Here is a 115,030-nt window from a genome sequence, read left to right on the forward strand (position 1 = left end):
GCAGGGCTTCTGCTTTAAACTCTTCGCCGTGGCGTTTACGGGATCTGGATTCTTTTGTCATGCTTCACCTCGATTGCGATTCTATCGCTTAACGAGGTGTCCAGTCTTGTTGGTATGGATCACACCATAAAGAAGAGTTCTTTAAAAAATATAACAATATATTCATGCATGTAGACGGTGACGATCTGGTAAAAACGTTGAGTCATGTACCTATCTTAAAAAATAATGATGGACTATTGTCGTTCTCATATCCATACATTTACTACTTCTTTGCGGCCAAAAAAATCGCTGAGGGTTATCAAACCAAGGTCGAAGTAAAGCAAGCCTTCAACAAGTTACTTGCTGGATTCCATCGTGAAGATTACTCGAATATTTTGGTCTTCATTACGCACCATTCAAAAGAGAAGTGGGTAACAGATGAGATAAATTCTGTTCTGAGTAAACTGTTTGAAAACCACAAAGAGTCCAGACTGACCAATGAACAATTGTCGTTTATGGATGATTTTCTAAGTCAAATTCCACAGTTGATCTTGGAAACGAAAGGAATTCAAGAAGCAAGAGATGAGAGAAATAAACAATTAGATAAAAATGATAGGGTAAAGAAAGATGATAGTATAGATAGTGATGAAGTTCCGTCCGATATTTTGGTAAGTATTAACAAAACGTTTAAAGGAATGGAAATATCTGGGCAAATTTTGAAAAATCGTCATGCAACACTAGAAAAATCAATTTTATTGTCGCTTGCTGAACATGGTACATCTACAGGCTTGAGGTTTTTGGACTACTTTATTTCAATTTCTGATAGCACTAAAGGCGAAATTATTAATGTAGTTTTGTCTCTTTTGAAGGAATCTAACGATATTTCAAATTCTGAACTTGAAGACCATGCTAAAAAAGCCTATTACCACTTGGTATACAGTGTCATAAATGCGGTTGTCAGAAAAATTTCTTCATCAGTAGGATCTCGCGAGGCTTATGAAATATATGTCGAGCTTGAAAAGAAATCAGACTCCCCAGCAATTACACTAATAAAACAAGCGATAGATTTGCAATTTAATAGAAACGTCGATTTCATAGAGCTAGAACGTACTAATTATAAGTTGAGAAATAATCCAATTTGTCAACATATCTTAAAAGAAATTATAGTTCAACATGTCTACATGTTCCCGACTGACTACAAAGAAAAGCAAAAGCTCGAGAATCTTTTCGGTATACCTGTCAAGCGCCAAAGGCAATTCGATAGCAATAAGAAAGGTAAAGGTTGAATAAGCAATAAACTTCGTTAGCTCTGCCATTAGCACTCAACGGTCCGAGGCGGAGCTTCGGAAGGCAGCACCGAGCGATTTAGAGTCGTTGGCATTCGTAACTGTGTCGGACTGCATTAGAAAAGGACCAGGTCTAAGGAATCTATATACTTGTATCATGTGCCTGCCAATACCAGATGTTGGTATTAAGGACTCAATCGTAATTTTTTATTAACGCAATTCAAAATCACATATTTTAATTACATGCAACGTCGACCAATATATTTAACATTTATACTCCCATTTTTTTCTGTTCTAACAAGTCAGCTCGAAATGGCTCGTTATAAAAGTAACGAATAACCCAAATATATTTCGTCATGTTTTGATCAACGTAGGCTGCGTTTATTAATGAATTTTTTTCACTGTCGTACAGTTCAATGTGAGTTATTTTAAATTTGGAGACACCTTCTGGTTGCGATACATTTGCGAGTTCAGGGCTGAGGATTACTGTTTTTTATCAAGTTCAATGTATAGCTTCCTGCCAACTTCGTTGTCGCCTTCTGACACAAACACGCAGGTGTTTTTATTAAGTGAAGATTTTGCAGATGCTGGAGCCATGATTATGGTGGCGACAATTATGGCTAACGTGAGAATTGGTCTTGCCATTTAGTATTCCTAAAAGTTGCTTAAATCAAGGTTTATCTAACGATACTGAGTATTAGAGCTAGGGGCAATCATATAGATTCGGCTCTTTTATGTGCACACTGAAAACTATTTTATGAATGCCTGCAATCGTAAAAGCTGACATAGGGTCCAAGATTTTTTAAGGTCCGCAATTGGCACCAAAACGGCCCTTACTGTTCACAGGCAAACAGCTTTGCCAGTTTGTCCCTGTGGAACGTTATTTATACCTCTATAAAAGCACTGCGATGTCGGCGGTGACATAAGCCGGTGTTCACTAAGCAGACCTTTCGCAACATGGATGTTGCGGCAGAGCCCCCATGGAAGGGTTCACGGCGTGTCTGTGTGGGAATACCGGCTTGTGGCACAGTGCTGACCTTCAGATTTACTCAACCTCTGTGATATGAAGTGTCAGATGGCGTTACGCCTAATCCCATTAATCAATAAAAAAGCCGCTGGTTAGCGGCTTTTCAATAAGAAATGGTCTTTCTTACTCTTCAATCTCGGCGTTGTGGTAGATGTCCTGCACATCGTCGCAATCGTTGAGCATATTCATAAACTTCTCAAACACCGCCACATCTTCACCGGTGATCTTGGCCGTGGTTTGCGGCACAAAGGTGATTTCTTCGGTTTCAAATTCGATACCGTCGAAAGCTTCGGTTAGCGCCGTTTTTATTTTGTAGAACTCGGTATGAGGGGCAAACACCGTGACCATGCCGTCTTCTACTTCAACGTCGGTTACATCGGCGTCGGCCATCATCAGCGCTTCCAGTACCGGTTCGTCATCCTCACCCTTAAAGGAGAAAATCGCCTGATGATCAAACATGTGCATGACCGCGCCAGGAGCACCAATCTTGGAGTTGGTCTTGGTGAAGCAGTTACGTACATCGGTGATAGTACGATTGTTGTTGTCGGTCAGACAGTCAACAATCACCATGCAGCCGCCGGGACCATAGCCCTCATAGCGGGCTGGGGTATAGTCTTCGCCACCGGCGCCTTTGGCTTTTTCAATGGCTTTTTCGACCACATGGGCCGGTACCTGGTCTTTTTTGGATTTTTCAATCAGGCGGCGCAGTGCCAGGTTAGTATCGGGATCCGGTCCACCGCTTTTAGCGGCCACATAGATCTCTTTACCGTATTTTGAAAACACCTTGCTCTTGGCGGCCTGGGTTTTTGCCATCGCGACCTTGCGAACTTCAAAAGCTCTGCCCATGGGAAATTCTCTCAGTTCTGGTTGAAAGGGGGTTGTCTACACAACAAAGCCGCAGATTCTAACGCCTTTGGCCCCGTTTTGACCAGTCAATCCCTCGAAGTTTCCGGCTTATACCACAACCGCGCCGCCAACAACCCGGAAAGAAAACCAAACAAGTGGGATTCCCATGAGATAAATGGCTGGCTGGGGAAGATCCCAAATAGCAAACCGCCATACAGCGCCAGTACTAGCATGGCGATAACAATTTTGATGAATTCACGGCTGAGAAAGCCGGCCAACAGTAAGAAAGCAAACAGGCCATAGACCAATCCACTGGCGCCTACATGCAGTGCGTTGCGGCCGAATAACCAGACACACAGGCCGCCAACTATGATGATGGTCCCGCACACCAGTAAATAGCGTTTTATGCCATAGTCCAAGACCAAAAAGCTAAACAATGCCAAGGCTAAAATGTTGGAAAAGAAATGACTTAAATTGGCATGCAGCCACGGGGCAAATAGCACGCCCCATAAGGCTTCGCCCTGCCGGGGAACGATGCCCAGTTGATTAAGGGAGCGGCCAGTCAATACATTGAGGAGTTCGATAAGGGCAAAGCTGGCCAGGATCCACAGTAGCACCTTGATATTTTGCTTATCGGTCATGTTTTTTCCTTAATAATGAGGGCGTTATAAGCCGCAGTTGCCTGACTCACAGGATAGCGTTGCAGATGCCATCCATCCAGTGAATACCCGCTACCTGTCCTCAGAGAGCATTTTTTGCCTGGTTTTCTCATCGATCACTAAATAGGTTTGAGGCTGGCCACTGAATTCCACCAGTAACTCGGTGACATACAGATCTTTCACCTTATTTTTCTGACCTAATCCGCGCAATTGTTGTAGCAATGCGGCTTTGACCTGATCGACGGCATTGTCCTTAATCAGATCCTTTACCCGAAAGGTTTTCAGGGTGGCCACCACCCGCTCCTGCGCTTCCAGGCCGTCCTGTAAATCCAGGTATTCCTGTTGCCATACCAGGCTTACGGAGGCAGTCAGACGGTGTTGGGCATCATTGGCCGGATTTACCGAGATACTGGGCAACTGTTGTACTTGTGCCGCCCAACCAGAGTAGCTGAATATTAGCAGTGTAAGGCCTAACACCTGTGATTGTAGTTGCATAGGAGTCCTTGTTTGTGTTTGGCTGTTTCTTGAGTTTCAGGGTCCATCAACTACCTTAAAGCAAAATTCCCGCACTGCAATTTCTGCAAAGAATTAAAGGCTAGGAGGGATCCATGGATCGTTTAAGAATGTTAAGCTGGGGCGCTTTTATGATTTTTCTGGGGGCGCTGTTCTATGGCGTTCGCGATCTTGGCACCCCCATTTTGGCTTTGGGCGCCAAACTCTACCTGTATCTGGCCTTTATCTTCTTTCTGCGTTTTAAAATGGCCCTGGACGATCACTTCTATTTTGGGGTGACCGCCATGAAACGGTGGCAATCGGTCAGCGGCTTCTTCGTCGGCGTGCTGTCTTGGTTCTTTTATATTTTTGCCGGCTATTCACTTTCGAGTATTGCAGATTCCTACTTGCTGTTGTTGCTGGCGATGGCGGTTTCAACCTTGTGGATAGTGGTTACGGCCATTAAAGACGGCTTTTACCGTGAGCAGAAAATTTGGCTGGCGACCAATGCTATCTATATGGGGGGATTGGGCTTTTTGCTCTGGTCTGAGAGTGCTGCCGAGGACACCACAGGTGAGTGGCTTGAGAGCCTGCTGCGCAGTGACGTGATTGCGGTTGGCGTGCTGATTTTACTGCTGGGCACGGCTATTATCGACTTTCGCTTGAGCAAGTCCATGGAGCATGCCGGGCATTGAAAGCCCTGCTGATATCAGGTTGTTAGATTGGAACGGACCATTGCGATCCGTTCCTTTCTCAATCCTTCAAGCGCCGCTCATGCGCAGTTTGGCAATCACACCGGCCATACGATCTTTGACTTCCAACAGTGTTTGGTTGTCATCGCTACAAGAGGCCGCATGCACACCATTGAGGGTGGCAATCTCGCCAAGTTCAACCAGGTTATCTTTGATGTCATGGGTGACACCGGATTGCTGTTGAATGGCGGAGGCGATATGCCCATTTAAGCGCACAATCTGCTCGATGGCAGCGGTGATGGTGCGCAAATGGCTGTCGGCCGCATGCACTTTTTCGACGCTCAGCTCGGTTTTTTGGCGACCTTGTTCGATGGCGTTAACCGCATTGTTGGTGCCGTTTTGCACGTTCTGGATCATCTTTTGGATCTCTTCGGTGCTTTGCTGTGTGCGGGCAGCTAAGGTACGCACTTCATCGGCAACCACGGCAAACCCGCGTCCTTGCTCACCGGCACGGGCCGCTTCGATGGCGGCGTTAAGCGCGAGCAGGTTAGTCTGTTCGGCCACGCTCTTGATTACGTCCAATACCGAACCGATTTTCTTGGCATCCTCGTTGAGGGTTTGGATCACCGCCGCGGTGTCTTGTATTTGCTCCGAGGAGCTGGCGATGGTGGCGATAGTATCCTGCATGGCATGGATGCTGATATCAGCTGCGTTATCGGCTTCTCTGGCCGCTTGAACGGCTTCTTGCGCATTGGCTGAAATTTCCTTGGCCATGACAGCCAATTGCTCAACTGAGCCTTGTACCGAGTCGGTGCCCTGGTTTTGTTCTTCCACCCCTTTGCTGATAGCGCCGGCACTGTCGACCAGGCTGTGGCACACTTTATCCAGGTCGGACTGGGTATGACCCATCTCGCCACAAATGTTCAGCAAATTTTGACGCAATGACTCGATAGCCCTGGACATACGGCCAATTTCATCTCTGCTGTCGATCAACACTTGTTTTTCGAACTCCCCTTTGCTCACGTTTCGCAAGTGGTCAATTAACGTTGTCATCGGTATGACAACTTGGCGGTTCATAAATAATGTCGTGATAAGTGCCGATAGCCCGATGGCGGCTAAAATAGCGATCAGGCTAAAGGTAATGGCTCGCTTGGAACCCTCTGCGCTCTGTGTACTCTTCTGAAGAATGATGTCATGCAGACTCTCACCCAAGGACTCCAGTAATTTGGTGGGACCCCGGTCGATACCGGCGACGGCGCTGTCACCGACTTTGTGGTCATAGCCTGAATCGACAAAGGCCTGATAGCCTTGCTTGTATTGCGCCAGTAGTGCTTGGTGCTGGCGTTTGAAGTCCTGCATCTGTGCGCGAATGGTATCTGGCACATCCATGCTTAAGAATTCATCACTGGCCTTTTGGATTTGGTCTTGCTGGCTCAGAAAGCTGTTCCAGTACTTGTCCCGCTGCGCTGCATCCCCCCCCCGAAGTAATACATTTTTCCACTCTTGCACCTGGCGCTTGAAATTCAGGTTGATGTTGTCAGACAGGGTCGTCGCGCTCACTTCAACTTTCATCAACTTGTCGTAGTCGCTTACTTCATCTGCCAGCAACCAGATGCTGACCATGGCGATAAGGCCCACAGAGAAAAAACCAAGACTAAGCAAGCCCAGTATTTTGGGGCGTAAACGTTGAAATTTGGCGGGGAGCATAGATACCTCTTGTCACTGCCTGTGCCGGGTTGGCGCGAGGCGCGCGTATTTTATCCTCAAAAGTAGTGACGCAATATGACAGAACTGTGACAGCAAGATCCAGAAAATCATGGAAAATTGCAGTCATCGCAGGCTGTCTTTAAAATGGCGCCTCCTAAAGCTAGGTACAAGCCATGAAAGTATCTGATTTTCGTTTTGAACTGCCCGATGAATTGATTGCCCGCTACCCTCAGGCCAAGCGCTCTGCTAGTCGTTTATTGCATCTAAATGGTAAGAGTGGCGCGTTGGATCACCGCCAGTTTCCGGATATTGTGGATTTGCTCAATCCAGGTGACTTGCTGGTGTTCAATAATACCCGGGTGATCCCTGCCCGATTGCTGGGACAAAAAGAAAGCGGCGGCAAAGTGGAAGTGCTGGTGGAGCGTATTCTCGATGAGCATCGGGTGTTGGCCCATGTGCGTGCCAGCAAAGCCCCAAAACCCGGCACCGTGCTGGTACTGGAACAAGAAGTCAGAGCCGAGATGATTGGCCGCAAAGATGCCTTGTTCGAGCTGAAGTTCCTCAATGCGGAGCCGGTACTGGCCTTGCTTGAACAATATGGCCATATGCCGCTACCGCCTTATATCGATCGTCCCGATGAAGCCAGCGATCGCGAGCGTTACCAAACGGTCTATAACGAAAAGCCAGGGGCCGTGGCGGCTCCTACCGCAGGTTTGCATTTTGATGATGACATCCTCGAGCGCTTAGCCAGAAAAGGGGTACACACTGCGTTTGTGACCTTGCATGTGGGCGCGGGTACTTTCCAGCCGGTGCGGGTGGATAATGTTCTTGAGCATCAGATGCATTCGGAATATGCCGAAGTGCCGCAGGAAGTGGTTGATGCGGTTGTGGCGACCAAGCAGGCCGGCAAGCGCGTTGTGGCGGTGGGCACCACTTCTGTGCGCTCCCTGGAATCTGCCGCTAAGGCCGCGGGCGATAAGCTTATCGACACCTTCTTCGATGATACCGACATCTTTATCTATCCCGGTTTTCACTTCAAAGTGGTGGATGCCATGATCACCAACTTCCATTTGCCGGAGTCGACCCTGATCATGCTGGTCAGTGCTTTTGCCGGTAAAGATAACATCATGAAGGCTTACCAACAGGCGATTGATACCCGCTACCGCTTTTTCAGCTATGGCGATGCCATGTTTATTGAGAAGCAATAGCAACACAAACGCTGCTTTCAGGGCAAAAAGGGTACAACACCGCGCAGGCTATCCGGTATAATCTGCGCTCATTTTGTACCAAGCCCACAAAATAAGTGGCACTTATATGCTGGACTTGGTATTTCAGCCTCGGACTGTTTTCCGACTAGCTGCGAAGGATTTTTATGAAGTTTGAATTGCTTAACACCCAGGGCAAGGCCCGTCGTGGGCGTCTGATCTTTGACCGTGGTGTAGTCGAGACCCCTGCCTTTATGCCAGTGGGTACCTATGGCACCGTGAAAGGCATGACCCCAGAAGAGCTGGCCGATACGGGTGCCCATATTTGCTTGGGCAACACCTTTCACCTGATGCTGCGTCCCGGCACCGAAATTATGAAGATGCACGGTGACCTGCACGACTTTATGCATTGGGACAAGCCTATCCTCACCGACTCTGGTGGTTTCCAGGTATTCAGTCTGGGTGACCTGCGTAAGATCAGCGAAGAAGGCGTGACCTTCCGCTCACCCATTAACGGCGAAAAAATTCTGCTGACCCCCGAGCGCTCCATGGAAGTACAGCGCGATTTGGGCTCAGACATTGTGATGATCTTCGACGAATGCACGCCTTACCCTGCCACCCATGAGCAAGCTGAAAAGTCCATGCAGCTGTCTTTACGCTGGGCCAAGCGCAGCAAAGAGGCGCATGCAGACAATCCATCGGCGCTGTTTGGCATCGTACAGGGCGGCATGTATGAAGATTTGCGTGAGGTGTCACTCAAGGGTCTGACCGACATTGGTTTCGATGGCTATGCCATCGGTGGTTTGTCGGTAGGGGAGCCCAAAGAAGATATGATCCGCATCCTCGATCATACCGCCCATCAAATTCCAGAAGACAAGCCCCGTTACCTGATGGGCGTCGGCAAGCCGGAAGACATCGTCGAAGCGGTGCGCCGCGGTATCGATATGTTCGATTGTGTGATGCCAACCCGCAACGCTCGTAACGGCCATTTGTTTGTGACGGAAGGCGTGATCAAGATCCGTAATGCCAAATATAAGACCGATACCGGTCCTTTGGATGAAAAGTGTGATTGTTACACTTGTAAAAATTATTCCCGGTCATATCTACACCATCTGGACAAATGCAATGAGATCCTCGGCGCTCGCTTAAATACCATCCATAACCTGCGCTACTATCAGCGCGTTATGCAAGGCTTGCGGGATGCCATTGAGAAAGGCGACTTGGATGGATTCGTCAACGAGTTCTACGCCCAGAAAAATATGCCGGTACCGGAATTAGAACAAACCGAAACGGCACAAAATTAATAATTACTAATAAGGGGAAACTATGAGCTTATTTATTTCCAACGCCTATGCGCAGGCGGCACCGGCAGGTCAGCAAAGCGGTGGTTTTGAAATGTTGATCATGCTGGGTATCTTCGGCTTGATTTTCTACTTCATGCTGTATCGCCCACAGGCCAAGCGCGTCAAAGAGCATAAAAACCTGATCTCTTCTTTGAGCAAAGGTGATGAAGTCCTGACCCAAGGTGGCTTGGTAGGTCGCATCACCAAGGTCAGCGATGACAAGGACTTTATGGAAATCGCCCTGAACGACAGCACCAACATCGTAGTGCAGAAGTCAGCGGTATCGGCTGTGTTGCCAAAAGGCACCATGAAAAACATCTAAGCCCTGACGGAAGAGGTGAGGCGAGTATTTCGCCTTACTTTCCCGTCTATGGACAAAGGATAAGGCAGTGTTAAACAAATACCCTTTGTGGAAGACGTTGATGGTGGCCCTGGTGATCGCCGTCTGCGCCCTCTACGCCTCACCCAACCTGTATGGTGAAGATCATGCCGTACAGATCTCTGCAGGGCGAAATGCCCAGATTGACGAACCGCTGTTAAACCAAGTCAAAGCGGAGCTGGAGCAATCCGGCATCACCTTCAAGAGCATCGCCCTGGAAGGAGAGCAAATTCTGGTGCGTCTGAATGACGGCGAAACCCAGCTTAAAATCAAAGAACAACTAGAGAAAAGTCTGGGCAAGGACTACGTAGTTGCCCTGAACCTGGCCTCGGCCACCCCGGATTGGCTGGAAAGCCTCGGCGCCAGCCCGATGAAGCTGGGTCTGGACCTTCGTGGCGGTGTGCACTTCCTGATGGAAGTGGATATGAATGCCGCCATTACCCGTGCCAAAGAGCAAATGGTGGATGATTTCCGCACCAGCCTGCGTGAAGAAAAGCTGCGTTATCGTCGCGTAGATGAAGCGGCTAATGGCGTGGACATCCAATTCCGCGACCAGGAGACCCTGGATAAAGCACAGACTTTCTTATCTACCAACAACCGCGACCTGCTGTTTTCCGACAAAGGTGACATGGTGTTGTCTGCGACCTTGTCTGAGCAGCGTCTGAAAGACATCCGCGAATACGCTCTTAAGCAAAACATCACCATTATGCGCAACCGGGTTAACCAGTTGGGTGTTGCCGAGCCGGTCATTCAACGCCAGGGCGCCGATCGTATCGTGGTGCAGTTGCCTGGTATTCAGGATACGGCCCGTGCCAAAGAAATCCTCAACGCTACCGCGACCCTGCAGTTCCGTATGGTGGACCTGGACCACGACGTGCGTGATGCCGTGGATGGCCGTGTGCCGCCGGGCTCACAGCTTCTGATGGATCGCCGTGGTCAGCCGCAGTTGCTGGAAAATCGCATTATGCTGACCGGTGATCACATTGTTGATGCCAGCAGCAGCTTTGACGAATATGGCCGTCCACAGGTTAATATCAAGCTGGATTCCGAAGGCGGCAACAAGATGTCGCAAGGGACCAAAGATAATATCGGTAAGCCCATGGCTACCGTATTTATCGAGTACAAGCCCAGCGCCGAAAAGGACAAAGACGGTAAGACTGTCTTTGAGAAGCACGAAGAAGTGATTAACGTGGCGACCATCCAGGCGCGGTTGGGGCGTGACTTCCGTATTACCGGTATCGACTCGCCTTCAGAGGCACAAAACCTGTCACTGTTGCTGCGTGCCGGTGCTTTGGTAGCGCCTATTCAAATCGTTGAAGAACGAACTGTCGGTCCAAGCCTGGGTCAGGAAAATATCGACTTGGGTATGCAGGCTATTTTCTGGGGCCTGGCGGTGGTGCTGATTTTTATGGTCATTTACTACCAAAAGTTTGGCATGGTGGCCAACCTGGCCCTGTTAGCGAACCTGGTGATGATCGTGGGTGTGATGTCGATGATCCCGGGCGCCACGCTCACGCTGCCGGGTATGGCCGGTATCGTATTAACTGTGGGTATGGCGGTAGATGCTAACGTGTTGATTTTCGAGCGTATTCGAGAAGAGATTCGCGATGGTCGCAGCCCGCAGCAGGCGATTCACCATGGTTATGACAGTGCCTTGTCAACCATTGCCGATGCCAACATCACCACTTTGATTGCGGCGCTTATCCTGTTCGCAGTAGGTACCGGACCAGTGAAAGGTTTCTCCATCACCCTGGCCATCGGTATCATCACTTCCATGTTTACCGCCATCATCGGTACCCGTGCCGTTGTTAACGCAGTATGGGGCGGTAAGCGCCTCGAAAAACTGTCTATCTAGGGGAAATGAAGATGAGAATTTTCGATTTCGAAAAAGAAATACCTTTCATGTCCCTGCGCTGGCCGGCGATGATCTTTTCGACATTGCTGGTCATTGGCTCCATCGTGTCGCTGGCAGTCAATCAGCTGAACTGGGGACTGGATTTTACCGGCGGTACCGTTATTGAAGTGGGTTATGAACAGCCTGCTGAGCTGAGTAAAGTGCGTGCACAGCTAAGTGAAGTCGGCTTTGCCGATGCGGTGGTACAGCATTTTGGTAGCAGCGAAGATGTGCTGATTCGTCTGGCTCCTCGTGAGGGAGTCAATGCCAACACCATGGGCGATCAGGTGTTGGCAGCACTGCGAGCCGACAATGCCAAGGTGGATATGCGCCGTATCGAGTTTGTCGGCCCACAAGTGGGTGAGGAACTGACTGAGCAGGGCGGTTTGGCCATGCTGGTTGCTCTTATCTGTATCCTTTTGTATGTGGCCATGCGCTTTGAATGGCGCTTCGGGTTGGGCTCGGTGGCCGCTTTGGCCCACGATGTGATCATCACTTTGGGCTTGTTCTCTGTGTTGCAGTTGGAGTTTGATCTGACGGTGCTGGCTGCGGTCCTGGCGGTAATAGGTTATTCACTAAACGATACTATCGTGGTGATGGACCGTATCCGTGAAAACTTCCGTAAACTGCGCAAGGGCGAGCCAGCAGATATTATCAATATCTCGCTGACCCAAACCATGAGCAGAACCATTATTACCTCCGGTACCACCCTGTTGGTATTGCTGGCGCTGTTTTTCAAAGGCGGTGCCTTGATCCATGGTTTTGCCACGGCATTGCTGTTCGGTATTTTCGTAGGTACTTACTCTTCTATCTACATCGCCAGTGCGGTTGCACTGATGCTGGGTATCAGTAAGGAAGATTTGATGCCACCAGAGGTAGAAAAGGAAGGCGCAGATCTGGATCCCCTGCCTTAAAAATCAAAGCAAAAAACGCCGGGTTTTCCCCGGCGTTTTTTTTGCGTCGATATTGTGACTTCAGCCAGGTTGAACTAGCTTAAAAGGACTCCAAAGAGTCACTAACATTATGAAAAAAAAGCTGTTTAGCCTCTCTTTAATGTTCTCCTGTGGGCTTGGTGCACAGCAGGCCTCGCAGCTATTCGAGATGTCATTGGATGAGCTTCTGAATGTGTCGGTAACCACGCCGGGAAAATTTGCTCAATCGTTGGATGCTGCCCCTGGGGTGACCACCGTGATCACCCGTGAAGAGATTCAATCTCTGGGAGCCGGCAGCCTTTACGAAGTGTTGGAGCGGGCGCCGGCGGTGCAGATGATGGGGTCCTTTTTCTATCCGCAGAACCTGGCTGTTATTCGTGGCATGCAGCTCACCCATGCCAGCAATGAAGTGCTGATTTTGCTCAATGGTCGTCCCATGCGCGACAGTTTTACTGGCGGCGAGAACTTTGCGTTTTTCACCGCCTTTCCCATCGACAGTCTCAAGCATATCGAGATTATCCGCGGACCCGGCTCAGTGTTATATGGCAGCAATGCCTTTGCCGGCGTGATTAACCTGGTCACTTTGGAGAAGCAAGCCGAACCCAAAGTAACCCTTGCTGCCGGATCCGAAGGCAGACAAGCACTGGAACTACAAAGTGGCTGGCAAGGCGAGGAGGGCAACCTCAACCTGTTTTTCAGAGGGTTTAAAGAGGACGGTTGGCAATTTTCTGCGTTGGACAATGGTGCGCAGCCAGGGCAGTTTGATGCCGGCGAGAAAAATCATAGCCTGTTAGTGACAGCCAATATTGGTGGCTTGGAGATTAATGCGTTACATGCATACAGCGAACAGGATTTTTGGGGTAGCGTGTCCAGCTGGACTTCAGGGCCCGCGCAGGACGAGCGTCAGGCCAGCTCACGCAGAGCGCTGCTGGATGTAGGATACAGCCTGGAAATCAGCGAGCCATTGACGCTGGATCTTAATGCCGGATACGCCTCCTCGGATTTCAGCCACTATAACTACGATGCCAGCAGTGACAACTATTTGCTGGAAGCCATGCTCGATTACCAGATGGCCGATGCCGGACGCTGGCTGATGGGGGGAACCCTCTGGCATCAGAGCATCGACACCACCCCAGGCCTGTCAGTGGCGCCGATCCCTGCCTTCTCGCAGAACTGGTACAGCTTCTATGCGCAGTATCAAAGTCGCAACCAGACGCCGCTGAACTGGTATTTGGGCACCCAAATCAACAAAGTGGAAAATGTGGATGCCAATACCGAGTTTCGCGCCGGTATTGTCTACCAGTTAGATGCTAAACAGGGCCTGAAGCTGGACTATGGTGGTGCATTCCGGGCCGCTTATGCTGTCGAGACCCAGTTTGACCTGATTATCTGCTGCGACGACCAAGGCAATAATCGTGGCGGGCTGCGCGGCAATCCGGCCCTTGAGCCTGAGCAGGTCGATACGCTGCAGGCGCAGTATTTTCGTACCGAAGGCGGGCACCGTTATGCCCTATCCGTCTTTTACAGCGAGCTGAGTGAGTTGGTGGAAAGGCAAAGGGCCGCCGACCGCGTATTGGACTTTGTTAACCGCGGTAGTCTCGATGTGTATGGCTTGGAACTGGAGGGCCGTTATATTCTGGATGCCAGTCAATTCAACTATTCCTATAGTTATCAGAAGAATAAAAACCACGGTGTCGATGACTTCAGTCTGATGCCAAACCACTTGGTAAAATGGAGCTATTTGTGGCACGGCTCACAAGATTGGTCGGCGGCCATTCATCATACCTGGAGCAGTGGCTTTCATAGCAATAGCATCCGAAACCCCAATACCTTTGTGGTTAACCCCGAGCCGGGTGCGTATCATCTGCTTGGCTTGACGGTGACCCGGCATTTTCAAATCGGGACCAAACAGGCCGAACTCAGTTTAACTGCCGACAATGTGCTGGATGAAGACATCTATCAGCCGGAGATTGCCGGTCGTACTATTAACAGTCATCCCGCCAGGGCAGGTGCCAACGCCATGCTGTGGCTCTCTATCGTGTTGTAGGAGGAAGGGTGGAACATAGCCCGGGTTTCTTAAAGCTGACTAACGCGGCCAAAACGCAAGTTAAAGAATGCCAGATTACCGACGTAAAGGAATGGCAAGGGCAAGGCAGAGCCTTTGTACTGCTGGATGTAAGGGAAGATTTGGAATGGCAGGCCGGGCATCTGCCTGGGGCTGTACATATTGGGCGGGGGGTACTGGAGCGGGACATTGAACGTCTTTACCCCAATCCCGACACGCCCTTGGTGCTTTATTGCGGTGGCGGCTATCGTTCTGCCCTGGCAGCGTTGTCGCTTAAAGAGATGGGCTATCGCAATGTGCAATCCATGGACGGTGGTTATCGTGGTTGGACCGAACAGGGCTTGCCTGTTGAGCAAGATTAAACACTCTAACCCCCGTCATTCCCTTATGTAGTTAAGGGGAACATTCCCGCTGCTCCTGATTCCGTCATTCCCGCATGTAGTAAGCGGGAATCTATGCGAAGTCATACCCTCCTAAGTCTGTTATTGGATGCCCGATTAAGACATTCGGGCATGACAACATCCGGCCAATTCCGTGAGCTTCCACCCAGTCATTCCCTTATGTCGTTAAAGGGAACATTCCCGCTGCTCCTGATTCCGTCATTCCCGCATGTAGTAAGCGGGAATCTATGCGAAGTCATGCCCTCCTAAGTCTGTTATTGGATGCCCGATTAAGACATTCGGGCATGACAACATCCGGCCATTTCCGTGAGCTTCCACCCAGTCATTCCCGTATGTTTCAAACGGGAACATTCCCGCTGCTCCTGATTCCGTTATTCCCGTATGCAGTAAGCGGGAATCTCTCCCGGATTCACTCCAACCCCGGACTTGCCTGGATGCCCGATAACAGCATTCGGGCATGACAACAGTCTGCCATTTTCCCAACCCTAACCCTGTCATTCCCTTATGTAGCTAAAGGGAACATTCCCGTATGTTTTAAACGGGAACATTCCCGCATTCGCCTCTGTCATTCCCGCAATTAGTAAGCGGGAATCTCTGTGGGCTTAACTCCGTACCCCGGTCTTTAATGGATGCCCGATAACAGCATTCGGGCATGACAGACCACAGGCTTTGGCGGGCTTAATAAAAAAAGCACCGCCTGCGGGAGCGCCAGCAGGCGGGCCTTGAATGTTGCTGCTGAAGACGTGCTATCCGCACTTCTTACCGCGGCAGGAGGAGCTGCCACCGGTGACCGTCACTTCCGCCCAGGCTGTCCACTCTGAGCTGCCGGCGGCGTTGCTGGCGCGCACCCGATAGTGGAAGGTGTCGGCACCACTGCTGTCGGTAAAGGACTGCTGGTCGGCGCCGGTTGTCAGGGTTTGCAGATCCTGCCAGCGACCGCTTTTATGCAGGCGTTCGCGCTGGATTTCAAACGCCGTTTCGTCTGCGCTGTTGTCAGTCCAGCTGATAATGGCGGTGCCGTTTTGTCCGTTTTGCACCGCCAGCCCAGATGGGGCAACCGGTGGGTTCACCTGCGGTGGCTCAGCAGCGGTACTCGCGCAGGCAACTGCCGATGATGTGCTCTGGTTTCCACTGAGATCTCTGGCTTTCACGCTAAAGCAATATTCGGTCTCTGCTAAGAGATTGGTGGCAGTATATTGGGTGCTGGTTTGCCAGGCACTGTCGGCACAGCCTTGCCCACCGCTGGTGCAGCTGAATTGATAACTCACTACGCCACCACGATCATCCGTGGCCACCTCTGCTTGCATCACAATCTCACTGGCACTGTGCGCCAGGGGCAATTGCGCAAAGCGCATGGGGTTTGGATCCGGTGGGGTGACATCCGGCGTGGAAACGGTAACCTGACCAGAGAGATAGTAATGGCCCTGACTGGCGTAATCGCTGGCATAGGTGCCGGCAGTGCCGTAAACCTCAAGCACATAGATGCCTTCTGCTAAGGTTGTGCTGATACTGGCTTTGGTATCCTCAGCATTGGCACTGTCTGCCACCAGTTGACCGTACTGGTCATACAAACGCAGACCGATATCCAGGTTGGCGCCACGGCGCGAGGTACGGGTAAATGCCGCCCAGGCGGGCACAGCTTCAATCTGCACATTTCCGGTACCGGCCATAAATTGGAACCAGTCGCTGTCGCCTACTTGCACGGTGCCTTTATTATCGGCAACAACGTTGCCCGGATCGGTTTGTCGGTTGGTTGCTACAAACTGACCGTTGCTGTCTATCACCAGCATCTGCGGCGAACTGGCATTGCCCTCTTGGTCATAGGCATAGCCTAACTTATTACCGATAATGGCAATATCGTCCTGGGTTTGGTTAGCATCCGGGTATTCACCGCGGCTCCATTGGGTGACGTTCTTGTCGTAGCCCACACCCATAATGGGGGCCCAGCTTTGCAAATCCGCGTTGGCGCCAAGACCACGGTAATAGCTCTCAGTTGACGTACCATCATGGCTTAGCCCTAAGTTATGACCCATTTCGTGGGAGCCGGCTTCAGCCATATAGTTGGCGGCACTGGCCAGGCGGTTGTAGTACACCAATGCCGGTTGGTAATAGGTAAAGTTACTACGGCCCCAAACATTCACATAGGCCACGCCGCCGGCGCCCTGACTGGGCATGGCGGTGCCATTGGCATCGGTATCTTTGGTAAACAGCAGCCAGCCGACATTGGGGCCAAACTGGTTGGGAGCTTCGGTGGTCACATCCACATCGAAGGCCGCATAGTCGTCGGCGATGCGGGTCCAGATTTCATGGATACGGCTAAGTTCGGTGGCGTTGAAGCTGGAAGGATCACCATCCAGATCGTAGGGCAGGGTGTCATAGCTGGCGCCACTGCCCCAGGCGCGCCCACTAAAGGCGCCGCCGTCGAAATCCAGGTAAATCTGTTTAGCTGCGCCGGGTTTACTGTGCAATCGAAAAACATCTACCGGTGGTAAGGCCGTTGCGCTTGCGCCGCTCTCTGCGGCTGGCTCGGTCAGCTCAACTAAACCTTCTTCCACATAGAACAGTTCACCATTGGCATCCGCTTCCATTAGCAGCGTATCGATGGCAGGAATGCCCAATGCCGCTAACTTATCCAACACCTGCTGCTGAATATGCGCCGGTAATTTCGACAGGCTCTGCTTCAGTCGGCCATCAGGAATATGCGCCAAGGCTTGTGGCGGCAGGGCTTGGGAAAAAGAAGATGGGGCGACCAATAAAGTGGAAAGCGCCAACCCCACACCGGCAACAATCTTGTTCAATCGAATGTTTTTCAACAACATCATTCGTTACTCCGAAGGCGTTTCTTAAGTTCATTTTGAGCTAAGACGCACAAGGCCTGTTTATTGAGCGTTTTCACTCGATAAGTGCCTGGGAAACAATCTCCAAGCACTAAAAATGCGTTTCAGGAGTTTTAGTCCTGACCCGGTTAGCCTATCAAAGAAAAATTTTTGAAACGTATGACGAAAATATAAGCGGTGCTTCTGTTTATACTTTTGAATGGGATTCTTTTTAGGGGGTTGTATGGATCTGTATTTAAAACCGCGGGTTGTGATTTTTATATGAGAATGCTGAAAGTTTTCGGGTATGGGTGAAAATGCCTAATGGCAGGGGATTTACAGAATACGAGTCTCCCAAAGGTAGCGTTTTCATGCTGCAGCATGGTTACTCAACAAGCTTTGGACAATCAATCCACTATCGGAGTAATCGTAAAATCTCATTTCCCTGGTCTGAAACAAGCAGCGTTTTACAGTCCTTGCTAGTCAGTCCAACGACAATGTAGTCCTCCTTGGCAGCGTCGTACATTCTTCCTGACCAAAGATTGTGCCCGGTTGAATCTTCGGCCAAGTCCTTAATGACCGTTAAACCGGCTGCTTGTGGTGCTACCTCATGTTTTTCAACGGTGATAATGCTATTGAGGGTATCGATATTGAGCCAGGCTGCTTTGTCTGCATGCTTCCAGGTACCGGCAATATCACAGCCTGCAGCGGCATAAGATGTAAAAGCAAGAAGCATCAGGGCGGTTGTTGTTCTTAAAAACATCTGGGTATTTTCCTAAGCACTATGGAGCCTTTTCAGGCGATAAATAGTAAAGCAGATTATGCCATATCAATTCCGAATATCTGCCTCAATGAATAGGCAACAAAAAAGGCGGTAAACACCGCCTTTATGTAATTGATTTGGGTTGGTCTGATTAGACCTTCAGTGCACGTACCAGACCCTGCACTACTTTGGCGCCACCGCAAACTACCGCGCCAGTGCGCATAGGCTCATGACCACCGTCAAAATCGGTAACCAGGCCACCGGCTTCCTGCACCAGCAAGCTGCCTGCGGCGATATCCCATGGCTTGATGCCTTTTTCCCAGTAGCCGTCAAAGCGACCGGCAGCCACGTAGGCCATATCCAGGGCCGCAGAGCCGCTGCGGCGAACGTCGCCACACTGGCTGAAAATGGTGCTGAAACTGCTCATATAGCCGTTCAGGGCTTCTTTCTTTTTGAACGGGAAAGCGGTGGCCAATACGGTGCCACTTAAGTCACGGCTTTTGGTGCAACGGATACGGTAGCCGTTCAGCTGGGCGCCTGAGCCTTTGCTGGCGGTAAAGAGTTCGCCACGCATAGGATCGAAGACCACGGCCTGATCCAGCTTGCCTTTATAAAGAAGGGCAATAGACACGGCAAAATGGGGAATGCCTTTGATGAAATTGGTGGTGCCGTCCAAGGGGTCGATAACCCATTTAAAGGTCTCATCGCCTTCAACAATGCCGCCTTCTTCGCCGACGAAACTGTGATCGGGAAAAGACTGTCTGATCTTGTCGATAATGGCTTGCTCTGCTTCTTTATCGATTTGCGTTACGTAATCGTTCTCGCCTTTAAGTTCTGTTGCCAGATCGGCACGACTTTCATAACCACGGGAAATGATATTTCCGGCCACGCGCGCGGCGCGCACTGCGATATTCAGCATTGCATGCATAGACTCACCACCAATTTTAAAAGAACGAAGATGTGGATCTGAGAACTGGTTAAAAAGTAGACCAACCTCAAAGCGGCGCGCAGTCTATCAGACCCGACCGTCCTTGCCAAGTCGCTTTAAATGAACCAGATGGCTTTATGCCTGTGTTATTATGCCGGGCTATCGAAAAAGGCAGTACATCTAGCAACATGCAGAATATTCGAATCGTTCTGGTTAATACCTCACATACCGGCAATATTGGCTCCGCCGCCCGCGCCATGAAAACAATGGGGCTGGAGCACCTGTATTTGGTGGACCCGGTCACTGAACCGGACGGTCAGGCCAGTGCCCTGGCAGCAGGTGCCACCGATATCCTGGCCAAGTGTAAAATTGTCGGCTCGTTGGCAGAGGCCGTTGCCGACTGTGGCTTGGTGGTGGGCACCAGTGCCCGTTCACGTACGTTACCCTGGCCGATGCTGGGGCCCAGGGAATGTGGACAGAAGTTGGTGCAGGAAGCGGCCAGTTATCCCGTGGCCCTAGTCTTTGGTCGTGAGAGCAGTGGGCTTAGTAACGAAGAGCTGCAACAATGCCATTTCCATGTGTGTATTCCGGCTAATCCTGAGTACAGCTCACTGAATCTGGCGGCAGCGGTACAAACTCTGTGCTATGAAATTCGTATGGCCCATTTGGATGCTACCGAGGTCCCGGCACCAGAAAGTCCCTATCCCCTTTCTGAGGATCTCGAGCGTTTTTATGCGCATTTGGAACAAACCCTAAGTAAAACGAATTTTATTGTGGCCAATCATCCGGGTATGGTGATGACTAAGTTGCGCAGGTTATTTAATCGTGCACGCCCTGAGTCCCAGGAGCTCAATATTTTACGTGGCATACTCGCGTCCATCGACAAGCTCGCGAACAAGCAATAAGGAACGCCCCAAGGCATCATGTTCGAACGCATTAAAGAAGATATTCAAAGCGTCTTTCATCGCGACCCTGCAGCCCGCACTACCTTTGAGGTGCTGACCAACTATCCCGGCTTGCACGCGATTTGGGTCCATCGGCTCACGCATAAACTATGGCGGGCAAACTGGAAATGGCTGGCACGCACGCTGTCTACTCTGGCGCGCTGGCTGACCGGCGTAGAAATTCATCCCGGCGCCAAGCTGGGGCGGCGCTTTTTTATCGATCATGGCATGGGTGTGGTGATCGGTGAAACCGCTGAAATTGGCGACGATGTTACCCTTTATCATGGGGTGACCCTCGGCGGCACCAGTTGGAGCGCCGGAAAGCGCCATCCAACGCTTTTGGACAATGTGGTCATCGGCGCCGGCGCCAAAGTTCTGGGGCCTATTACCATCGGTAAAGGGGCCAAAGTGGGCTCCAATTCGGTGGTGGTCAAAGACGTGCCAGAAGAGGCCACTGTGGTGGGCATTCCCGGACGTATTGTCGCGCATAAGGCAGAGAAAGCCGAAGGCAATAATCACCGCGATAAAATTGCCAAGAAATATGGTTTCGATGCCTATGCCGTATCACCTGACAATCCCGACCCGGTCGCCAATGCTATTGGTCAACTGTTGGATCATCTGCATATGCTGGACACTAAAGTGGAAGACATGTGCAAGGCCATTAATCAGATAGGTGGTAATGTCTGCGACAAGGCACTGCCTGCCATTGAACTGGAAGAGTTTGAGAAGCCTGAAGTCGCTAAGAGCGAGGCGCAGACACAAAAGGACCTGGACTGATTCAACATAAGTGCTAATGCCCTTGCTATGCATTACTCTTCATTCTGTTAAGTTGGGTAATTAAGGGTGACGACCACAATAGGCTGGCTCACCTGGTGAGGGCAGAACGTGCTTCGAATCGTTATTTTTGTCACATTCTATTCAGTGCACTTAATCGCTGTGGCAACGCCATGGGTTGCAGTGACCGAGGATGCGCCGCCGCTGCAATATATTGTCGATGGTCAGGTACGCGGCGTGACCACCAAGCTGGTGCGCGACGTGCTGGCACAAGCCAAGATCCCTGCTCGATTTGAAGTCTACCCCTGGGCAAGGGCCTTCGATAAGGCGCTAAAGCGACAAAACACCCTGCTGTACTCCACCATCCGCACTCCTGAAAGAGAGTCGCAACTGCAATGGATCGGTAAATTGGGGCGCTTTCATTTAAGTTTTATGGCCCTTGAGCAAAATACCGAATTTCAAATCAACTCCACTGCCGATGCTAAAAGTTATGTGATCGGGGCCATGCGCGATGATTACACCCACGATTATTTACTTGCCCATGGTTTATCGGATAAGAATTTGGTGGTCAGGAGTTCTCTGCAGGAATTGTTGGACCTACTGTATAAAGGCTTAATAGACTCGTTCGTGGTAGATCGCTACCTGGTGTGTGATTTGGCTGCACAGTATGATTATGATTGCAGTCTGATGAGGGTGGTTTATGAGGTGCCGGAACTCTCCGTGGATGTCTATCTCGCTGCCAACAAAGATTCCGAACCCTCAGATCTTGCGCGTCTAGTTGAGGCCTTTAAAACCGTAAAAGCCCGGCCGGAATATCAGAAAGGCTTTGCCGGCTATTAACTTATTGGCTATCGGTAGTCAGCTCCCGATCAAGCTCTTCGATAAGGCCGTCAATGCCCTTCACGGCCGAGTTGTAGACATCATTCTTTTCAACAATCAGCCCGGCCACCAAATAAAAGATATTATTGAACTGGTAGCTGTATAGGGCCTCAGGCTGTTCCACTGACAGCGGGTTGAATTGAATGATTTCCACAACCCGTATAATGATGTCGTCCATCACCGCTTGTTTATGAATATCTTCCAGTCTTTCGATATAGGAATAAAGCCGCTCAAGGTTTTGAAAGCCGGCGATAATGGTTTTGTTTCTAATGTGTTTAATTTCGCCGCTGTTAATCAGCGTCTGATAGGCGCTACTGCTTTGTCTGAAATCAGAAAAGCTCTTTAGATCAGAGGCATAAGCCGCCAACTCGGCGGCTTTTTGGCGGTCATTGGCAATGATAATTGCCCTGGCTTCTTCGTATCTTTGCAAGAATTCACTGCCATCCTGGATTTCAGCGAGCAATAAATTCCTGTCTTGCAGCAACTCGGACTTCATACTCTGGTAATACTGAAATTCCAGCTTTCTGTTTTGTTTGTCTTTGTCCCAATTGTCCAATTCCAACGCAATCAGGATACCCACGACTACCAGTGCGATTTCGCCCAAGGCATACAAGAAATATCTCAACGATTGGGATTCTTTGAGCATGAAGAGCTTCTTTAATTTGAGATGGATAAGCACAGTCGGGTCTGATTATCTTTTTGGTTAATAGTTGGATTAGTTGCCGAATACGAAGGTACCCTCGAGATTCAATGTAGATTAAGGGCCGAAGGCGGGCAATAGATCCCAAGCCCAACGTCCCCGGAAAAAAGCAATTGAGGAAGCCAATACCCTACTAAAGAGTAGGGCTAAATACTTTACTAAAATAGTCGGGTATGGCATGCTCTGGCCCCTGATCTAGAGGGTTTTCGCCATGAAATTGACATCCAAAGGCCGCTATGCCGTCACTGCTATGCTGGACGTGGCGTTGCACTCACAGCGCGGGCCTGTATCCCTGGCCGATATCTCCAAGCGCCAGGAAATCTCCCTGTCTTATCTTGAACAATTGTTTGCCCGTTTACGCCGTCATAAGCTGGTGGAAAGTGTGCGCGGTCCCGGTGGTGGCTACAAATTGGGTTTGCCGGCCGAGCGTATCTCTGTGGGCCAGGTGATCCACGCCGTGGATGAATCCGTGGATGCCACCCGCTGCAGTGGCAAGTCCGATTGTCAGGGCGGTGAGCGCTGTCTGACCCATAGCCTGTGGAGTGATCTCAGTAATCGTATAGCCTTATTTCTGGACAGTATCACGCTGGGCGAGTTAATGGCGCAGCACGATGTGCAACAAGTGGCCATGCGCCAGGATAAGCAAAAGCGCTATGATGATCAGGACATGAAAATCTCCTTAAGAATGTAATCGCCAGTCATGAAAAAGCCCGTTTATCTGGATTATGCCGCTACCACCCCCGTGGATCCCCGTGTGGCCGAAAAAATGTGTCAATGCCTGACCCTGGATGGCATCTTTGGCAACCCCGCGTCGCGCTCCCATCGCTATGGTTGGCAGGCAGAAGAGGCGGTAGATGTGGCCCGTAATCACATTGCCGAACTGGTGAATGCCGATCCCCGTGAGATCGTCTTTACCTCTGGCGCCACCGAATCGGATAACCTGGCCATTAAAGGTGTGGCTTATCAGCATCGCAATAAAGCCTGCCCTGAACAGGGACAACATATCGTCACTGTTGCCACCGAACATAAAGCGGTGCTGGATGCCTGTGCTCAGCTTGAGCAGGAAGGCTTTGAGATTACTTATTTGAAACCCAAAGCCGACGGTTTACTGGATCTTGAAACCTTTAAAGCGGCGTTGCGTCCCGATACCCTGCTAGCCTCGGTGATGCATGTGAATAATGAAACCGGGGTGATCCAGGATATTGCCGCCTTGGGACAAATTTGCCGCGAGCACAATGTGTTGTTTCATGTAGATGCAGCGCAAAGCACCGGCAAGGTGGCTATCGACCTGCAAAGCTTGCCGGTGGATTTGATGTCTTTCTCTGCCCATAAAAGTTACGGGCCTAAAGGCATTGGTGCGTTATATGTCAGGCGTAAACCCAAAATTCAGATTCAGGCCCTTATCCACGGCGGTGGACATGAACGGGGGATGCGCTCCGGCACCCTGGCTACCCATCAGATTGTCGGCATGGGAGAGGCTTTTGCCATCGCCAAAGAAGAGATGGATGGCGAGAACGCTCGCATTCTGGCCTTGCGTGAGCGGCTGTGGCAGGGCATTAAAGATATTAAAGGCATTCAGCTAAACGGTAGCGCCAGTGCGCGTATTGCCGGCAATCTGAATGTCAGTTTCGACGGTGTGGAAGGGGAGAGCCTGTTAATGGCACTGACCGATATCGCGGTCTCCAGCGGCAGCGCCTGCAATTCTGCCAGTGTGGCGCCTTCCTATGTACTGACTGCCATGGGCATACCTGACCAACTTGCCCACAGCGCTATTCGCTTATCTATCGGGCGCTTTACCACTGAGGAAGAAGTGGATTTTGCCATCGCTCATATCAGGGAGACCCTGGATAAGTTGCAGGCAATGGCCATCAACTGGTGATCTCGTCACTCAACGGGTCCTAAGTGTGTCACCTTTCTTTCTCACTGACTCCTGGCAAAAGCGATAGCGCATTTGCCTTTCCCGGCTGTTTGCTGGTGGGATTGTTTGTTATGAAAATTGCGATTTAATAGACATTTACCGATCTTTACGCTTTTTTCAATGTAGTGAAACGATGGAATGACCGCTGCAATGAACTTCACCTTTGATCATTTTGAAGTCGATACCGCCAATTACCAATTGCGCTGCAAGGGCGAACCTTTGGCTATTGAACCTCAGGTGTTTAACCTGCTTGCCTACCTGTTGCGCCATCGGGACCGGATTGTCAGCAAGTCGGAGTTAATGGATAACCTGTGGGCCGGTAAGGTGATCAGTGATTCCACCCTCAGCAGCTGTGTTAAGGCAGCGCGCAAAGCTATTGGTGATGGTGGTAAAGCGCAAAAATACATTGCGACCATAAACCGAAGAGGCTTTCGTTTCATCTTTGATGTTAATGAGTCCGGCGCCGCTGAGATTGATCCCCAGACAGGCAGCGCCGGTATCGATGAGCAGTTGCGGCAAAGCGCCATAGCCGGAAGTCAGGAGGGGGGCAGTGTTTGCCTGTTTCCCATTCGCGACATGACGCCAGACAAACGTATTGTGGTTGCCGTTTTACCGTTCCAATGCACAGGCTCTGATCTGATAGCCTTCTTCGCAGAGACACTTTACGAAGACATTAATATTCATCTGGCCAGAACCCCGGGGTTTCTGGTGACCTCCCGCAATACTGGGGCCTATTATCGGGCCAATCCTTCCAGCCACAGCAGCATTGCACAAGAGTTAGGTGCCCAATATGTGGTGGATGGCACGGTTCGTTGTCTTGGTGAGCAGGTGAATTTATCCATCAAATTGGTGGAAGCCACCAATGAGCGAGTGCTGTGGGGTGTGAGAAAGAATGTGCCGATTGGTAACCTGACCGAGCAGCTTGAAGATATCACCCTGAATATTACCAGTGCCATTGAACCGGAAATCAACAGGGTGGAATTTGCCACGTTGCGAAAACGCCGCCAGGTTGATCTTGGTGCCTGGGAATTGTACCGCCAGGGACACGCAGTATTGGGATTAAAAGGCTGGAGTGAAGAGAGCTTTCAGGAGTGTGCTGATTTACTGCGCCAGGCCATCAGCAAAGATCCTGAATTGGCCTTCGCCCATGCCTATTTGGCGTTGACACTGGCCATCGGCCATTTGGTCGGTTTGGTCAATCATGACGGTTGGCACGAGGAAGCAATGGCTGCTGCCGAGACAGCTATCGCGTTGGATAGCCAGGATCCGGATGTGCTGGGTTACGTAGGTTGTGCCTTTGCCGACATGGGGGATTTTTTTCGCGGTATCAAGTTGCTGGAACGTTGTGTGGAACTCGATCCCAGTAATGCTCAAGGGTGGGCGGCATTGGGGGCGGCGCAGCTGCAGATTGGCCAGGAACAGGGCTTTGCCAACATGTACCACGGCATTCGCATCAGTCCCAGGGATAATCGTATCGGTGCTTGGGGGGCTTTGCTTGCCAGGGCATTACTCAGTTATGGGCGCTTAGATGAAGCCATTGAGGTGGCCCAAAATGCCTGTGCTTTTGATGATAAAATCTTTTTACCCCGTATCGTATTGGGCATTGCTTTGGCGCTGGCTGACCAACCCGAAGCCGCTGCCACCGCCATTGAAGATGCGCGTCGTATTCGCCCCAAGCTGACCCTGGATGATATTAAACGCTTCGTGCGACCCGAAGAAGTGCAGAAAATGCAGCAATATGCCTTGTTTGGCTGAGGGTTTATTGCTGAAAACTACTGCATTTATAAAGACATAGATATCCCCACCTAATCTCCACAAAACCTGCAGGTTTTCTTCAAGCCGCCTTAGTGATGTCTCCCTATCATTGCTCCTGTCGAGACAATCATGTCTCACTAACCATCAGGAGATGAACTCATGTTAACCATCACAAAACAGCAACCAACACTGGATATCAATTACGCCGCCGTTAAGGAGAAGCAACGTTTAACCTGGGGCTCAGGGGATTATGGTCGTATTGGAGTGACCCTGCAGATCACCGGCGAGCAGTTGTGTGAATCCATGGATTTAAAATCCGGCGAGTCTGTATTGGATATCGCCAGTGGCAATGGCAATGTGACGTTGGCTGCGGCACGCCGCTTCTGCCATGTTACCTCTACTGACTATGTCGAGTCTTTGCTGGACCAATCCAAAAAGCGTGCACAAGCCGAAGGACTGGACATTGAATACCAGTTTGCCGACGCCGAAGCCTTGCCATTTGGCGATAGCGCTTTTGACAACGTCGTTTCCACCTTTGGCGTCATGTTTACGCCCAATCAGGCTCAGAGTGCCAAGGAATTGCTTCGGGTTTGTAAATCCGGCGGCAAGATTGGCTTGGTGAATTGGACACCTGAGGGTTTTGTCGGCCAATTGTTTAAGCTTATTGGTAAGTACGTAGCCCCGCCTGCGGGGTTGAAATCTCCTGCACTATGGGGCACCAGGCCCTTTATTGAGGAGCACTTTGCCGGCCTGGCAAGCGATATTACCTTTCGCAGCAGAGAGTTCGTTTTCCGCTACTGTTCGGCGCAGCACTGGATTGATTTGTTCCGCGCTTACTACGGACCTGTGCACAAGGCTTTTTCCGTCCTGGATGAGAAGCAGGCAGCCTGTCTGGAGCAAGACATTCATCAACTGATTGCCCGTTTCAACCGAGACCAGGATAACACCATGGTGGTGCCTTCTGAGTATTTGGAAATCGTCGTACAGAAGCGTTAAGTCGGCACAAGTATGAGGGTAAGATCATGAAAAGTACCAATCAATACACAAGCAATGTTTTGGCATTTGATGTTGTGGATGTTAGCAAACGCCTTGTTGTGCTGGTTTATGGCTTATTGGCTTATGCCATAGGTTGTTTTGGACTCTTCTGGCTGATCCTTGGGGCAGGCGCATTTGCGCCTGTTGGCCTCAGTGATTGGCAAGCGGAATCGGTTTGGACAGGACTATTGGCAAATACAGGCCTAATTTCCTTATTTGCCGTGCAACATACGGTAATGGCCAGAGAGAAATTTAAAAAGTGGCTGAGCCAATTCCTGCCTGAGGCAGCCGAGCGCTCCACCTTTATGCTGATGTCGGGGGTGGTGACCTGTATCATCATGTACTTCTGGCAGTCTTTGCCCGGGGTGGTTTGGCAGGTACAGAATCAGATTGGGATGTGCGCCATTTACACAGCCTATGTCGCCGGGATCTTGTATCTGTTATTGGCGACTTTTGTCACTAATCACTTCGAACTCATGGGATTGCGCCAGGTGTATCTGTACTTCAGAAACATCCCCTACACGCCGTTGGCCTTTACTAACAAGTATATGTATCGCTATAGCCGCCATCCGATGATGCTTGGTATGCTGATATTACTCTGGTCAGTGCCCACCATGACAGTCACGCGATTGGTGCTATCGGTGCTATTCACCTTGTATACAATGGTGGGGATCTACTTTGAAGAGCGGGACCTCATCAAAAACTTCGGCGCCACCTATCAGAAATACAAGCAGCAGATTGCTACTTTTATTCCTGGCATTTACTAGGTGGTGGTAGGTTTTAACCCAGCTTCTGCGCGTCAAGTTTGTCAAACAGGAGGCTAGTGATGCTTTGCCAATCCCTGAATTTTGCCGACAATGGCGCGCAGGCCGTTACCGCGGGTGGGGCTGATATGACGCTCCAGATCCAGTGCCTGAAAATAGCCGTCGATATCAAAGGCCAGAATGTCCTGTGGGCTTTTATCGTTATAGGCAGCCATTACCAGGGCCAGTAAACCGTTAACGATAATGGCGTCGCTGGCCACTTCAAAGTGCAGTTTGCCGTCTTTTTCCTGCGTTTCCAGCCATACATTGCTCTGACAACCGCGCACCAGCCGATCTTCGGTTTTCAGGTTGTCATCCATGGCGGGCAGGTGTTTGCCAAGATCGATAATATATTGGTAGCGCTGCTCCCAATCATCGAAAAATTCCAGATCCTCAATGATCTCCTGGCTGCTGGGTATTGCCATAGGGGTAGTTGTCCTGCGTTGTTCTTTGCTTCTAGCTTAAAAAAACAGCCCGGCTTCAAGCTGTGCTTCTTCGCTCATCATCTCACGGGACCAAGGTGGATCGAAGACCAGATTGACCTTAACGCTCTTTACATTGGGTACCATGGACACGCGGTATTCTACATCACCCACCAACACCGGTCCCATGCCACAACCCGGGGCGGTCAGGGTCATATCAATCAATACCGCTTTTTGCTGCTGGTCGATGCAGACCTTATAAATCAGGCCAAGAGAAACCAGATTAATTGGTATTTCAGGGTCGTAGATAGTCTCCAGCGCCTGCCACACCTGGGCTTCGACAATATTGTCATCGGCTGGTGGCTCGAAATACAGCTCTTGTGGCTTGCGTCCCAGGGCGTCGGCATCGGTGCCATCAATCCGCAGCATATTGCCATGCCAGGTAACGGTGTAATTACCGCCTAAGTCCTGGGTCAAGGTCACAAATTCCCCTTCAGGGATCACCTGAATTTGCCCGGAAGGCACGCGCCTGGCTTTACAGTCACGTTGGGTGACCACCATTCTTTGCTGCATGAATGGTTAGCTCACGTTAAAGCTTTCGCCGCAGCCGCATTCATCGACCACATTAGGGTTATTGAATTTAACCAGGCCATTGATACCTTCTTTGACATAATCAATCTCGGTGTCACGCACCAGATTCAGGGCATCGAAGGCGACCGCCACTTTCAGCTTGTCGCTGGCCTCTACAATAATATCGGTGGGCTTGGCTTCGTCGGCGAGATCCAACACATAGGCATAGCCGGTGCAGCCGCTGACCTTGGTGGAAAGCCGCAGCACTTTGCCAGGCGCCTTGGCGACTTTGCTCTCAAAATGACGGATGGCAGCATCTGTCAGAGAAATCACGGTTTGTTCGGGAACGAAGGTTTCAACACTCATTTTTTACCTCCTAAGCCAACATCATCTGGGCTTTTTTCAAAGCCTTAAACAGCATGTCCACTTCCTCCAGGGTGTTATAGATGGAGAGAGAGGCGCGGGCGGTGCCGGGCACACCCAGGCGGCGCATCAAAGGCTGCGCACAATGATCGCCGGTGCGTATGGCCACACCCTGCTTATCCAGAATAAAGCCCACATCAGCAGGGTGACTGCCTTCGAGGATAAAACTCATGACCCCGATTTTATCCGGCGCTGTGCCTACTAATCTTAGACCTTCAAAAGCCATGGCTTGCTCGGTGGCATGGGCCAGCAATTGCTTTTCATGAGATTGTACGGCGGCTAAATCCAGACTCTGGAACCAGGCGATGGCCGCGGCCATACCGATGGCGCCGGCAATATTGGGCGTACCGGCTTCAAGACGATTAGGCAACGCACCCCAGGTGGAGCATTCGTAGGTAACCTTGGAAATCATTTCGCCGCCGGTCTGCCATACCGGCCAGTCTTCCAATACGGCTTTGCGTCCCCACAGCACACCGATGCCGGTGGGACCAAAGAGTTTGTGCCCGGAGAAGGCGTAAAAGTCACAGCCGATATCCTGCACATTTACCTGACCATGGGCGACACCTTGGGCACCGTCAATGAGCACCAGGGCGCCTTTGGCTTTGGCCATGGCGGCAATCTCTTTGATCGGATTAAGCGTCCCCAGTGCATTGGACACATGAGGCAGAGCTACCATCTTGGTGCGCTCGTTTAGTAGTGTTTCAAAGGCGGCTATATCCAGCGCGCCGTTATCCAGAATGGGTGCCACTTTCAGAGTGGCGCCAGATTGTAAACAAGCCTGCTGCCAGGTAACCAGATCCGCATGGTGCTCCATCTCGGTGACCAGCACTTCTTCACCGGTTTTCAGGCGTTTGCTCATGCCATGGGCGACGATATTGATGCCTTCGGTGGTGCCACTGGTCCAAATCACCTCTTCCCGTGCACTGGCATGGATAAAGCCGGCGACTGTGTCGCGGGCGCGCTCATAACGGCGCGTGGCTTCATCGGACAGATAATGTGCACCACGATGCACGTTGGCATTGCACTGGGTATAAAAGTTAACCAGGGCGTCAATCATGGCCTGCGGCTTTTGTGTGGTGGCCGCATTGTCCAGATAGACTAAGGGCTTACCGTCAACCTGCTGGGCAAGAATGGGAAACTGCTGACGCAGGGCCAACACATCCAGGCTCATTTGACCTCCATCTGTTCAAAACGGCTACGCAGCATGGGCGCTAACCAATCGGCCAGAGCCTGGTTGGGCAACTCATCGATCAACTCCTGGATAAAACCATAGTTGAGCATTACCAAGGCCTGGCTGCGGGAAATACCGCGGGAGCGAAGATAATACAGGGCCTTTTCTTCAATTTCGGCAACGGTGGCGCCGTGTGCGCACTTAACGTCATCGGCGTAGATTTCCAGCTCCGGCTTGGTGTTAACCTGGCCGCGACGGGATAACAGGAGATTGCGGTTATTCAGCTCCGCCAGGGTTTTCTGGGCATGACGATGAATATGAATACGGCCGTTAAATACCGCTTTGGCGCGATCACCAATAATGCCTCTGGCATTTTCTTCGGTGGTGCCGTGGGCGACCGCATGTTCCACACAGCTATGCAGATCGAAGGTCTCACCAGTACCTAGCAGGTAGATGGCGTTAAATTTGGCATTGGCATGTTCGCCGCCATGGACAATATCCACATCCAGACGTGACAGGTCGCTACCAAAGGCCACCAGGGAACTATTCAGCTGTGCCTTCTCATCGAGGAAAAAGTGATTGCCGCCCACATCCAGGGCTTTGCCGCTACGCAGGTTAAGGCGGTAATGTTCAAGCTGTGCGTTTTTCTCAATTTTGTATTCGGCAAACTCGGTGGCCAGGCTGCTTTGTGCGCCCAACGCATGCTCGATAACACAGACTTTTGCGCCTTCACCCACACGCACCAACAAGCGATTGTGGGATTCACTGTCTTTTTGCGACAAATAGACAATGCGTATTGGCTGAGTGATGTCAGCGCCGGCTTCGATATCCAGCAGCAGGCCATCAATGGCAAGTACATCATTGACCAGGCCAAACAAATGCTGCTTGGGCTTGATACTGGCAAACAGGGACAGGGTCTGCTGCTGTGCCTGGCTTAAGGGCAGAATGTTAAGCCCCTTGGGCAGGCTTAAGCCGCTAAGATCAGTGACCAGACGGCCGCCACAGAACACCAGGTCCAGGCTGTTTACACCGGGAATGGCGGGTATATCGGCAATCTTCTGATTGGTAGCACCCTCGACCAGAGTCAGCTGTTCGATTGGCGTTAAAGAGGTATATTTCCAGGCCTCAACACGGCGATTGGGCCAGCGCTGCTGACGAAGCAATGAGAGAGCTTCGCCACGCTTGGCACTGAGATGATCACTGACCTTTTCGGCGCGTTCGATTACCTGCTCAAGCCATTGGCTCATGCCTCTTTCTCCTCGCCTTTTGCACCGAGCCAGGCATAACCGGTTTTTTCCACTTCCTTGGCCAGTGAAGCATCGCCGCTTTTGACAATCTTGCCATCGGCCAGAATATGCACAAAGTCCGGCTCAATGAAATCCAGCAACCGCTGATAGTGAGTGACCACTATAAAGCTGCGATCTGGGCTGCGCTGGCTGTTGACGCCCTTGGCCACTACCTGCAGGGCATCGATGTCCAATCCGGAGTCTGACTCATCAAGGATGCAAAGCTTCGGCTCGAGTAGTATCATCTGCATGATTTCGTTACGTTTTTTCTCACCGCCGGAAAAGCCTTCGTTAACGCCACGCTTAAGGAAATCCAGTGGCAGGTTGACTTGCTTACAGGCTTCTTTGGCTTTTTTCAGAAAGTCGGCAGCGCTCAGGGCTTCTTCGCCGCGGGCTTCGCGAATGGCGTTCACCGATTCCTTCATAAATTCCATATTGCTGACGCCGGGGATTTCCACCGGATACTGGAAAGCCAGAAACAGACCGGCGCGGGCGCGCTCTTCGGTTTCAAGGTCAAGCAAATTCTGGCCCTGCATTTCCACGCTCCCTTCGGTTACTTCGTAACCTTCGCGGCCTGACAACACATAGCCTAGTGTGCTTTTGCCGGCGCCGTTAGGGCCCATAATGGCGTGCACCTCGCCTGGACGAATCTCCAGATCCAGACCTTTCAGGATGTTTTTTTCTTCTACACTGGCGTGCAAGTTGCTGATTTTTAGCATGTGATACCCCAAATACGAAAACTGACGATGACAGGTGGTGGCCAGCCTGCGAGGCTTAACCTACAGGGCTTCGCCGAGTTGGCTTAGCCCACCGAACCTTCCAGGCTGATTTCCAGCAATTTGCCGGCTTCTACGGCAAATTCCATCGGCAGCTCTTTAAACACTTCTTTACAGAACCCGTTAACGATCATGGACACGGCCTTTTCGGCATCCAGACCGCGCTGCTGACATAAGAACAGCTGCTCATCGCTGACCTTGGAGGTGGTAGCCTCATGCTCGACGATGGCAGACGGGTTACGACTTTCAATATACGGAAAGGTATGGGCACCGCACTGATCGCCAATCAACAGCGAGTCGCACTGAGTAAAATTACGTGCGCCGTCTGAATTGGGGCCCATCTGTACCAGGCCGCGATAGGCGTTGTTGGCATGCCCGGCGCTTATCCCTTTGGAAATAATGGTGGACTTGGTGTTCTTGCCCAGATGGATCATTTTGGTACCGGTATCGGCCTGCTGACGACCACGGGCCAGGGCCACCGAGTAAAATTCACCAACGCTGTTGTCGCCTTTCAGGATACAGCTTGGGTATTTCCAGGTAATGGCCGAGCCGGTTTCCACCTGCGTCCAGGAGATATGGGCCTTGGTATGGCAAATACCGCGTTTGGTAACGAAGTTGTAGATACCGCCCTTGCCATTTTCATCACCGGGATACCAGTTTTGTACAGTGGAATACTTGATCTTGGCGTTATCCAGCGCGACCAATTCTACGACCGCGGCATGCAGCTGGTTTTCATCACGCTGTGGCGCGGTACAACCCTCGAGGTAGCTGACATGGCTGCCCTCATCGGCAATGATCAGGGTGCGCTCAAACTGCCCTGTGTTTTGTTCATTAATTCGGAAATAGGTGGACAGCTCCATAGGGCAGCGCACGCCCTTGGGAATATAAACAAAAGAGCCATCGGTAAACACCGCGCTGTTCAACGCAGCAAAGTAGTTGTCCGAACGTGGTACTACTGTGCCCAGGTATTTTTTTACCAGATCAGGGTATTTGTGTACCGCCTCGGAGATAGGGCAGAAAATGACCCCGGCTTCTTCCAGCTTTTCCCTGAAGGTAGTGACCACGGATACGGAATCGAATACCGCATCCACGGCAATACCGGCCAGCATCTGCTGTTCATACAGCGGAATGCCCAGCTTTTCATAGGTGCGCAGCAGCTCAGGATCGACTTCATCCAGCGACTTGGGCTTGTCTTTCATACTCTTGGGCGCTGAGTAGTAGGAGATGGCCTGATAGTCGATCTTGGGGTAATGCAGATGAGCCCACTCAGGCTCTTCCATCTTCAGCCAGGACTCATAGGCTTTGAGTCGCCATTCAAGCATCCATTGTGGCTCTTGTTTCATGGCGGAAATGCGGCGGATCACGTCTTCGTCGAGGCCGGCGGCAAAGGTTTCTGATTCAATCTCAGAAACGAAACCGGCCTCGTACTTGCGAGATAGCGCCTTTTCGATTTGTTCACTCATAGTCTGGTCTCAATCACTGTCTGATCGTTTGGCCGCATGCGGCTCTGACGAAAACGCCACCCATTGGTGGGCAGCCTGCACTGCTTAGTCATCTTTTGCGCTGATGATTCGATTTATTGACCTTCACAGGAATGAACCCGGCCCGGTCTTATTATTGTGAGAGGAATCCGCTTGTGTCGCAAAAATTAAACGCCTGATTCTGGTCGGGGATTTTATATTACTTGAGCATTTTACTCAAGTATTAACCCGGTCGTCAGGGCGGCGCGGACTATATCATCAGGGGCATCGTGGGCAAAGCTTCGCGGCTGGATTTTCACGCTATTACTGGCGTTCTTGAGGCTTTGTCAGAAGGGGCGTCTTAAAGGCGTCTGGTTTAATTCGTAAACAGGTTATCGCCGTTTTCTCGCCTTTTGCGTCCTCAGAAAGACAGGATGTCAGGCGATACTCGACATCCATTTGCTGATACAACTGTTGCAGCCAACCACTTTCAAATAGCAGTCGCATGCGCTGATCCCATAATTCTCGCAAAGACTCCCCGGAAGCATTTTTTTGAAAGGCCGGGTATACCGGCAATATCGCTAATTCCCAAATGCGCAGGCGCTTTTGCAAAGACGGATCCTCTGCGAGCTGATGCTCCAGATTCCAACTTTCGTCGATGACATAGTCGATACGTTTAGCCAACAACATACGCAGGGCTGCGTCGGTGCTCTCTACTTCGTAGTAGTGGCGCGGTGGTGGATCAAAATATCGTTGCAGTTGGTAACCTGTTACCCAGGCCACAGACAGCGTGCCGAGATCTTCAGGCACACTGGTTTGTGAAGGCAAACCAACCAGTGAGATCATATCGCCGTCAAAGGGTAATGTCGGATAGAGAGCGTAGTCTTCTTCCTCTGCGTAGGCGGCTAACCATAAATCCGCTTTTCCCTCTTTTACCAGCGCTTTGCTGCGAGTGTAGCTGGCATACTCATAGTGGATCGCAAAATCTTCATAGACTTTGTTGACGATCTGTTGGTAGATGCCATTGCCCTCTTCAGTAGTGTAGTTGGGCTCCCATAAGGCAGTGGCTACCACCAACCGATCTTTTGCTACGGCTAAAACACTGTTGGTATAAACCACCAGGATCAGGAGTAGAGACCGCTTCAAATACATCTTCAACTCTTGGGCATCAGGTTTAGTAAGCGTAGCCCGAACAACGATTTGCACCCAATAAAATCAGGATAATTGCGCACTTGCGTTTTTTAGTGTCGATCACATGGTCAAGCCTGGGATTATTGCATATAATCCGCGCTCAAATTTTTCACCTTATCTTTTTTGGAGAATAAACATGGCTCTGGAACGCACGTTTTCCATCATCAAGCCTGACGCAGTAGCCAAGAACGTCATCGGCGCTATCTACAACCGTTTCGAGTCTGCTGGTCTGCGCATCGTTGCAGCCAAGATGCTGCACCTGAGCAAAGAGCAGGCCGAAGGTTTCTACGCCGAGCACAAAGAGCGTCCTTTCTTTGGCGCATTGGTTTCTTTCATGACCTCTGGTCCGGTGATGATCCAGGTACTTGAAGGTGAAGACGCTGTGCGTAAGAACCGTGAAATCATGGGCGCTACCAATCCTAAGGATGCGCTGGCCGGTACTCTGCGTGCCGACTACGCCGCTTCTATCGATGAGAACGCGGTTCACGGCTCTGATGCTGCTGCCTCTGCTGCTCGTGAAATTGCTTACTTCTTCTCTGACGAAGAGCTTTGCCCACGCACTCGTTAATTGCGAAGGCAACTGAAAGAAGGGAGCCAGGCTCCCTTTTTTAATGAGACAAAAAAGTATGCCGGTAACCCGCGAATGGCTTTTGCTGGTTAAAATCTGTACAATGCGCGCACTTTTGTATGAGGGTTGTTTGAATGGTCGCAGTGAAAACCAATTTGTTGGATTTGAATCGTCAGGGTTTGCGGGATTTCTTCGCCAGTATCGGTGAAAAGCCCTTTCGTGCCGATCAGCTGATGAAATGGATTTATCAGGCAGGCTGTGACGATTTTGAACAGATGACCAACCTCAACAAAGCTCTGCGTGCCAAGCTGACGGAACACTGTGTCATTGAAGCACCAGAGATTTCCCGTCAGCAAAATGCCAGCGACGGCACCATCAAGTTTGCCCTTATGCTGAAAGGCGGACAGGAAGTGGAAGCGGTGTGGATCCCCGAGACCGATCGTGCCACCTTGTGTGTGTCCTCTCAGGTGGGCTGTGCCCTGGAATGTACCTTCTGCTCTACTGCCCAGCAGGGATTTAACCGTAATCTGTCGGTTTCTGAAATCATTGGTCAGGTGTGGCGTGTGGCCAAAACCATTGGTTTGTCTAAAGACACCGCCAAGCGACCGATCACCAATGTGGTGATGATGGGCATGGGCGAACCGCTGCTGAATTTGAAAAACGTGGTGCCGGCCATGGACATTATGTTGGATGACTTCGGCTTCGGCTTATCCAAGCGCCGGGTGACATTAAGCACCTCTGGCGTGGTGCCTGCTCTGGATCTGCTGGCTGACCAAATTGATGTAGCCCTGGCCGTTTCACTGCATGCACCTAATGATGAATTGCGCGATGAAATCGTGCCCATTAATAAAAAGTATCCCATTGCTGAGCTTCTGGCTGGTGTGCGTCGTTATTTGGCCAAGTCCAATGCCAACCAGGGACGGGTAACCATCGAATATGTCATGCTCAATGGCATTAATGACAGTATGGACCAGGCTCATGAGCTTGCGCGCGCGCTGAAAGACACGCCCAGCAAGATCAACTTGATCCCCTTCAATCCTTATCCAGGTTCCCCCTACACCTGCTCCAGCAATTCGCGCATTGACCGCTTCTCCAAAGTGTTAATGGAATACGGTTTTACCGTGGTCGTGCGCAAGACTCGTGGTGACGATATCGATGCCGCATGTGGTCAATTGGTCGGCGATGTGGTGGACCGAACCAAGCGAATGATGAAAAAACAGATGAAGGGCGAGCAGATTTCGGTAAAAATGGCTTAATGTGACTCAGGCAAATGCGTGGCCATTGATGCGTAAGTACTTTTTTTTCTTAGTAATCTTGTTGGCCGGTTGTGCCGGTCAACCCTCAGTGGAAGAGGGGAGTCAATCTGCCAATTTTAACCAGGTGGATGCGGCTAAGACCCGTATATCGCTGGGACTGACCTACCTTAAAAACGGCAATTATTCTCAAGCGAAATTTAACCTGGATAAAGCGCTGCAGTATGCGCCCCGTCTGGCCGATGCCCACTACGGCATGGCGTACTACTACCAGTTGGTGGGCGAAACAGAGTTAGCCAACAAATCCTACAGTGACGCTATGGCGCTGGCGCCGAAAAATCCCGACATTCTCAACAGTTATGGCGCTTTTTTGTGCCAGCAAGGACAGTATGAAAAGGCCAAAGGCTACTTTTTAGACGCCATCGCCACGCAAAATTATATTCGTACCGCCGAATCCTATGAAAACCTGGCGCTGTGTAGCCAGAGCCAGGGGCAACTCGCTGATGCCATTAATTATCTGCGTCTGGCCCTTAACCATCAGCCCGGACGCGGAAAGAGCCTGATGTTGTTGGCTGAACTGCAAGCCAATCAGCAGGATTGGTATGCTGCAAAGGCAACGCTGGTCAAATATGAAAAAATGGCGCGTGTTACCCCTGAATCGCTGTTGTTGGCCGCCAAAATAGAAAAAGGCCTGGGTAATATTAAGGCTATGGAAGATTATGGTCGTATGCTCCTGCAGTTATATCCTGAACACCAGGCCAATAAAGCGTTTCGTCTGTTACAATATGATGCCGAGCACATATCCGCGCCGGTGACGCCTGCAGTTCCTAAAGTGATTGCTAAACCCCAGCCTGAGGTGACTCAGGAAATCCCAAGTCCCAAGCCTGAGCCTGTGGACACGACCAAACCTCAGAGCCCAGAGCCACAACTGACTGAGAAAACCACGCCCCCAGAGCCGGAGCCTGTGGACTTGGCAGAAGAAGCATCCGGCACCCAAGCTTCAGATGAAATATCGGCGCCTTCGGTTGAAGAGACATCCATCACAGGGGAAGAGTCAGACCGGAACAGCGAGCAGGTGAACGATGAGATAGAACTGCATACCGTAGCAAAGGATGAAAATCTGTATCGTATATCCTTGAAATACAATGTAAGAATGGAGAAGCTGATAGAGTGGAATAATCTTAAAGATGCTTCCTCCATTTATGTAGGTCAAAAGTTGCGGGTAAGGGCGCCTGAGTAGCAAATGAAATCAGAAAACCAACAGCAAGATGCGGATTCTGTAGAAGTCGAGAATCACGCAGACAATGTGGAAACCTTAAATAGAGCTGATGAGGTCAAGGCTGGCCCTGGTTATATGCTCAAATCGGCACGTATCGCCCTGGGCTTGTCGGTAGAAGAGGTTGCCACCAAGCTCAACTTGCGTCCGGGCAATGTAGTAAATCTTGAAGCCGAGCATTTTGACGAGCGCATCTCGGTGACCTTCACGCGCGGTTATTTGAAGCTCTATGCCAAATTGGTTGGCTTGGATTCGGACAAGGTGTTGGAAGCCTTCGAGGAAATGAACGCCTCAAGGCAGGAGCCGGCCAAACTACAGAGCTTTTCCCGCCGTGTGGAGAGAGAAACCAGCGACGATCGTTTAATGCTGGTGTCCTATCTGATCCTGACCATTATTCTGGCGCTGGTTGTCCTGTGGTGGTGGCAGCAAAGTGACAGCAGTATGCCGGAATCAGGGATGGTCCCTTTGCCTGTTCAGCAGTCGGTGCAGATCGGGACGTCTGAGCCGGAAACCGACCAATCTGCTGCGCCCACAGAAGACCTTGCGCCCTATGAAGAAGTCGTTGACCCCCAGGTTTCTGAGGATGAGCAGCTTCGTGATGAGGCGGCTTTGATGCAACAGGCGGATTCGTCTGTGCCGTCAGCGGATAACCCCAATCAGCCTGCTTTACCGCTTTCTGAGTCGCAAAATACCCAAACTGAGACGCGCCAGCCTGAAATGCAGACACAATCTGCGACTTTGCCGACTGCCACTCAACCTGAGCAAAGCGCGCCGACGCAAGCCTCGCCTGTGGTGAGAAACCAGGAAACACAACCTGCCAGTAACACAGCCAGAGAGATTGAGCTGATTTTTGAATTTGCCGGTGATTGTTGGATCAATATTACCGATGCAACCGGTGAAGCCATTGCCTATGGTGTAAAAGCCTCAGGGCGTATTATGCCGGTTACTGGCCTACCACCTTTTGAAGTGGTTCTTGGTGCGCCAGAGTCGGTGCAAATAAGTTATAATGGCCGTCCTGTAGATATGTCTGTATTTAAACCGGGGCAGACCGCGCGCTTTACCTTGCCCATGACGCAGTAGGCTGCCTCGTCCAATCACTGGAATTGTTATCATGTTTGCCGAATCTCCCATCAAGCGCCGCAAGTCGACCCGTATCTATGTGGGCAATGTGCCTATTGGCAACGGCGCACCTATTGCCGTGCAATCCATGACCAATACGCCGACCACCGACGTGGCGGCAACGGTAGCGCAAATCAAACGTATTCAGGGCGTGGGCGGTGAAATCGTGCGGGTATCCGTACCCACTATGGATGCCGCCGAAGCCTTCAAGCAAATCAAGGCCCAGGTGGATATTCCGGTGATTGCCGATATTCACTTTGACTATCGTATTGCCCTCAAAGTGGCCGAGTACGGTGCAGATTGCCTGCGTATCAACCCTGGCAATATCGGCAATGAAGAGCGTATTCGTGCGGTGGTGGATTGTGCCCGCGACAAGGGGATCCCGATTCGCATCGGCGTAAACGGTGGCTCTTTAGAGAAGGATTTGCAGGAAAAGTATGGCGAGCCCACCCCTGAGGCCTTGGTGGAGTCCGCCATGCGCCATGTGGACATTCTCGATCGCCTGAATTTCCACAGTTTCAAAGTCAGTGTGAAAGCCTCTGATGTGTTTTTGGCGGTGGGCGCGTATCGTTTATTGGCAAGCAAAATCGATCAGCCGTTGCATTTGGGGATTACCGAAGCCGGTGGTTTTCGTGCCGGTGCGGTAAAAAGTGCGGTTGGCTTGGGTATGCTGCTGGCAGAAGGTATCGGCGATACCATCCGCATTTCGCTGGCAGCCGATCCGGTGGAAGAAATCAAAGTCGGTTTCGATATTCTCAAATCGCTGCGTATCCGTTCCCGTGGCATTAACTTCATTGCCTGCCCAAGCTGCTCTCGTCAGGAGTTTGACGTGATAGGCACTGTAAATGCACTGGAGCAACGCCTGGAAGACATACTTACGCCCATGGATGTCTCCATTATCGGCTGCGTGGTGAATGGCCCGGGCGAAGCTGAGGTATCAGATTTGGGATTGACCGGTGCTCGCAATATGAGTGGTTTCTATTTGGATGGCCAGCGTCAGAAAGAGCGTTTGGACAACAACGATCTGGTGGCCCAACTTGAAAAGCGCATCCGTGCAAAAGCGGCACAAATAGAAGAGAAAAACCGTATTCCGGTGAAGGTTGAGCAGGCCTGATTAGCAGTTGGCTTTTTCGTCGATTTACCTTTGCCTCCTGAGTCCCTATAATCGCCGGTTTAATTATGGCCACGCGCTAGTGGCACATCCCTATTTTTCAGTTTGAGATAGCAGATCAGTGACCAAACAAATACAGGCCATTCGCGGAATGAATGACTGCCTGCCACAGCAGTCTGGCTTGTGGCAGTGGGCAGAACAAGTCATTCGTGAGGTGGTAGCCGGGTACGGTTATCAGGAAATCCGCACACCGGTGTTGGAAAGTACAGAGTTATTCAAGCGCTCTATCGGTGAAGTAACGGATATCGTCGAAAAGGAAATGTACACCTTCGAAGATCGCAACGGTGACAGCCTTACCTTGCGTCCAGAGGGCACCGCCAGTTGCGTACGCGCCGGAAACGAACATGGTCTATTGTACAATCAACAGCAGCGCCTGTGGTACATGGGACCCATGTTCCGTCATGAGCGTCCGCAAAAGGGCCGCTATCGTCAATTCCACCAGTTTGGGGTGGAAGTGTTTGGTTTGGACGGTCCGGATATCGATGCCGAAGTGATCCTGATGTCCGCCCGTCTGTGGCAGCGCTTCGGTATGGCCGACAAAGTCACGTTGGAAATCAACTCACTGGGTTCCAGTGAGGCTCGTGCTCGTTATCGTGATGCCCTTATTGAGTTTCTGACTGCTCATCAGGACAAGCTTGATGAAGACAGCAAACGTCGCATGACCAGCAATCCTTTGCGTGTGTTGGATAGTAAGGACAGCAACGTGCAGGCTCTGTTGGCTGATGCACCGGATCTGCTGGACTACCTAGATGCAGAATCCAAACAACATTTTGACACCTTGTGTGAACGATTAGCCCAACTGGGCATCCAATACCGGGTTAACTCGCGCCTGGTGCGGGGGTTGGATTATTACAACCGCACCGTGTTTGAATGGGTCACTGACGCTCTTGGTGCTCAGGGTACCGTTTGTGCCGGTGGTCGTTATGATGGTTTGGTTGAGCAGTTAGGTGGCAAAGCGACACCAGCAGTGGGTTTCGCCATGGGCATGGAACGTCTGGTGTTGTTACTGGAAACCATGGGCCAGGCTGAAAAAGTCCCATCTGCCGTACAGGTATACCTGTGCCTGATGAGCGACGACGTTACCGCTTATGGCTTTAAGTTAGCGGAAAGCTTACGTGACCAAATGCCCGGCTTGCGATTGCAGAGTCACTGTGGTGGCGGCAATCTGAAGAAACAGATGAAGCGCGCAGATAAAAGTGGTGCCTCCGTTGCCCTGATTATTGGCGATGAAGAAGCAGCGCAAAATAAGATCACCTTGAAATTCCTACGCCAGGAACAAGAGCAGCGTTCAGTGCCTGTGGCTGAACTGGTTGCCACCTTGCGTCAGGTTCTGGAAGATTAGAAGTATTAGGGGAAGTAGATGGAAATTTATAACACTGAAGAACAACAAGTCGAAGCCATCAAAAAGTTTTGGAAAGACAATGGCATGGCCATCGTGGTCGGCGCAGTATTGGGCCTGGGTGGTCTGTGGGGCTGGCGCTATTACAATGAAACAAAATTTGCTGGTCAGGAACAAGCTTCCGCACAATACGAGCAGGCTATCAGCAGCCTGGAAGCGGGCAATGACTTGAGCAAAGTCAGCGAGTTTATCCAAACCCACTCTGACAACAGTTATGCCGTACTCGCTGCCTTGCAAGCAGCACAAAAAGCGGTGGATGCAGACAATCTCACAGAGGCTGCTGACAAGCTGCGCTGGGCAGCTGAACATGCTGAAGTAGATGCAGTCGCCGCGGTAGCGAATTTACGTTTGGCCCGCATTCAAATTCAACAAGCCGAATACGACAATGCTTTGTCTACTCTGGATAAAGTGTCTGGTGACGCTTTCGTTGCCCAGGTGCAAGAGTTCAAAGGGGATGTCTATCGTCTTCAGGGCCATGTGGATAAGGCCCGGGCTGCTTACAGCGCGGCTCTTGAGAAAAACAGCGGCAACAACCTGCTGAAAATGAAGTTGGATAATCTGTCGGCTGCGGCCACAGCCGGAGCATAAGGGGCTGCTTGTGAAAAATTGCATCAAGGCCCTGTGTCTGTTGTCGGTGCTGGGCATGTCCGGCTGTTCTGTATTGCCTGATTGGATGGATGCCAGAACCTGGTTTATGGACGATGAAGAGATTGAGATTAAAAAGCTTAAGCCCATCGAATCACAGTTTATGGCCCAAGCGAAATGGGAGCGTAGTGTAGGCGATGGCGTTGGCGAGCATTTCTCCCGTTTAAAGCCCGCGGTGGCCTACGAGAAGGTTTTTGCGGCAAGCCGTCATGGCATGGTCAAAGCATTTGAACGTGACAGTGGCAAGCTGGTCTGGGAACAAAACCTGGCCATATTCAAAGACGATAGCTGGTATGACGGTGTCGCCAAACTTTGGCGCTCTGGTGCGCCAGCACGTATTGCCGGTGGATTGAGCGTAAGTTACGAAAAAGTCTTTTTAGGCACTGAAAACGGTGATGTCTTTGCATTGGACGTCAACACGGGTGAAGTGAAGTGGCGCGCCAAGGTCAAAGGTGAAGTGTTAGCCCGTCCTGCGGTGGATGAAGGCACTGTGGTGGTGAATACCGGTGCAGGCGTGATGTTTGCCCTGGATGCTGAAACCGGTGAACAACGCTGGCGCTATGAGTCTGAAGTACCGCCGCTTTCGCTGCGTGGTGTATCAGCTGCCAGCATCAGCAGTGGTGGTGCCATTGTGGGAACGGCCTCCGGTAAACTGGCTGCAGTGATCCTGAACAATGGTCAGATCGCCTGGGAACAAGCCGTTGCCGCCCCAACCGGTGCCACCGAGTTGGAGCGCATTGTTGATATTGATGTCGAGCCTCTGGTGCTTGGCGGCATGATCTACGTGGTGTCCTTTGACGGTACCCTGGCTGCGGTGGATATCCGCAGTGGTCGCGTAGTGTGGAAGCGTGAATACAAGTCCTATCGTCGTATCAGCCTGGATGCCAACAATCTGTTTGTGGTCGATAACAACAGTGTTGTTTATGCACTGGACAGACGCAGCGGCGTGGAGCTTTGGAGTCACAACAGCTTGCGTGGTCGTCAGCTGACGGCAGCAGAGCCGGTAGCCAGCTATGTAGTAGTGGGCGACAAGTTCGGTTTCCTGCACTGGCTGAATCAGAGTGACGGCAAGATAGTCTCCCGGTTGCAAGTGGGTGGCGATGATGTCGATGAGGGCATTTACACCGACCCTGTGGTGGAAGGCCGCGTGGTCTATACCCAGACCCGCGATGGCGAATTGTGGGCCATCGAGACGCCTTAGCATATAATGGCAATAGTCTTAAAAAGACAAAGCCAAATTGATCAAGGCGGCCCAATAATGGGCCGCTTCTGTTAGGAAAGAACCTTTATGTTACCTGTAGTCGCCCTGGTGGGGCGCCCCAATGTGGGCAAATCCACTCTGTTTAACCGCCTGACCCGCAGCCGTGATGCGCTGGTGGCAGATTTTCCCGGCCTTACCCGGGATCGCAAGTATGGCCAGGCCAAGTACGAAGGGCTGCAGTTTATCGTAGTGGATACCGGTGGTATCAGTGGCGACGAGCAGGGCATCGATGCGGCCATGGCAGGACAGTCTTTGCTGGCTATCGATGAAGCCGATGTGGTGCTGTTCCTGGTGGATGCCCGCGCCGGTCTGACTGTCGCCGATCAGGCCATTGCCGATCATTTGCGCAAGCAAAGCAAGCAGGTGCACCTGGTGGCCAACAAGGTCGATGGTATCGACGGTGACAGCGAAACCGCCGATTTTTACCGATTGGCCTTGGGAGACATTCACCAGATCGCTGCTGCCCATGGTCGTGGTATCAGCCAATTGTTGGACGATTTGCTGTTACCTCTGCAAGATAAATTTCCCGATATGCAGGTGCAGGAAAAAAGCCTTGAGGAAGAAGAGCTGGATGCCGAGGCCCAGCTTGAACGCCTGCAGAGCCAACCCATTAAGCTGGCTATCGTCGGTAAGCCCAATGTGGGTAAATCCACCCTGACTAACCGTATTCTGGGGGAAGAGCGTGTGGTGGTGTTCGATCAACCCGGCACCACCCGAGACAGCATTTTTATTCCCATGCAGCGCGACGGGCGTGAATATATTCTGATCGATACCGCCGGAGTGCGTAAACGCAAGAAGGTCAGCGATATGGTGGAGAAGTTCTCCATCGTTAAGACCCTGCAAGCCATTGAAGAAGCCAACGTGGTGTTGGTAGTGGTGGATGCCCGAGAGGGGATCACCGATCAAGACCTAAGCCTGCTTGGCTTTGTGCTTAATTCCGGGCGCTCATTGGTGTTGGCGGTCAATAAATGGGACGGCCTCAAGACCGATGTAAAAGATGAAGTGAAACGTGAATTGGACAGACGTTTGGGCTTTATCGACTTTGCCCGATTGCACTTTATCTCGGCCATGCACGGCACCGGCGTTGGCAATTTGTTTGAATCCGTTATCGAAGCCTATGAATCGGCGACCAAGCGCATCAACACCTCGATGCTGACCCGCATCATGGAAATGGCTCAGGACGATCACCAGCCGCCTTTGGTGCGTGGACGCCGGGTGAAAATGAAATACGCCCATGCCGGGGGCTATAATCCGCCGGTAATAGTGATCCACGGTAACCAGGTGCAGGATCTGCCGGACTCCTATAAGCGTTTCTTGATGAATTACTTCAGAAAGACGCTTAATGTGATGGGTACGCCCATTCGCATCGAATTCCGCGAAGGCGCCAATCCCTTTGAAGGCAAGAAAAACCAGCTGACCCTGGCCCAGGAGCGCAAGCGTAAGCGCTTAATGTCTTTCCATAAGAAGAAGTAATCACGGGGGCCGAACGGCCCTCAATTATTTAAAGAATAAGGACATCCATATGAAAACCTGGCTACTTTGCTTGTTTCTGTTTCTCTCTGCCAGTGGTTCGGCTTTGGCGGCTGATGTATCCCTCTACTTTCTTCGCCATGCGCAAAAAGAAAGTCAGGGAAGCGATCCGGCACTGACTGAGGCAGGTAAGCACCAGGCCCAGAACCTGGCAACCATGCTAAAACATGTGCCCCTTGAGCGTATTTACAGCACCGATTACCAACGCACCCGGCAAACGGTAACGCCTCTGGCCGAGTCTAAGGAAATGGAAGTTTTGCTCTATGATCCGCGCGATTTAGAGGGCTTTGCTGCATCCTTGCTGGCTAACGGGCAGGATGCAGTGATTGTGGGTCATAGCAATACCACGCCTGAGCTGATTCGCTTGTTAGGTGGTGAAGCGGCGGATATACAGGAAAGCGAATATGGCGATCTGTACAGACTTCATCTTGATGACAAGAAGGTCGAAACCCTGAGATTGGTGATCCCTCACTGATTGAAGAGCGCGGAATGGATTTCGAAGTAACTTATGGATAAGCAGAAACATTTGGCGCCAAGCCCTTACTACCGCATTTTCTTTACGGCGCTTTGCCTGATTTGCCTGGCCTGTGTTTGGCTGACACCCTATAAACTGCTCTTTTCTGTGTTGTCGGCGCTCTCTTTCGTGCCGCTGTTCTGGTTTCCTATCCGCTATAACAGCAGGGAAAAGGTAAAAGAGCTGGCCGCGAAACCACTCTCATGGTGGACGTCGCCCTTTCCTTATCTGGCACTTCTAGCAGTTGGTTTATTGGCCTTGGCTTATCTTTACTAAGTAATCCGGGCGGTCGCTGATAATGCCATCAACGCCCAGGCGGATAAGGTCTTGCATATCCCAGGGATCGTTAATGGTCCATACATGCACCTTCATGCCTTTGGCATGTGCATCGGCCAATAGCTTCTCGCTCACCACTTTGATACCGCCACTATGCATGGGTACTTGCAGGGCTGCCCCTTTAGGCGAGTACAGGCTGCTTAGGCCCAGTTTACTCAAGATCACAAACCGGGAGGTCTCGCTTGAGGCCATAGAGGTGGCGACCGCCGGGCAGTGCTGACGAAATTCATCCAACGCTTCCTGATGGAAGGAGCCAATAATTAACTTATCCTGCATCTGGTGTTTTCTAACAAGCTGGCAAAGTGGCTGGGCAATGGAAGGCTGGCGCTGCTTGATCTCAATGGTCATTGGCATATGGGGAAATGCGTTAAAGATTTCTTCCAGGGTGGGGACTTGAATACCTTTCCCCCTGAAGGCTTTATCTGCCCCAGGCAGGGCTTCCAGATGGTTAAAGCCCGCATCCAGTGCTTTGATTTGCAACAGCGTCATTTCTTTTAGCAGACCTTTGCCGTTGGTGGTGCGCGACACATCGGCATCATGCATCAGTACCAAGTGACCGTCCTTGCTTTGATGTACGTCCATTTCCAGCATATCCACGCCCAAATCCACGGCATTACGAAAGGCGTACAGGGTGTTGCTGGGCCACAGTAAATAGCCACCCTGGTGAGCAATGTTTAAAAAACCTGGGTAATTTTCAAAAAGGGGCGCTTGGGGCGCGTTGGACGCGGTCAGGCGAAAATAGCCCAATAGCAATGCAAACAGCAGGATAAGGGCGAAGCAAAGTTTCTTAATCACGGTTGGTTATTACCAAGCTATTTTTCAACCAGGCTAACGACTTCACCATCGACAAATTTGGTGGTGAGGCGATCGCCGCTCTTGAGTTCGGCCGCCTTTTTCACCGCTTTGCCGTCTTTTAGGCTGATACTGTAGCCGCGAGACAAGGTCGCCAGGGGGCTGACGCTATTGAGTAAATGGCTGTTTTCGGCGAGAGCCTGACCTTTGCCCTGCAGCAGGTCCTTTACGCTCTTTTGCAAAGATTGCTCCAGGAAACCTAAGCGTTGTGTCAGGTTATCCAGTCGCCGTTCGGGCGATAATCTGCCTAATCGCTCCTGTAGCTTGTTACTTCGTTTCTCGGCATCGCTGAGACGTTTAGCAAAATGCTGTGAAAGCTCTGCACTAAGCCTGTCCAGTTGCTGTGCCTGTTGCAGTAAACGCGCTTCGGGGTGATAGCGCTGCAATCGATGGGCGGCCACTTCATGACGATGGCCCAAGGCTGACAGGCGATGTTGGGTCAGGCTGACTAACCTTGCACCGAGCTGCTGTATGCTTTTCTCAAGCTCGGCTTTATCACGGCTGACCAACTCGGCCGCAGCCGATGGGGTAGGGGCACGCAAATCTGCCACAAAATCGGCAATACTGACATCTACCTCATGGCCAACGGCGCTGATAATGGGCAAATTGGAGGCGTAAATGGCATAGGCCAGGGCTTCATCGTTAAAGCACCAAAGATCTTCCAGCGAGCCGCCGCCACGTCCCACAATCAGTAAATCTACTTCGTTGCGCTGATTGGCAGTTTGAATGGCGCGAATCAGCTGCGCCGGCGCGGTTTCTCCCTGTACCTGGCTGGGGTACAGAATCACTTCGATGGCCGGATTACGGCGTTTGAGCACGGTCAGAATATCGTGAATTGCAGCACCGGTCGGGGAGGTCACTACGCCCACCTTAAGAATAGGGGAAGGCAATGGGCGTTTGCGGGCCGAATCAAATAAGCCTTGTGCCAAAAGCTTTTGTTTAAGCTGTTCAAACTGTTGCTTTAACAGCCCCTCGCCTTCGGGCTCAAGGTGTTCCACAATCAGTTGATAATCCCCTCGCGGCTCATACAGGCCCAGGCTACCCCTTACCAGCACCCTGTCACCCTCTTGGGGACGCATGGTTACCCTGCGGTTGGCCATCTTAAACATGGCGGCGCGCACCTGTGCACGATCATCTTTTAAGGTGAAGTACCAATGGCCGGAACTTGCCGCGACAAAATTGGAGATTTCGGCGCGCACCCAGACCTGGCCGATTTCCATTTCCAGTACCTGGCGGGCAAGGCGATTAAGGTGGCTGACGGTAAGAATATTGTGGTTATTTTGCTGCATGGAAATTAACTGGAAACGGCAGGATAAATTCAGTTTACCCCAATGGGCAAAAGGGCTACAATTGCGCCGCAACTAATTCCTCATTCTAAAGGTGATGTTGCGATGCTCAGAATCGATAAAGAAGCCCTGACGTTCGATGATGTATTGTTGGTTCCGGGCCACTCTACTGTCCTCCCCCATACCGCCAGTCTCAAGACAAAATTAACCCGCGGTGTAGAGCTCAATATCCCTATGGTATCTGCCGCCATGGACACAGTGTCCGAGGCGCGCCTGGCTATTGCATTGGCTCAGGAAGGTGGCATGGGCTTTATTCACAAGAACATGACGGCTGAAGAACAGGCTGCCCATGTTCGCCAGGTAAAGAAATACGAAAGCGGCGTGGTTTCCGATCCTATTACCGTGACTCCTGATGCCACTGTTGGCGAAATCAATGCCCTGTCCAAGCAACATGGCTATTCCGGTTTCCCTGTAGTGGATAAGGACAATAACCTGGTTGGTATTGTCACCGGCCGTGATCTGCGTTTTGAAAACAATCTCGGCCAGGCCATCAGCAATGTGATGACGCCAAAAGCCCGGTTAGTCACTGTGCGTGAAGGTGCCAGCTCCGAAGAAGTACTGGGGCTGATGCATGAACACCGTATCGAAAAGATCCTGGTGGTGGATGACAACTTTAAGCTCAAGGGCTTGATTACCGTTAAGGATTTCCAGAAAGCCGAAAGCAAACCCAATGCCGCCAAGGATGAATTGGGTCGCTTGCGTGTTGGCGCCGCCGTAGGCGTTGGCGCCGGTACTGACGAGCGTATTGCCTTGTTGGTGGAAGCCGGTGTGGATGTGTTGTTGATTGATACCTCCCATGGTCATTCCCAAGGTGTTATCGATCGCGTCAAGAAAGTGCGTGCCCAGTATCCTAATCTGCAGCTGATTGCCGGTAACGTGGCCACTGGCACTGGTGCTAAAGCGTTGGCAGATGCCGGCGTAGATGCAGTGAAAGTAGGTATTGGCCCAGGTTCAATCTGTACTACCCGTATCGTCACCGGTTGCGGCGTACCGCAAATCACCGCCGTGGCCGATGCGGTGGAGGCCCTGGAAGGCACGGGTATTCCAGTGATTGCCGATGGCGGTATCCGTTTCTCCGGCGACATCGCCAAGGCCCTGGTGGCCGGTGCCAGCTGCGTAATGGTCGGCAGTATGCTGGCCGGTACCGAAGAAGCACCGGGCGAAGTGGAGCTTTACCAAGGTCGTTACTACAAATCCTACCGTGGTATGGGCTCGCTGGGCGCTATGAACCAGGCCCAGGGCTCTTCGGATCGCTATTTCCAGGATGATAAGAGCGCAGAGAAACTGGTACCTGAGGGTATCGAAGGCCGCGTGGCATACAAAGGCCCGATTTCCAATATCGTGCATCAACAAATGGGCGGCCTGCGCAGCGCCATGGGTCTGACCGGTTGCGCCACCATTGATGAAATGCGCACCAAGCCGAAGTTTGTACGGGTCACTGCGGCCGGTATGGGCGAGTCCCATGTGCATGATGTGACCATCACCAAAGAAGCACCAAACTACAGAATGGGCTAAGGCCAATCTGGACTGAAAATTCGAAGCGGCACCTGCCGCTTCGCCGTTTTATTACAAGCTGGAACTTCCATGACTGCAAATATTCATGACCATCGTATTCTCATTCTGGACTTTGGCTCTCAGTACACCCAGTTGATTGCCCGTCGTATTCGTGAAATCGGCGTTTATTGTGAGCTTTGGGCCTGGGATGTAAGCGAAGAGCAAATTCGTGAATTTAATCCCCGCGGTATTATCCTTTCCGGTGGCCCCGAGTCGGTGACTGAGGCCGGCTCTCCCCGCGCCCCTGAATATGTGTTTAAGGCTGGTGTACCGGTATTTGGTGTGTGCTATGGCATGCAGACCATGGCTGCACAGCTTGGTGGAGCGGTGCTCGGCAGCGATATTCGTGAATTTGGCTATGCCGAAGTGGAGATTATCGACCCTACCGCGCTGTTTGCCAGCATAGAAGATAAAGTCGGCGCCAACGGCAACGCTCTGCTGGATGTGTGGATGAGTCACGGCGACAAAGTCAGCGCCATTCCTTCTGGCTTTAAGACGTTGGCGCAAACTGCAAGTTGCCCTCATGCGGCCATGGCTGACGAATCCCGACATTTTTATGGTGTGCAGTTCCATCCGGAAGTGACTCACACCCGTCAGGGAATGCGTATGCTGGAGCATTTCGTGGTGGATATCTGCCGCTGCGAAAAGCTGTGGACTCCGGCCTCCATTATTGAAGATGCCGTCGCGCGCCTGCGTGAGCAGGTGGGTGACGATGAGGTTATTCTGGGCCTTTCCGGCGGTGTGGATAGTTCAGTAACGGCCATGCTGCTGCACCGCGCCATCGGCAAGAACCTGACCTGCGTATTCGTGGACAATGGACTGCTGCGCCTTAATGAAGGCAAGCAGGTAATGGATATGTTCGGTGATCACTTTGGCTTAAACATCGTTAAAGTGGATGCCGAAGACAGATTCCTAGGCGAGCTGGCCGGCGTGGACGATCCCGAAGCCAAGCGCAAGGTTATCGGTAAGGTCTTCGTAAACGTGTTTGACGAAGAAGCCGGTAAGCGCGCTAATGCCAAATGGCTGGCCCAGGGGACTATCTACCCCGATGTGATTGAATCGGCAGGTTCCGCCACCGGCAAGGCCCATGTGATCAAATCTCACCATAACGTCGGTGGTCTGCCCAAGGATATGAAGTTGGGCTTGGTGGAGCCGCTGCGTGAGCTGTTTAAAGATGAAGTACGTAAAGTGGGCCTGGAGCTTGGCCTGCCTTATGACATGCTTTATCGCCATCCTTTCCCTGGACCGGGTTTGGGTGTTCGCGTATTGGGTGAAGTGAAAAAGGAATACTGTGACCTATTGCGCCGTGCCGACGCCATCTTTATTGAAGAGTTGCATCGGGCAGATCTTTACAACAAGGTGAGCCAGGCCTTTACCGTGTTCCTGCCAGTGCGCTCCGTGGGCGTGATGGGCGATGCTCGTAAATATGATTGGGTAGTATCATTGCGTGCGGTGGAAACCATCGACTTTATGACCGCCCACTGGGCCCATCTGCCCTATGATTTCCTGGGTAAGGTATCCAACCGCATTATCAATGAGATAAACGGGATTTCCCGGGTAGTCTATGACATTTCCGGCAAACCCCCAGCTACCATCGAGTGGGAATAAAAACACAAAAACAGCCTGTATAAAAACAGGCTGTTTCTGAGAACGCAATGCCGCTGATCTGTTGACGTGATCGCTTGCATTAAGGTCTTGCATCCCGGCTGCTCAGCGTGTGTTTCAGGCTGACCTTTATTTCGCTCCAGATGGCAACGAAAAATGCCGTCAGAGGCACCGCCAGCACCATCCCGATTATGCCATTTAAAGCCGTACCCCAGAAGAACAGGGAAATAACCACGAGTGCGGGATGAAGGCCAGAGCGGTTGGCCATAATCTTGGGGGTCAGTAGCCAGCTTTCAATCAGTTGCACTGCAGAGAACACCAGTGTGGCCAGGAGCAGCAATTCGACGCCCTGCAGATAGGCCATGGGTAAGATCACCAGTAAACCAATCAGGGTGCCCAGGAAGGGAACGATATTCAGTAGGCCCAGTATCAGCCCAATCAGCATGCCAAATTCAAGACCTATCAGGGTAAAGCTCAGGGCATAAAGAATACCCATGCACAAGGCAATGATGAGTTGGCCCTGAAAAAAGGTGGTGACGTATTCCACGAATACCTCCATAAAATACAGAGTTTTCTGCTGGGTAGGGCGGTGGAAGACAGAGAGCAGTTCGGATGCCTGTCCCCTGAGTGAATTGCCTGAGCGCAGGGCGAAGAACAGAAACAGGGGCACGAAGCTGATACCCACCAACAGCTCCAGATAGGACATGAGTGTGCCTCCTGACTCCTCCAGCCCTGGCAGAACAGGCTTTGACTCCTGTCCACCGCTATTCTCTATGCTGCTGGAAATGATCTCGCTGAGTCTTGGAAAGTGAGCAGAGAAATATTCCTGCCAGTTTGCCAGCGCTTCGGGCAAAACAGTCATCATCTGTACGATTTGGCTGATCAGAATGGGAACCAGTAGGAAAATCAGCCCGCCGATCCCTATAAAGAAGGCCGCCAGCAGAATAATGATGGCCAACAAGCGGGGCAAGTGAATTCGTCTTTCAAAGAACTCTACCACCGGATAAAGCACCAATGCCAGAATACCGGCCAGGGACAGCGACAGGATAAGGCTGTAGAACATCTCCAGTATCCATCCGAATGCCCACAGGATGGTGCCAACCAGCATGGTTAGTACCACCAGGGAAAACAGTACCGCCGTGTAACGAAACAAACGAAGTTCAACAACGCTAAACAGATTTCTGATTGGTAGGTACTGGCTGGCTATCCTTACCCGGTCAATCTCGGATTCCTGTCTGTTGGGGGGCATTGCCAATTCCTGCGTTAGCTGCGGGTGGTTCTGCCGAGCAACAACATTGCCCCTCCTGCCACAGCAGAAGCTGCGCCAAGGATCAGATACCAGATTGTGTGATCAGTAAAACGGCCGGTAACGGCCTCTGCTACCTGATCACCCACGCTCTGGGATGACTGATACGCTAAGAAAAGCAGGATTAAACCTACTGCAAGTAACACAAGAGCCAGAATTCTGTTGTTCGCCATTGCAATCTCCTTATGGAATATGTGGGTGGCATTGCTCATTTGTTCACGGTGGACGTTCAGATGTATAGTGGGGATTGGTTACCCCGACTTTTGTTGTCCATGATGCGTCGCCCCGTGGCGGCGCATTTGATCCATACGGCGGGTTCCGTCCTAATCCTCTTCGCTCAGACTCCAGAGCATGCAGGTCACCGTTGATAGTACGACTCGACGGTCGAGGTCCAACTGGCATCAGCCATGTCAGGCCAGTCATCTTTATCGAAGCCGGGGGCGTTCTGTATGCGTTTGGCTTCTACGTCGAACATAAAACGCTTGTTTTCCTTATCCAGCATCAGGGCCTTCCTGGGCACTGCAAACAGGTGATCGCCCATACCCAGGAAACCGCCAGTCGATAAAACTGCATAACGAATCTTGCTTTCAGCCAGATCGAGCATAATGTCGTGGATCTTGCCAAGCTTTTCATCCTGCATGTTACATACTTCGTCGCCAGTAATCGTGGCGGCGCTCAGCAACGTTACCGAGCCCTACATGGTATCCCTGGAGTCGTATCTGCTATTAGGTGTTGTAGTTGGAACATTCATTTGCTTGCCTTCTTGATGTCGTTCTTGAGATCGCCGTATTTGGTTTTCACCTTGCCAATAAGCTTCTCGGCTTTACCCTCATATTCCGTACTTTTGTCGCCTGTTATCTGGCCGGCAACTTCCTTGGCCTTCCCTTTCGCTTCGTCTGCTTTACCTTGGACCTGATTCTTGTTCATGAGTTAATCTCCATATGATTGATAGGTTTGGTTTCTGCTTCTTACCATAAGCTCAAGTAGATGCAGGAGTAGAGCGTAATTGAAGTCCGAGGGCTGGTCTGTGCGTTAAGACTCAGAGTGTTCGCAATCACCTATGACTGATTGGTTTTATCGGTCCGGAGCTTTTATTCAGCGTATGAGGTTCAGCGAACTGAGATCGCTGCCGTTACCCGCTATCGTAAGGTTTGTGTGACATTTTCCGTGGGGCAGTGACTAATATGTTTTGCTGCAACAGGAAATCAGCATGTTCAAGCAATACAAACAATGTCTACAGATATCAGTGGGGGCTTACGGGATATAATATTCAATGCAGCGAATAAGGTATGTCTGACTCGCTTTGGTTCCTGCTTGTAGGCGGATTGATGCTTGCGCGTGGGTTGACGGTAACCCTGTTGCAGCGCTCTCCTATTACTCCGGCGATGTTCTATCTTGCCTTGGGACTGCTGCTCGGCCCCACAATCCTCAACCTGTTCCATTTCAACCCACTCCAAGAATCTGCATTGCTTGAGGTTCTGACCGAAGTGGTGGTGCTGATCTCGTTATTCTCGGCAGGTGTCAAGATGCCAGCGCCGATAGATGTCCGCCGTTGGCGGGCGCCTGTCATGCTGGCGTCAGTATCCATGGCCATCAGTGTGGGGATGGTCGCAGCTTTCGCTTACTATGTACTTGAACTGCCGCTGGGAGTGGGGGTGCTGCTGGGTGCGATACTCGCCCCCACCGATCCCGTGCTGGCCACGGATGTGCAAACCCGCCATCCCGGCGATAAGGACCCTCTACGCTTTACCCTGACCTGCGAAGCGGGCATGAATGACGGCAGTGCATTTCCTTTTGTAATGCTGGGCCTGGGCTTGCTGGGTTTACAGGATCTTGGCGAATTCAATCTGCACTGGGTGTTGATTGATGTCTTATGGTCCACGGTGGCCGGCGTCGTCATCGGACTGGTGTCAGGGTATGCGCTGGCTCATATGGCGCGAAGTCTGCGTGGCGCCTTGCCCGACCAGAATCTAATGGACAACTTTCTTGGCCTTGGCCTGATCGGGGTGGTCTACGGCCTGAGCTTGCTCATAGATGCCTGGGGCTTTCTGGCGGTGTTTTTTGCTGCAGTCAGTTTGCGCCAGACCGAATTCAAACTGGCTTTATCCCGACAAGAGCCGGAGCGCGCATATGTGGATTCGATTCCAATGCAAAGTCAATCTGCCCGCCCAGGAGGGTGACCCGCCAGCGTCGATCAGCGGCGGCTCACTGATCTTCAAGGAACAACTGGAGCGTCTCTCTGAAATGATGCTTGTGTTGCTTATCGGCGGGACATTGTTTCTCGATTCCTGGAGCTTGCGAGCGGTGTGGCTGGCACTGTTCCTTTTCCTGGTTGTCCGTCCTGTCAGTGTCTTTATTGGTTTGCTGGGCACACCGACATCATGGCCGTTACGCTGGATGGTGGGATGGTTCGGCGTTCGCGGCATAGGCTCTCTGTACTATCTGATGTATGCCATCCAGCATGGCTTGTCAGAAGAAATTGCTCTGGAACTGGTCAGCCTGACGCTGATCGCGGTGACCCTTTCCATTATTCTCCACGGTATCAGTGTGAAGCCATTGATGAGCCGCTTTGGGTTGCGCAAAAAATACTCGGTCATAAGAGCAGAATAAATGTTCAGGTCTCAGAGTGTGAGAAAAAACTGACCTGCCGGCTTTAGCCGGTGTTTGCTAATGCCTCTCCAGGCAGAGCTGGTCTTTGGGCACTCTCCATGGCCCGATCGGTTTTCAGCAAAGCGACCGGTGAGGATGCGTCCCGCGCGAGCCCGAGATGCCGATGCTGGCTGAATCCGGAAAGGCATTTTTAAAGATTTGCACCATCATCTTTCGTTGTTCTGCCTGAGTCGCTTCATCATCTGCAATCAGCCTGCTGAGCAATACGCCGATATCATTGATATAAAAGCGAATGGAAGGGCCTTCGCCGCTGCTTTCATAACGTCCGCTTTGCGCATCACGCACTGTTTGTGGGTTTTCAGGTCAATAGGCAATACCCGCTTCCAGGCGTTACCTATTGCCGGGTTGCCTGTCGAGACGCCGTATCGGTCGCCAGAGCTGACGGCGGCTAAGTGGCAAGTACACAGATGCACATAATAAGACAGGAGTGATTTGACAGCATGTTAGTAGTCTGGAAAAGAAAGGGCGGCAGATTTTATCGTCGTCCTTTATTGTCCGAAAGATTGCGGTGGGAAAATCAGTATAGTGGGTCATTAGACCCGCGCTTGAATCAGATCCCGCGGCCACGAATCAGACGTACAGCTACAACTACCAAGGCCAGCACCAGCAAAATATGGATAAAACCCCCCATGGTATAGGATGACACCAAGCCCAGTGCCCACAGAATAATCAGTACGACAATGATTGTTTCCAACATAGATTTCTACCTGTCACTTAAAAGTAAGGTAACTATGTGGGATTGTCGTCGGCTTGTATGTACGCTGCCACACCATAAAAAACATACAGCGCAGTGACGGTGCGCTGGCGCACAGAACAACAGTTTTGACAGGTTTAAGCTGACAATCCGATTAATGCAGCAGATGAGACTAATCATGCAGCCTTGCCACAAACTCTACGCCTTGTTGCTCAGCTCGTTTCTGAAGTCTTTGATAAAAATCAGGGGGCTAAAGGGCGTAAACAATGGGCTGGAGATAACCACTCCGGCAGACTTCAATTAAGCATTACAAACAGGACATTTTCATCATGAGAACACGTAATATCTTTGCAGTGTTTTTTCTTAGTCTCTTCAGTCTGACACTACTTGGCTGCGGCGCAACCAACACTCGGGAAAGTACCGGCGAATATGTGGACGACACTGTGATTACCACCAAGGTAAAAGCGGCTATTTTCAATAATGCCTCGCTTAAAGTCAGCGAAATTAATGTTGAAACCTTCAAAGGGGTGGTGCAGTTGAGCGGTTTTGTAAATTCAGCAGAAGATATCAATACTGCCATGCGGGTGGCACGTGATGTAACAGGTGTGACGTCGGTAAAAAACGCGATGCAGGTCAAATAGATTCCTGGCAAGTAATGTTGCATGTTCTGCAACTACGCTCTATATGTGCGGCATCGTAAATAGCTTATTTTCTGTTCAGCTATGCCGGAAATCCCTCCCCACAAACAGCACCGTCTCATCGCTGGCTGTCACTGGACCGGCTCAAAGTCAACCACCTAGTGATGACCCAGGAGCTGATTGCCAATATGCTTGTGGTATTGCCGGTAGATGTGGTTGAGTCGTGGCGATACAACCCCCAGCCGATCAACGCACCGCTAACTGTTGCCACCGCCAGCGCCGCCGGAGAACTGAGCTTGCCGTGCACCGCCTTTAGAACGGCGCGTGTTTGTACAGTCAACTGCTGGCGTTGTTGTGGTAAATGTTGCACCAACATGGCGATTTGGTGATCAAGTTGTTGTACTTGTTGCATATCAACTGGCCTCTTTGCTGTTAGTTGCGCCAGCCAAGCGCAGACTCTGCATGGTCGCCGGAAAACCCAGCAAGCTGCTGTAATGCCTCAAGCGTCGCAGTACAAACCACAGACCAGCGAGATTGACCACCATCGCCAGCCCCAACGCCTGTGCTACCGACAACAGGCTGTGCTGTGCCAGTATGATGATTTGGGTCAGCGCGGCAAACCAAAAGGTCAGGGCAAGCAAGCCCGCTATCAGAGCAAACACTAACAACGCAACCATACTGTTTGCCACCCGCTGCCCTTCGAGCGTCAGCAACTGTAACTGATCATAAGCCAGGTTTCTGGCCTGCTGCCACCACATAGCAATCTCAGCAGTAGCCTGTGGGGGGGGAGGAAGAACACCCGCAGCAGCGGGGCTTCCAGCCTGTTCATGCGCCATTTTGCGAACCGGTGCGACGGCTTAACCACCAACTGAACAACATGCCTCCTGCCAGGGCAACGCCAAGTGACACCAGCGGATGGTTGCGTACTTGGTTTCGGGTGCCCTCAGTCATTTGCTGCTGCAGATGTTGCAACTGTACACCTTTTTTTGAAACGGCCTCGGCAGCATGATTCATACCATTGGCCATTTTATCCACCGTCTCATGGGCGCTGTCAGTTATGTGCTTAATTGCCGGAGAACTGGCCTGTGCAGCACTGTCTATAACACGATGTATGCTGCCCGAAGCGGAATCCACTCCGCTGCTGAAACCCTTTTTGTCGGTGTTTGTTTCTGTTGGCTTTTCCATAAATACTCCGTATGTGTAAGACAAGGACAAGATTATCCTTATCTTATTGTCAGTATCCCTGACTCTGTCAGTCTGGTCGGTGCGCCAGCACGCTTAACGCTTTTGTGCGAACTTAATCGCGTTGGCAAGAATGACTTCTCTTTGTCTGTTTTGCTGCCGCCCATCCGCGATGGTGTTTGTGGACAACGGCCTGCTGCGCCTTAACGAAGGCAAGCAGGTGATGGATATGTTTGGTGATCACTTTGGTCTGAATATCGTCAAGATAGACGCCGAAGACAGATTCTTAGGCGAGCTGGCCGGCGTGGCCGATCCTGAAGCCAAGCGCAAGGTCATCGGCAAGGTCTTTGTTAACGTGTTTGACGAAGAAGCCGGTAAGCGCGCCAATGCCAAATGGCTGGCCCAAGGTACTATTTATCCCGATGTGATTGAGTCTGCCGGCTCGGCCACCGGCAAGGCCCATGTGATCAAATCACACCATAACGTGGGTGGCCTGCCCAAGGATATGAAGTTGGGCTTGGTTGAGCCGCTGCGTGAGCTGTTTAAAGATGAGGTGCGCAAAGTCGGCCTGGAGCTTGGCCTGCCTTATGACATGCTCTATCGTCACCCCTTCCCTGGACCGGGTTTGGGCGTTCGCGTATTGGGTGAAGTGAAAAAGGAATACTGCGACTTGCTGCGCCGTGCCGACGCCATCTTCATTGAAGAGCTGCATCGGGCAGATCTTTACAACAAGGTGAGCCAGGCCTTTACCGTGTTCCTGCCGGTACGCTCTGTGGGCGTGATGGGCGATGCCCGTAAATATGATTGGGTAGTATCATTGCGAGCGGTGGAAACCATCGACTTTATGACCGCCCACTGGGCGCATCTGCCCTATGATTTCCTGGGTAAGGTGTCCAACCGCATTATCAATGAAATCAACGGCATCAGCCGCGTGGTTTATGATATTTCCGGTAAGCCACCGGCCACTATTGAGTGGGAATAACCCAAAAGGCGCCCGAACAGGCGCCTTTGTTTTTTAAAGCAAAGATTAATCGTTTTTCAGATTGTCGAACTGGCGCTTCAGATCGTAGTTTTCATCGGTGACGATTTTCTCCAGCACCTGCACTCGCTCTCTGAGTTTTTCGATTTCCTGCTGCATTGGTCCAAGATCCTGAGCTTTGGGGGCTTTTTTATGTCTGGAGTTAACCAATTCCACTAGCGCCCAACATATGATGCCGACGATGGCGATGGCAGTAAGGTTCATAGCAATTCCTTATCTATATGAGGAGAAAACAATACTCTAAGCTCTATTGCAAAACCATAGCCAATCCTAAAAGTTTATATTTTTCATTGGGTTATAGATTTTTGTTGGAGATGAAGGGCATGTCAGTTGGTGAAACCCGCCATTGAATGGTAACTTTCGCCACATTAGTAGTTCAGTGGTTCTAAAGTGACAGACGATCAACGCTTTATGCAACATGCCTTGGAACTGGCAAAACAGGCCTGGCAGATGGGTGAGGTGCCGGTGGGGGCAGTGTTGGTGAAAGAAGGGCAGATCATTGGTCGTGGCTTCAACCAGCCTATCACCCACCATGATCCTTCTGCCCATGCCGAAATGCTGGCCATTCGGGAGGCGGCTGAGCATGTGGGCAATTACCGGTTGCTGGATACCACCTTGTATGTGACCCTGGAGCCTTGCCCTATGTGTGCTGGCTTACTGGTGCATAGTCGCATCAAACGCCTGGTTTATGGGGCCAGCGATGCCAAGACCGGCGCCTGTGGATCGCTAATGAATCTGGTTGACCATGAAGGACTTAATCACCAAGTGGATGTGACAGCAGGGGTGTTGGCTGAGGAATGCGGGACGTTGCTGTCGGACTTTTTCAAATGGCGCCGGGCCCAGAAAAAGCAGGAAAAGGCACAAAGCTAACCTTGCTGTGGGTGTTCCTGAAACAGCTCGGTGACCTGATATTGCTGGCGTCGTTGATGGACTTTTCGCATCACCCGTTTTAGCAGAAGCCGACGGCGGGTACTGTTGTGCCTGAGCATTCTTCCCTTTAACTTACCTTTTTTATTCAAATTTTATACCTTTTGCGGTTAAGCCCATTCGGTGGTTGATTAAGCCAGAGTAGGGCTACTGTGAGCTGTCTGTCTCAGCCGGGGGAGTCTCGTTTATGCTATCGTCTGAGATTTCCTCAGCTGCCAGGTCTTCAGGGACCTGCGCGGGAGCTGGCTTATTTTTCTGCTCGTCCAACCATACCAGAGTGTCATAATAGCGGCGAATATTGGCAACATAAGCTGCGGCTTCATCGCCGCGGGCGTAGCCATACTTTGTCGTGCGGTAATGCTTTTTCTGGCGTAGCAGTGGCAGGCGCTGTTTCACATCAACCCACAAATCCGGATTGCCACCTTGCCTTTGGGTTAGCACCCGCGCATCCTCCAGGTGCCCCATGCCGATGTTATAGGCAGCCAAAGCAAAATAAATGCGATCGGGGTAGGTAATGCGATCGGGAATACGGCGAATCAGATCCTGCAGATAGCGGGCGCCACCACTGATGCTCTGCTGCGGATCCAATCTCGATGTGACACCCAAATCCTGCGCGGTGGCCAGGGTCAACATCATTAAACCGCGTACGCCGGTGGCCGATTTGGCCATGGGATCCCACAGGCTTTCCTGATAAGCCATGGCTGCCAGTAGGCGCCAGTCGAGCTCGCCAGCATATTGCTCAAACCAGGGGCGATAGGTGGGCAGCACGTCATCCACGGCACGCATAAACAAACGGGTAGCCACATAGTTAAACTGTCGAACATGACCGTAATATTTGTCTTCCAGGGCAGCCAGCTTGCCATCTACATACAGGGTGCCAAAGTAATCGAGCATGGCGGCCATCAGTGAGTCATCGGCATTGGCATTCATGGCCCAGGCCACTCTTTGTTCTTCATGTAAGGTGAATCCCACCGCTAGTTCCGGATAGCGGCGCTGCATCACGGCCAGAATGTTAGAATCGGCTACGGTGTAGTCGTATTGTTCATCCAGCACCGCCTCCATCAATTCTTCCATGTCCATGTCTTTGGTTTCTTGCCATCTGAGGTCGGCATATTCCCCTTTCAAGGTGCGCAGGGTCGCCGCGTGGCTGCTGTCAGACACAACCATTAGCTCGCCGTCTATGTTTTCAATATCCCGGGGGCGGACATGTCCTTGTTTGTAAACCAGTTTTTGACTGACCAACTGATAAGCTGGGCCAAAGCGGTAGCGGGCTTCCCGCTCGGGGGTGACGGTTAAACCGGCGGCCAGCAGATCAAGATTCTGATTTTCCAGGTGAGAAAATGCTTCGTTGAGGCTGAAATAAGGCAGCACTTCCAACTGTACGCCGAGGTGTTCTGCAAAGCCTTTCACTAACTCGTATTCAAAGCCCTCGGGACCGCCAGGACCGGTGTAGTAAGTTGTCGGGCCATACAAGGTACCCACCTTAAGAACGCCGGCATCCAGCACTTGTTGCAGTTTGGGTTGCTTCGGAGCACTGTCACAGGCCCACAACATAGATAACATAAGCCCCATCAGCAGAGCGCGCCATCTTTGTGTAAGTGATTGTGCCAGGTACAAAAACATCAATGCTACAAGTGTGTTAGGTTGAATTGCCATTGTGAACAAAAATGCTTGGTTAAGCCAGTCCGCTCAGCCTGGTTTTAGCAAACACAAAGCGTTGAATTGGACTTGTGTTTTACCTTATCAGCGACCGCATTTTCCACTATAATGCGCCGCTGCACAGATAACCTGGGAACAGCAGCTGTCACAGTCCCTGTCAGGCAGTCCCTGTTTCCCCAACTCAGGTAAAAAGAAGCCTATGCTAGTTCTTCGTGGTGCCCCTGCCCTGTCAGATTTTAAGATTCAGAAGTTATTGGACCGTTTGCGCGCGCAGGATCTGCCCGTTACCGGCCTGTATGCAGAGTTTATGCACTTCGCCCATTTACAGGCGGATTTGCAAGATAGCGAGCTGCAAGTACTCAAGAGTTTGTTGGTCTATGGCCCTAAGGTGCAGGAACACGAGGGTGCCGGGATGATGGTGTTGGTCGTGCCAAGGCCCGGTACGATTTCGCCCTGGTCATCTAAAGCCACCGATATCGCCAGAAACTGTGGTTTAGGTAAAGTGCAACGCCTCGAGCGCGGCATTGCTTACTATGTGCAGGGTGTGGATGAAAGTCAGCGCCAAGCTGTCGCGGCATTGTTGCATGATCGTATGACCGAAGCGGTGCTTAGCGAGCTTCAGCAGGCCGATCAGTTGTTTGCCAAAGCCTCCCCAAGCCCGATGAACAGCGTGGATATTCTCGGTAAGGGGCGAGCTGCCTTAGAGCAGGCTAACGTGAAGATGGGCCTGGCCCTGGCTGAAGATGAAATCGATTACCTGTTTGATAATTTCACCCGCTTAGGCCGCAACCCTAACGATGTCGAACTCTATATGTTCGCGCAGGCCAATTCCGAGCATTGCCGTCACAAGATCTTCAACGCTGATTGGACTATCGACGGTCAAAAGCAGCCCAAGTCGCTGTTTAAGATGATTAAAAATACCTTCGAGCATTGCCCTGACTATGTGCATTCTGCTTACAAAGATAACGCCGCCGTGATGGAAGGCTCTGTGGCCGGTCGTTTCTTCCCGGTAGGGGAGCAGCGTGAATATCAATACCATCAGGAAAACATCGATATTCTGATGAAGGTGGAAACCCACAACCATCCTACGGCGATTTCGCCTTTCCCGGGGGCGGCAACCGGCTCTGGTGGCGAAATTCGTGATGAAGGCGCCACCGGCCGCGGCTCCAAGCCTAAAGCCGGGTTGGCAGGTTTTTCGGTCTCCAACTTGCGTATTCCTGGTTTCGAGCAACCCTGGGAAAATCAGTACGGTAAGCCTGAGCATATCGTTACTGCTCTGGATATTATGATCGAGGGGCCACTGGGCGCAGCGGCTTTTAATAATGAATTTGGCCGTCCTAATATCCTTGGCTACTTCCGCAGTTTCGAACAGCAGGTGGAGAGCCACAACGGCCTCGAAGTGCGTGGCTACCACAAGCCCATTATGCTCGCTGGTGGCCTGGGCAATATCCGTAGCCAGCATATTCAGAAGAACGAGATCCCGGTCGGTGCCAAGCTTATCGTACTCGGTGGCCCCGCCATGAATATAGGTTTAGGAGGCGGCGCTGCATCGTCCATGGCATCCGGGCAGTCAAACCAGGAGCTGGATTTTGCCTCGGTGCAGCGCGATAACCCTGAAATCGAACGTCGCTGTCAGGAAGTTATTGATAAGTGCTGGCAGTTGGGCGACAACAACCCCATTCAGTTTATCCACGATGTGGGCGCTGGCGGTTTGTCTAACGCTTTCCCTGAGTTGGTCAACGATGCTGAGCGTGGCGGTCGTTTCGAATTGCGCAATGTACCGAACGACGAGCCGGGCATGTCACCCTTGCAAATCTGGTGTAACGAATCCCAGGAACGCTATGTATTGGCGGTAGCCAGTGAAGATCTGGATACCTTTGCCGCCATTTGCGAGCGCGAGCGGGCACCTTTTGCGGTGGTGGGTGAAGCCACCGAAGAGCGTCACCTGACCTTAAGCGACAAGCATTTCGACAATAAGCCTGTGGACTTACCGTTGGATGTGTTGCTGGGCAAGCCGCCAAAGATGCACCGCGATGTTAAAAGTGCCAAGGTGCAAGGTAAGGCCCTGAATACCTTGGGTATTTCCGTCAGTGAAGCGGCCGAGCGCATTTTGCAGCTGCCCACCGTGGCAGAGAAGACCTTCCTTATTACCATTGGCGATCGCTCGGTAACCGGTTTGGTTAGCCGCGATCAAATGGTCGGCCCCTGGCAGGTGCCCGTGGCCGATGTGGCGGTAACCGCAGCAGCTTATGACAGTTACCATGGTGAAGCCATGGCCATGGGCGAGCGTACCCCGACTGCGCTGTTGGATTTCGGCGCCTCTGCCCGTATGGCAGTGGCCGAAGCCATTACCAACATTGCTGCTGCCGATATCGGCGAGCTGAAACGGGTGAAATTGTCGGCTAACTGGATGGCCGCTGCCGGTCATCCCGGTGAGGACGCCGGTTTGTATGAGGCGGTTAAGGCCGTGGGCGAAGAGCTTTGCCCGGCACTGGGGCTGACCATTCCTGTGGGTAAGGACTCTATGTCCATGAAAACCCGCTGGCAGGACCAGGGCGAAGATAAGTCGGTGACGGCACCGCTGTCATTGGTGATCTCTGCCTTTGCCAGGGTCGAAGATGTACGTAAGACAATGACACCGCAGCTACGCCTGGAAAAAGGTGACTCCAAATTAGTGCTTATCGATTTAGGCGCTAAACAAAACCGTTTAGGCGCGTCCTGTTTGGCACAGGTCTATCAGCAACTGGGTGACAAACCTGCGGATCTGGATAAGCCGGAGCTGCTGAGTGGTTTCTTCAATGCCATTCAGGCATTGAATCGTCAGGGCTTGCTGTGGGCTTACCACGACCGCTCTGATGGTGGCCTGTTTACCACCTTGTCTGAAATGGCTTTTGCCGGCAATTGTGGTGTGGATATCCAATTAGATGGCTTGGGTCAGGATGCGCTATCTATCCTCTTCAACGAGGAGTTAGGCGCGGTGATCCAAGTAGCTAGCGAGCAACTGAACAAGGTATTGACCACTCTTGAACAGCATGGTTTGGCAACCAATAGCCATGTGATTGGCGAGCCTGTATCGGCCGACAATCTGCGTTTCTCGATGGCGGGTGAGACAGTGCTGGAAAACAGCCGTACTCATTACCGTTTGCTGTGGGCTCAGGTTACGCACAAGATCCAGTCCATGCGTGACAACCCAGAGTGCGTTAAGCAAGAGCTGCAGATCAAATCCGATGCAGCCAATCCGGGCTTACACGCCAAACTCAGCTTTGATCCTCAGCAAGATGTAGCGGCGCCCCTTATTGTTAAAGGCATCAGACCCAAAGTGGCAATCTTGCGTGAGCAGGGGGTGAACTCTCACGTTGAGATGGCGGCGGCATTCAGTCGTGCAGGGTTTAGCGCTATCGACGTGCATATGAGTGATGTGCTGTCTGGCCGGGTGAGTTTAGAAGACTTCCAGGGACTGGTGGCATGTGGTGGTTTCTCTTACGGTGACGTGCTGGGTGCCGGGGAAGGTTGGGCTAAGTCCATCCTTTTCAACGATAAGGCACGAGCCCAGTTTGAGAGTTTCTTCCACCGTGACAACACCTTCTCCTTAGGTGTGTGTAACGGCTGTCAGATGATGTCCAATCTGAAAAGTTTGATCCCAGGTGCAGAGATGTGGCCGCACTTCGTCACCAACAAGAGTGAGCGCTTCGAAGCGCGCTTCTCCCTGGTGGAAGTCATGGAATCCAAATCCGTGCTGTTGCAGGGCATGGCGGGCTCACGTATTCCGGTTGCCGTTTCTCACGGCGAAGGGCGTGCTGAGTTTAGCAGTGCTGAAGTCTTGCAGGCGGCACAGGCCTCTGCCATGGCTATGCGCTTTGTGGACAATTATGGCCAGGTGACCGAACAGTATCCTGCTAACCCCAATGGTTCGCCGTTGGGGATCACCGGTCTCACCAGCAAGGATGGCCGCGCTACCATTATGATGCCCCATCCGGAGCGGGTGTTCAGGACAGTAGCCAACTCCTGGCGTCCGGATGAGTGGCAGGAAGATGGTCCATGGATGCGGATGTTCAGAAATGCCCGGGTATTTGTAGGATAAGTTGATTTTCGACAAATGCTGGTGTCCCTCGGGGCGCGGGTTACGCAAAAACGCCGGTCATTTACCGGCGTTTTTGCATATTTCTACTACTTTTTACCGATTTTTTTCATTTTCTTTGCTTAAGCTGTTGTTAAATAAAGGGTCTATGATTAGACTTTGTACAGTTCCATGTGGTTTCGATTGGCATAGGGAAGTGTTTGCCATTAGATGCGACTGTTTATCTCTGTTAACGCAGAAGATTCAAGACAAGCATCCCCAGAGGTGGTCATCGAATGGAACGCAGCAGAGCAGGGATTTGTAGACACAAAAATAATAACAGAGACAGTTTATGAACCGCTCTTCGAAAGGATTTGGCTTGGCCGGCGTTTTGTTCGCCGTGATCGTCATGATGCTGACCGCGTTTTTTGGGGCCAGAGCTGATGCCAGTCAAATCAACGAGCCAACAAGCCAGCTTCAGCGTTAACGCTTTCGGTGCATTTCACGGTTAGCCAATTTCTGTTGCGGGTTCTTACGCAGTAACACATAGGTGGCGCCCAAGCCGCCATGGTATTTTTGCGCCGTGTGAAAAGCCAGAATCTCCGGTATTTGACGCAACCACTGGTTTACGTAACTTTTTATCAGTGCTGGAAAAGGTTTGCTGTGCTTGCCAATGCCATGCTGAATCAATAGTACTCTCAAGCCACGTTTATAGGCAGACACAATAGTGTCAAACAGCTGGTTTCGGGCCATTTCCGGCCCCATAGCCTGCAAATGTAGTACCTCATCGATCTGGTATTGCCCGAGTCGCAATTTCTTAAATACACCTTCCTGAACCCCATCTTTCTTGAACACCAGGAAATCTTCAGGATCCACAGGATCGACTTTTTCTATACTCAGGTAATTGCCGTCTTCCAGCAAGTGACGCTCTAACGCTTGGCGTTTAAGTTGCTGCGCCAAGGTCGGTGCAAAATCCCCTTGGAGGACTACTTTTTCATCCTGCTTAAGAGGCCTCACATCTTGCATGGCTTCCAGAAACAGGCTTTCGGTATCTTCTCTGTCTGACATCTTTACCTCCCTTAAGCATTATACGCCCAAGGCAAGCCCAGTGGTTCAGCGAGACTCAATTTTCTGGGCTATCTGATTACCCAGTTGGCTAACCAAGGCACGCATTTGTGCGACGGCATGACGATAGCCATCTTCCTGCAGAGGCAAGCTATAAAGACCTTTGCCGCTGTCCACATTGTTACCATCGCTGCCGGTCAGCCAATAGTTGGCCTCAAGATGTACTTTGCCGTCATGGCCAATAAGGAAATGCACCACTTCAACCCGCAGGCGCAATTTTGCTTGCTCTGCCGTTGGTGCATGGGCTGCTACCACTTGGTACTTACTCAAATTGTGGTTTAGTTCCCGGCGCAGCGCTGCTTCAATGCCTTCAGACGGATTCTGCGCCCAAAGATGTTGTCGGGAGACTCTGAGTTCATGGGGAGCCACTTCCATGACCAAGCCATCTTGCTGCAGGTAACCAGGCAGCAATGGCAGCTCTAATACAATGGGCTTGGTTTGCGCTTTTGGGGAAGGCACAGTTTCGGTGCCCTGATCAAGCAAGTAATAGTGCAGCGCAACCGGCTCGCTGGCACAACCGGCTATTGCCAGCAGTAAGCTCAGCATCATGGTTTTATTCATTGCGACCCCCTTTGCGCAGCGCGGCTTTAGGTTGTGGTTCACCTGCTTCCCCTTCACTGAAAATTAAGCTGTTAGGCTGACTGTTTAACTGTTGCAGCAGCGGCTGTAACTGGCCCATGGTTTCTTCAAATTGTCGAATGGCCCGACGAAGCTCTTCATGACTGGAGGAACCACCTTTAAATGAACGACTGAGCTCTTCGATACTGACCAAGGTTTGATTTATCTGGCTGATCAAACCTTCGTTACTAACATTCGCCAATAGGCTATCTACCCCGGATAAGGTTTTTTGTATGCCTAAGAGCGTTGTGTCAGCAGTTTGCAGCATGTCTCTGGTATCAGAGGCCAGTGCCTCCAGAGGGAAGGCATGCAACTTATCTAACAGGGCGTCTACTTTCTGGGCAAGTTGTGATATTTCTCCGGAGATGGCCGGGATCACCCTGAGTCCCTGATATTGGGTCAACTCATCAACCGCCAGTTCAGGATAATGTTGCAAGTCCACAAACTGTCTGCCGGTCAGTAAGTTGCCGGTTTCCAACCTGGCTTTGAGCCCCAAATGGATCCAGCTATCTATTTGCTGGCCAAGCTTTTTCAATCCCTGCTCGTCATCGGTCAGGCCTACCAGACCGGGTTTAATCGAAATCAACACTGGAATACGGTATTCCGCATTCATCAGTTCTTGCGGTTTGTCGGTTTTTGGATTGATGGCAATTACCCGACCAACCACCAGTCCCCGGTATTCCACGGGAGCACCGGCCACTAAGCCTCGTACCGATTCACTCATCATCAGCATAAAGCTTTGCTCTTTGTCATAATCCATGGCCAGTGCGGCTTCCTGATCATGGTGGATATGAAAGAACACACGATCTGTTATCTGTTTGCCTAAGGGCAATCCCTCTGGCACGCCGAAGGTGACGCCATTAGTCAGCAAAGTCTGCAGATTCCCGGTTTGCATGCTCAGTCCTTCAGTGCCCAGTTCCACCTTAATACCACTGGCATTCCAGAAACGGGTATTCTCTGTAATCAGCTGATGATAAGGGGCTTCGATAAAGGCGTTGTAATACACCTGGCGTTCTTGATAATTGAAATAAACGTTCTCGAATTTGCCGACAGTCAGACCTTTATAAATGATGGGATCCCCCTCTGAGAAAGCAAACTCATCATTGCTGCCTAATGTCAGATGTAAGCCGGGGGCCCCCATGGGGGTTAAGGGCGGCTCATCTAAGCCTCTAAACTTGGTGGCGGTATGATTGCTTTTCCCGGGAGAGACCTCAATATAGGCACCGGAAAACAGTGTGGACAGCCCGGTGACGCCACTTAAGCTGATTTTCGGCGTGACCACCCAAATTGCAGCATCTTCGGTTAACAGAGGGGCGGCTTCTGCCGTCATCCTGGCCTTCACTAAGACGCCCTCAGAACCAGGGGCTAGGGTAATGGTTTTGACCAAACCGATATCCACATTGCGGGCTTTAAGTTTGGTCTTGCCTGCTTCCAGGCCTTCAGCGGAGTGAAACTCTATGGTGACGAGCGGACCCTGCTGGCTGAGCTCCAGATAAATCATCCACAGGCCAACCCCAAGGGCAACCAAAGGGATCAGCCACACTTTTGACCAGGATGAAGCCGTTTCGATACGGGCTTCTGTGGTAACGCGTCCCTTAGCGCGGGGTGTATCGGATGGTGCCGCTTCAGGCTGAGTCCCTTCGGACCGTGTCTCTTCAGACAGAGTCTCTTCAGAAGGGCTCGGCGTATTATCTGTTGTCATTATCAATTTCCCAGATGAGTCTTGCATCAAAGCTGTTGGCGGCCAACATGGTCAGAATGACCACGATGGAAAAGGAGACGGCAGCTGGCCCAGGGTAAACGGCCATGCTATTTCCCAGTTGGATCAGGCTGACTAAGATAGCCACCACGAATACGTCAATCATTGACCAGCGCCCGACGAAATCGGTCACTCTGAATATTTGTGTGCGCCACTTGCGCACAAAGGGGCTTTTGGTCTGAATGCTGTAGTTCAGCCAGGCCATGGCCACAAGTTTGCCCACGGGCACCAAAACACTGGCAACGAAGATGATAATGGCAATAGGATAGGAGCCTCCCTGCCATAAACTGATCACACCTCCCAAAATGGTGTTGGCTGTTTCCTGTCCCAGCAACCTTGTATACATGATCGGGAAAAGGTTGGCCGGGACGTAGAGAATGGTAGAGGCTAACAGCAGAGCCCAGGTGCGCTGAATAGTTTGTTTGGCAGGAGCTCGTTCAGTTCTTAATTGATGCCACTGCAATTCGCCCAAACGGCGTAGTTGGGCACTTAGCTGATGGTCATCAAGATAGAGAAAAGCGCCAATCAGAGACAAGGTAAACATGACATAGGCATAAAAAGACATGCCCAGTTCGATATCCGCCATATCTCCCACTTTGATCAAGCTGATCAGAGCACCCATCATAAAAATCTCGGCCATGCTCCAGGGCAGTAAGGCGAATATCAGTTTCTTAACCCAGGCACCGCGCGGGGGGTAGTGTTCCTGGCGCAAGAAAAAACTGAGATAGATCAGGCTGCAGAGGATAACCAAGGGGATAATGTAGATGGCCGCCAGTTGGATCCCCGCCAACATCACATAGCCTTGCTCTGCCAACAGACTGATGCTCATGGGTATGCTCATGTGCTGGACCTGTCCGCGCACCCCAAACACCATAAAGTCAAAGGGCAGGGAAGCCACCAGAAAGAAAAGGCCTGATAAGGAAAAAGCCAGAATTTTATCAATGGCCTGCTGATGATAAAGGGTCAGCAGGCTGCCGCAGCGCGGACACACGGCTTTTTGTTTGTGGCCAAGACGAGGCAGATTGACTACCAAGCCACATTCATGGCAGGAGATTTCCTGAGAGTGACTGGCACTGACGCTGCGGGTCAAAGGGGCATGCTGACTCAAAATGAAGTTCTCCAGTCTATCTGGACCCAAGTGAATGAAGCAAGTGCCCGCTATTACTCGGAAGGGGCTGTTTTACAGGCTGCCTGACCTTTATCGAAGACAATCCGCCACTGGCCATCTTTCTCTTTGCGCCAGATCGAGTTGAACTGAGCAAATTCCTCGCCTTTGCTATTAAAGACCGGGCCACTGCTGTGAGCCAATTCACCGGAGTTAAGTACTTCGACTTGTATTGGCTGCCAGGAGAAAGGTGCTTCTGCCTCTTCAAAGAAGCGTTTCCAGTGCTCGGCAACAGCCTGTTTGCCGCGCAATACGCCATTTCCGGAAAAGAATATTGCCTCTTCAGAAAGGAAAGCCTCAAAGGCAGGAAAATCACGATTCGCCATGCTGTCTGCAAAGGCCTGTTCGGTGGCCTTCACTTCATCCGCGACGGGAGTTGCTTGGGTAGCGAAGCTGACAAGCACCAGTAAACACCGTGCAGATAGTAAAAGCCTAAGTCCCATGGTCGTCCCAATATGTTTGTTTTTCATCAATTTACATGCTCTGACTGGTAACTGCCAGCGCATGACATTGTGTTTAGGAATATTTCCTCTGTTGCACCGCATCAGATTCAGTACTGGCTATACTGCTAAATACGCCCCTTGCAAGCTGATCCGATGTACCTGCTGAAGTATTCAATATTACTAATACTAGCAATCCTCTATCTGCCACGTCCTGCTTTTGCAGATGACAGCGAAGTGGTCATTCCCCTTAACTTCTGGAGTAGCCAGCGGGTATTGTCCAAAGCGGTCGGGACAATACTTGAAGAGCACGGCATGGCAGTGGAGTACAAGGAGATCAGTGCCTCCGATCAATGGGGTGCCATGCAACGAGGCGTTGTGCACTTTCAGGTGGAGGTGTGGCAGTCGTCCATGGAAGGCATATTCAATAGCATGCTGGAAAAGGGACATGTCGTTGATCTTGGCAATCATCAAAGTACCACTCGGGAGGAATGGTGGTATCCCCTTTATGTAGAAGAACAATGCCCGGGTTTACCGGATTGGCAGGCCCTAAAGAGTTGTGCCGCTATCTTTACTAATGGCAGCCACAAGGGGATCTATATCAACGGTCCCTGGGAATATGATGATGCCAACCTTATCCGTGCCCTCGACCTTGAATTTACTCTGGTAAGGGTAGCCAGCGAAGCCGAGCTATGGCGGGCACTTAATCAGGCACAGCAGCATAAGAAGCCGATTCTGATGCTGAATTGGACGCCAAATTGGACAGATAAGTACATCCCCGGACGATTTGTCGAATTTCCAGCGTATCACCCGCAATGCGATATTGAGCCAAGATGGGGGATTAGCCCTGATTTTGTGCGTGATTGCGGCAATCCCAAGCAGGGTTGGTTGAAAAAGGTGGCCTGGCCAGGTCTACAAGGTCACCACCCTTGCGTGGTGGCCTTATTAAAAGCCATGGATTTCAGCACCGAGATGATAGCTGAAGCCTCTTCAATGGTGGCGGTTGAGGGGCAGGACCAGCATGTGGCGGCTAAGCATTGGTTGGATAAGTTTGCCGAAGAGGTGCTTCCCTGGAAAGCCGCTTTGGCTCAATGCCTGGCCGAGCAATCATCTTCAGAGCGCTAATACCAAATCCCATAAAAAAGGCCCGCAAATAGCGGGCCTTTGTACTAGATGACAGACGGGTTGCGACTAGAGCTGCTCTCTACTAAACAGAGATTCCAGATTAAGTCCCTGATGGCCCAGCATATCGCGAAGACGACGTAAGGCTTCTACCTGAATCTGTCTGACTCGCTCACGGGTGAGACCAATTTCAGCACCAACATCTTCAAGGGTAGAGGGCTCGTAGCCCATCAGTCCAAAACGTCTGGCCAGCACTTCTCTTTGCTTGGCATTAAGCTCGTTGAGCCAATGGATAATGCTACTGCGCATATCTTTGTCTTGCAGCTCATCTTCAGGACCATTGCCCTTTTCATCGGCGATGATATCCAACAGGGCTTTATCATTGTCGTTGCCAATGGGCGTATCTACCGAGCTGATGCGCTCATTAAGACGCAGCATCTTGGTCACGTCTTCGACCGGTTTATCCAAGGCCTTGGCAATTTCCTCCGCAGTGGGCTCATGATCTAATTTTTGCGCCAACTCTCTGGCCGCGCGCAGATAAACATTGAGCTCCTTGACCACATGGATGGGCAGGCGGATAGTGCGGGTTTGATTCATAATGGCCCGCTCGATAGTTTGTCGGATCCACCATGTGGCGTAGGTTGAAAATCTGAAGCCCCGTTCCGGATCGAATTTTTCGACCGCACGGATGAGACCCAAATTACCTTCTTCGATTAAGTCCAATAACGCCAGACCACGGTTGTTATAGCGGCGTGCAATTTTCACCACCAGACGAAGGTTACTGACGATCATGCGTTTTCGTGAAGCTTCGCAACCTTTCAGGGCGCGACGAGCGAAATAAACTTCTTCTTCAGCGGTTAATAAGGGGGAAAAGCCGATCTCGCCAAGGTAAAGCTGAGTGGCATCAAGATTCTTGTGCAGGTCGTCCCGGTTAGCCAGGATTTCCTCCATGGGGTCGACTTCGGCATCTTCTTCTTCCAATTCAGATTCGATAACATCATCCAAGTCATCATTCAGGTCGTTTTCCGCGACTGTGGCTTTCTCTTGACCCATGACTGCATCTCCAACATGTTGTAAGGTTTAAATTCTCTGTAGTTTTCTCTCTCTATGTTATTGTTTATTGTTATATTTTTGGGAGAAAGCGCTGCGGATCGACAGACTTCCCCTGATAGCGCACTTCGAAATGCAGCATCACCTGCTTGGCGTCACTATCTCCCATCAAAGCGATCTGTTGTCCGCCTTTCACCCAATCCTGCTCTTTAACCAGAATTTTATCATTGTGGGCATAGGCACTGAGGTAATCGTCGCTGTGTTTGATAATAACCAGTTGGCCAAATCCACGAAGCGCACTACCTGTGTAAACAACTTTACCAGCCGCTGACGCCAAAATGGGCGTCCCACGGGCATTGGCAATGTCGATCCCTTTGTTTCCTTCTTCCGCCAATGAGAACCGACCAACTATTTTGCCTTTGGCAGGCCAGATCCATGTATCGACGTCTGCCGGCATCACCACACTGGCATTTTCTGATGTGGTTTTTTTAACCAGCTTAGAATTACCATACGCCTGCTTAGTGGGTGGGTCAACTGGCTGATTTGCTTTTGTTTTTGAGGTCTGACCAGTGTCTTTTGAAGAGGATTTTGTGTTCTTTTTAGAGGCTGAGCCGAGCTGAATTTGCTGGCCTGGGTAGATGCGATAGGGGGCTTTTATACCATTAATACGGGCCACTTCCTGGTAGTCTTTACCGGCATACCAGGCGATAGAGAAGAGTGTATCGCCTTTCTTGACCGTATAGGTGGCATGGCCGCCTTGCTGGCGAAATTGCTTAAAAGACTTCGGGTTGCTTAATTCAACCACGGGGGCGGGCGCATTGGGACTACTACAGCTGGCCAATACCAGTGGCGTAATCATCAGGACGAGCTTTCTTTCCCGCCGCAACATGGGTGCTTTACCTCAATATCAGGTATGCAGCAATGGCGAGGATCACCGTTCCCCAGCCCAAAATTTCAACGTATTCCCGCATTTTGGCTTCCATCCTCGCGCCCCCCCAGCGCATTAACGCGGCCACCAGGAAAAAGCGCATGCCACGGCCAATGGCAGAAGCCAGTAGAAATGGCAAAAACGCCATCTGCAGAACGCCGGCGCTGATGGTAAAGACTTTATAGGGAATAGGGGAAAAACCGGCTACAAACACCACCCAGACACCATAATGTTCGAACCAACTGATGGCTTGTTCCAGCTTGGCCTGATACCCCATGTTTTCAATAATGGGTTGCAGCATGGATTCGAAGGCGAGCAAGCCTAACAAAAAGCCGGCAATACCGCCTAAGACCGAGCATAGCGTGGTCAATAAAGCATAGTGCCAGGCCCGGTCAGGCTTGGCTAAGGCCATAGGGGCCAGCATCACATCCGGTGGCACTGGAAAAAATACCGACTCAGCAAAGCTCATGCCGCCAAGATAGTACTGGGCATGTTTGTGCCTGGCCCATAGCATGGCTCTGTCATAACAGTATTGGAAAATTCTCAAATGATGGCTCCAGGGACTAAGGGGACAAAGCGAACCGCTTCCACGACTTTCTGTTGGTATTGGTCGCCCTCTTTGGTGACACAGAGAAGCTCTTGATTAGCGTCTCCCACGGGAATGATCAGACGGCCACCTTCATTCAGTTGCTCTAAGAGCATCTGCGGCATATGGCTGGCCGCTGCGGTAACGATAATGGCATCGAAGGGGCCCTTGCTGGCCCAACCTTGCCAACCATCGCCATGCTTCATGCTGACGTTATGCAGGTCCAGCGCCTGCATGCGGCGTTTAGCCTGGTATTGCAGGGATTTAATACGCTCAACGCTGTATACCTTGCCAAATAACTGCGCCAGTATAGCGGTTTGATAGCCGGAGCCGGTGCCAATCTCAAGCACCGACTGTGCTTGATTTGGTGCGTCCAGCAATAGCTCGGTCATTCTGGCAACAATGTAGGGCTGAGAAATGGTTTGTCCCAACCCGATAGGCAAGGCCGTATTCTGATAGGCTTGATGCTTCAGGGCATCAGGCAGGAACATTTCCCTTGGCGTGGCGGCCAGGGCATTGAGCACCTGGGTATTTCTGATCCCTTCCTTGTGAAGGAGTTTCGCCAGGCTCTCGCCTTTACGCGAAATGGGTCTGCTTAATTGGCTCATTCAGTCGAATTCTTGTTGTAGTCGTTCAGAGTTTTTCAATCCAGGTCTGCATACCTTCAAGACTTTGGTAAGCAGTCATATCCACGCTAAGTGGAGTGACAGAGCAGTAGCCGTTGGCAATGGCATGAAAATCCGTGCCGGGCCCTGCATCCTGTTCTTGTCCCACTTTGCCATACCAATAAATTTCCCGCCCCCAGGGATCCTGGCTTCTGACCATGGATTCGGCTCGGTGGCGACGTCCCTGACGGGTAACTTGCAGGCCTTTGAGCTGGTCATAGGGAAGGTCGGGGACATTGATGTTTAATATCTGGTCAGCCGGCAAAGGGTGCTGACCCAGGTGGCGAATAATATCCAGTACTACCTTGGCGGCGGTATCGAAATGTCCACCATGGTAATTGCACAAAGAAACAGCGATGGCCGGTAAACCCATATACCGCCCTTCGGTAGCGGCCGCGACAGTGCCAGAGTAAATCACATCGTCACCCAGGTTTGCGCCATGGTTGATGCCGGATACGACTAGCTGTGGATCTTCCTGCATAAAGCTGTTTATGCCCAAATGCACGCAATCGGAGGGGGTGCCACTGACGGCGTAAAAGCCGCTTTTCATCTGTGAAATGCGCAAAGGTTGCTGCAGCGACAAGGAGTTGCTCGATCCGCTGCAGTTTCTGTCAGGTGCTATCACAACGACGTCGTGCTCGGTAGCCAAAGCTTGATGAAGACTGGCCAAACCCTCTGCATGCACACCATCGTCATTACTGAGCAAAATTCTCATGGCTTTAGGCCTTATTCTCTGTTGCGGCGTTGTTCATCTGGTTTTCCTGGGGCACTTGTAGCAATTCGCGGACAACGGCGGTCGCAAATGCGCCGGCTGGCAGCGTAAAGCGAATATGCAGATGGTTATCTTCAAAACGCCATTCAAGATTTTCCGGGTAAAGTGCAAGTGCCCGCCGTTCTTGCTTCAATCCCAGCGCCGCTAAGCCATCTGCCAGTTTCTGATTACGCTTGGCGATACGTTGTTCAAAGTCCTTCGCCAGTCCCTGATTGGGCAGTTCGCCCTCGCCCCACAATGGGGCCGATAATACAATATCTCGTTGCTGTAAACGTTTTTCGATATCTTCATCAACTTCGGTGGCGCAAAAAAAACTATGGGTGCCAGCCAGGATCATAATATCGCCTTGCAAGGGACGATGGAAATGGCCGGCGGTAATTCGTTCACTGATTGTTTCGTTAAACAACCAGGCGCGCAGGGCCGAAATAGCCATGCTGCGCTTTTGCCTGTCACGGATTTGCTCGCCGTCCAACATCCGTTGGCCCAAATGCAAATTACCGTTATTGCGGCCAAAGCGCTGTTCACCAAAATAATTGGGCACGCCTTGGCTAAGTAGCGCAATGCGCTTTTCTACATCCTGAGGATCGCTGATATCCCTTATCACTAACTCGAAGTCATTGGCTTTGTGAATACCGGTGCGCAACTTTTTGTTGTGACGCACCGCTTTAAGGATTTGCACGCCTTCGATACTGGCCTGTTGCCAGTCTGGTTCAGATTTGCCCGGCAGATGCACCCCGATCCACTGTTCGGTGATGGCAAACTTGTCTTTGCGCCCGGAAAAACTCACCTGACGTGGATGTACCTTGGCAAAACGCGCCAGTTGCTCCGCTACCCAAGCAGTATTGGCACCGTCTTTGCGGATCCATAAAAACACATGCTCGCCATCACCGCTGGGCTCAAAACCCAGCCGTTCGCGTACAATAAAGTCAGTGTTTTGTGCCTTCAGGCGGCCCGTGCTAAGCGGACGGCCTTGTACATAGTGCCAATGCTCTGTGTTCAACGGACTGCCTCAAGTAATACCACGGCATGGCATCCAATGCCTTCCTTGCGACCGGTAAAGCCGAGCTTCTCGGTGGTGGTGGCCTTAACGTTGACCTGATCCATTTTGGCATCCAGATCTTGAGCAATCTTTTCTCGCATCGCGTCTATATGCGGCGCCATGCGCGGCGACTCGGCCACAACGGTGACATCCAGGTTACCCAGTCGATAGCCTTTTTCTCTCACCAGTGAGAACACATGCCGCAATAACACTCGGCTATCCGCATTGGCATAGGCTTCATCCGTATCAGGGAAGTGTTTGCCGATATCGCCCATGGCCAGAGCGCCCAGCAAGGCATCACAGATGGCATGCAAGGCCACATCGCCGTCTGAATGGGCAAGCAGGCCTTGCACATAGTCAATTTCGACACCACCGATATAAATCGGACCCGGACCGCCAAAGCGATGCACGTCGAAACCATGACCTATACGAATTTTCATGATGCCTCCCTGAATTTTTGCTTAAGATAAAACTCGGCTAAGGCCAGATCTTCCGGCCGCGTCACTTTGATATTACTGGAACAGCCCTCAACCAAATGCACCGGATGGTTGGCCCATTCCATCGCGGAGGCTTCATCGGTGATATTCACCCCTTGGGTTAATGCATTTTGTAGTGCGTCTGTTAAGGCTTTAGCTGGGAAAAACTGAGGGGTCAGCGCATGCCACAGATTGCTGCGGTCTTCGGTTCTGGCCACCATCCGATAGGCATCAGCACGTTTCATGGTGTCGCGCACCGGGGTGGCTAAAATGCCACCGACAGCCCCTTCACTCAGCAACAGCAACTTGTCCAGATCCCCATGAGAAAGACAGGGTCTTGCCGCGTCATGCACCAGCACCCAGTCCTGATCTGAAAGGGCTTGCAAACCAGCGAGCACTGAGTCGGCGCGCTCCTTGCCGCCTTGTACCCTTGTGATCCAGGGCGCATCCGCAACCGGAAGTTCGTCGAAGTAGGGGTCTTGCGGGTGCAACGCCAGTACAATGCGTTCAATACGCGGGTGGCTTATCAGGTTTTCCAGGGTATGCTCCAGCAGGGTTTTACCTGCCAGTGCCAAATATTGTTTGGGTTTACCAGCGCCCATGCGTTTCCCAACGCCCGCCGCGGGCACGATGACAGTAAAACAGGACATCTGCATGGCGGTCATTGAGAAGGGAGAATACGATAAAAGGTTTCGCCGTCTTTAATCAGGCCTAATTCGTTTCGGGCCCGTTCTTCGATAGCCTCCAGACCAATTTTCAGGTCTTCTATATCGGCTTTAAGCAGACTGTTGCGCTGAGTCAGGTTGGCATTTTGCTCGCGTTGAAGTTCCACTTCATGCTTCATTTGCCAATAATCCGGAATACTGTGTTTACCAAACCAGAGACGATATTGCAGCAGGCACAGCAGCGTCAGCAGCACCAGGCTAATCCATCTCATGCAAATATACCGGTTTGGTTACGAATGCCCTTTATTATGCCGCCTGCAGGAATTGCCGCAATGCTTTTATCAGAAGCACAAAGAAAAGGGCCGGCAAAGCGGCCCAGGAGTTATTTCAAGCTGACCAATGATGGGCGATTAGTAACCGCTGTGGGCAACACCATGACCGTAGTAATCGTCTTTACCAGGTTTGCCCATATCGATAGCGCGCTTACGCATTTCCCGCTTCACATGCGCCGGGTCCATATCACCGCCGTTTTCACTGATGATTAGGGCTGCCACGCCAGCTGCATGGGGAGAAGCCATACTGGTGCCTGCGCTCCAGTACCAACCGTTATTACCAACGCTGAATACTAGGTCGAAGACCCAGCATGGAAGGGTTCTGCCATTAACGGTGCAAATCTCATTTCCCGGATAGTCTGCGCTGCCACCTGGCGCACCAAAATCGACACCACTGGTACCATAGTTGGTGTAGGAAGCCGGAACCAGAGTGGCATTTTCAGGATTGCCAGCCCAATTCAGGGTTGTCAGGGCGCTGATTGGAATGCCTTTTTCCGCGGTATCCATAAAGCGCACGATATTGCCGTCACCATCCTGATTTTGCCCATCGTTTCCGGCCGAGTAGATTACCGTGGTGCCTTGTTTCTCGGTAAAAGCCACCGCTTTTCTGACTGCATTGGCTAACTGGGTAATACTTTCTTCAGAGCGTGGCACCATAGCGCCCAGGCTCATATTGATTACATCGGCATCGACCATCGCTGCATGGTAAATACCGGCAATCACATTGGCGAAACTGCCGCTACCGGCGTCACCCAATACTTTGACGGCGACCAATTCGGCTTCAGGGGCTACGCCGATAACGCCAAAACCGTTGTCAGCCGCCAAAATAGTACCCGCAACGTGAGAGCCGTGGCTGAAAGTGTCGGGCAGAGTGTACTGCAAACCTTCACCAGTAAAATCGGCGCTCAGCGCCAGATTGAGGTTAGGGGCGAGATCGGGGTGATCAATATCAAAACCGCCATCCAGGACCGCTACGCGAACGCCTTGACCGCGCACGCCGGCGGCCCATGCTTGTTGTGCGCCAACAAAGTTATGTCCCCACTGGCGGTCAAAGAAGAAATCGTCGTCACCACTGTTAGGCGGAAAACCGGCTTCAACCTCTACGTGGTTGTAGACAGGGTTTGCGGTGTCGAAGCCTACATCAGCCACCACGGCTTGCACGCCACGAATTTTCTTACTGAACTGTGCAGAATTCGATTCAGCTACCGCCAACCCAAAAGGGTAGTTGGCTTTCATGGTGCCACCGGCATCACTGATCTGTTGGGCTATATCGTTTGGTAGACCACCGTTTTTGCCAATAATCAGATAGCTTTCTGCACTAACATGGACTGATACGCCAAGAGCAAGTAGGGAAAGGGATGCAATAAAAGACGAGGTTTTTTCATTCTTCAATCCTTGTTGTTTTTAGAATATTCGCAGGACTGCTCATTAACTGCACAGTCAGTATAGGAATAAGCTAATGAAGAACTGCTCAGATCAGTGAGCCTGGCGGTCTGAAGTTTAAGTCTATGAAAGCATTAGGGAAAAGCTAGAGCCAGCCTTTGTACTTAAAAAACAGGTAGGGTGTCACGCCCGATAACACCATTAATCCCAAAGCCCAGGGATAGCCAAGCAGCCATTGTAATTCGGGCATGTGGGCGAAATTCATACCATAGATACTGGCCACCAGGGTAGGCGGCAGGAAGACTACCGCGGCGATAGAGAAAATTTTGATGATCTGGTTTTGCTCTATGTTGATAAAGCCCTGTGTGGAGTCCATCAAGAAGTTGATTTTGTCGAACAAAAACGTGGTGTGTGACATCAGGGTTTCAATGTCGCGCATGATTTCGCGACAGGATTCCTGCAACTCCGGCGCCTCGCGCAGGTGCCGCAACAAAAAGGAGATAGCCCGTTGGGTGTCCATCAAACACAGACGGATTTTACCGTTGCTGTCTTCTGACTTAGCGAGCTGGGCAATAGCCTCTTCAAGATCTGACCCTTCCTCTTCCAGCACCAGAAAACTGGTTTTTTCCAGGCGCCGGTGGATATCTTCCAAATTGTCGGCCAGATTCTCGACTTTCTGTTCCAGCAAGGTGACCAGTAGCTCAGCGGCGCTGTTGCTTTCTACCTGACCTCTGCGCGCCCGCATACGCAGTAGGCGAAAGTCTGCCAGCTCGCAGTCACGGATGGTTATCAGTCGGTTGGGCTGCAAAATGCAGGCTACCGAGCTGGTCAGGTGCCGACCCTCACTTTGGGTGAGAAACAGAGAGTGTACATGGATGCCGGCCTGATCCACGAAATAGCGGGCCGAGGCTTCGATTTCCTCCATCTCGTCCAACTCGGGCAGATCCACGCGGCTGAATCGTTGCAGCAGAAGCCGCTCCTCCTCTTCAGGCTCCTGGGCATCCAGCCAATGGGCATCGACCATGGCCTGCTCCAGACCCAAGCCATCACTGTCCATTTCCAGAATGGCGCCATTGTCGAAGGTGAAGAGTTTGAACATGGAGTGTCCTTATTCGCCGATGATTTGATAGCCCAGATAACCGGTGTAACCAATATAGGCCATAAGCAATAACCCTCCTTCCAGGCGGTTAATGCGTCTGGGGCCTTTGAAACCAATGCCCATTACCAGCAGCATGACAGTGAGTCCGAGCATCACCATCCAATCTCGGCTCAATACTTCCGGGGCAACATCGAGGGGATGGATGCCGGCCGCAATCCCCACCACCGCCAGGGTATTGAAGAGGTTGGAACCAAGCACATTACCCAGAGCAAGATCATGTTCGCCTTTTTTGGCTGCCATAATGGATGAGGCCAGCTCCGGCAAAGAGGTGCCGATAGCGACGATGGTCAGACCGATAACCAAGTCGCTTACCCCCAGATCCTGGGCAATGGTAACCGCCCCCCAGACTAAGATGCGGGAACTGAGAACCAACACCAACAATCCCAGCAACAACCAGAATATGGCTTTGTTGAATGGCAGAGGATGGCTGGCGAGTTCAGCATCTACATCGGCACTTAAATGGTCTGAGCGTTGGCGTATACCTTGAACGATGGACCAACCCATCAGCAGTACCAGCAATCCAATTAACACCAATGCATCCAATCGGCCAAGATTGCCATCCATTAACTGCCACCCTGCCAGCAGGGTAACCCCTAATAGAATCGGGAATTCCTTGCGGATAATCTGTGATTGCACAGCAATAGGTGCCAACACTGCTGTCATGCCCAAAATAAGGGCAATATTGGTGATATTGGAACCATACGCATTGCCCAGCGCCAGCCCTGGATTGCCGTCGGAGGCGGCCAATGCGGAAACCACCATTTCAGGGGCAGAGGTGCCAAAACCGATGATCACAATACCAATCAGCAGTGCCGGCATGCCCAAATGGCGAGCGGTGGCAGAAGCACCCTCGACAAATTTATCTGCACTCCAAACCAACAATCCCAGACCTACCAGTATTGCCAAAATCGCTGCGGTCACGTCATCCTCACCTGCTGTTATTATTGGGCGCCTGTTTTAACGCGTACGGGGCCCGGATGTAAATGGTTTTATTAACTTTAAAAACGCGTCGACCATTTGCTGAGGGGCTTCAAGCTGAGGGTAGTGGCCAGTGGCTAAGGAAATCGTTTTATGCCCGGGGAGGAGTTCAACAAAGCGCTCACGCATATGTTCTCCCGAAATAGGATCTTCCCGTCCGTTAATAAAGGCCAAGGGGGTGTGGCATTGCTGCATGGCTTCAACCCATAGATCTCGATATTGGAAACGCTCATTCAGGTAACCCAGCAAAGCCGGGACCACTCTTTTTCCCTTATTCTCGTTAAGTAGCGCCCAGATAGCATCAATATCGGTTGATGCAGGCGGCGTAGCCTTGGCAAAGATTTTGTTGAAGCCTTTGCGCAAGTTGGACTTTGACAACAGTTTGGCCACCAGCGGGCCAAGCGCCCCTCTTAATAATGTCTGTGTGAAAAGTGGTCGATGTGCTTCGGCAAACAGACCGCCGTTCAAAAAGGTGATGCTGTCGAGGCGACATTCAAGCCGCCCCTGCTGCTGTCTGAGCAAGAGTTCCTGTGCCACTGATACCCCGTAGTCGTGGGCAAGCACATGACAATCTTCGATGTTTTTGCTTTTTAGCAAGGCGTCAACAATATCTGCCTGCGCCAGCAGACTGTAGCGATGCGGGTGGGGTTTGTCGGAGAGGCCAAAGCCGAGGAAATCCAGGGCCAGCAACTGAAAATGTTCGGACAGGGGTTGCCAGATGTCATGCCAATCCCAGGATGCGCTGGGAAACCCATGCAACAGCAGCAGCGTGGGTTTATGGTCATTGCCTGATTGCCACGTTGCAATCTGATAACCGCACAACTGGCTCATGTGAGCCAGTTGACGGTACTGCTCCAGGTCGGCAAAAACGGGCATCAGTTGCCGAATAACTTGCCTTTGAGCTTATCTTTAAGCTTGTCTTTTTCTTTGTCTATGGCGCCTTTAAGCTGGGCATTGAGCATGTCTTCAACACTGCCAAGGTTACCGGCGGCCAGCTCATCCCATTTAAGCCATTGCTCCAAATTGGCATTCTGCTCTCCTAAGGTGCCGGAGATTTTGTCGTTCAAACGGCTCTTAAGTTCATCCAGCTTGCCCTTGGCTTCGCCACCTAATCCGGCCAATAAGGCCCCGCCTAACTGCTTGTCCAGATCTGAGCGAATAGAGAAATCTGGCGCTTCCAGACTACCGCCTATACCGGTTTTCAGATTCAAACTGGTGAGCTGATTCAAAGAGTCGGCCAGAATGCGGGTTAGCTTGTTCTGTCCCTCTGCCAGAATTTTCAAGTCGGCCATCTGAATTTGCCCCTGGCCATCCAGCTGATTGGCAGCGATTTTCAGCTGTCCGCTTGAGCCCAGAACGGCCTGCTGCAACTGACCTTTGAGTTTTTCACTGTTCATCAGCGGCATATCGGCTAACTTAATCCCTGCGAGGTTCCAGCGTTGTCCGCCTTTAAAGCCATCTTCTGCCAGCCACAAGTCACCATCCACCTTTAAGGACTGCCAAAGCGGATTTTGCGGGGCATCGAGCACGAAGGTGGTGGCCTTGCCTATGCGCTCGTGTTCGGTGGTGATATTCTGCCACAGGCTATTGAGGGCATATTCCTGCCAGGACAGGGAGATCTCGGCTTCACGCACCAGCAGCATGGGTAGTGGTTGGGTGTCGGTAAACTCGATATAGCGACCCGGGCCGCTATTCTCTACGACTTCTTCTTGTGTGGCTTCTAAGGCCGGTGCCAGCATGTCATAGGCGGCAAATAAGCGGTCGGCCCAGGCGTTGATTTTGGGGCCAAACATGGCCTGGCTGACAGATTTGATGCTTTCTACATCGCCGCCCACCAGAGATTTAAGCAGGTCATAGTCTTGGCCGGGCGCGGCTTTAAGCTCGGCAAGTCCCTCGCCAAGTTCCTGCTTGGCACTGGTCACGGCTTCTTTGAAGCTGACAATCTTGGCCTTTTCCTGTTTCAGCTCTTCTTTGAGGGCGTCGAAACGTTCCTTGGCCTTAGCCAGATCGGCAGGGTTCTGGAAGTCTGTATTTTTCAACTCTTCGATTTTAGCCTTATAAGCCTCGATGCTTTCCTTATTGGGAAGTGCTTCATATTGCTGCTTTAAGTTGGCTTGATGCTTTTGATAGGCGCTTTTCACTTGCTCTACCGCTTTGTCGGTTTTCAGCGGAGAACTGGCCAGCATTTCATCAACGCTGGGTAAGGCCGACAAATCTGGCAACAAGGTGGATAAATCTGGCAAATTGCTGGGCGCTGGCTCACGTAGTACCTTGCCTGGACGCGCCCGGGGCTGGTCAAACTTAAGGCCGGTGGCCACCAGCTTGTCGACAATGAGTTTTTTATTAAATAGCGGCCTTAGCTCCACATCGGCGCTGACCACTTCTGCGGTTAGCTTGTTATGCGTGGGCTTGGCCGGATCGGTGATTTGTACTCCATGCAGTTTTACATGGAAGGGGGACAGGGTAGAAGTGACCGAGTCCACATTGACTTCGGCGCCATGGGCAATAGCCCCCCCTTCTTCAACCGCCATCTTGATCCATTGATCACGAAAAATCAGGGTAGCTGCAACCAGCAAACCAACAATAATTACAAAGGCAATCAGGCCCTTTACTCTTATCCAACGATTCATCTCAGGCCTCCTTTGCTTTGTGGTTACCGACCATGCGTTTGGCCGCATAGGCGCCAAGCACCAATACCACCGGGAAAAGCATCAATGACAGTACCAGGCTGCCAAAGGTCAGGGTGTGGTTAAACTGACTGATAGGACCCAAGGCGCTGTTATAAAAAGCGGTCCACAAATCCTGGTAGCCTGGATTGGTCAGCAGGCTTTCCCCCAGGGATGCCATGGTCTGTGCAAAAAGTGGTGATAAAAGTGAAAACAGCAAAAAGCCGAACAGGGCGCTGAGTAAATGCACCCTGAAAAAGAGCACGATAAACAGCACAATCAGATTATGCAGACTGAGTAAGGGGGTCAGTCCGATAATCATGCCCAGCGCCAAACCCAGTCCCATAGACCAGGGGTTGGCCTTGAGATTAAGCAGGCTTGTCATGGTGTTTGAAGTCATCTGCAAAACATCCTTGAGTGATTGGAAACCAAAATTGATAAAATTCTAGCAGGCGATCAATAGCTTAGGAGGTTTGTGAGGTATTTTGTAGCTCTTCACCCACAATAAAAGCTGCCAGTGCCAGCAGGATCCCGCCAGATAGCTTGTCCTGCCAATAGGCAAAACTACTGTGGCCCGCCAGCCATTTGCCAAGTTTATGGGATAGCATGGCCACCAAGAGATCGCAGCAAAGCGCGATAAGGGCATAGACCAAGCCCAATACCAGCAATTGACTGGTCACTGAGCCGGCGTCATCCCGAACAAATTGCGGCAAAAAAGCCAGGAAAAACAGTGCGGTTTTTGGGTTGGTCAGTTCTACCACCAGGCTTTGCCTGAATATGGTCGGCACCGATAAATGGCGCAGTGGCTTTGGTGTGTCGATATCAGCGGGTTTGGCGCGAAGGTACTGAAACCCCAGGTACACCAGATAAGCTGCCCCGGCGAGTTTTAAACCGATGTATGCAAGGGGAGAGTATTTGAATACGGCTGCTAAACCCAATGCGGTGGCCACAACATAGGTCAGCGAGCCAATGGCTAATCCTCCCGCAGCGGCAATGCCGGCCTGATGACCTTGCGACAGGCTGCGGGCCATAATGTACAAATTGGACGGGCCAGGCGAGAGACTAAGCAGTATGCAAGCCAGGGAAAAGGTCAGTAGCAGTTCAATAGAAGGCATGGTATTCGAAAATCCTCTGCTGTTGTTTATTTCTAACCTCTGGCGTTTAGAGCTGCAAATAAAAAACGCCCATCGCCTAGAGGCAACGGGCGTTCTAACGTTGAGCTTTATTACTCGCCTAAGCTTAGCAGCGTGGTATTGCCGCCTATGGCGGTCACGTTGTTGGTACGGGTTTTCTCCGTTACAAAACGGGCCAGGTAGTGCGGACCACCTGCTTTTGGACCTGTACCGGACAACCCTTGTCCACCGAAAGGTTGCACGCCAACCACTGCACCAATCTGGTTACGGTTGATGTAAACGTTGCCCACATTGACCATATCGGCGATGTAGGCGGCACGGGATTCATTGCGGGTATGAATGCCCAGGGTTAACCCAAAGCTGGTGGCATTGATCTCGTTAATAACCTTGTTGAGCTCTTTGGCCTGATAGCGCACGACGTGCAAGATGGGACCAAAATGCTCTTTGCTCAAACGACGGATGCTGTCTATTTCAACGGCCGTTGGGCAAATAAAGCTGCCATCGCTGCTTTGTGCGGACATCGGGGCTTTGGCAATCAACTTGCCTTCACGGCTGATGGTGTCGATATGGTCCTGCAAATTGGCCTGTGCTTTGGCATCGATGACCGGACCCACATCCGTTTTGTAGTGCATCGGATCGCCCACATGCAATTCCTGCATAGCGCCTTTTAATAGTTCAATCACACGCTCTGCTACATCTTCCTGCACGTATAGCACGCGAAGGGCGGAACAGCGCTGACCGGCGCTCATAAAGGCAGAAGTTACCGCATCTTTGACCACCTGCTCGGGCAGTGCAGTGCTGTCTACGATCATGGCGTTCTGACCGCCGGTTTCGGCAATCAGTGTGGCAATGGCGCCGTCACGCTCTGCCAAGGAGCGGTTAATGGCTTTTGCGGTATCGGTGCTGCCGGTAAAACAGACGCCGGTGATACGGTTGTCTGAGGTCAGCAAAGGACCAATCTCACTGCCTTTGCCGGGCAGCAATTGAATGACATCGGCCGGGATCCCGGCTTGCAGCATCAACTGCACAGCGCGATGGGCAATAAGACTGGTTTGCTCCGCCGGTTTGGCAATCACAGTATTACCCGTTACCAGAGCGGCCACGATCTGGCCGGCAAAAATGGCCAGCGGGAAATTCCAGGGGCTGATACAGACGAATACACCACGGCCTTGTACGAAGAGTTCGTTGAGCTCGCCGGTAGGACCAACCAAAGGACCATGGTAAGCAAACAGCTTGCGGGCTTCCTGGGCGTAGTAACGGCAGAAATCCACTGCTTCACGCACTTCGTCAATACCATCTTGCAACAGTTTGCCGGCTTCCAGGGTGCACAAGGCGATCAGCTCATGCTTGTGCTCTTCCATCAGATCAGCCAATTTCTCCAAGGCGGTCGCGCGCATTTCTACGGAGCTGCGGCTCCAGTTGGGGAATGCGTCTACGGCGGCATCGATGGCTTGCTTAATGGCAGCCTCATCAGCCCAGTGAATAGAGCCCACTTGCTGCTGATGGATTTGCGGTGACACGACCGGCTGTACATTGCTGGTTTGCAGGGACTTGCCGCGCACGATGGGACCTGCCTGCCATTGATGCCCTTCAAAGGCTTTTACTTTGTCCATGAAGGGGTCGTACATGGACTGGATATGCAGGTTAGTCCCCATGGAATTTTTACGATTAACATAAATATTGCCAGGCAATGGGATCTTGTCATTGGCCAGGCTTGGCAAGTGTTGCAGGCTTTCCAGCGGATGGCTGACCAGGCTCTCTACTGGAGTATCGGGATCCACCAGTTTATGCACAAAAGAGCTGTTAGCACCGTTTTCCAACAGGCGACGCACCAGATAGGGCAGCAAGTCACGGTGGGCGCCCACAGGCGCATATATACGCACGTTCATACCGGGATTGTCGGCTAACAGACAATCATAGAGTTCTTCACCCATGCCGTGCAGACGCTGGAACTCAAAGTCACGGCTACTGGCCAAGCGGCGAATGGCGGTCACAGTGTGCGCGTTGTGGGTGGCAAACATGGGGTAAATGTGGCCGGCCGTGTGTTCGCTGAGCAGGTATCTGGCGCAGGCCAGATAGCTGACATCGGTGCTGGCCTTGCGGGTAAATACCGGGTAGCCCTCGATGCCCATCTGTTGGCACAGCTTGACCTCAGAATCCCAATAAGCCCCTTTGACCAAACGTACCGGAATGGTGTCGCCTTGATCTTTGGCCAACTGGGTGATCCACATCAGCACCGGCAAGGCGCGCTTGGAGTAGGCCTGGACCACAATACCCAGCATGCCCCAGCCTTTGATCTGCTCGCTGCGATAAACCTTTTCAATCAGTTTTAAAGAAAGCTCCAGTCGATCGGCTTCCTCGGCGTCAATATTCACGCCCACATTATGTTGACGGGCCAGGGCCACCAGTTTGATCACCGAATCGGCCATCTCGGTCATGACGCGATCTTCATTGGCCACTTCATAGCGTGGATGCAGGGCTGACAACTTAATGGAAATAGTGGGGCGTGAAGGATATTCGCCTTCAAAGCTCTCTTTGCCAATGGCCTCGATGGCGTTGGCATAGGCATCGAAATACTTCTGCGCATCATCGGCGGTCAATGCCGCTTCACCAAGCATATCGTAAGAATGGGTGTAGCCAGTTTTACGTTGTTTGCGACTGGCTTTGAGCGCCTCTTCGATAGTGCGACCAAGCACGAACTGCTGACCCATGATCTTCATGGCCGCATACATGGCCTTACGCACCACGGGTTCGCCAAGACGAGACACCAGTTTATCCAGCACATTCTCACTGTCAGCATTGGCCGGTTTGTCCAGATGGAACAATTTGCCGGTCAGCATCAAACCCCAGGTGGACGCATTCACCAACAGCGAATCGCTTTGTTTGAGGTGGCTACGCCAGTCAGCACCGGATAACTTGTCTTTGATCAGTGCATCGGCGGTGCCGGCATCAGGGATACGCAGCAGGGCTTCGGCCAGACACATGAGGATCACGCCCTCATTGGTATCCAGGCTGTATTGCTGCAGGAAGGCATCGATGCCATCTCCGCCCTTGGCTTCCTTACGCACGGCCTGCACCAGACGCGTGGCCTCCAGGCGTAGGCTTTCCATGGTGTCCTGCTCTTGGGGAATAAGACTAATCAGCTCATTCAGATAGGCATTTTCGTCGACGATATAGTTATTGCTGATGATGGCCGGCAATTCGGACAGCGACGGCAACTGGTACTGATTGTTCAGAAGAACACTGGCTTTAAACATGGCAAACCCACTCCACATTCGAGATCACGGCCAAAAGCAACGCCCGCCTGACGGGAGGGGCTTGGCCAGCATTGTTGCGTTTTCTGCGGTCTTTTGACCGCGTTCATCGGGAAATTTTCGCGGAGTATAATCGCAATAATGGTAGATTGTATACAAAATACAGTCCGCATTTATCCTGCTATAAATCACCCTGTGAATAGGCCCCGAATACGGGGCCCAGCCTGCTCTCTGGTCGGTCCTGTTTCGGCCGTTCTTATGGCCGCTAAACCACCGTTGCAGAGCAAGATGCTTCTTTGACACTAGCAAAGAATGCTGGACCTAGCATGGTGAAACAAAAAAGCCCGGTAAAGACCGGGCTGGGGAAGTAGGGAAGGCGATGCTGTTAACCGAGCTTTACACTATTTAAGCGCAGCTACATCCAGGCATCGTTACGCTTTCGCTTACGCGGGATAAGCATAATGATGACGCCCAAAATGATACCGGCCAGGCCAATAATGCCGCCGCGGGTCAACCACTCAATTTGCACCTTACCTTCTTTATGATCCAACTGGCGCTCAAGCTCAATTTGTTCTTGTTGCATCTGCTGTATCCTGGACAATAACTGCTGATTGGAGGACTGCAAATTGGCAATTTGTTGTTTCAACGGTTCGGTCTGCGCTCTTTCAGCGTTGAGATCCTGATTGGCTTTCTGCAGGGCCTGACGCAATTCAGGTACGCTTTCCCTGACCGAAGGTTCGTCGCTGACAAAGCGCCCATCGACCCATCCGGAGCGCTGCTTATCATCAATAATCTCGACAAAGCCTTCCTGCTCATCCCGTTGCAATTGTGTCACTTTGCTACCAGCGACCACCGAACCCAAAATCCGGTAATTTCGGCCTGGACCGGCATGCAGGAAGGTATAAAGGTCATCGGTAATATACATAGTCTTGCCTTCTGTAGCAGGCTCCTGGGCAGAAACACTGCCGGCAGCTAACACAGCACTAAGTGACAACAACAAGACGATGAACAGATTTTTCAACATGTTAGACAAGACATGGCTGGCAATTCACTAGATGGTAGGGCGAGCCAAGTTCAAAGGCAAGTGCTTGTGAAATAGGCGGTTTCTGAAGCTTAAGGCGGCAACGCCAATTGCCAACCAGGGGCCATGGGGGTAATGTGGCGTTTTTATCCCATAAGCATCTTGTAGAGATGGCAACCGAAACCGAATTAAAACTACTGGTTTGCGCAGATATTGACGCTGCGGCACAAGTGGAAGCACAGCTGCTACCGCAACTCTCTCAGCAGGTTGAACCCAGGCAAATGGCCTTGATTAACCGCTATTTCGACACCCCGGATAAGAAGCTCAGAGCGATGGATATGGGGTTTCGTGTGCGCGGCCGCGACGGCCATTTCCAGCAGACCTTAAAAACCGCGGGTGTAGAAGCGGGCGGCCTGCATAGTCGGCCAGAGTACAATATTGAGTTAGCGGACCAACACCCGGATTTAACCTTATTCGATGCACAAATTTGGCCTGCCGGGGTGTCGGTGGGACAGCTGCAGGAAGAGATTAAACCGCTTTTCACCACGCACTTTTTGCGCCGCGCCTACGATTTGAAGCTGTCTGAAAATGAGCAGGTTGAGCTGGTTATCGACAAGGGCCAGGTGGCGACCGAAGATCATCAGCAGCCGCTGTATGAGGTGGAACTGGAACTGCAAGCCGGAGAGCCGCGCATTCTTTACGAGTTGGGACTCAAACTCATTGATGTGCTGCCCGTGCGACTGGGTATTTTAAGTAAAGCGGCCCGTGGCTATATGTTACTTGGTGGCGATCAGCTTCAACCCAGGGGGTTGCCTGATTTTCTGCCACTGGATGAGTCTGGCACAGTGGAAGATGCCTTTTGTAAAGCCATGCATTATGGCCTTTCCCATTGGCAGTATCATGAACAATGTTATTTTGATACCCAGAAGCCCAAAGCCTTAGGTGGGGTAAGAACTGGCATTCAGATGGTGTGTCAGGCTATCAGCCTGTATTTACCGCTACTGCAGTGTGACCAATTGCTGAATCTACAGACCCGCTTGATTGCTCTGCTCAATGATTGGTATTGGGTGGAAACCCTGCTTGGCATCAAAGAGTTGCGCTCTCGCAAGGGGCCCTTCAGAAAGCGCCTTGGTAAGAGTGAGGATTTACTCAGCTATTTGCGGGGGCGTCATGAAGGTTTGGTGCTGCAAAATAAGCCAGATGAGTTGATCCTGAATAAACAAAATGTCCGCCTGCAACTGGAATTGGCGTTGATGACCCTGGATAAGCCTTGGCGTAACGTTGGGCAAGGCTGGCAGTCCCCCGTGATGGAGCATGCCAGGGGATGGTTGGCGCAAGGCTGGTTTAACATCAGTCAAAGTATGCCCAGGCGCAAAAAACTTAACGCTCAGAATTATCTGGCCAACGAGCCGCTGTTAAAGCAGACCTTGTTTAACGGCTTGTTTTTGGCCGGGCTCTTCAGTCAGGATCATCGTGACCAGTTCAGGGCTCCGTGGCTGGATATTCTCGATGGTATAGAAGAACTGAGGATTCTGTCATTGTTAAAAGCCGAGCTGGAAGTGGCCGATGTGGAGGATAAACAGGAGTTGCATGGGTGGATAAAAGATAAGTTTTCCCACCTGTTGGCGGTCATGGAGCAAAGTCGCAAAGTCGCGTTAAAACTCGAACCTTATTGGAAATAACAGCGGGCGATTGATGGCGTCCTTTACTCCTTACCAAACATTGCTAGTGGCATCGCTGGCATTGTGGTTGGCACCACTGATGCTGATGTGGGCACGTTATGACCTGATGCCCCATGCCAAGGAGTTGTTCCTGGCCTTATTGTTCACCCCAATCTTGCTGGTGGATGAACTGTTGCTGGCCTTTGATGCCTCTCCCCAATGGTATTTTCTGGTGGGGACCTTTAGCTGCATGCCGGTGGTGATTGCCACCTTGCTATCCATTGCCATTGCCCGCCTGATGCTGGAGCGACAGCGTTTTAATCCCTTGCTGATCTGGCTGCCTGCCATCATTGCCATGGCCGCTCAAATACCCATGCTGTTGTTTAGCACGGAGCTAAAATCCACCTTGTTGCATGGTCCGGTGCTGGGACAACTGGGGCAGTGGTGGCCAGTCTATGCGCTGGCGGCGCTGGTGCATTTTATGGTGCTGTATGTCGCCATCGTTGTTGAGCAACGGATTGCTGACTATGACACACACCTGTCGGAGCAGGTGGTGGATGTGCAGTTTTACCGGATGTCAGCGGCCATGAAAGCCTTTGGAGGCCTGATCACTCTGGCGTTCGTTGGGCTGGTACTCACCCTGCTGGTAGCCTTTAACCTGTTGCCTCTGGCCAGTTGGCGTAGTCTGAGTAATGTCAGTTACTACCTTTTATTTACCTTATTGTGCTGGGTGATGACCGAACGTCGCAGCTATTCACCATCACCCATTAACTATGCCTTGCTAAAGAAAAATAACTTTAGCGACAGCCTGCTGCGTGACACCCTGGCACGGGCGGAAAAGGCCCTGATTGAGCACAAAGCCTACAAGCATATTGGCCTGCGCATTCGCGAATTTTCCACTGTGGCGGGGGTGGATCCTAATGTTCTCGCGGTAGCCACTCATAAGTTACTCAACCGCAACTTTCGGGCTTTCGTTTTCCATTACCGCTTGGAGTACGCCAAGAACGTGCTGATGCATAGTGATGTGAAAGTGTCAGCCGTGGCCAGACGATTGGGGTTTGATTCGGAGAAGTTCCTCTCCAATATGTTTGTTAAGTACATTCAGCAAATGGCCAAAGATGAAAAGGCCCAGGATCCGCAAGACGACCTGAAACTACCCTAGGTTTCTATTAACGTAATCAGCAGGCTGAGTACCAGTGCAATCAGCACAACGCCAATCCCCTGACTGGTAATAATATTTTGGGTCTTCTTATACCCCTGGCCGCGACCTATAGGGGCACTGGGACTGATATGCTTCGCTGCAATCTCTGTTTCCCCGACCTTCACTTTCTGATGCAGCCCCAGGATCAGGCAGAAGCGGGTGTACTCTTCGCCGAAATTGGCATACACCTGATGGTCGGCCTCAATCTTGTCATTGGCGTTGCTGACTGTACTGTAAGTGACTAACGCCACCATCAACAGCATGCCCCAAGCCAGCCATTGGGCATATTGAATGTTGAATTCCGGCGTAAAGAACGAGCCGATAATGACCCCGTATACTCCCGCACTGACAGTCAGCACAGAACGCAGAAAGTTGAGTGCATCCCGCTTATGCTGATGCTCTGAATGATGGTATGCACGCATACCATCAAACATCTCGCGCTTGTTTAATTCGTAACTGCTGCGGTTTTTATCGTCTAGGCTGGCGGTAGGATCCATGGTTTTTCCATTTAGCTAATCATGTGCCGTAAGACCAAGTAGGGCACCAAGTTGAAAAACAGCCAAAAGAGTTTGTAAAGCGCCAGAAACTGCAGGTAAACCAATGGCAGTTGTGACTTATCCAAATTGAACAGTCGGCTATGATAGTCAGCAACCCAATTTTTACACAGGGTCAACATCAGGGCACTGAATACCAGCAATCCCAGATGAATGGCCGTGCACCAGCCTAAAAATTGTGTGAATTCTGAAAGGGTCACAGATATTTTCGATTTTTTATGGATAACAAGGATTTAGCACATACTGACGGCCTTGCAAGCCGGAAGTTACAAGATCAGCAAAACGCCTGATTCAACAGGGATTGGGTGAAGGGCTTTTTCAGGTAGAAGCCTCGTGGTCGGGTCATAATGAATTGGCCGTCAGTGCCTACCGCTTGGGTCAGGGCGCTACCATCGGCGGCTTTGGGGCGAAGTTGCAACACTTGCCCATGGCGGGCACTGATGTTTTCTATCTGGCCCAGGGCAATCAAATCCATTAGTTCCTCCCAATCCTGACGCAGCAGACGCTCTTCTTGCGCACAGGGAGACCATAGAAATGCCGTTGCCACTCTGCGCTGAGCGGGTGGAATATGACGACTGGCTTCGATAGGGATCCAACACACCTGAGATAACTTATTGCGCACGTTCGAGGTTTCCCAAGTCAGTCCGGCAATCCCGGTTAGCGGGGCATAACAGACGTAGGTGGTTTCCAGCGGTCTTCCCTGTTCGTCGATAGGCAGGGTTTTAAGCTCCACACCCAGTTGCGGAAAATCTTGTTGAGGTTTCGAACCGGCCTGGGCTCCGAGCCACAATTCCAGAAGCTGTCCACTCCAGCCTTTGTGGCGACGCAGATCCTGTGGGGTAGCAATGCTGGCAAGGTCAGCCAGCTCGCCCAGGCTTAAGCCGGCCAGCGCATGGGCGCGTGCAAGCAGTTCATCGACGCTGGCGGGTGGGCAGTTGGCTGGCTGTATAGGTTTCATGCTCGTAAACGCAAAGCACCGTTTACCAGACCGAATTGTGCCAGATAGTAGGTCAGCATGACGGCATGATCGGCAGCGTCGAAGGGCTGAATAAAATAATTCCAGGCCAGCAGTGCATCAGAGAGCAGGAAGCTGGCAGCACCGAGTAGCAGCCAGGGGTTGGATTTATAGGCAAGGATGGCGCCGCTGGCCATGGCGCAAATTACCAACATATAAATCAATACGGGTAAGCGCATGCTGTCCAATTGGGGTAACAGCTGGCTTAGCATCAACAGGGCGAATACAGCCACTGCCGTCAGGGGAGCTATCTTCCAGCCTTGCCAATGGCGAAAACGCATAAAGTTGATGAAATAGGTGAGCTGGGCCAACAGGAATGCGCCCAACCCTAAGAGAAATCCCTGCGCCAGCGGTAAGGCCAACAAAATGTCACCACAGGCAGAAAAACCCAGGGCCAACAGAAGCAGGTGCTTGTTGTTTTGCGCGTTGCGGGCGACCAACAGCATCAACCAAAGGATGGGCAGGGCCTTAAACAGAAAATCGAGTGGGTAGGGGCGATAAGTCAGACTGATTAAATAAAACAGACTGGTTCCGGCAAAAATCAGATTCCAATGGGGACTTTTCATTGCTTGTTTCCGTGACACCTTTTAGTAACGACCGAAATCCATGGCCAAACACCCCAAACATTTTTATGACATGGCCGTAGATTGCGCGCCATAGGCTTGGGACTGACAAATTATTAGCTGGTTTAATGCTTTGAAAGCACAATAGTTTATGGAAGAATGCAAAGCTATAAAAGAACTAAAGGGCACCCACGACCAGCGTTAACTTAATTTGGCTAAAAATCTCAACAACGCCGGACAACCTTTGTTCCAGCGGCCAAATAAGAAGGCGGTCAGGTGGGGGTGCTATATGCCCGGGGGTCTACGTGATTGATGCCGAAGGATTCCGAGCGAATGTCGGCATAGTGATTTGCAACAGGATAGGGCAGGTATTTTGGGCAAGACGCTATGGCCAACATTCCTGGCAGTTTCCGCAAGGTGGAATAGACCAAGGTGAAACTGCCGAACAGGCAATGTATAGAGAACTTCACGAGGAAGTGGGACTCAAACCTCACGACGTGGAGATTCTTGGGGTAACCAAGAATTGGGTGCGGTATAAGCTACCCAAGCGCCTGATCAGGCAGGGCAGTGACCCTGTTTGTATCGGTCAGAAGCAAAAGTGGTTTCTGCTGCAACTCACGTGCGATGAGCAAGATGTGAATTTGCTCCATTCCGGTCATCCGGAGTTTGATGACTGGCGTTGGGTGAGCTACTGGTATCCGGTACGCAATGTGGTGTCTTTCAAGCGCGACGTTTATCGTCGGGTTATGAAAGAGTTTATGCCATTGGCTATGCCGACCCATGTCCAGCAGCAGCCTATGCTTAACCAAAAACCCAGACGTCGTCGCAGGAACTGAGGCGCCATAGACCATGCTTACCCAACTCAAGCGCATCGTCCAGGAAGTCAACCAGATACAAAATCTGGATGAGGCCCTTGCGGTGTTGGCTAAGCGTTTGCAGGAAGCGATGAAGGTAGATTGTTGTACTATCTACCTGGCCAATTACGAAAAACAACACTTTTTGCTGATGGCCACTGAGGGGCTTTCCAAGGACGCCATTGGCAAGGTTTCTATCGGTTTTTCAGAAGGCCTTATCGGTTGGATAGGGCAGCGTGAAGAGCCCATCAATATTCAGGATGCTCAGTCTCATCCCAGATTCAAGCATTACCCGGAAGTAAAAGAAGAAAACTATCACGCCTTTATGGGCAGCCCCATTATTCACCAGAGAAAGGTGTTGGGGGTGCTAACGGTTCAGCAGAAGCGTAAACGCCGTTTCAGTGAAGATGAAGAAGCCTTCCTGGTGACCCTGGCGGCGCAAATCGCCCTGGAAATTGCGCATGCCGAGGCCAGGGGAGCGCTAAACCTTACCGATGATCTCACCAAACGGCTCTGGCAAAAATCCTTGCGGGGCGTGCCCGGTGCTAACGGTCTGGCCATCGGTGAAGGTTTTGTACCGCACCTTAAATTCAATTTACGCAACCAGATCTTAAAGCGCAGCACACAAAGTGCCAAAGAGGTGACGCTCTACCGCGAGGCAGTGAAGAAAACCCGTGCAGAAGTGGATCTCCTCTCTGACCGTATGCAGGGTGAAGTCCCCGAGGACGTCTTGGCCATATTTCAGCTGTATCAGCATCTGTTAGATGCCAACAGTTTGGGTCATGAAGTGGAAGAAAAGATCCACAGTGGCTGGGATGCGGCATCTTCCCTGAAAATGGTGGTGGAACATTACGCCAATCAGTTTCGCTCCATGGAAGACCCATATATGCAGGAGCGCGCAGTGGATGTGGAGGACCTGGGCAACCGGGTGCTTGGTCATCTTATGCCGCCGACTGCTGCCAAAGCATCGATCCCGGAGCAGGCTATTTTGGTTGCCGAAGAGGTGAGTGCCTCGATGCTGGCAGAGTTCCCAGCAGAGCGCCTCAAGGGCATTATTTCCATGCGCGGCTCGAATAACTCTCATGCCGCTATCCTGGCTCGCGCTATAGGCCTGCCGGCGGTGATGGGACTGACCGATGTGCCGTTGTCGCTGCTGGGCGGCAAAGACATCTTACTGGATGGCTATTCCGGTGAAGTGATTGTTTCCCCTAATCCCAATATAAAACACGAATTCCAGCAGCTTATCGATGAAGAGCGGGAACTCTTTGGTTTACTGCAAGAGCAGGCGGCACTGCCTGCCCAAACCCAGGATGGGGTAGCGGTGGAGCTGCTTATCAATGCCGGTCTGTCAGCAGAGTTAGAGGGCTGCAACAGCGGTTTGGGTGATGGGGTCGGTCTGTATCGTACCGAAGTGCCCTTTATGATGCGTGAGCGTTTTCCCTCCGAGCAGGAGCAGTGCAAAATGTATCGCGCCATGCTGGAGACTAATCCCGGCAAATCTATCACGATGCGCACCTTGGATGTGGGGGGCGATAAACCGTTGCCGTACTTCCCGGTGACGGAAGAAAACCCGTTTCTTGGCTGGCGCGGTATTCGCCTGACCCTGGATCACCCTGAAATATTTCTGGTGCAGGTGCGCGCGATGCTGCGCGCCAGCCTGGGGCTGGACAACCTTAAAATCATGTTACCCATGATCACCTCAGTGAATGAGGTAAGTGAGGCAAAACGCCTTATTCGCCAGGCTTACTATGAGGTGGCAGAGGAAGCCATGCAGCAGGGACAAAGCCTGGCCATGCCTGAAGTGGGGGTGATGCTGGAAGTGCCCGCCGTGCTTTACCAAATGCCACAACTGGCAGCTAAGGTGGACTTTTTCTCCATTGGTAGTAATGACCTGACCCAATATCTGCTGGCGGTGGATCGTAACAACGCCCGGGTGTCGGGCTTATATGACAGTTACCATCCTGCGGTGCTCAGGGCGCTTAAGCAAATCTGTGATGATTGCCTGCGCTTGGGCAAACCGGTCACCCTCTGTGGTGAATTAGCGAGTGAACCGGGTGGGGTGATCCTGCTTTTGGCCATGGGTTATCGCAAACTGAGCATGAATAGTTTCAGCCTGGCCAAAGTGAAATGGGTGATCCGCAGCCTGAGCCTGGTCGATGCCAGGGTATTACTTGATGAAGTGCTGGAGATGGAGCAACCCCAGCAAGTACGAAACCGTATTAATCGCCATCTGGAAGCCCTGGGTTTGGGTGGCTTGGTCAGGGCAGGAAAATAGCCCTGATCGTGGCCAACCAGAAAGAGGCTTGTTGATGGAACCATTCACTATCCTGATTTTCTGCTGCATAGTGCTCGGTGCAATAGCGGGCTATATGGCGGGATTATTGGGTATTGGCGGTGGCCTGATTATCGTGCCGGCGCTTATGTATCTGTTGCAAACCGTATTGCACTTACCTTTGGATCTGGTGATGCCGATGTCAGTGGCCACCTCCTTATCCACCATTATCTTTACCGGCTTGTCTTCCTTTTTAGCCCATTGGCGCCTGGGTAATCTGGATTGGCAGATTTTCCTGGTGTGTGCCATCGGCATTGCCATTGGTGCCATCAGTGGTGCACAGGTGGCGGTTTTGCTTCCCGGAGAGACCCTTAAAAATATCTTCGCCGCATTGGTGATGTTCCTGGCGCTGCGTATGGCATTTGGTCGTAACCGGGTCTCTGATGCCCGCCTGGGGAATGGCAAATTGGTAATCGTTGGATTGATCACCGGCAATCTCTCCGCTCTCCTGGGGATTGGGGGCGGTGCTTTACTGGTGCCTGCCCTGGTCTGGTTTCGTGTTTGTATGAAGATTGCCATTGGCTGTGCCGCCGCCTGTGGTATGGTAATCGCCCTGTTTGGCACGGCCAGTTTTGTGCTGGCTGGTTGGCACAATGACCATTTGCCCCCCTGGAGCCTGGGATATGTGTTTTTGCCGGCAACCCTGGCCATTGTCAGTACCTCTATGCTGGCGGCGAATAAGGGCGCCAAAATGAGCCAGAGGCTGCCCACCCAAACCCTGAAAAAGATATTCGCCAGCTTTTTAGTGCTGGTGAGCTTACGCATGTTTTTAAGCTAGCCGTGTTGTCGGCGATGTTAGGAATAGGATTGAATGACAGAGTATTTGCAGTTTCCCCAGATTGACCCGGTGATTTTCAGTGTCGGACCAGTCAGTTTGCGCTGGTACGGTCTGATGTATCTGGTCGGTTTTGTGGCCGCCTGGTGGCTGGCCAGCACCAGATTAAGTCGCACTTCCTGGAATAAAGAACAGCTTAGCGATTTGATGTTCTATGCCTTTTTGGGTGTGATTGTAGGGGGGCGTTTAGGCTATGTCTTTTTCTACCAGTTTGAATATTTCCTTAGCGATCCCTTGTACTTATTTAAGATTTGGACTGGTGGCATGTCGTTCCACGGTGGACTGCTTGGGGTGATCGCCGCCTTATGGTGGTTTGCACGCAAAACCAATACCACCTTGTTACAGGTGGGGGATTTTGTGGCGCCATTGGTACCCATTGGCTTAGGTGCTGGTCGCATCGGTAACTTTATCAATGCCGAGTTGTGGGGACGCACCACCGATGTACCCTGGGCAGTGCTTTTCCCTGGTGCCGGTCCGCTGCCGCGTCATCCTTCCCAGTTATATGAATTCTTCCTGGAAGGCTTGGTGCTGTTTCTTATTCTGTGGGTATTTTCAGCCAAAAGCAGACCGGTTGGCGCAATCTCAGGATTGTTCCTGCTGGGATACGGAAGCTTCAGATTTATCGTTGAATTTTTCCGTGAACCCGACGCCCACATTGGTCTTTACAGTGGTTTGATGTCGCAGGGGCAGCTTTTATGCTTGCCGATGATTTTGATAGGCTTCATATTGATAATCAGAGCTTACCGCAAGCAACAAGTAAAAAAATAACATGCAGCAATATCTCAGTTTAATGCGTCAGGTGCTGGAGCACGGCACCCGCAAAGAAGACAGAACCGGTACCGGTACCTTGAGCCTGTTTGGTCATCAAATGCGTTTTGATTTGTCACAGGGCTTCCCGTTAGTGACCACCAAAAAATGCCATCTTCGCTCCATTATTCACGAGCTGTTATGGTTTTTGCAGGGCGAAACCAATATCGCCTATCTGAAGGAAAACGGCGTCAGTATCTGGGATGAGTGGGCCACTGAAGAGGGTGAGCTCGGCCCGGTGTACGGCAAGCAATGGCGCAGTTGGGAAGGTCCCAATGGCGAAGTGATTGACCAAATCAGTGATGTGATTGCGCAAATTAAAGCCAATCCGGATTCACGTCGGCTTTTGGTCAGCGCCTGGAATCCAGCGGTACTTCCTGATTCCCGTCTCTCTCCCAAAGACAATGCCGCCGCCGGACGCCAGGCCTTGCCGCCTTGCCATACCCTGTTCCAATTCTATGTGCTTGACGGGAAGCTCTCCTGCCAGCTTTATCAGCGCAGCGCCGATGTGTTTTTAGGGGTACCTTTTAACATTGCCAGCTATGCTTTGCTGACCATGATGGTGGCCCAAGTTTGTGATTTGCAGCCAGGAGATTTTGTACATACCTTTGGCGATGTGCATTTGTATCTGAATCATCTGGACCAGGCAAAATTGCAACTGAGTCGTGAGCCGTTTCCGGCGCCGCAGATGAAGATCAATCCACAGGTAAAAGATATTTTCGGTTTCAAATTCGAAGACTTTGAGTTAGTGGGTTACCAAGCCCATCCCCATATCAAGGCGCCGGTGGCGGTTTAAGGTGTAAGAGGTCAAGATGAGCCTGAACGTTCTGATCTGTGACGACTCAAGTTTTGCCAGGCGGCAAATGGCCAGATCGATTCCCAAGGATTGGGATGTGAATCTGCATTATGCGGAAAACGGTGAGCAGGCCCTTGCTCTTATTCGTCAGGGCACAGTTGACCTGACCTTCCTCGATTTGAATATGCCGGTGCTCGATGGCTACCAGACCATGGAACAGATCCGTGCACAGGATTTGCCGACCATGGTGATTGTGGTCTCCGGTGATGTTCAAGCTGAAGCTCGTAACCGTATGAAGGCCATGGGCGCGCTGGATTTTATTGCCAAGCCGGTCGATTCAGAAAAGCTCAACGAACTGCTGGTGCAGTTTGGTATTCATGCGGGGGGCGGTGGCGGCCGTGAGGTTGATGAACAGCAACCTTTAACCAATCTGGATGCCATGGACGCCTACCGGGAAATGGCCAACGTGGCCATGGGGCAAGCCGGCGAACGTTTGGCTCAGCTGCTCGGCGAATTTATTAATTTGCCGATCCCTAATGTGAATCTGATTGAAAGCAGTGAACTGCGTATGGCCATTGCTGAGATCCAGCATAAGACCTATGTGTCAGCGGTCTCCCAGGGCTTTATCAGTGCCGGCATCAATGGTGAGGCGCTGGTTATTTTCAACGAAACCAACTTCGCCAGCCTGGTGAAATTACTCAAATACAACAACAGCGGCTTGAGTGAACAGCAGGAAATAGAGGCGTTGATGGATGTCTCCAATATCCTGATTGGTGCCTGTTTGAATGCGCTGGCAGACCAACTCAACGTCAGGTTCAGTCAGAATCACCCCATCATTCTCGGACGCCACTGTGATTTAGACCAGCTGATTAAAAACAGCGTATCAAAATGGCGGCAGATCGTGGCCATTGAGATCGGCTATAGCATCGAGAATCACGATATTAACTTCGATCTGTTGTTACTCTTCCCCAAAGACTCGATGGACGTGATGTTTGAAAAGTTGGTCAGCCTGAGTGAGGGAGCCTGATGGATAATTTACAAAAAGCCGATTTGGAAGATTTCCATTGGCAGATGGAATTAATGGGCTCCATCGAAGTAGGCATTGTGGTGCTGAATCGTCAGTTCGAAGTTAAGCTGTGGAATGAGTTTATGCATAACCACAGTGGCATTCTACCCAGCCAAATCCGTGGCAAGAGTGTGTTTGAATTCTTTCCTGAAATTGACCAGGAATGGTTCCGGCAAAAGACCGATCCGGTATTTAAACTCAAAAGTCCGGCCTTCGTGATTTGGGAACAACGACCTTTTCTGTTCCGTTTTGCCAGCTATCGTCCGGTGACCAGTGCCACCGAGTTTATGTACCAGAACGTCACGCTGTTTCCTCTGCCCTCCCTTTCCGGCGAGATCGAGCACCTTTGTGTGGTGGTTTATGACGTTACCGACGAGGTGATCAGCAAACAGCGTCTGGCTGCCGTCAATCAGCAATTGCAAAAAATCAGCCGGGTAGACGGCCTCACCGGACTCTATAACAGACGTTACTGGGAAGAGTGCAGCGCGATGGAATATAAGCGTTGTTTGCGCAGTCAGGGAAAGTCTTCATTGGTGATCCTGGATATCGATCACTTCAAAAAGATCAATGATACCTATGGCCATCCCACTGGCGATCAGGTTATCCGTACCTTGGCTAAAGTAGTCAAAGACTTAATCCGCGAAACGGATCTGGCCGGGCGTTATGGTGGCGAGGAATTTACCCTTTTGCTGCCGGATACCGATATCAAAGCAGCCGAGTTGGTTGCCGAACGGATCCGTAAAGCAGTGGAAGAGACTATCGCTGAGCATGAAGGCGAACAGATCCGCTTTACCATCAGTGTTGGCGTTTGTGAGTTTAATGCGTCCTTTAAGGACCACCGAGCCTGGCTGGAGCAAGCCGACAAAGGCCTGTATAAAGCCAAAGAAGGCGGGCGAAACCGGGTGGTGGTGACCTGAGCCATTTTGGGGCTTGGACGGGAGGGGCTATGCCCGCTCCCCGGCAATAGCACGGATTTTGTCACGCATCAGGTAAAGCAGCCCTAAACTGGGTAGCACCATCAGGGCAGTCAGCGTGAAGAACCACTGCCAATTCCCCCCCAAACCATCCACCAACACCCCGCTGTAGGCGCCCAAGGTAGTGCGACCAAATGTCGCAACACTGGCCAGTAACGCATACTGACTCGCGGTAAAGGCGCGGTTGCACAGCACCGAAATAAACGCCATAAAGGCAACGGTACCCCAGGCAGCGGTAAACCCGTCCACCACGATGGTCACAAAAAGGAGCGGCTTACTGGGCCCGACACTGGCCATCAAGGCAAACAGCAAGTTGCTGGCTGCCATTACCAGCCCGCCTAAGAACAAACCTTTGATAATACCAATACGCAGGGTGATCAGACCGCTTATCGCTGAGGCAACCACCGTAACGCCCCAGGTTAGCAGCTTGGAGTAAGTACCGATATCGGCGTTGCTAAAGCCAATTTCTTTATAAAAAACAATGCTCATCCTGCCTAAGATGGCTTCGCCAAGCTTAAACAGCAACACGAAAGTCAGCAGCCCCAGCGCCAGGCGCATGCCGTTACGGGAAAAGAAATCGCGAAGCGGCTCACCCAGTGATACCAGCAGCCAGGTGATAATCCGATGGGCAGGACGGATGTTTATCTCCTCTGCCGGTGTCGCCCGCAATAGCTTGCCCATACTATGCAGAGTGAAGCCCAGCAATAACAGCACCACAGCGGCTATTACATAAAGCTGTTGGGTAAATAACTGAGGACCAAAGACCTGGAAAAAGCACAGGGCGATAGCTAAGGAAAGTGCCAGCAACAATAAGGCTGCGCGATGTCCTTGTCCGGCAATGGCCTTTAAGTAATGGGCCTGCGCCTGACCATATTGCTGTTCGCGGTACGACGGCGGCTCTGTGGCGATCCACACACCCAGGCTTATCAATAGCATCATCGCCGCCAGCACCTGATAAATGTCCGGCCAGGCCCAGCCTGAGATATCGGCCACAAAAAAGGGAATGGCACCAAGGCCGGCGTAGCCCGTCCACCAACCGGAAGTGGCCATCGCTGCTGCGGTGGACTGACGCTCGCTATGCTCGGGATCCACACTTTCGATACGGTAGGCATCGATCGCCATATCCTGAGTGGCAGACGATAAAGCGATACCAAGAGCAAGCAAACCGGCCAGGGTCAGGGTTTGGGTGGGGTCCACCACCGACAAGCCGAAGCAACCCAGGCAAATCAGCATTTGCATGCTGAAGATCCAACTGCGTCTTTGTCCTAGGCCCTTTCCTATAAACGGCAGTCGCACCCTATCCAGTAAGGGAGACCATAGAAAATTCACCGAATACACCGCAAAGACCGCGCTGAAATAGCCAATCGCAGAGCGGGTAAGACCGGCGTCTTTGAGCCAGGCCGACATTACCGAGCCAATCATGACCCAGGGAAAGCCAGAGGCAATGCCAAACAAAAAGATGCTGAGCATGGTGCGATTGCCAAAATGGCGAAGCTGCTGGACTAAAGACTGCAAGGCGGTACTTTTATGATGAAATTCAGGCTATTGGGCCATGGATAGCTAGTGCAATCAAGGGGCAAAAGCATACCAAGGCGAGAGCGTAGGTATTTGTCTGGTGGGGCTCAACGCCAAAGGAAGTTGCAGCATCAGAGGACAACAGGGCAGGCTCAACACCTGACACAACCTTAAATCCCTACGTATAAATCTGGCAATGGTGTTTTAACTTATTCATTTACAGTTGGTGCCGCCGGCTGATTTGCCCTAGCCCTGTTGAAAAAGCCCTTTGAGTCAACAACAAGGCTATTTCAAACGGGTTCTTTCGTCACTTTTTGTAAGCGATTTCAATCCTGGTGTTGGCACCAGGAGCACCGACGATGCTGCCATCGATTTTGCTGATGGCGATATGCTGAGTTGACACATATTGCTCCATATCTTTGAGTAAATCGAAGCCGGGTGACATGGACTCCATCAGCAGCACAGTGTCGTCAGTAGATTGTTTGAATTGATAATTGCTTAGTTTGCGTTGGTAAAATGCAAGCACTTCCTCTGGCGAATCGGCCGTGGCAAATGTTGCGCTTGGCAGGGTGTTAACAGTGACGCCATCCCCTTCATAATCGAAAGTGCCACCCTGGGTCAGGTGAACCATAATTTTGCTATTCGGATACACAGGTAGCGTGATCTGATCTTCAGTACCTTGTGCGCTTTGAGACAGTAAGTTGAGGTTGCCTTGCATTTGCTGACGCATTTCCGATTTGGCTTTTTCCGCGAGCATATCGAGCTTTTTTTGTTGTTCTGGCGTAATGTCGGGTCCCAATTGGATTGCGTATTCATGAAAAGCGCGTTGTGCTGGCCCCCTATTTTCCATATCTTGCTGTTGTTCCAGATTGTTTAGCTTGTCATTAAGCGCTTCAGAATCGAGTTCTAATTGGTCCAACAAGGTGTACTCTGCATCAGTGAGATCATCTTTGTCATACAGGCTATCAATTTGTTGTTGGACCTTGGCTTGCTGATTTAGCAGCATCTCTATTTGTGCTTCAACCTTGCTTGCAAAAGCGTTGAGGCTGATCGACAGCGCCGTTGCCGTTACAAAGCTGGTGACTAATTTCATGGTATTACTCCTTTTCCATTATTTATTCCAATTAAAACAAAGATTATTGGAAGCAATATTTCCTTCGTTGCACTAAGTTCGCACACCGAACTACGTTGCCATTAAAGCCTCAGTTCTAAAAGACAACAGCCTTAATAACAGCTTATTAGGTTTAATTTGCGATAATGTCCGCTGTGGGTTGAGCAGGGTTTCCTTATTGCTTTCACTTAAATCCTTTTATTTCAACCTGTTAGCCAGGGCTGGATGGCTTATTCAGCCGTGTTTTTGCGGGGAAAGTGAGAACGGAGTGTAGACGAGGTCTCGATAAAAATGCAATGCTTAAACATTTTTCAATAATAACAATGTGTTAGGGGGGGCGAAGAAAACGAGAATTAATTCTCGATAATGCTGGAGCAAAACAGCAAAAAATGGCAGCTCTTTTTTAGCGGCAGATCATCCTCACGCCTAAGGTCTTACGCCCACACAATCCAGCGGATACTGGCCGTCACCTTCAAGGTACTCCAGGCAGGTCGTCAACTCTGTACGAAGATAAGGATCTTCCCGCAGATGGCTTTCCGGCCAGAAGTGAACCTGATGCAACAGATGCCAAAACACCCGTTCTTTTTGTGAAAAGGGCTCATCGTGCCTGGCGGCAAGCTGGTTCCATTCCTCCATGGTGTCCCAAAAGTAAAGATCCATCTCGCGATAGGGAATCTTCTGTTCCCAGAAAGCCCTGACAAAAAATGCCAACTGCTTGGCTTTGCGATTGATAAAACTTTGCACCGTCACCTTGATTTGCACGCATTTATAGTGATTTTCGTGGCAATGAAAAGGTCCTGATTTCATTGTCTGGCTGATTGAGGTTGCCCTTGTCAGCGCCTGCGGCTGATGCCGTGTGGGTTTTCCTGCCCCATTTCGCCGGCTGCTGGTCATCCGACTTTCAAAAAGTATAGACGGCTTTTAATAAAAGGCGCGCAAGCCCAATGATTGTGGGGGCTGAGGCTGAATTTATTTATTCAAATTCGGTGAGTTGATGAACATTCAGGTTGAATATCAGGGACCGCGGCGCAAGTTTCCCTACCAACCCATTGCAGTCAGCCATCCATAAATTTCTTTGGCCAGATAATGATGTTGTTGGGCGGGCAGTCCCTGGCCGATTATCTCCCGCTGCCGGTAGTGCAGCTTGAGGGACTTCTTGACCGCCAATTGGCGTTGTAAACGATGGGATTTAGACCAGTCATTGTCCCAGGCACTGAAAATATCCAACAGTGGCGCTGGCAAGCGAGCCATATAAGTTGCCATCTTGGCGTTTTCTTCCAGCAACGGCCAGAATGGGCTTACTGTCACCATGGCATCGGGGGCATTGGTTTTTCCCTCGGCATAGAGCTTTACCAACCAGGCGGCACTGGTACCTTGGGCAACCACCAGGAAAAATCCCGGATACCCCGAGGTGATTTCCTGCAACGCCAGTAAGCGCTGCAATATAGCCATTTCATGTTGCTCAAATTGCGCCTTGGTCATTGGTTTGGAAGGCTCAAATGCCTTGGGCATGGATGAATTTTCTTGCGTGTCTGGTGTGCCGTTAGTCGCACTGGAAGCAGACGGCTCCTCATAGGAGAACACCGTGTCCGGTGGCGCCATCAACACCGTTACCCAGCCGACTTTATTGAGTTCCGCTGCAAGGGGGGCCAAAGAGCTTTTACCAAGAGGTGGGCCCAATTCCCCTATCAACAGCGCCACTCCCTTGGTAATGGGGGTGGTATTTTCTTTTAGCAGGATGGCAAATTCGTCTTCGCCGGCCATCAGCATGCGGTAGTCGCTACTGGGCAGGGCATTTTTCAAATCTTCACTGAGTTTGAGATTGTCTTGCAGGTGCCCGTCAGACGCCGCCGCCGTGACGCCGAATAATAGAAAAAGCAGCAAGGACAAAAAAGATAACTTCATAGCGCACCAAACAGGTTTTAATGCTTATCGGAAAATTATCTATTTACTTTATATCAATCAAACACTTGGTATTGGTTAATCTTCTAAGCTGGCGCCGCTGTCTGGTAAGCCTGCATCGCCCAGGGAGAAAGGGGCAGGGCTATGAAAATCCATCCAAATACCGCTGGTTGGGTGGGTGATCCCCAGATAGCAGGCGTGTAGCTGCAGGCGCGGCGCCATCGTCAGGGCACGCTCATGGGCATAGAGCCTGTCACCTAAGATAGGATGACCCAGACTGAGCATATGCACACGAAGTTGATGGGAGCGGCCGGTGACAGGCACCAGCTCTACCAGGGATTCCGCGTCGTTTTGTGCGATGCTGCGCCAATGGGTCAGTGCGGGCTTACCGCGCTCATGATCCACCATTTGCTTGGGCCGGTTTGGCCAGTCGCAGATAAGGGGCAGATTGACCTCTCCTTGTTCCTGCTCAGGGGTGCCCCAAATCCTTGCCTGATAACGCTTCTTGGTCTGCCGTGTTTCAAATTGCCGCGATAAATGACGGTGACTGTGCGCATTGAGTGCCATCAGCATAATGCCGGAGGTGGCCATATCCAGACGATGCACCACCGTGGCTGTGGGGAATACCAGCTGTGCGCGCCATTGCAAGCTGTCCCGGTGTTCAGTTGCCTTACCGGGAACGGACAGCAGGCCGCTGGGCTTATCTAAAACCAGCAGATCCTCATCCTGATAGAGGATCCGCAGATAAGGTGACAACGGCGGTCGGTAGTCAATCAGCGCCATCAGTGACTGTTCACCACCAGACGCAGGGCTTCCAAGGTGACGGCCGATTGATTAATCAGCTGCCCCAGGGTTTCCAGTTGCCTGGCCTGATGCTGAATTTCTTCGTCACGAATACTGGGATTCAGTTTTTTCAGTGTAAGTAGCCGATCCAGCTCTTCACCGCACTGCTGCTGCATCTTGGTCATGGCCTCGTGGCGCAGCACTGCGGCCTGTTTATTGGCGGCCCCTGTGGCTTTGCCGAGTGCGGCCTCAATGGGTTTGCCCAGGGCCTGGATCAGTTGTTGGCCCATCTTGGCATTTACGCTTTGCAAGGCACCGAAGGCAATGTCTTGCACCTTGCCTTGGGCATCCAGGCAAATGCGAATTGGGGTGGGTGGCAAGAAGCGCTGCAATTGCAGACTTTTCTCGGCCCTGGCGCTTAATACAAACAAGCATTCAATAAAGTAACTGCCATTGGCCAGAGCCTTATTTTGTGAAAGGGCAATACTGCTTTTGCCCAGTACATCGGTCAACAGCATATCCAGGGCGTGTTGGATCATCGGGTGATCGGCGCTAAAGAAATGCACATCTTCTCTGGCAAGCGCGGTGGCACGTTCATAAGTGATGGTCAGGCCTTCTTCATCCAGGCCCGGCAGCTGATTAACCATGGATTCACCGGGGCGCAGGAAATAGCTGGATTCATCATTTTCCTCCTGCAATATGCCAAGACCATCAAAAAGCTGCGTCATAAAGCGTTCAAGGCGAGGCGATTGATCCATATCAGCAATGGCCTCTACCAAGGGGCCTACCTTATTGCGTCCGGAGGAATTCAGCTCTAAAAGCTTGTCACGGCCCGCTTCCAGCTTGCTCTTCAAGGCCTGATGCAGGCTCTGAGTTTGCGCCAGCAGAGCAGGGAAATCGGCTTCGGGGCTTTGTAACAGGCAGGCCAGCAAAGCGTCTTTGACCTCATCAAAAACCACGGTACCGGTGGGGCAGGTCTGCTCGAAGGCATTGAGTCCCTGATGATACCAATTAAGCAAAGATTCCTGCGCGCTGTCTTGAAAATAGGGAACATGAATCAGCACATCTTGTTTCTGGCCGATGCGATCCAAACGGCCGATGCGCTGTTCAAGCAGATCAGGTACCAATGGCAAATCAAACAACGCCAGATGATGGGCAAACTGGAAGTTACGACCTTCGCTGCCGATTTCACTGCAAATCAGCACCTGCGCGCCTTCTTCATTCTGGGCGAAGAAATTGGCCACCCGGTCACGCTCTACAATGCTTTGCCCTTCATGGAATACCCCGGCACGTATACCGGATTTTACCCGCAGGGCTTCTGCCAATTGCAATGCGGTGGCGGCACTGGCGCAGATAGTTAAGACTTTTTCGCCCTTAAGACGCTGAAGCAGTTGAATAAACCAATCAACCCGTGGATCGTCGTTGGTCCAATTCTCCTGAACACTGGGATGGCGTTCCGGGGTCAACTGATAAATCAGGGCCTTGTCGCCTTCCTTGGGCAACGCTGCATACAGCGCTGGTAATGGCAGTTCATGGCTTTGCAACTTGCGCTTGGGGAAGCCTTTAATACCGGCACGGCTGTTACGAAACAGAATGCGACCGGTACCGTGGCGATCGATAAGATGGCCAATCAGACGCTGTTTATCTTCTTCACTGGCCTGATTAATGCGCTTGAGTAGTGCCTGCTCTTCAGGGGCAAACACGCTGATGGCGGCAATCTGCCCGTTATCCAGCGCCTGGCCCTCAAGTAACGGGCCGATGGCGTTGGCCAAAGACGCATATTGTTGCTCTTCGGCCAAAAAGGCTTGGTAGTCATGAAAACGCGCCGGGTCGAGCAAACGCAGGCGGGCAAAATGGCTCTCATGGCCCAGTTGATCCGGGGTCGCTGTCAACAGCAGCACTCCCTTGGTGATAGCGGACAATCCTTCCACCACCTGATATTCCCTGGATGGCGCTTCAGAGGACCATTTCAGATGGTGGGCTTCATCCACAATCAGCAGATCCCAGTCGGCGGCCAGCGCCTGCTGGTAGGCTTTGTCGTTATTGGTCAGAAAATCCAGGCTGCACAATACCAATTGTTCGGTATCGAAAGGGTTGCCTCCTTCTTCGAGCAAGGACTCCAGGCGCTCCTCGTCGAAGATAGCAAAGGCCAGGTTGACCCGGCGGCGCATTTCCACCAACCACTGATGCACTAAGCTGGAAGGTACCAGGATAAGAACGCGGGAAGCGCGACCGGTCAGAATTTGACGATGCAGAATCAAAGCCGCTTCAATGGTTTTACCCAGACCCACTTCATCGGCAAGCAATACACGAGGGGCGAAACGGGAAGCCACTTCATTGGCAATATGTAATTGGTGGGGGATCAGATCCACCCGAGCGCCGGTCATGCCCAGCAAGGGCGAGCTTTGATGCTGATGTTGATGCTCAAGGCAGCCCAGGCGCAGATCGAACCATTTGGGGTCGTCAAATTGGCCGCTGAAAAGCCGCTGTTCGGGCTGGTCCAACTGGAAATGATGGTCCAGCATGGTCTCACGCAGCGCCACCTCTTTATGATTATCCAGGCGCTTACCATGATAGGTGAGTAGCTCATCCAGCTCTTCCACCCGCTCTACCAACATTTGCCAACCTTCATGGCTACGCACTTTATCGTCCACCTCAAAGGTGACTCGGGTCAGTGGCGCAGTGGCCAGGGTGTAAGTGCGGCTCTCGCCAGTGGCAGGGAACAGCAGGGTGACGGTTCTGGACTGACAGTCCACAACGGTACCCAAACCCAGTTCAGATTCGGTATTGCTGATCCAGCGTTGGCCCAGGGCGAAAGACATGATGGCTCCTATGCGATTTTGGGGCGCGCAATGTTAAGGGAGTTTTGGGGCTTGGGCAATTTTCACGGTGCCTTTTTTCATCCTTATACCATCGAAGCATAGGCCAATTTGCTGCGCTTTTGCGCTTGCTAAAATGCCCTCATTAATTAATAGCAATGGTAGGTAAAGTGTTTTATTGTGGAACTGTCAGGCTGTCCCATTCGGGTTTCTCCATTCGGGTTTCTCCATTGGATAACCTATGAGGATGCCAGCGGGGCTCGTACTTCTGCTGTAAAAGACGCAGAAAAGGCGAGAACCTACAGGACTGCCGGGACTGAGGGAACCTAGCAAAGGCGCAGGATTGGCGTGCCATCAGACGCCTCTCATCAGCGCTCTACACAGCCGGAGATGCGAATGGCTAGAAAAAAAGACCATACCAAGATCTACGTCCTCGATACCAATATTCTGCTTCACGAACCTTTCGCCTTCCTTTCCTTTAAAGAACATGATGTCGTCGTTCCGATGACAGTGCTCGAAGAACTCGATTACATCAAAGACAGCAAAAAAGATGTGTCACGGGATGCCAGAATCTCCATTCGCGCTATGGAAGATGTGCTGCACGAAGCCACCCCGGAAGAGCTTACTGCTGGGGTGAATCTGAAGGGACTAGGCTCCGGTGCGGCAGCGCCGACAGGACGCTTCTCGATCTTTTCCGACCATGGCATGCCCATGTCACAACAGGTATTTACCAGCAACGAGAACGATAACCGCATTATTAATGCGGCTTTGCACCTGCAACAGCGCAATGCGCCGCGCCAAGTGGTGCTGGTGACCAAAGATATCAATATGCGGCTTAAGGCCAAAGGCGCTGGCCTGGCCCATGTAGAGGATTACCGTACTGACCAGTTAATCAGTGATATCAAATACTTAAGTCGTGGTTATCACCGATTCGAAGGCAGTTTCTGGGATAAGGTCAAGTCGGTGGAAAGCCATACCGAAGGACGTGATGTGGTGCATTCCATCGATCGCAAGGTCTTCCCCGATGCCTATATTAATGAGTTTCTGATTGATGACAGCAAGCAGTTTGCCGCCATCGTCGAGGATATGACCTCTGAAACTCTGGAGATCCTCGACTTAGGCTATGAGCGACTGATGTCCAGAAAAGCCTGGGGGGTACACCCTAAAAATATCGGTCAGGGCATGGCACTGCATGCGTTGCTTGACCCCCACATCGACCTGGTGATCATGACCGGTCCGGCCGGCTGCGGTAAGACGCTGCTGGCCTTGGCCGCTGCCCTGGAGATGGTGGTAGAGCGTAAGATGTATGACAAGATCATCGTCACCCGTAACACCCCGGAGATCGCCGAGTCCATTGGCTTCTTGCCCGGTACCGAAGAAGAGAAGATGGCCCCCTGGCTTGCCGCCATCACGGACTCCTTGGAAGTGCTGCATAAAAACGATGAGAACGTCAAAGGCTCCATGAGTTACATCATGGAAAAAGCCAATATCCAGTTTAAATCGGTTAACTTTATGCGTGGGCGATCCATCCAAAATGCCATCGTCATTTTGGATGAAAGCCAGAACCTCACCGCCTCGCAGCTTAAAACCATTATCACCCGCTGTGGTGAGGGCACTAAGCTGATTTGTAGCGGCAACCTGGCACAAATAGACTCCAACTATTTGTCGCCGGTGACCTCAGGTTTGACCTATCTGGTAGAGAAATTCAAAAACTTCTCCGGCAGCGCGGCCATTAACCTTGATGGTGTGGTTCGAAGCCGACTGGCTGAATTTGCCGAAGAACATCTGTAGAATAGTGGCCGGCCTGTGTGCCGGCCTTTTTCTACCACCGCATAAACGAGTCTAAAGCCCATCATGCTTGCGCGTCTGTTCACTCAGTCTTTGTTGTTACTTTGTCTGTCTTTTACCTCCGTGGCTAGCGCCGGGGATATCCTTGAACAGGCCCTGGGGTTGTTTGATTTGTCTTTGGCCCAATTCAGCCAGGATCCGCAAAGCGGTTTGCTGCACGCCAAGACCCCCTATGCGTCTTACTACTTATCAGAGGATAAACGCTATTTATTAAAAGGCTATATGCGGCAACTGGAAGACAGGCCCCGCAACGAGGTGGAAATCACCGACAGGCAAGCTTTTAAGGCCGTCGAGGCAGAGATGATCACTGCTGCCGATGGTGGTGCCGATGAGGCCATTTATGTATTTATCGATCTGGACTGCATTCATTGTCGTTATCTGCATTCCCAGCGTGAACAGATAAAAGCCCTGGGCCTGACCGTAAAATACCTGGCTTACCCCCTGGAGGGACCCGGGAGTCGCGGTTTCGATAAGTTAAAAGCCGCCTGGTGCGCCGATGATCCGCTGGCGGCAGTGACCACACTGATGGCCGATGGCAACGTGCAAAGCCCCGACTGCAAGCTGGATTTAGCCTCTCATCAGAGATTGGGCGACAATATTGGTATCGGTGGTTTACCGACCATGGTATTGCCCGACGGGCAGATCTTACGCGGTCGGCGCACCGCATTGGATCTGCAAAAATCTATGCTCAGCAATGCCCTGCTAAAAGCCCATGATCTTGCTCACCTTATTCCGCTGCGTAATTGGCATCTAAGCTCGCTGACGCCTTCGGTGGTACCGGGTTGGTTGCAAGCCGAGGGCGGCTATCATTTTTTCTACCTTAAACAGGATGGTAATGCCCTGTTTATGGGCGAGATCCTGGATCTGCAGCAAGGCAGAGAAAACCTCACGGAAAGAAGTCGCCAAGCGCTTCGCGCCCAAGGGATAGCGCAGTTTAACGACAGCATGCTGACCTACCAAGCAAAGACCCAGAAGCAACATCTCTATGCCTTTACTGACCTGGACTGTGAACGTTGTCAGGCGCTACATCAGGCTATCCCAAAACTCAATGCAGCTGGCATAACGGTCAGCCTGTTAGCCTTACCGGCTGAGATCACTAGTTTGTACGAGCCGCCCTATGCCAAGGCCTGGTGTCAGGGTTTGCCGGATGTGGTTATTGGTGAGGATACGCAACTGATACCCGCTGCAAGTTGCGACATTGCGGAAGTGTTGCGCGAACACAGCTATTTTGCTTATCGCATGGCTGTGGGACTGGCACCGGTATTGATGTTGCCTGATGGGCAGCTTTTGCCCTTTTCCAATGAAGCTGATTTAGCCCTGTTACTGAGCCGCTGATACCCGTTCATAACTGAACATATTGCCCTGTATAGCCGCTTTGCTGGTGGCGGCGATTTCACCGATGGGCATCAACGCAGGTCCCGTGGGCTCGGCAAGCAGGTAGCGCATGCCTTCAATCTCAATGGTGGCATCCTGCTCACGATAAGGCAGTTGCAGACCAAGTAAGGCGTGATCCGGCAAGTAGATAAACACCAGCGGCATATTCGGTAGCATGGAGCGCAGCAAGGTCACCGCCAGGGTGGTTTTACTGTCACAGTCCCCCATATTGTTCAGCAGCACGCCTGAGGGCGGTAAAAAGCCGGCGCCGTTAGAGTCGATGCGGTTTTCCAATGGGCTGTAAGGGATGGTCTGCAGCCACCCCATTAACAGGTTCACATAGGCCCGCGGCTGGCTGTTGTCCAGCAGCAGTTCATACAGCGCCTGTGCGGCGGGCAGCAGGGGCTCGGCACTTTCGGCGGAATAGCGGGCGTGATCCGGCTTGATCCCTTCCTGACCTAAATAACTTTGAAAGCGGGCATAGTAGTTCGTTGCCAGGTAATCGTCGAAGGCAGTGTGGCGCAGCGTTCTGAAGGTCTCTTCCCATTTTTGCTGTAACAAC

General features: G+C 51.5%; 113 protein-coding genes and 1 pseudogene (1 of these 114 cut by a window edge). 49 read left to right on the forward strand and 65 right to left on the reverse strand.

All coding sequences use genetic code 11. The features are described from left to right. The first annotated feature begins 164 nt into the window (after positions 1-164). Complete coding sequence (locus P2G88_RS11615) at positions 165-1,265, forward strand: hypothetical protein (protein ID WP_275796112.1); 1,101 nt, start codon at positions 165-167, stop codon at positions 1,263-1,265. A 483-nt stretch (positions 1,266-1,748) separates the two neighbouring features. On the opposite strand, the gene P2G88_RS11620 is transcribed toward P2G88_RS11615, so the two are convergent. The 4 genes from P2G88_RS11620 to P2G88_RS11635 form a co-directional block, all read right to left on the reverse strand. Continuing rightward, a complete protein-coding gene (locus P2G88_RS11620; protein ID WP_275796114.1) occupies positions 1,749-1,910 on the reverse strand; it encodes a hypothetical protein in 162 nt (53 codons plus the stop codon). A 505-nt stretch (positions 1,911-2,415) separates the two neighbouring features. Next, on the reverse strand, positions 2,416-3,138 hold the full coding sequence (locus P2G88_RS11625) for a YebC/PmpR family DNA-binding transcriptional regulator (RefSeq protein ID WP_275796116.1): 723 nt from the start codon (positions 3,136-3,138) through the stop codon (positions 2,416-2,418). Between the two features lie 86 nt (positions 3,139-3,224). Then, complete coding sequence (locus tag P2G88_RS11630) at positions 3,225-3,779, reverse strand: rhomboid family intramembrane serine protease (RefSeq protein WP_275796118.1); 555 nt, start codon at positions 3,777-3,779, stop codon at positions 3,225-3,227. A 90-nt stretch (positions 3,780-3,869) separates the two neighbouring features. Then, positions 3,870-4,292 carry a flagellar basal body-associated FliL family protein gene (locus tag P2G88_RS11635; RefSeq protein WP_275796120.1) on the reverse strand — a complete coding sequence of 141 codons (423 nt, stop codon included), beginning with the start codon at positions 4,290-4,292 and terminating at the stop codon, positions 3,870-3,872. A 113-nt stretch (positions 4,293-4,405) separates the two neighbouring features. Between P2G88_RS11635 and P2G88_RS11640 the strand changes: the two genes are divergently transcribed. Beyond that, positions 4,406-4,984: a hypothetical protein gene (locus P2G88_RS11640; RefSeq protein WP_275796122.1), complete on the forward strand. Its 579-nt coding sequence runs from the start codon at positions 4,406-4,408 to the stop codon at positions 4,982-4,984. Between the two features lie 66 nt (positions 4,985-5,050). Here P2G88_RS11640 and P2G88_RS11645 read toward each other — a convergent pair whose 3' ends face one another. Beyond that, complete coding sequence (locus P2G88_RS11645; protein WP_275796124.1) at positions 5,051-6,688, reverse strand: methyl-accepting chemotaxis protein; 1,638 nt, start codon at positions 6,686-6,688, stop codon at positions 5,051-5,053. A 173-nt stretch (positions 6,689-6,861) separates the two neighbouring features. Between P2G88_RS11645 and queA the strand changes: the two genes are divergently transcribed. The 7 genes from queA to P2G88_RS11680 all read left to right on the forward strand — a co-directional run bounded on the left by queA (position 6,862) and on the right by P2G88_RS11680 (position 14,868). After that, positions 6,862-7,896 (forward strand): tRNA preQ1(34) S-adenosylmethionine ribosyltransferase-isomerase QueA, encoded by a 1,035-nt coding sequence (gene queA / locus P2G88_RS11650; RefSeq protein ID WP_275796126.1) that lies wholly within the window; start codon positions 6,862-6,864, stop codon positions 7,894-7,896. A gap of 164 nt (positions 7,897-8,060) precedes the next feature. Beyond that, positions 8,061-9,197, forward strand: a complete 1,137-nt coding sequence (gene tgt / locus P2G88_RS11655) for a tRNA guanosine(34) transglycosylase Tgt (protein ID WP_275796128.1) — start codon at positions 8,061-8,063, stop codon at positions 9,195-9,197. 22 nt (positions 9,198-9,219) lie between these two features. Beyond that, the gene (gene yajC, locus P2G88_RS11660) at positions 9,220-9,558 is read left to right on the forward strand and encodes a preprotein translocase subunit YajC (RefSeq protein ID WP_275796130.1); all 339 of its coding nucleotides are present in this window, start codon (positions 9,220-9,222) and stop codon (positions 9,556-9,558) included. A gap of 67 nt (positions 9,559-9,625) precedes the next feature. Next, on the forward strand, positions 9,626-11,470 hold the full coding sequence (gene secD, locus P2G88_RS11665) for a protein translocase subunit SecD (protein WP_275796132.1): 1,845 nt from the start codon (positions 9,626-9,628) through the stop codon (positions 11,468-11,470). 11 nt (positions 11,471-11,481) lie between these two features. Next, positions 11,482-12,423 carry a protein translocase subunit SecF gene (gene secF / locus P2G88_RS11670; protein WP_275796134.1) on the forward strand — a complete coding sequence of 314 codons (942 nt, stop codon included), beginning with the start codon at positions 11,482-11,484 and terminating at the stop codon, positions 12,421-12,423. Positions 12,424-12,532: 109 nt separating this feature from the next. Then, positions 12,533-14,488, forward strand: a complete 1,956-nt coding sequence (locus P2G88_RS11675; RefSeq protein ID WP_275796136.1) for a TonB-dependent receptor plug domain-containing protein — start codon at positions 12,533-12,535, stop codon at positions 14,486-14,488. An 8-nt stretch (positions 14,489-14,496) separates the two neighbouring features. Beyond that, positions 14,497-14,868 carry a rhodanese-like domain-containing protein gene (locus P2G88_RS11680; protein ID WP_275796137.1) on the forward strand — a complete coding sequence of 124 codons (372 nt, stop codon included), beginning with the start codon at positions 14,497-14,499 and terminating at the stop codon, positions 14,866-14,868. Between the two features lie 785 nt (positions 14,869-15,653). On the opposite strand, the gene P2G88_RS11685 is transcribed toward P2G88_RS11680, so the two are convergent. The 3 genes from P2G88_RS11685 to suhB all read right to left on the reverse strand — a co-directional run bounded on the left by P2G88_RS11685 (position 15,654) and on the right by suhB (position 19,414). Further along, complete coding sequence (locus tag P2G88_RS11685; protein WP_275796138.1) at positions 15,654-17,729, reverse strand: M12 family metallo-peptidase; 2,076 nt, start codon at positions 17,727-17,729, stop codon at positions 15,654-15,656. A 409-nt stretch (positions 17,730-18,138) separates the two neighbouring features. Next, positions 18,139-18,486 (reverse strand): hypothetical protein, encoded by a 348-nt coding sequence (locus tag P2G88_RS11690; protein ID WP_275796140.1) that lies wholly within the window; start codon positions 18,484-18,486, stop codon positions 18,139-18,141. Positions 18,487-18,637: 151 nt separating this feature from the next. Then, positions 18,638-19,414 (reverse strand): inositol-1-monophosphatase, encoded by a 777-nt coding sequence (suhB, locus tag P2G88_RS11695; protein ID WP_275796142.1) that lies wholly within the window; start codon positions 19,412-19,414, stop codon positions 18,638-18,640. Positions 19,415-19,551: 137 nt separating this feature from the next. Here suhB and trmJ point away from each other — a divergent pair, with 137 nt between their 5' ends. From trmJ to P2G88_RS11710, 3 genes are all read left to right on the forward strand, one after another. After that, on the forward strand, positions 19,552-20,319 hold the full coding sequence (trmJ, locus tag P2G88_RS11700; RefSeq protein ID WP_275796144.1) for a tRNA (cytosine(32)/uridine(32)-2'-O)-methyltransferase TrmJ: 768 nt from the start codon (positions 19,552-19,554) through the stop codon (positions 20,317-20,319). An 18-nt stretch (positions 20,320-20,337) separates the two neighbouring features. After that, positions 20,338-21,135, forward strand: a complete 798-nt coding sequence (gene cysE / locus P2G88_RS11705) for a serine O-acetyltransferase (protein ID WP_275796146.1) — start codon at positions 20,338-20,340, stop codon at positions 21,133-21,135. A gap of 108 nt (positions 21,136-21,243) precedes the next feature. Then, positions 21,244-21,972, forward strand: a complete 729-nt coding sequence (locus P2G88_RS11710) for a transporter substrate-binding domain-containing protein (RefSeq protein WP_275796148.1) — start codon at positions 21,244-21,246, stop codon at positions 21,970-21,972. 1 nt (position 21,973) lies between these two features. Here P2G88_RS11710 and P2G88_RS11715 read toward each other — a convergent pair whose 3' ends face one another. Next, positions 21,974-22,657 carry a DUF6090 family protein gene (locus P2G88_RS11715; RefSeq protein ID WP_275796150.1) on the reverse strand — a complete coding sequence of 228 codons (684 nt, stop codon included), beginning with the start codon at positions 22,655-22,657 and terminating at the stop codon, positions 21,974-21,976. 265 nt (positions 22,658-22,922) lie between these two features. Between P2G88_RS11715 and iscR the strand changes: the two genes are divergently transcribed. From iscR to P2G88_RS11740, 5 genes are all read left to right on the forward strand, one after another. Further along, on the forward strand, positions 22,923-23,402 hold the full coding sequence (gene iscR, locus P2G88_RS11720; protein WP_275796152.1) for a Fe-S cluster assembly transcriptional regulator IscR: 480 nt from the start codon (positions 22,923-22,925) through the stop codon (positions 23,400-23,402). 9 nt (positions 23,403-23,411) lie between these two features. Further along, entirely contained in the window at positions 23,412-24,590 is a 1,179-nt protein-coding gene (locus P2G88_RS11725; protein ID WP_275796154.1) for an IscS subfamily cysteine desulfurase, read from the forward strand. Positions 24,591-24,779: 189 nt separating this feature from the next. After that, complete coding sequence (locus P2G88_RS11730) at positions 24,780-26,384, forward strand: winged helix-turn-helix domain-containing protein (RefSeq protein ID WP_275796156.1); 1,605 nt, start codon at positions 24,780-24,782, stop codon at positions 26,382-26,384. A gap of 159 nt (positions 26,385-26,543) precedes the next feature. After that, positions 26,544-27,380 carry a class I SAM-dependent methyltransferase gene (locus tag P2G88_RS11735; protein WP_275796158.1) on the forward strand — a complete coding sequence of 279 codons (837 nt, stop codon included), beginning with the start codon at positions 26,544-26,546 and terminating at the stop codon, positions 27,378-27,380. A 26-nt stretch (positions 27,381-27,406) separates the two neighbouring features. Beyond that, positions 27,407-28,186 carry an NnrU family protein gene (locus tag P2G88_RS11740; RefSeq protein ID WP_275796160.1) on the forward strand — a complete coding sequence of 260 codons (780 nt, stop codon included), beginning with the start codon at positions 27,407-27,409 and terminating at the stop codon, positions 28,184-28,186. Between the two features lie 53 nt (positions 28,187-28,239). Here P2G88_RS11740 and P2G88_RS11745 read toward each other — a convergent pair whose 3' ends face one another. The 8 genes from P2G88_RS11745 to P2G88_RS11780 all read right to left on the reverse strand — a co-directional run bounded on the left by P2G88_RS11745 (position 28,240) and on the right by P2G88_RS11780 (position 35,482). Then, positions 28,240-28,647 (reverse strand): SufE family protein, encoded by a 408-nt coding sequence (locus P2G88_RS11745; protein WP_275796162.1) that lies wholly within the window; start codon positions 28,645-28,647, stop codon positions 28,240-28,242. 36 nt (positions 28,648-28,683) lie between these two features. After that, entirely contained in the window at positions 28,684-29,217 is a 534-nt protein-coding gene (sufT, locus tag P2G88_RS11750) for a putative Fe-S cluster assembly protein SufT (RefSeq protein WP_275796164.1), read from the reverse strand. Between the two features lie 6 nt (positions 29,218-29,223). Beyond that, entirely contained in the window at positions 29,224-29,580 is a 357-nt protein-coding gene (locus P2G88_RS11755; protein ID WP_275796166.1) for an iron-sulfur cluster assembly accessory protein, read from the reverse strand. Between the two features lie 10 nt (positions 29,581-29,590). After that, positions 29,591-30,808 carry a SufS family cysteine desulfurase gene (locus P2G88_RS11760; protein WP_275796168.1) on the reverse strand — a complete coding sequence of 406 codons (1,218 nt, stop codon included), beginning with the start codon at positions 30,806-30,808 and terminating at the stop codon, positions 29,591-29,593. After that, positions 30,805-32,055 (reverse strand): Fe-S cluster assembly protein SufD, encoded by a 1,251-nt coding sequence (sufD, locus tag P2G88_RS11765; RefSeq protein WP_275796170.1) that lies wholly within the window; start codon positions 32,053-32,055, stop codon positions 30,805-30,807. The genes P2G88_RS11760 and sufD overlap by 4 nt, the downstream gene beginning before the upstream one ends. Further along, complete coding sequence (sufC, locus tag P2G88_RS11770; protein ID WP_275796171.1) at positions 32,052-32,813, reverse strand: Fe-S cluster assembly ATPase SufC; 762 nt, start codon at positions 32,811-32,813, stop codon at positions 32,052-32,054. The genes sufD and sufC overlap by 4 nt, the downstream gene beginning before the upstream one ends. A gap of 83 nt (positions 32,814-32,896) precedes the next feature. After that, positions 32,897-34,333: a Fe-S cluster assembly protein SufB gene (gene sufB, locus P2G88_RS11775; protein WP_275796173.1), complete on the reverse strand. Its 1,437-nt coding sequence runs from the start codon at positions 34,331-34,333 to the stop codon at positions 32,897-32,899. 321 nt (positions 34,334-34,654) lie between these two features. Next, the gene (locus P2G88_RS11780) at positions 34,655-35,482 is read right to left on the reverse strand and encodes a transporter substrate-binding domain-containing protein (protein WP_275796175.1); all 828 of its coding nucleotides are present in this window, start codon (positions 35,480-35,482) and stop codon (positions 34,655-34,657) included. 175 nt (positions 35,483-35,657) lie between these two features. Here P2G88_RS11780 and ndk point away from each other — a divergent pair, with 175 nt between their 5' ends. The 11 genes from ndk (at position 35,658) to P2G88_RS11835 (ending at position 46,533) form a co-directional block, all read left to right on the forward strand. Then, complete coding sequence (gene ndk, locus P2G88_RS11785) at positions 35,658-36,089, forward strand: nucleoside-diphosphate kinase (RefSeq protein ID WP_275796176.1); 432 nt, start codon at positions 35,658-35,660, stop codon at positions 36,087-36,089. A gap of 134 nt (positions 36,090-36,223) precedes the next feature. Further along, positions 36,224-37,345, forward strand: coding sequence for a bifunctional tRNA (adenosine(37)-C2)-methyltransferase TrmG/ribosomal RNA large subunit methyltransferase RlmN (locus P2G88_RS11790; RefSeq protein ID WP_275796177.1), 1,122 nt, complete (start codon positions 36,224-36,226; stop codon positions 37,343-37,345). Positions 37,346-37,373: 28 nt separating this feature from the next. Beyond that, the gene (gene pilW / locus P2G88_RS11795; protein ID WP_275796178.1) at positions 37,374-38,582 is read left to right on the forward strand and encodes a type IV pilus biogenesis/stability protein PilW; all 1,209 of its coding nucleotides are present in this window, start codon (positions 37,374-37,376) and stop codon (positions 38,580-38,582) included. A gap of 3 nt (positions 38,583-38,585) precedes the next feature. After that, positions 38,586-39,698, forward strand: a complete 1,113-nt coding sequence (locus P2G88_RS11800; RefSeq protein WP_275796180.1) for a RodZ domain-containing protein — start codon at positions 38,586-38,588, stop codon at positions 39,696-39,698. 31 nt (positions 39,699-39,729) lie between these two features. Next, positions 39,730-40,851, forward strand: a complete 1,122-nt coding sequence (ispG, locus tag P2G88_RS11805) for a flavodoxin-dependent (E)-4-hydroxy-3-methylbut-2-enyl-diphosphate synthase (protein ID WP_275796182.1) — start codon at positions 39,730-39,732, stop codon at positions 40,849-40,851. 118 nt (positions 40,852-40,969) lie between these two features. Further along, positions 40,970-42,250, forward strand: coding sequence for a histidine--tRNA ligase (gene hisS, locus P2G88_RS11810; RefSeq protein ID WP_275796184.1), 1,281 nt, complete (start codon positions 40,970-40,972; stop codon positions 42,248-42,250). 18 nt (positions 42,251-42,268) lie between these two features. Then, positions 42,269-42,895 carry a tetratricopeptide repeat protein gene (locus tag P2G88_RS11815; RefSeq protein ID WP_275796186.1) on the forward strand — a complete coding sequence of 209 codons (627 nt, stop codon included), beginning with the start codon at positions 42,269-42,271 and terminating at the stop codon, positions 42,893-42,895. Between the two features lie 10 nt (positions 42,896-42,905). Continuing rightward, a complete protein-coding gene (gene bamB / locus P2G88_RS11820; protein WP_275796188.1) occupies positions 42,906-44,153 on the forward strand; it encodes an outer membrane protein assembly factor BamB in 1,248 nt (415 codons plus the stop codon). Between the two features lie 87 nt (positions 44,154-44,240). Beyond that, positions 44,241-45,686: a ribosome biogenesis GTPase Der gene (gene der / locus P2G88_RS11825; RefSeq protein ID WP_275796190.1), complete on the forward strand. Its 1,446-nt coding sequence runs from the start codon at positions 44,241-44,243 to the stop codon at positions 45,684-45,686. 49 nt (positions 45,687-45,735) lie between these two features. Continuing rightward, positions 45,736-46,218, forward strand: a complete 483-nt coding sequence (locus P2G88_RS11830) for a phosphoglycerate mutase family protein (RefSeq protein ID WP_275796192.1) — start codon at positions 45,736-45,738, stop codon at positions 46,216-46,218. 33 nt (positions 46,219-46,251) lie between these two features. Further along, positions 46,252-46,533 carry a hypothetical protein gene (locus tag P2G88_RS11835; RefSeq protein WP_275796194.1) on the forward strand — a complete coding sequence of 94 codons (282 nt, stop codon included), beginning with the start codon at positions 46,252-46,254 and terminating at the stop codon, positions 46,531-46,533. Here the strand turns inward: P2G88_RS11835 and P2G88_RS11840 are convergent. Both P2G88_RS11840 and xseA read right to left on the reverse strand, forming a co-directional pair. Next, complete coding sequence (locus tag P2G88_RS11840) at positions 46,507-47,388, reverse strand: glycerophosphodiester phosphodiesterase (protein ID WP_275796196.1); 882 nt, start codon at positions 47,386-47,388, stop codon at positions 46,507-46,509. The genes P2G88_RS11835 and P2G88_RS11840 overlap by 27 nt on opposite strands. A 17-nt stretch (positions 47,389-47,405) precedes the next feature. Continuing rightward, complete coding sequence (gene xseA, locus P2G88_RS11845; protein WP_275796198.1) at positions 47,406-48,734, reverse strand: exodeoxyribonuclease VII large subunit; 1,329 nt, start codon at positions 48,732-48,734, stop codon at positions 47,406-47,408. 102 nt (positions 48,735-48,836) lie between these two features. Between xseA and guaB the strand changes: the two genes are divergently transcribed. Continuing rightward, positions 48,837-50,306 (forward strand): IMP dehydrogenase, encoded by a 1,470-nt coding sequence (gene guaB / locus P2G88_RS11850; RefSeq protein WP_275796200.1) that lies wholly within the window; start codon positions 48,837-48,839, stop codon positions 50,304-50,306. A gap of 69 nt (positions 50,307-50,375) precedes the next feature. Next, positions 50,376-51,953: a glutamine-hydrolyzing GMP synthase gene (gene guaA, locus P2G88_RS11855; RefSeq protein WP_275796202.1), complete on the forward strand. Its 1,578-nt coding sequence runs from the start codon at positions 50,376-50,378 to the stop codon at positions 51,951-51,953. A 79-nt stretch (positions 51,954-52,032) separates the two neighbouring features. Here the strand turns inward: guaA (P2G88_RS11855) and P2G88_RS11860 are convergent, their stop codons facing one another. The 4 genes from P2G88_RS11860 to P2G88_RS11875 form a co-directional block, all read right to left on the reverse strand. After that, a complete protein-coding gene (locus P2G88_RS11860) occupies positions 52,033-53,199 on the reverse strand; it encodes an AI-2E family transporter (RefSeq protein ID WP_275796204.1) in 1,167 nt (388 codons plus the stop codon). A 14-nt stretch (positions 53,200-53,213) separates the two neighbouring features. Continuing rightward, the gene (locus tag P2G88_RS11865; RefSeq protein WP_275796206.1) at positions 53,214-53,429 is read right to left on the reverse strand and encodes a DUF3185 family protein; all 216 of its coding nucleotides are present in this window, start codon (positions 53,427-53,429) and stop codon (positions 53,214-53,216) included. Positions 53,430-53,614: 185 nt separating this feature from the next. Next, complete coding sequence (locus tag P2G88_RS11870; RefSeq protein WP_275796208.1) at positions 53,615-53,938, reverse strand: PRC-barrel domain-containing protein; 324 nt, start codon at positions 53,936-53,938, stop codon at positions 53,615-53,617. A gap of 65 nt (positions 53,939-54,003) precedes the next feature. Next, complete coding sequence (locus P2G88_RS11875; protein ID WP_275796210.1) at positions 54,004-54,183, reverse strand: CsbD family protein; 180 nt, start codon at positions 54,181-54,183, stop codon at positions 54,004-54,006. Between the two features lie 362 nt (positions 54,184-54,545). On the opposite strand from P2G88_RS11875, the gene P2G88_RS11880 reads away from it, so the two are divergent. Together P2G88_RS11880 and P2G88_RS11885 are read left to right on the forward strand one after the other, a co-directional pair. Further along, complete coding sequence (locus tag P2G88_RS11880) at positions 54,546-55,436, forward strand: cation:proton antiporter (protein ID WP_275796212.1); 891 nt, start codon at positions 54,546-54,548, stop codon at positions 55,434-55,436. Next, positions 55,387-55,866, forward strand: a complete 480-nt coding sequence (locus P2G88_RS11885; RefSeq protein WP_275796214.1) for a cation:proton antiporter — start codon at positions 55,387-55,389, stop codon at positions 55,864-55,866. Before P2G88_RS11880 ends, P2G88_RS11885 begins: the two co-directional genes overlap by 50 nt. A 114-nt stretch (positions 55,867-55,980) precedes the next feature. On the opposite strand, the gene P2G88_RS11890 is transcribed toward P2G88_RS11885, so the two are convergent. Beyond that, positions 55,981-56,211, reverse strand: coding sequence for a hypothetical protein (locus P2G88_RS11890; RefSeq protein ID WP_275796216.1), 231 nt, complete (start codon positions 56,209-56,211; stop codon positions 55,981-55,983). A gap of 265 nt (positions 56,212-56,476) precedes the next feature. Then, positions 56,477-56,623: a lmo0937 family membrane protein gene (locus P2G88_RS11895; RefSeq protein ID WP_275796218.1), complete on the reverse strand. Its 147-nt coding sequence runs from the start codon at positions 56,621-56,623 to the stop codon at positions 56,477-56,479. Positions 56,624-56,949: 326 nt separating this feature from the next. On the opposite strand from P2G88_RS11895, the gene P2G88_RS11900 reads away from it, so the two are divergent. After that, positions 56,950-57,261: a BON domain-containing protein gene (locus P2G88_RS11900; RefSeq protein ID WP_275796220.1), complete on the forward strand. Its 312-nt coding sequence runs from the start codon at positions 56,950-56,952 to the stop codon at positions 57,259-57,261. 115 nt (positions 57,262-57,376) lie between these two features. Here P2G88_RS11900 and P2G88_RS11905 read toward each other — a convergent pair whose 3' ends face one another. The 3 genes from P2G88_RS11905 to P2G88_RS11915 all read right to left on the reverse strand — a co-directional run bounded on the left by P2G88_RS11905 (position 57,377) and on the right by P2G88_RS11915 (position 58,443). Further along, on the reverse strand, positions 57,377-57,670 hold the full coding sequence (locus P2G88_RS11905; RefSeq protein WP_275796222.1) for a hypothetical protein: 294 nt from the start codon (positions 57,668-57,670) through the stop codon (positions 57,377-57,379). Position 57,671: 1 nt separating this feature from the next. Beyond that, positions 57,672-58,016, reverse strand: a complete 345-nt coding sequence (locus tag P2G88_RS11910) for a hypothetical protein (protein ID WP_275796224.1) — start codon at positions 58,014-58,016, stop codon at positions 57,672-57,674. 67 nt (positions 58,017-58,083) lie between these two features. Beyond that, on the reverse strand, positions 58,084-58,443 hold the full coding sequence (locus P2G88_RS11915) for a hypothetical protein (RefSeq protein WP_275796226.1): 360 nt from the start codon (positions 58,441-58,443) through the stop codon (positions 58,084-58,086). Between the two features lie 172 nt (positions 58,444-58,615). Between P2G88_RS11915 and guaA (P2G88_RS11920) the strand changes: the two are divergent. Then, positions 58,616-59,422 (forward strand): annotated as a pseudogene (gene guaA, locus P2G88_RS11920) (glutamine-hydrolyzing GMP synthase); the annotation flags it as partial. Between the two features lie 45 nt (positions 59,423-59,467). Here guaA (P2G88_RS11920) and P2G88_RS11925 read toward each other — a convergent pair. Then, positions 59,468-59,683, reverse strand: coding sequence for a hypothetical protein (locus P2G88_RS11925; RefSeq protein ID WP_275796228.1), 216 nt, complete (start codon positions 59,681-59,683; stop codon positions 59,468-59,470). Between the two features lie 186 nt (positions 59,684-59,869). Between P2G88_RS11925 and tadA the strand changes: the two genes are divergently transcribed. Next, a complete protein-coding gene (gene tadA / locus P2G88_RS11930; RefSeq protein WP_275796230.1) occupies positions 59,870-60,349 on the forward strand; it encodes a tRNA adenosine(34) deaminase TadA in 480 nt (159 codons plus the stop codon). Here tadA and P2G88_RS11935 read toward each other — a convergent pair. Beyond that, the gene (locus tag P2G88_RS11935) at positions 60,346-60,498 is read right to left on the reverse strand and encodes a hypothetical protein (protein WP_275796232.1); all 153 of its coding nucleotides are present in this window, start codon (positions 60,496-60,498) and stop codon (positions 60,346-60,348) included. The genes tadA and P2G88_RS11935 overlap by 4 nt on opposite strands. Positions 60,499-60,553: 55 nt before the next feature. Then, a complete protein-coding gene (gene mltF, locus P2G88_RS11940; RefSeq protein ID WP_275796234.1) occupies positions 60,554-61,969 on the reverse strand; it encodes a membrane-bound lytic murein transglycosylase MltF in 1,416 nt (471 codons plus the stop codon). A 295-nt stretch (positions 61,970-62,264) separates the two neighbouring features. On the opposite strand from mltF, the gene purL reads away from it, so the two are divergent. Beyond that, a complete protein-coding gene (gene purL / locus P2G88_RS11945; RefSeq protein ID WP_275796236.1) occupies positions 62,265-66,146 on the forward strand; it encodes a phosphoribosylformylglycinamidine synthase in 3,882 nt (1,293 codons plus the stop codon). A 328-nt stretch (positions 66,147-66,474) separates the two neighbouring features. Continuing rightward, positions 66,475-66,609 (forward strand): hypothetical protein, encoded by a 135-nt coding sequence (locus P2G88_RS11950; protein WP_275796238.1) that lies wholly within the window; start codon positions 66,475-66,477, stop codon positions 66,607-66,609. On the opposite strand, the gene smrA is transcribed toward P2G88_RS11950, so the two are convergent. Genes smrA through P2G88_RS11975 form a run of 5 tightly spaced genes read right to left on the reverse strand, consistent with a single transcriptional unit; the run spans position 66,606 to position 71,259 of the window. After that, complete coding sequence (smrA, locus tag P2G88_RS11955; RefSeq protein WP_275796240.1) at positions 66,606-67,190, reverse strand: DNA endonuclease SmrA; 585 nt, start codon at positions 67,188-67,190, stop codon at positions 66,606-66,608. The two genes, P2G88_RS11950 and smrA, sit on opposite strands and share 4 nt — an antisense overlap. A 45-nt stretch (positions 67,191-67,235) precedes the next feature. Continuing rightward, on the reverse strand, positions 67,236-67,808 hold the full coding sequence (locus P2G88_RS11960; RefSeq protein WP_275796242.1) for an ABC-type transport auxiliary lipoprotein family protein: 573 nt from the start codon (positions 67,806-67,808) through the stop codon (positions 67,236-67,238). After that, positions 67,801-69,567, reverse strand: coding sequence for an intermembrane transport protein PqiB (gene pqiB, locus P2G88_RS11965; RefSeq protein ID WP_275796243.1), 1,767 nt, complete (start codon positions 69,565-69,567; stop codon positions 67,801-67,803). Before pqiB ends, P2G88_RS11960 begins: the two co-directional genes overlap by 8 nt. After that, positions 69,554-70,732: a paraquat-inducible protein A gene (locus P2G88_RS11970; RefSeq protein WP_275796244.1), complete on the reverse strand. Its 1,179-nt coding sequence runs from the start codon at positions 70,730-70,732 to the stop codon at positions 69,554-69,556. Before P2G88_RS11970 ends, pqiB begins: the two co-directional genes overlap by 14 nt. Before the next feature lie 53 nt (positions 70,733-70,785). Next, positions 70,786-71,259: a nuclear transport factor 2 family protein gene (locus P2G88_RS11975; RefSeq protein WP_275796245.1), complete on the reverse strand. Its 474-nt coding sequence runs from the start codon at positions 71,257-71,259 to the stop codon at positions 70,786-70,788. Between the two features lie 126 nt (positions 71,260-71,385). Here P2G88_RS11975 and P2G88_RS11980 point away from each other — a divergent pair, with 126 nt between their 5' ends. Further along, the gene (locus P2G88_RS11980) at positions 71,386-72,354 is read left to right on the forward strand and encodes an ABC transporter substrate-binding protein (protein WP_275796246.1); all 969 of its coding nucleotides are present in this window, start codon (positions 71,386-71,388) and stop codon (positions 72,352-72,354) included. 66 nt (positions 72,355-72,420) lie between these two features. Here the strand turns inward: P2G88_RS11980 and rpoS are convergent, their stop codons facing one another. The 18 genes from rpoS to P2G88_RS12070 form a co-directional block, all read right to left on the reverse strand. Continuing rightward, the gene (gene rpoS, locus P2G88_RS11985) at positions 72,421-73,404 is read right to left on the reverse strand and encodes an RNA polymerase sigma factor RpoS (RefSeq protein ID WP_275796247.1); all 984 of its coding nucleotides are present in this window, start codon (positions 73,402-73,404) and stop codon (positions 72,421-72,423) included. 70 nt (positions 73,405-73,474) lie between these two features. Further along, a complete protein-coding gene (locus P2G88_RS11990) occupies positions 73,475-74,260 on the reverse strand; it encodes a peptidoglycan DD-metalloendopeptidase family protein (protein ID WP_275796248.1) in 786 nt (261 codons plus the stop codon). Between the two features lie 37 nt (positions 74,261-74,297). Further along, positions 74,298-74,876 carry a YqaA family protein gene (locus P2G88_RS11995; RefSeq protein ID WP_275796249.1) on the reverse strand — a complete coding sequence of 193 codons (579 nt, stop codon included), beginning with the start codon at positions 74,874-74,876 and terminating at the stop codon, positions 74,298-74,300. Then, positions 74,873-75,523: a protein-L-isoaspartate(D-aspartate) O-methyltransferase gene (locus P2G88_RS12000; RefSeq protein WP_275796250.1), complete on the reverse strand. Its 651-nt coding sequence runs from the start codon at positions 75,521-75,523 to the stop codon at positions 74,873-74,875. Before P2G88_RS12000 ends, P2G88_RS11995 begins: the two co-directional genes overlap by 4 nt. Before the next feature lie 25 nt (positions 75,524-75,548). After that, on the reverse strand, positions 75,549-76,295 hold the full coding sequence (gene surE / locus P2G88_RS12005) for a 5'/3'-nucleotidase SurE (protein WP_275796251.1): 747 nt from the start codon (positions 76,293-76,295) through the stop codon (positions 75,549-75,551). Between the two features lie 4 nt (positions 76,296-76,299). After that, positions 76,300-77,352 carry a tRNA pseudouridine(13) synthase TruD gene (locus P2G88_RS12010; RefSeq protein ID WP_275796253.1) on the reverse strand — a complete coding sequence of 351 codons (1,053 nt, stop codon included), beginning with the start codon at positions 77,350-77,352 and terminating at the stop codon, positions 76,300-76,302. Beyond that, the gene (ispF, locus tag P2G88_RS12015) at positions 77,349-77,831 is read right to left on the reverse strand and encodes a 2-C-methyl-D-erythritol 2,4-cyclodiphosphate synthase (protein ID WP_275796255.1); all 483 of its coding nucleotides are present in this window, start codon (positions 77,829-77,831) and stop codon (positions 77,349-77,351) included. Before ispF ends, P2G88_RS12010 begins: the two co-directional genes overlap by 4 nt. Continuing rightward, on the reverse strand, positions 77,828-78,523 hold the full coding sequence (ispD, locus tag P2G88_RS12020) for a 2-C-methyl-D-erythritol 4-phosphate cytidylyltransferase (protein ID WP_275796257.1): 696 nt from the start codon (positions 78,521-78,523) through the stop codon (positions 77,828-77,830). The genes ispF and ispD overlap by 4 nt, the downstream gene beginning before the upstream one ends. Before the next feature lie 5 nt (positions 78,524-78,528). Further along, positions 78,529-78,804, reverse strand: coding sequence for a cell division protein FtsB (ftsB, locus tag P2G88_RS12025; protein ID WP_275796259.1), 276 nt, complete (start codon positions 78,802-78,804; stop codon positions 78,529-78,531). A 138-nt stretch (positions 78,805-78,942) separates the two neighbouring features. Continuing rightward, complete coding sequence (locus tag P2G88_RS12030; RefSeq protein WP_275796261.1) at positions 78,943-80,256, reverse strand: S8 family serine peptidase; 1,314 nt, start codon at positions 80,254-80,256, stop codon at positions 78,943-78,945. Positions 80,257-80,392: 136 nt separating this feature from the next. Beyond that, on the reverse strand, positions 80,393-81,346 hold the full coding sequence (gene corA / locus P2G88_RS12035; RefSeq protein ID WP_345798884.1) for a magnesium/cobalt transporter CorA: 954 nt from the start codon (positions 81,344-81,346) through the stop codon (positions 80,393-80,395). Between the two features lie 9 nt (positions 81,347-81,355). Beyond that, complete coding sequence (locus P2G88_RS12040; protein WP_275796263.1) at positions 81,356-82,327, reverse strand: calcium/sodium antiporter; 972 nt, start codon at positions 82,325-82,327, stop codon at positions 81,356-81,358. 36 nt (positions 82,328-82,363) lie between these two features. Next, positions 82,364-83,260, reverse strand: a complete 897-nt coding sequence (locus tag P2G88_RS12045; protein ID WP_275796265.1) for an alpha/beta hydrolase — start codon at positions 83,258-83,260, stop codon at positions 82,364-82,366. Further along, complete coding sequence (locus P2G88_RS12050) at positions 83,260-85,014, reverse strand: TIGR03545 family protein (RefSeq protein WP_275796267.1); 1,755 nt, start codon at positions 85,012-85,014, stop codon at positions 83,260-83,262. The genes P2G88_RS12045 and P2G88_RS12050 overlap by 1 nt, the downstream gene beginning before the upstream one ends. Position 85,015: 1 nt before the next feature. Then, the gene (locus P2G88_RS12055; protein WP_275796269.1) at positions 85,016-85,450 is read right to left on the reverse strand and encodes a TIGR03546 family protein; all 435 of its coding nucleotides are present in this window, start codon (positions 85,448-85,450) and stop codon (positions 85,016-85,018) included. Positions 85,451-85,514: 64 nt separating this feature from the next. Continuing rightward, a complete protein-coding gene (locus P2G88_RS12060; RefSeq protein WP_275796271.1) occupies positions 85,515-86,165 on the reverse strand; it encodes a LysE family translocator in 651 nt (216 codons plus the stop codon). A gap of 110 nt (positions 86,166-86,275) precedes the next feature. Then, positions 86,276-89,440, reverse strand: a complete 3,165-nt coding sequence (gene putA / locus P2G88_RS12065; protein WP_275796273.1) for a bifunctional proline dehydrogenase/L-glutamate gamma-semialdehyde dehydrogenase PutA — start codon at positions 89,438-89,440, stop codon at positions 86,276-86,278. A gap of 412 nt (positions 89,441-89,852) precedes the next feature. Further along, positions 89,853-90,461, reverse strand: a complete 609-nt coding sequence (locus tag P2G88_RS12070; RefSeq protein WP_275796275.1) for a TIGR04211 family SH3 domain-containing protein — start codon at positions 90,459-90,461, stop codon at positions 89,853-89,855. 134 nt (positions 90,462-90,595) lie between these two features. Here P2G88_RS12070 and P2G88_RS12075 point away from each other — a divergent pair, with 134 nt between their 5' ends. Then, positions 90,596-92,140, forward strand: coding sequence for a CYTH domain-containing protein (locus P2G88_RS12075; RefSeq protein WP_275796277.1), 1,545 nt, complete (start codon positions 90,596-90,598; stop codon positions 92,138-92,140). 13 nt (positions 92,141-92,153) lie between these two features. After that, the gene (locus P2G88_RS12080; protein WP_275796279.1) at positions 92,154-93,281 is read left to right on the forward strand and encodes an AraC family transcriptional regulator; all 1,128 of its coding nucleotides are present in this window, start codon (positions 92,154-92,156) and stop codon (positions 93,279-93,281) included. Here the strand turns inward: P2G88_RS12080 and P2G88_RS12085 are convergent. The 4 genes from P2G88_RS12085 to P2G88_RS12100 form a co-directional block, all read right to left on the reverse strand. Continuing rightward, positions 93,278-93,817, reverse strand: a complete 540-nt coding sequence (locus tag P2G88_RS12085) for a hypothetical protein (RefSeq protein WP_275796281.1) — start codon at positions 93,815-93,817, stop codon at positions 93,278-93,280. The genes P2G88_RS12080 and P2G88_RS12085 overlap by 4 nt on opposite strands. Positions 93,818-93,828: 11 nt before the next feature. After that, complete coding sequence (locus tag P2G88_RS12090) at positions 93,829-94,074, reverse strand: DUF6868 family protein (protein ID WP_275796283.1); 246 nt, start codon at positions 94,072-94,074, stop codon at positions 93,829-93,831. Between the two features lie 74 nt (positions 94,075-94,148). Then, a complete protein-coding gene (gene mutH, locus P2G88_RS12095; RefSeq protein WP_275796284.1) occupies positions 94,149-94,832 on the reverse strand; it encodes a DNA mismatch repair endonuclease MutH in 684 nt (227 codons plus the stop codon). Next, positions 94,829-95,455, reverse strand: a complete 627-nt coding sequence (locus P2G88_RS12100; RefSeq protein WP_275796285.1) for a lysoplasmalogenase — start codon at positions 95,453-95,455, stop codon at positions 94,829-94,831. Before P2G88_RS12100 ends, mutH begins: the two co-directional genes overlap by 4 nt. 302 nt (positions 95,456-95,757) lie before the next feature. Here P2G88_RS12100 and rppH point away from each other — a divergent pair, with 302 nt between their 5' ends. The 7 genes from rppH to P2G88_RS12135 are packed head-to-tail and all read left to right on the forward strand — an operon-like array spanning position 95,758 to position 103,059. Next, a complete protein-coding gene (gene rppH, locus P2G88_RS12105; RefSeq protein WP_275796286.1) occupies positions 95,758-96,288 on the forward strand; it encodes an RNA pyrophosphohydrolase in 531 nt (176 codons plus the stop codon). Between the two features lie 13 nt (positions 96,289-96,301). After that, positions 96,302-98,581, forward strand: coding sequence for a phosphoenolpyruvate--protein phosphotransferase (gene ptsP, locus P2G88_RS12110; protein ID WP_275796288.1), 2,280 nt, complete (start codon positions 96,302-96,304; stop codon positions 98,579-98,581). 34 nt (positions 98,582-98,615) lie between these two features. Beyond that, positions 98,616-99,416 carry a sulfite exporter TauE/SafE family protein gene (locus P2G88_RS12115; protein ID WP_275796291.1) on the forward strand — a complete coding sequence of 267 codons (801 nt, stop codon included), beginning with the start codon at positions 98,616-98,618 and terminating at the stop codon, positions 99,414-99,416. 33 nt (positions 99,417-99,449) lie between these two features. Next, positions 99,450-100,241 (forward strand): prolipoprotein diacylglyceryl transferase, encoded by a 792-nt coding sequence (gene lgt / locus P2G88_RS12120; protein WP_275796293.1) that lies wholly within the window; start codon positions 99,450-99,452, stop codon positions 100,239-100,241. A 1-nt stretch (position 100,242) separates the two neighbouring features. Then, entirely contained in the window at positions 100,243-101,076 is an 834-nt protein-coding gene (locus P2G88_RS12125; protein WP_275796294.1) for a thymidylate synthase, read from the forward strand. Between the two features lie 16 nt (positions 101,077-101,092). Next, positions 101,093-102,103 carry a response regulator gene (locus P2G88_RS12130; protein WP_275796296.1) on the forward strand — a complete coding sequence of 337 codons (1,011 nt, stop codon included), beginning with the start codon at positions 101,093-101,095 and terminating at the stop codon, positions 102,101-102,103. After that, complete coding sequence (locus P2G88_RS12135) at positions 102,103-103,059, forward strand: sensor domain-containing diguanylate cyclase (protein WP_275796298.1); 957 nt, start codon at positions 102,103-102,105, stop codon at positions 103,057-103,059. Before P2G88_RS12130 ends, P2G88_RS12135 begins: the two co-directional genes overlap by 1 nt. A gap of 27 nt (positions 103,060-103,086) precedes the next feature. Here the strand turns inward: P2G88_RS12135 and P2G88_RS12140 are convergent, their stop codons facing one another. The 6 genes from P2G88_RS12140 to rapA all read right to left on the reverse strand — a co-directional run bounded on the left by P2G88_RS12140 (position 103,087) and on the right by rapA (position 111,249). Then, the gene (locus P2G88_RS12140; protein ID WP_275796300.1) at positions 103,087-104,631 is read right to left on the reverse strand and encodes an MFS transporter permease; all 1,545 of its coding nucleotides are present in this window, start codon (positions 104,629-104,631) and stop codon (positions 103,087-103,089) included. Between the two features lie 307 nt (positions 104,632-104,938). Continuing rightward, complete coding sequence (locus tag P2G88_RS12145) at positions 104,939-105,724, reverse strand: hypothetical protein (RefSeq protein ID WP_275796302.1); 786 nt, start codon at positions 105,722-105,724, stop codon at positions 104,939-104,941. A gap of 444 nt (positions 105,725-106,168) precedes the next feature. Further along, a complete protein-coding gene (locus tag P2G88_RS12150) occupies positions 106,169-106,492 on the reverse strand; it encodes a hypothetical protein (protein WP_275796382.1) in 324 nt (107 codons plus the stop codon). Between the two features lie 288 nt (positions 106,493-106,780). Further along, complete coding sequence (locus P2G88_RS12155; RefSeq protein ID WP_275796304.1) at positions 106,781-107,647, reverse strand: DUF3530 family protein; 867 nt, start codon at positions 107,645-107,647, stop codon at positions 106,781-106,783. A 75-nt stretch (positions 107,648-107,722) separates the two neighbouring features. Then, on the reverse strand, positions 107,723-108,427 hold the full coding sequence (gene rluA / locus P2G88_RS12160; RefSeq protein ID WP_275796306.1) for a bifunctional tRNA pseudouridine(32) synthase/23S rRNA pseudouridine(746) synthase RluA: 705 nt from the start codon (positions 108,425-108,427) through the stop codon (positions 107,723-107,725). Further along, the gene (gene rapA / locus P2G88_RS12165) at positions 108,427-111,249 is read right to left on the reverse strand and encodes an RNA polymerase-associated protein RapA (protein ID WP_275796309.1); all 2,823 of its coding nucleotides are present in this window, start codon (positions 111,247-111,249) and stop codon (positions 108,427-108,429) included. Before rapA ends, rluA begins: the two co-directional genes overlap by 1 nt. A 393-nt stretch (positions 111,250-111,642) precedes the next feature. On the opposite strand from rapA, the gene P2G88_RS12170 reads away from it, so the two are divergent. Both P2G88_RS12170 and P2G88_RS12175 read left to right on the forward strand, forming a co-directional pair. Next, complete coding sequence (locus P2G88_RS12170) at positions 111,643-113,037, forward strand: PhoH family protein (protein ID WP_275796311.1); 1,395 nt, start codon at positions 111,643-111,645, stop codon at positions 113,035-113,037. A gap of 63 nt (positions 113,038-113,100) precedes the next feature. Continuing rightward, a complete protein-coding gene (locus tag P2G88_RS12175; RefSeq protein WP_275796313.1) occupies positions 113,101-114,429 on the forward strand; it encodes a thioredoxin fold domain-containing protein in 1,329 nt (442 codons plus the stop codon). Here the strand turns inward: P2G88_RS12175 and P2G88_RS12180 are convergent. Further along, a protein-coding gene (locus P2G88_RS12180) for a hypothetical protein (RefSeq protein ID WP_275796315.1) crosses the window boundary here: on the reverse strand, positions 114,415-115,030 show its 3' portion. It continues 320 nt past the right edge of the window; only the last 616 of its 936 coding nucleotides appear in the window; its start codon lies beyond the right edge, outside the window — the gene reads right to left on this strand; the stop codon is at positions 114,415-114,417. The two genes, P2G88_RS12175 and P2G88_RS12180, sit on opposite strands and share 15 nt — an antisense overlap.

The sequence above is a fragment of the Aliiglaciecola sp. CAU 1673 genome (assembly GCF_029223185.1).
Taxonomy (GTDB): Bacteria; Pseudomonadota; Gammaproteobacteria; order Enterobacterales; family Alteromonadaceae; genus Bowmanella.

Excerpts from the sequence above, each read along its gene's own strand:
- P2G88_RS11625 (WP_275796116.1), bottom strand. The coding sequence starts at position 3,138 with ATGGGCAGAGCTTTTGAAGTTCGCAAGGTCGCGATGGCAAAAACCCAG.
- corA (WP_345798884.1), bottom strand. The coding sequence starts at position 81,346 with ATGTTCAAACTCTTCACCTTCGACAATGGCGCCATTCTGGAAATGGAC.
- P2G88_RS11760 (WP_275796168.1), bottom strand. The coding sequence starts at position 30,808 with ATGAGCCTGGATGTGTTGGCCCTGCGTCAGCAGTTTCCCATTCTTGCC.
- xseA (WP_275796198.1), bottom strand. The coding sequence starts at position 48,734 with ATGCAGCAAAATAACCACAATATTCTTACCGTCAGCCACCTTAATCGC.
- P2G88_RS12050 (WP_275796267.1), bottom strand. The coding sequence starts at position 85,014 with ATGAATCGTTGGATAAGAGTAAAGGGCCTGATTGCCTTTGTAATTATT.
- P2G88_RS11880 (WP_275796212.1), top strand. The coding sequence starts at position 54,546 with ATGTCTGACTCGCTTTGGTTCCTGCTTGTAGGCGGATTGATGCTTGCG.
- smrA (WP_275796240.1), bottom strand. The coding sequence starts at position 67,190 with ATGTCAGACAGAGAAGATACCGAAAGCCTGTTTCTGGAAGCCATGCAA.
- P2G88_RS11640 (WP_275796122.1), top strand. The coding sequence starts at position 4,406 with ATGGATCGTTTAAGAATGTTAAGCTGGGGCGCTTTTATGATTTTTCTG.
- P2G88_RS11895 (WP_275796218.1), bottom strand. The coding sequence starts at position 56,623 with ATGTTGGAAACAATCATTGTCGTACTGATTATTCTGTGGGCACTGGGC.
- P2G88_RS11735 (WP_275796158.1), top strand. The coding sequence starts at position 26,544 with ATGTTAACCATCACAAAACAGCAACCAACACTGGATATCAATTACGCC.
- guaA (WP_275796202.1), top strand. The coding sequence starts at position 50,376 with ATGACTGCAAATATTCATGACCATCGTATTCTCATTCTGGACTTTGGC.
- P2G88_RS11630 (WP_275796118.1), bottom strand. The coding sequence starts at position 3,779 with ATGACCGATAAGCAAAATATCAAGGTGCTACTGTGGATCCTGGCCAGC.
- sufT (WP_275796164.1), bottom strand. The coding sequence starts at position 29,217 with ATGCAGCAAAGAATGGTGGTCACCCAACGTGACTGTAAAGCCAGGCGC.
- P2G88_RS11925 (WP_275796228.1), bottom strand. The coding sequence starts at position 59,683 with ATGAACCTTACTGCCATCGCCATCGTCGGCATCATATGTTGGGCGCTA.
- P2G88_RS11690 (WP_275796140.1), bottom strand. The coding sequence starts at position 18,486 with ATGTTTTTAAGAACAACAACCGCCCTGATGCTTCTTGCTTTTACATCT.
- P2G88_RS11875 (WP_275796210.1), bottom strand. The coding sequence starts at position 54,183 with ATGAACAAGAATCAGGTCCAAGGTAAAGCAGACGAAGCGAAAGGGAAG.
- P2G88_RS11885 (WP_275796214.1), top strand. The coding sequence starts at position 55,387 with ATGTGGATTCGATTCCAATGCAAAGTCAATCTGCCCGCCCAGGAGGGT.
- suhB (WP_275796142.1), bottom strand. The coding sequence starts at position 19,414 with ATGCATGCAATGCTGAATATCGCAGTGCGCGCCGCGCGCGTGGCCGGA.
- rapA (WP_275796309.1), bottom strand. The coding sequence starts at position 111,249 with ATGTCTTTCGCCCTGGGCCAACGCTGGATCAGCAATACCGAATCTGAA.
- P2G88_RS11790 (WP_275796177.1), top strand. The coding sequence starts at position 36,224 with ATGGTCGCAGTGAAAACCAATTTGTTGGATTTGAATCGTCAGGGTTTG.
- sufC (WP_275796171.1), bottom strand. The coding sequence starts at position 32,813 with ATGCTAAAAATCAGCAACTTGCACGCCAGTGTAGAAGAAAAAAACATC.
- P2G88_RS12135 (WP_275796298.1), top strand. The coding sequence starts at position 102,103 with ATGGATAATTTACAAAAAGCCGATTTGGAAGATTTCCATTGGCAGATG.
- P2G88_RS11915 (WP_275796226.1), bottom strand. The coding sequence starts at position 58,443 with ATGGAAAAGCCAACAGAAACAAACACCGACAAAAAGGGTTTCAGCAGC.
- mutH (WP_275796284.1), bottom strand. The coding sequence starts at position 94,832 with ATGAAACCTATACAGCCAGCCAACTGCCCACCCGCCAGCGTCGATGAA.
- P2G88_RS11980 (WP_275796246.1), top strand. The coding sequence starts at position 71,386 with ATGTACCTGCTGAAGTATTCAATATTACTAATACTAGCAATCCTCTAT.
- mltF (WP_275796234.1), bottom strand. The coding sequence starts at position 61,969 with ATGTTATCTATGTTGTGGGCCTGTGACAGTGCTCCGAAGCAACCCAAA.
- sufB (WP_275796173.1), bottom strand. The coding sequence starts at position 34,333 with ATGAGTGAACAAATCGAAAAGGCGCTATCTCGCAAGTACGAGGCCGGT.
- iscR (WP_275796152.1), top strand. The coding sequence starts at position 22,923 with ATGAAATTGACATCCAAAGGCCGCTATGCCGTCACTGCTATGCTGGAC.
- pqiB (WP_275796243.1), bottom strand. The coding sequence starts at position 69,567 with ATGACAACAGATAATACGCCGAGCCCTTCTGAAGAGACTCTGTCTGAA.
- queA (WP_275796126.1), top strand. The coding sequence starts at position 6,862 with ATGAAAGTATCTGATTTTCGTTTTGAACTGCCCGATGAATTGATTGCC.
- P2G88_RS12130 (WP_275796296.1), top strand. The coding sequence starts at position 101,093 with ATGAGCCTGAACGTTCTGATCTGTGACGACTCAAGTTTTGCCAGGCGG.
- secF (WP_275796134.1), top strand. The coding sequence starts at position 11,482 with ATGAGAATTTTCGATTTCGAAAAAGAAATACCTTTCATGTCCCTGCGC.
- P2G88_RS12175 (WP_275796313.1), top strand. The coding sequence starts at position 113,101 with ATGCTTGCGCGTCTGTTCACTCAGTCTTTGTTGTTACTTTGTCTGTCT.
- P2G88_RS12125 (WP_275796294.1), top strand. The coding sequence starts at position 100,243 with ATGCAGCAATATCTCAGTTTAATGCGTCAGGTGCTGGAGCACGGCACC.
- ispG (WP_275796182.1), top strand. The coding sequence starts at position 39,730 with ATGTTTGCCGAATCTCCCATCAAGCGCCGCAAGTCGACCCGTATCTAT.
- P2G88_RS11645 (WP_275796124.1), bottom strand. The coding sequence starts at position 6,688 with ATGCTCCCCGCCAAATTTCAACGTTTACGCCCCAAAATACTGGGCTTG.
- P2G88_RS12000 (WP_275796250.1), bottom strand. The coding sequence starts at position 75,523 with ATGAGCCAATTAAGCAGACCCATTTCGCGTAAAGGCGAGAGCCTGGCG.
- P2G88_RS11780 (WP_275796175.1), bottom strand. The coding sequence starts at position 35,482 with ATGTATTTGAAGCGGTCTCTACTCCTGATCCTGGTGGTTTATACCAAC.
- P2G88_RS11835 (WP_275796194.1), top strand. The coding sequence starts at position 46,252 with ATGGATAAGCAGAAACATTTGGCGCCAAGCCCTTACTACCGCATTTTC.
- P2G88_RS12155 (WP_275796304.1), bottom strand. The coding sequence starts at position 107,647 with ATGAAGTTATCTTTTTTGTCCTTGCTGCTTTTTCTATTATTCGGCGTC.
- pilW (WP_275796178.1), top strand. The coding sequence starts at position 37,374 with ATGCGTAAGTACTTTTTTTTCTTAGTAATCTTGTTGGCCGGTTGTGCC.
- P2G88_RS11910 (WP_275796224.1), bottom strand. The coding sequence starts at position 58,016 with ATGTGGTGGCAGCAGGCCAGAAACCTGGCTTATGATCAGTTACAGTTG.
- P2G88_RS11740 (WP_275796160.1), top strand. The coding sequence starts at position 27,407 with ATGAAAAGTACCAATCAATACACAAGCAATGTTTTGGCATTTGATGTT.
- putA (WP_275796273.1), bottom strand. The coding sequence starts at position 89,440 with ATGTTTAAAGCCAGTGTTCTTCTGAACAATCAGTACCAGTTGCCGTCG.
- P2G88_RS12115 (WP_275796291.1), top strand. The coding sequence starts at position 98,616 with ATGGAACCATTCACTATCCTGATTTTCTGCTGCATAGTGCTCGGTGCA.
- P2G88_RS11685 (WP_275796138.1), bottom strand. The coding sequence starts at position 17,729 with ATGATGTTGTTGAAAAACATTCGATTGAACAAGATTGTTGCCGGTGTG.
- P2G88_RS11865 (WP_275796206.1), bottom strand. The coding sequence starts at position 53,429 with ATGGCGAACAACAGAATTCTGGCTCTTGTGTTACTTGCAGTAGGTTTA.
- P2G88_RS12070 (WP_275796275.1), bottom strand. The coding sequence starts at position 90,461 with ATGTTGAAAAATCTGTTCATCGTCTTGTTGTTGTCACTTAGTGCTGTG.
- P2G88_RS11975 (WP_275796245.1), bottom strand. The coding sequence starts at position 71,259 with ATGAAAAACAAACATATTGGGACGACCATGGGACTTAGGCTTTTACTA.
- P2G88_RS11960 (WP_275796242.1), bottom strand. The coding sequence starts at position 67,808 with ATGAATAAAACCATGATGCTGAGCTTACTGCTGGCAATAGCCGGTTGT.
- guaB (WP_275796200.1), top strand. The coding sequence starts at position 48,837 with ATGCTCAGAATCGATAAAGAAGCCCTGACGTTCGATGATGTATTGTTG.
- P2G88_RS12055 (WP_275796269.1), bottom strand. The coding sequence starts at position 85,450 with ATGACTTCAAACACCATGACAAGCCTGCTTAATCTCAAGGCCAACCCC.
- P2G88_RS12145 (WP_275796302.1), bottom strand. The coding sequence starts at position 105,724 with ATGAAATTAGTCACCAGCTTTGTAACGGCAACGGCGCTGTCGATCAGC.
- P2G88_RS11950 (WP_275796238.1), top strand. The coding sequence starts at position 66,475 with ATGAACCGCTCTTCGAAAGGATTTGGCTTGGCCGGCGTTTTGTTCGCC.
- P2G88_RS11635 (WP_275796120.1), bottom strand. The coding sequence starts at position 4,292 with ATGCAACTACAATCACAGGTGTTAGGCCTTACACTGCTAATATTCAGC.
- P2G88_RS11990 (WP_275796248.1), bottom strand. The coding sequence starts at position 74,260 with ATGATTACGCCACTGGTATTGGCCAGCTGTAGTAGTCCCAATGCGCCC.
- ispF (WP_275796255.1), bottom strand. The coding sequence starts at position 77,831 with ATGAAAATTCGTATAGGTCATGGTTTCGACGTGCATCGCTTTGGCGGT.
- yajC (WP_275796130.1), top strand. The coding sequence starts at position 9,220 with ATGAGCTTATTTATTTCCAACGCCTATGCGCAGGCGGCACCGGCAGGT.
- P2G88_RS12045 (WP_275796265.1), bottom strand. The coding sequence starts at position 83,260 with ATGCCCGTTTTTGCCGACCTGGAGCAGTACCGTCAACTGGCTCACATG.
- P2G88_RS11615 (WP_275796112.1), top strand. The coding sequence starts at position 165 with ATGCATGTAGACGGTGACGATCTGGTAAAAACGTTGAGTCATGTACCT.
- P2G88_RS11900 (WP_275796220.1), top strand. The coding sequence starts at position 56,950 with ATGAGAACACGTAATATCTTTGCAGTGTTTTTTCTTAGTCTCTTCAGT.
- rpoS (WP_275796247.1), bottom strand. The coding sequence starts at position 73,404 with ATGGGTCAAGAGAAAGCCACAGTCGCGGAAAACGACCTGAATGATGAC.
- P2G88_RS11620 (WP_275796114.1), bottom strand. The coding sequence starts at position 1,910 with ATGGCAAGACCAATTCTCACGTTAGCCATAATTGTCGCCACCATAATC.
- P2G88_RS12080 (WP_275796279.1), top strand. The coding sequence starts at position 92,154 with ATGGCGTCCTTTACTCCTTACCAAACATTGCTAGTGGCATCGCTGGCA.
- cysE (WP_275796146.1), top strand. The coding sequence starts at position 20,338 with ATGTTCGAACGCATTAAAGAAGATATTCAAAGCGTCTTTCATCGCGAC.
- der (WP_275796190.1), top strand. The coding sequence starts at position 44,241 with ATGTTACCTGTAGTCGCCCTGGTGGGGCGCCCCAATGTGGGCAAATCC.
- rluA (WP_275796306.1), bottom strand. The coding sequence starts at position 108,427 with ATGGCGCTGATTGACTACCGACCGCCGTTGTCACCTTATCTGCGGATC.
- ndk (WP_275796176.1), top strand. The coding sequence starts at position 35,658 with ATGGCTCTGGAACGCACGTTTTCCATCATCAAGCCTGACGCAGTAGCC.
- ftsB (WP_275796259.1), bottom strand. The coding sequence starts at position 78,804 with ATGAGATGGATTAGCCTGGTGCTGCTGACGCTGCTGTGCCTGCTGCAA.
- P2G88_RS12100 (WP_275796285.1), bottom strand. The coding sequence starts at position 95,455 with ATGAAAAGTCCCCATTGGAATCTGATTTTTGCCGGAACCAGTCTGTTT.
- trmJ (WP_275796144.1), top strand. The coding sequence starts at position 19,552 with ATGCCTGTGTTATTATGCCGGGCTATCGAAAAAGGCAGTACATCTAGC.
- P2G88_RS12060 (WP_275796271.1), bottom strand. The coding sequence starts at position 86,165 with ATGCCTTCTATTGAACTGCTACTGACCTTTTCCCTGGCTTGCATACTG.
- P2G88_RS11755 (WP_275796166.1), bottom strand. The coding sequence starts at position 29,580 with ATGAGTGTTGAAACCTTCGTTCCCGAACAAACCGTGATTTCTCTGACA.
- surE (WP_275796251.1), bottom strand. The coding sequence starts at position 76,295 with ATGAGAATTTTGCTCAGTAATGACGATGGTGTGCATGCAGAGGGTTTG.
- sufD (WP_275796170.1), bottom strand. The coding sequence starts at position 32,055 with ATGAGCCAATGGCTTGAGCAGGTAATCGAACGCGCCGAAAAGGTCAGT.
- P2G88_RS11815 (WP_275796186.1), top strand. The coding sequence starts at position 42,269 with ATGGAAATTTATAACACTGAAGAACAACAAGTCGAAGCCATCAAAAAG.
- P2G88_RS11830 (WP_275796192.1), top strand. The coding sequence starts at position 45,736 with ATGAAAACCTGGCTACTTTGCTTGTTTCTGTTTCTCTCTGCCAGTGGT.
- P2G88_RS11730 (WP_275796156.1), top strand. The coding sequence starts at position 24,780 with ATGAACTTCACCTTTGATCATTTTGAAGTCGATACCGCCAATTACCAA.
- purL (WP_275796236.1), top strand. The coding sequence starts at position 62,265 with ATGCTAGTTCTTCGTGGTGCCCCTGCCCTGTCAGATTTTAAGATTCAG.
- tgt (WP_275796128.1), top strand. The coding sequence starts at position 8,061 with ATGAAGTTTGAATTGCTTAACACCCAGGGCAAGGCCCGTCGTGGGCGT.
- P2G88_RS11725 (WP_275796154.1), top strand. The coding sequence starts at position 23,412 with ATGAAAAAGCCCGTTTATCTGGATTATGCCGCTACCACCCCCGTGGAT.
- lgt (WP_275796293.1), top strand. The coding sequence starts at position 99,450 with ATGACAGAGTATTTGCAGTTTCCCCAGATTGACCCGGTGATTTTCAGT.
- P2G88_RS11905 (WP_275796222.1), bottom strand. The coding sequence starts at position 57,670 with ATGCAACAAGTACAACAACTTGATCACCAAATCGCCATGTTGGTGCAA.
- P2G88_RS11860 (WP_275796204.1), bottom strand. The coding sequence starts at position 53,199 with ATGCCCCCCAACAGACAGGAATCCGAGATTGACCGGGTAAGGATAGCC.
- P2G88_RS11715 (WP_275796150.1), bottom strand. The coding sequence starts at position 22,657 with ATGCTCAAAGAATCCCAATCGTTGAGATATTTCTTGTATGCCTTGGGC.
- ptsP (WP_275796288.1), top strand. The coding sequence starts at position 96,302 with ATGCTTACCCAACTCAAGCGCATCGTCCAGGAAGTCAACCAGATACAA.
- P2G88_RS11800 (WP_275796180.1), top strand. The coding sequence starts at position 38,586 with ATGAAATCAGAAAACCAACAGCAAGATGCGGATTCTGTAGAAGTCGAG.
- P2G88_RS12085 (WP_275796281.1), bottom strand. The coding sequence starts at position 93,817 with ATGGATCCTACCGCCAGCCTAGACGATAAAAACCGCAGCAGTTACGAA.
- P2G88_RS12170 (WP_275796311.1), top strand. The coding sequence starts at position 111,643 with ATGGCTAGAAAAAAAGACCATACCAAGATCTACGTCCTCGATACCAAT.
- P2G88_RS11745 (WP_275796162.1), bottom strand. The coding sequence starts at position 28,647 with ATGGCAATACCCAGCAGCCAGGAGATCATTGAGGATCTGGAATTTTTC.
- ispD (WP_275796257.1), bottom strand. The coding sequence starts at position 78,523 with ATGCAGATGTCCTGTTTTACTGTCATCGTGCCCGCGGCGGGCGTTGGG.
- P2G88_RS11675 (WP_275796136.1), top strand. The coding sequence starts at position 12,533 with ATGAAAAAAAAGCTGTTTAGCCTCTCTTTAATGTTCTCCTGTGGGCTT.